Source organism: Streptomyces sp. OZ13, assembly GCF_052068155.1.
Lineage (GTDB): Bacteria > Actinomycetota > Actinomycetes > Streptomycetales > Streptomycetaceae > Streptomyces.
In genome coordinates, this window is sequence record NZ_JBQHCZ010000011.1 from 1 (window position 1) to 115,343 (window position 115,343).

Sequence of the window (115,343 nt, forward strand, 5' to 3'; positions counted from 1 at the left end):
TGGGTTGATAGGCCGGATATGGAAGCCCTGTAAGGGGTGGAGTTGACCGGTACTAATAGGCCGAGGGCTTGTCCTCAGTTGCTCGCGTCCACTGTGTTAGTTCTGAAGTAACGAACTCGCCTTGCCGGCTTGAGTTCCAACTTCATAGTGTTTCGGTGGTCATTGCGTTAGGGAAACGCCCGGTTACATTCCGAACCCGGAAGCTAAGCCTTTCAGCGCCGATGGTACTGCAGGGGGGACCCTGTGGGAGAGTAGGACGCCGCCGAACAATCATTGTGGGAAAGCCCCGCACCTCTGGTGCGGGGCTTTCCTGCGTTCAAGGGCCAATTCCAGTACGTCATGGCTGCTCGCCCGGCCCGGGGCGAGCCGGCCGCATCTGACGGAATACGGGCTCAGAGGCGACCGGCTGCTTTGAGAGCGAGATAGGCATCGGCGAGGGCGGGTGCGATCTTCTCCGGTGTCGCGTCCACAACGGTGACCCCGTGGCGCTGCAACTGTTCCGCCGCCCGGTTCCGCTGGGACTGCGCCTGGGTCGCTGCCGCGGCGTCGTAGACGCCGTCGACAGAGCCGCGTGTCGCCTTCATGCGTTCGAGGTGAGGATCCGCCACAGAGGCCACCAGGACGGTGTGGCGCTGTGTGAGCTGCGGGAGGACGGGCAGCAGGCCCTCCTCGACGGGCGCGGCGTCGAGGCTCGTCAGAAGGACGATGAGGGACCGGCGGGGAGCGTTCGTCAGCGCAGCAGCGCTGAGGCCGCGGGCGTCTGTCTCGACGAGTTCCGGCTCCAGGGGAGCGAACGCGTTGACCATGGCCGGAAGAACGTCGCCTGCGGACCGTCCGACGACCTGGGCGCGGATGCGGCGGTCGTACGCCAGCAGTCCGACCCGGTCACCGGCGCGTGACGCCAGCGCGCCCAGAAGGAGCGCGGCGTCCATCGCGGCGTCCAGGCGCGGGACATCCCCGACGCGTCCCGCCGAGGTGCGTCCCGTGTCGAGAACGATGAGGATGTGCCGGTCCCGTTCCGGGCGCCATGTGCGCACGGCAACGGTGGTCCGACGCGCGGTGGCCCGCCAGTCGATGGAGCGGGTGTCGTCCCCGGGCACGTAGTCGCGAAGACTGTCGAACTCCGTTCCCTGGCCCCGGATCAGCACACTGGTGCGGCCGTCGAGTTCGCGCAGTCGCGCCAGGCGGGACGGCAGATGCTTGCGGCTCGTGAACGGCGGGAGGACGCGGACCGTCCAAGGGACCTTGTGATTGCCCTGCCGGGCTGCCAGGCCCAGCGGCCCGTAAGAGCGGACCGTGATGCGGTCCGGTCGGCGGTCGCCACGTCGGGTGGGTTGCAGGACCGTGGTGAGGCGGCGGCGCTCGCCGGCCGGAACGGTCACCTTGTGGCGTGAGGCGGACTGCTCCGCCCCCGGTAGCCAACTGCTCGGCGGCCAGGCATCGCGAAGGTCGGCGCGCAGACGCCGCCCCGACGGGTTGGTGACCATCAGGTCGACCTTCGCGGCGTCACCGAGTCGAACGGATGTATCACCACTTCGGGTGAACCCGAGCGTTCGCACTGGCGCGGCGAGGGCGTAGTCGCACAGGATTGCGAGTGAGAGGGGCGCGTTGACAGCGAGCATCCCGGTCCAGCTCGGAGCGAGGATGCCTACGGGGAGTGAGCCGAGCGCGGCCAGGAGTGCGGTTCGTCCGGTGAGGGCCATCGGTGCCTCAGCGCGGTACGGGGACGTGGGCGAGGATCGCGGTGATGACGGAGTCGGCGGTGACTCCCTCCATCTCCGCCTCGGGCCGGAGCTGGAGCCGGTGCCGAAGGGTGGGCAGGGCGAGGGCCTTCACATCGTCCGGGATGACGTAGTCGCGCCCGGTGAGCCAGGCCCAGGCGCGGGCGGTGGACAGCAGCGCGGTTGCGCCTCGGGGGGAGGCGCCCAGAGTGAGTGAGGGGGATTCACGGGTGGCACGGCAGATATCGACGACATAAGCGGCGATCTCGGCGGAGACGGAGGTCTTGGCCACGGCGACACGGGCCGCTTCGAGTTCCGCAGGGCCGGCGACGGGACGCACCCCCGCCGCTTCGAGGTCGCGGGGATTGAAGCCCTCCGCGTGCCGGGTCAGGACATTGATCTCGTCCTCGCGGGAGGGAAGGGGGACCGTCAGCTTGAGGAGGAAGCGGTCCAGCTGGGCTTCCGGAAGGGGGTAGGTGCCCTCGTATTCGACGGGGTTCTGCGTCGCGGCGACGAGGAAGGGATCGGGGAGCGGGCGAGGCGTGCCGTCGACCGTCACCTGTCGCTCCTCCATCGCTTCGAGGAGCGACGACTGGGTCTTGGGCGGCGTGCGGTTGATCTCGTCGGCGAGAAGGAGGTTCGTGAAGACCGGCCCGGGCTGGAACGAGAACTCGGACGTGTGGCTGTCGTAGACAAGAGACCCGGTGACGTCGCTCGGCATCAGGTCGGGGGTGAACTGGACGCGCTTCGTGTCGAGCTCGAGCGACGCAGCCAGGGCACGCACCAGGAGGGTCTTGGCGACGCCCGGCACCCCCTCGAGAAGGACGTGACCGCGGCAGAGCAGAGCCACGACGAGTCCGGTGACAGCGGGGTCCTGGCCGACCACGGCCTTGGCGATCTCGGTGCGCAGGGCCTCCAGGGAGGCGCGGGCGCGGTCCGAGCTCTCGGCTGTCTCGGGGGTCGGGGCGCTCATGAGGTGCGTACCTCTCTTTCGAGGGCGTCGAGTTGGTCTGCGAGTCGGACGAGTGCGGTGTCGTCGGCCGGCGGCGCGCCGAAGAGCAGTTCACGGAGGTCGTGCTCACCCTGGGGGAGGTGCGCGGAGACCGCGGGAAGCAGGGCTTCGGGCGAGTGGGTGTCGGCGGCGGAGACACCGAGAAGCGGGGCAAGGCGGGCTCTGGTGGCGGAACGGAGCGAGGCGGCTGCGCGGTCACGCGCGTTCACCTTGCGGTAGAGGCGGGCGCGGCCCTCGGTGGTCTCCGACGCGCGGATGGCGACCGGCAGTTGCTCGGTCACCAGAGGGCCGAGCCGGCGGGCACGCCAGACGGCCGCCAGGACGGCCGCCACGAGGAGTTGCAGCGTGCCCCAAAGCCAGCCGCCGGGAATCAGATTGAAGAACGTGTCCTCGCCGTCCGTTTCGCCGGTGCCCTGGTCGTCGCCGTCTCCGTCGGCGGGGCTCGCCGCGGAAGGGTCGTCGAGAGAAGGGATGTACCAGACCAGTTCGGGACGGGACCCGAGTAGTTGCAGGGCGAGGGAGGCATTGCCGTGCTTGTCGAGACGATCGTTGTAGAGGATGTCCGGAGCGCCCAGGAGGACGATGTCGCCGTCGTTCGGCGCGTCGAGCCGCACCAGGGAGGGAAGGCCGTCGCTCGGGTAGCAACTGTCGGCGCCGGACGCCTCCGCCGAGTAGCGCACACCGCCGAGATCGGCGGTGCCCGCGCGGCGAGCGGCGGGGAGGTCGCACCGGGGGCTGCGCTCGGACACCTCGGTCCGGGATTCGATGTCGACGTCCGGCGCGAGTGTGCCGATGGAGGAGAAGCCAGGGGCGATCAGCACTGTTCGTCCGCCGGCGGAGACGGTAGCGGACCGGAAGACCTGCTGCTGAGTGGCCGTCAGCATGTCGGGCTCGGTGACGAGGACGGTGGTGTCGGCGCCGGCCGCGGCGGTGGCGTCCTCCAGGGTGGTGACGACCCTGGTCGAGACTCCCCGGTCCCTGAGGAGTTCGGCGACAGCACGGCTGCCGTTCTGGTCCACGGAGCGTGGGTCGAGACGGCCGTGGTGATCGCCCGAGCGCAGTGCCGCCATGGCAATGCCGGCCACGACGAGAAGGAGGAGCACGAGGAGCAGGCCCCGGACCCGGTTCCAGACCTGGCGGGTGGAGGGCGACATGGACGTGGTGCTGCCCGTGAGGCCGGTCATTCGGCGGCTCCCTCGGCGGCGGTGACCGACAGGGGCTTGGTGCTCTCCAGGGCGAGGTCCAGGTCTCGAAGCCGTTCGTACGCCTGCCGGTCGGCGGTGCGACCGCCGTACGTGACGTCGTCGAAGATACGGGCCGCGGCGCGTAGTTCGTCGGCGTGGTGGGGGAGTGGACGCCCCGCTTCCGCGGCGGCCTCGTCGGCGGTACGGCCCGGCCTGGCGTCGAGGAGCGTGCGTTCCTCCAGCGAGCGGACGATGGCGCGCATGCGCTCCTGCACCGCCTGGTTCCACCGTTCGGCGGCGGCGTGCTTGTCCGCCGCGGTGCGGTGCGCGGAAGCGCTGCGCGGGCCGTCCTCGAAGATGGAGTCCGACGACGTACGGACCGCGCGCTGGGGCTTACCGAGCCGCCACCACAGGGCGGCCGCGAGGGCGACGACGACGAGGATGACGGCGACCAGGCCGATCAAGCCGCCGGGTGTGCCGCTCGATGCGGCGCCGAAGAGACTGTCGACCCACTCCCAGAAGCGGTCGAGGGCGCGCTCGAGGAGGTTCGGGTCGTTCTCGTGGTACATCGGCCTGGACAGCTCTCGCTCCGCCGCCTCGCGGGCGGGATCGCGTGGAGTGTCCACCGGTACGTCGTCGTTCGCGCCGGCAAGCAGTGCCGCCGTCGCGCCCCCCGTGCCCAACACCGCATCAGCCCCCGGTGGAGCGGTCACCGGGAGGTGCCGACCCGTAGCCGGAGACGCCGGCTGCACGCGCGAGTTCGAGGTCGAGCGCTTCGCGGCGGATGCGCTGGTCGACGTAGAGGAGCACCGTCACGCCGGCGGAGATCGGGTAGGTGATCGACGAGGCGATCACGGATCCGATGCCCGTGATGATCAGGAAGGGCCAGCCGAAGTCGGGGCCGGTCCCGGTGAACAGATCACCGACTCCGGCGCCGTCCACCGCGAAGCCGATGATCGTGAACGGGATGGCGATGACCATGCTCACGACGAAGACCAGCAGCAGGGTCAGCAGTGTGATTCCGAAGATGCGCCACCAGGCACCTTGGACGAGCTTGGCGGAGCGGCGCAGCGAAGTGATGACGCCTTGACGTTCCAGCACGAGAGCGGGGGAGGCCAGGGCGAAGCGGACCATCAGCCAGATGATGACGGTGATGGCGGCGAGACCGCCGACCACGGAGAGGAGCACCCCCGCGCCGCCGATGAGCATTCCCGGCAGTACGCCGACGGTCATGATCGCGGCGCTGCCCAGCGGCAGCAGCAGGGTGAGCCCCAGAAGGTGCGGGAGTCGCGGCCGGGCCTCGCGCCAGGCCTCTGCGAGGGTGATCGGGCGGCCGAGCACCGAGCGGCTGATCACCACGGTGAGCAGTGCGGTGGTGAGCAGGGTGCCGATCAAGGTGATCAACAGGGCGGGGCCGAGGGCCACCAGGCTCGCCTGCAGCGACTCGACGGACTGCTCCAGTGCCTCCTCGGGCGTCGCATTGGGATCGACCTCGGGAGGCGCCGGGAGCAGGTAACGCTCCACGAGGATGCTGCAGATCTGGGAGATGACGGAGACCGTGATCGTCACGCTCAGGACCGTGCGCCAGTGCGCACGCAGCGTCGACACCGCGCCGTCGAGGATCTCCCCGACGCCGAGGGGCCGGAGCGGGATGACTCCCGGCTTTGCCGCGGCGGGGGGCCCGCCCCAGCCGCCGCCGTGGTGCCTGCCGCCGCCCCAGTGCGGCGGGGGCGGGCCGGGGACCCGGCCGGGGCCGGTCGGCGCGGACCACTGTCCGGGAGGGGGCTGCTCCTTGGACCACTTCGAGGCAGGACCGCTTCCGTCCGCGGGCGGCGCGGGCTGCGGCACGCCGGGGCCGTTCTGGCCTTCGGAAGGAGCCGATCCGGGCGATGCCCAACCCGGAGTGTCGTTCACGGTCGTCCACCTCATGGATCGTTCACGGGGCCGGCCCGTCGAGCCGGCGCGTTCACAGTGTCCTTCCGCCTGTCCGGGCGGCCGGTTGGCTGCCATCGTGCCACGCGCGGGCTGTCCGCGGACCGGGGCCCGGGTCACCTTCGTACCTTCATTGTCGGAGCGGCACCGGGCAGACTGGGCGGATGGCTGATCAGTACGTACGAAACCCGGTGGGTGCCGAGCCGTCGAAGCTTCCCGTGCTGCGCTGGGACGAACCACCCGAAGGGCCCGTACTGGTACTTCTCGACCAGACCCGGCTCCCCGCCGAAGAGGTCGAGCTGGTCTGCACCGACGTTTCTGTCCTGGTGCGGGCGATCCGTACGCTCGCCGTGCGCGGGGCGCCGCTCCTCCGCATCGCCGGCGCGTACGGCGTGGCCCTCGCGGCGCTGCGGGGCTTCGACGTGGACGAGGCCGCGGAGCTGCTGGAGACGGCGCGGCCCACCGCCGTGAACCTCGGGTACGGGGTGCGGCTGGCGGCGTCCGCGTACCGGACCGCCGTCGAGCGTGGGGCCGATGGCGAAGAGGCGGCCCGCGCGGCGCTCGCGGCGGCCGAGGAGCTGCACCGCCGTGACGAAGAGGCCAGCCGGCTGATGGCCGGGCACGGTCTGGCGCTGCTCGATGAGCTACTGCCGGGCGGGGGTCACCGGATCCTGACGCACTGCAACACCGGGGCACTGGTGTCCGGCGGTGAGGGAACGGCGTTCGCCGTCGCGCTCTCGGCGCACCGGGCGGGCAGGCTCCAGCGGTTGTGGGTGGACGAGACGCGGCCGCTGCTGCAGGGCTCCCGGCTCACCGCCTACGAGGCGGCGCGCAACGGACTGCCCTACACGCTGCTGACGGACAACGCCGCGGGCTCTCTGTTCTCGGCCGGAGAGGTGGACGCCGTGCTGATCGGGGCGGACCGGATCGCCGCGGACGGCTCGGTGGCGAACAAGGTCGGGAGCTATCCGCTGGCCGTGCTCGCCAAGTACCACCATGTGCCGTTCGTCGTGGTCGCCCCCACGACGACGATCGACCTGGCGACACCGGACGGCGCGGCGATCGAGGTGGAGCAGCGGCCTGGGCACGAGGTGACGGAGGTAACATCCCCGCAGTCCGCAGTGGCCGGCGCCGGAAGCGGCGGGCAGACAGTGGCCCCCCTGGGAACCCAGGCGTACAACCCCGCATTCGATGTCACGCCGCCGGATCTGGTGACGGCGATCGTCACCGAGGAGGGGGTGTTGTCGCCGGTCACCGTGGGCGGCGTAGCGGAGCTGTGTGCCAGGTCACGCCAGGTAACGATTAGCTAATGGGATGATGTCGTTTATGAAGGGACGAGTCCTTGTCGTCGACGACGACACCGCACTGGCCGAGATGCTCGGCATTGTGCTGCGTGGTGAAGGTTTCGAGCCGTCGTTCGTAGCGGACGGTGACAAGGCACTTGCCGCTTTCAGGGAGGCCAAGCCGGATCTGGTGCTGCTCGACCTCATGCTGCCCGGAAGGGACGGCATCGAGGTGTGCAGGCTGATCCGGGCCGAGTCGGGTGTTCCGATCGTGATGCTCACTGCCAAGAGCGACACCGTCGATGTCGTGGTCGGGCTCGAGTCCGGGGCCGACGACTACATCGTCAAGCCGTTCAAGCCGAAGGAGCTGGTCGCCCGGATCCGGGCCCGGCTGCGGAGGTCGGAGGAGCCCGCGCCGGAGCAGCTGACGATCGGGGACCTGGTCATCGACGTCGCCGGTCACTCCGTGAAGCGGGACGGGCAGTCGATAGCGCTGACCCCGCTGGAGTTCGACCTGCTGGTCGCACTGGCGCGCAAGCCCTGGCAGGTGTTCACCCGAGAGGTGCTGCTGGAGCAGGTGTGGGGTTACCGCCACGCCGCCGACACCCGGCTGGTGAACGTGCATGTGCAGCGGCTGCGCTCCAAGGTCGAGAAGGATCCGGAGCGGCCGGAGATCGTGGTGACCGTCCGTGGTGTCGGTTACAAAGCCGGGCCGAGCTGACATGTCCAATGGCAGCGTTGCTCCGAAGCCCGGCGAGCCGGGGGTCCGTACGGGGCGGGCTGCCGGACCGGGGCGTGGGCCCTCGCGATTCGGCCGTCTGCTCCATGGCGGACGGCTGCTCCAGGAAAGCGCCCCCGGCGGGCCGGTGCCCCGGCTCGTCATGCGCTGGGTGCGCCGTCCGCTGCTCCCCGCCGTGAGGCTGTGGCGCCGGAACATCCAGCTCCGCGTCGTCGTGAGCACACTCCTGATGTCACTGGGCGTGGTGGTGCTGCTCGGCTTCGTCGTCATCGGGCAGGTGCGCAACGGTCTGCTCGACGCCAAGGGCCAGGCGGCGCAGAGTCAGGCGGCCGGCGGTTTCGCCGTCGCCAGGGAAAAGGCGAACGCGCCGATCGGCCCCGGCGGCGGCCAGGGCGACAACGGCGCGGACGGGAACGCCCGTACATGGCGTTCCGATCTCGTGGTGCAGCTCTCCAGCGGCGGCCAGGGCGCTTTCAACGTGGTCGCGCTCAGCGCCGACGCCCAGGGCGCGGGCACCAGCCGTGCGCCACGCACCTCGGGTGGCGTGGACCCGGCGAGCATCCCGCAGGAGCTGCGGGACGCCGTGCGGCAGGGCGGGGGGACGTTCGAGACGTACCTCAGCATCCGTTACACGGACAACGTGGTCGATCCCGAGCCCGGGCTCGTCGTGGGCACACAGCTGAACGACATCGAGGGCAATCCCTACGAGCTGTACTACCTGTTCCCCCTGGCGCAGGAGGAGCAGTCGCTGAACCTGGTCAGAGGCACCCTCGCCACGGCGGGACTCTTCGTCGTGGTGCTGCTCGGCGCCATCGCCTGGTTGGTGGTGCGCCAGATCGTCACCCCCGTACGGATGGCGGCCGGGATCGCGGAGCGTCTCGCGGCGGGCCGGCTCCAGGAGCGGATGAAGGTCACCGGCGAGGACGACATCGCGAGGCTCGGCGAGGCGTTCAACAAGATGGCGCAGAACCTCCAGCTGAAGATTCAGCAGCTCGAGGAGCTCTCCAGGATGCAGCGCCGCTTCGTCTCGGACGTTTCGCACGAGCTGCGTACGCCGTTGACGACGGTGCGGATGGCCGCCGATGTCATCCACGAGGCGCGCAGCGACTTCGACCCGGTGACGGCGCGCTCCGCCGAACTCCTCGGCGACCAGCTCGACCGCTTCGAGTCGCTGCTCTCCGACCTGTTGGAGATCAGCAGGTTCGACGCGGGCGCCGCCGCGCTCGAGGCGGAGCCGATAGATCTGCGCGAGGTCGTACGGCGGGTGATCGGCGGCGCCGAGCCGCTGGCGGAACGCAAGGGCAGCCGTGTACGGGTCGTCGGTGACGAGCAGCCCGTCGTCGCCGAGGCAGATGCCCGGCGGGTCGAGCGAGTGCTGCGCAATCTCGTGGTCAACGCCGTCGAGCACGGTGACGGCAAGGACGTCGTCGTCCGTATGGCCGTGGCGGGCGGCGCCGTCGCGGTCGCGGTGCGGGACTACGGCGTGGGTCTCAAGCCCGGCGAGGCGACGCGCGTGTTCAACAGGTTCTGGCGTGCCGATCCGGCGCGTGCACGGACCACGGGCGGCACCGGCCTCGGCCTGTCGATCGCCGTCGAGGACGCCAGGCTGCACGGTGGCTGGCTGCAGGCGTGGGGCGAGCCGGGCGGTGGCTCGCAGTTCCGCCTGACCCTGCCTCGCACGGCGGACGAGCCGCTGCGCGGCTCACCGATACCGCTGGAGCCGGAGGACTCGCGGCAGAACCGGGAGCGTGCCGCCTCGTCGGGTAAATCTGAGGGGAACGGGCACCGGATGACGTCCGTGCCCGCTCAGACGGCGTCGGACCTGTCGCCGCTGCCGCCGCGCAGCGCGCCCCCCGAGGTCGACCCGACGGCGCTGCCGGGCAACGGCTCACGGGTGGTGGCACGACAGGCAGGAGAGCGGGGGGACCTTCCCGCGGCGAGGGCTTCATCGGAGCGGGAGGACACGACTCGTGGGCGCTGACACCCGTCGTCACGGGCAGGCGGGCGTGCGGCGCGCAGCGGCGCTGCTCGGCTGCAGCGGAGTGCTGCTGGCCGGGTGCGCGTCGATGCCGGACACCGGCGACGTCCACGCCGTCAAGGCGTCTCAGCGGGCCGACTCGCAGGTGCGGGTGTACGCGGTGCCGCCGAGGAAGGACGCGACCCCCGACGAGATCGTCACGGGCTTCCTCGAGGCGATGACCAGTGACGACACCAACTTCGACACGGCACGCTCGTACCTGACACCGGAGGCGTCGGAGAAGTGGCAGCCGGAGGCGAGCACGACGGTGCTGGCGTCGGCCCCCGACCCCGGCGTGCCGATCCCGGGCCGCCGGGACAACCCCGGGATGAGTTACCCGCTGCTCGGACGGCACATCGCCACCGTCGACGCGCAGCACGCCTATCAGCCCGTCACGCCGAGCGAGTACCGCCGGACCATCCACCTGTCGCAGAAGGCGGGCCCCGACGGCAAGCAGTGGCGCATCGACAGCCTGCCCGCCGGGCTGCTGCTGGGCGCCTCCGACTTCGAGCGCAACTACCGCTCGGTCAACAAGTACTACTTCGCCTCCGGACGCGACGTCGTGGTCGCCGACCCGGTCTACATCAGGCAGCGGCAGGATCCGGTGACCCGGATGGACCCGGTGACCCAGGCGGTCAAGGCACTGCTGGAAGGGCCCACGAACTGGCTGAAGCCGGTTGTCGAGTCGCGGTTCCCGACCGGTACGGCGATGAAGCTCAAGGACGGTGCCACGTCGCTGTCCTTCGACGACCGCAACGGCCTGAAGGTGCCTCTGGACGACAAGGCGTCGAACGTGGGGCGCACGCAGTGCATGAAGATGGCGGCGCAGATCATGTTCACCATCAAGGACCTGTCGGCGGCGAGGCTCGAGCAGGTCGAATTGCTGCGCGCCAACGGATCGCAGCTGTGTGTGATGAGTGCCGGCCAGGCCGAGGGCTACGCGCCGGACCACTCCTCCGGTCGCCCGGACAACCAGTACTTCGTCGACAGCAAGCGCCGCCTGGCCCTGTTGGCGGCGGGGGCGGCGGAGGCCGGAGAACCGCAGAACGTGGCAGGCCCCTTCGGTGACGGCCGCCTCGCGGTGGACGCGGTCGGTGTGGCGAGGGACGAACACAAGGCCGCGGCCGTCGCCGCCGACTTCAGCCGGCTGTACGTGGCGTCGATCGTCTCCGACAGCAAGCTGGGCGACCCGGTGATCACCAGCGCCGGCAAGGGGCCCGACAACCGTCTGACGGCGCCCAGCTGGGACGGGCGCGGGGATCTGTGGGTGGCCGACCGGGATCCGGACGCGCCGGCACTCAAACGCCTGCCGAACGACGCGGACGCCCCGGAGGAGGTCAAGATCGTTCCGGGGCTTGACGGAGCGCGCATCCAGGCGGTGAAGGTGTCCGCGGACGGTGCGCGGATCGCGCTGCTGCTGACCGAGGGCGGCAGTACGACCCTGAAGATCGGGCGCGTGGAACGGCACGGCGACAGCGACGATCCCGTGGTGACCGTCACCGAACTGCGGCCCGCCGCACCGCAGATGGAGGCCGTCACGGCGGTGTCGTGGGCGGGGCCGAGCAGGCTTGTCGTGGTCGGCAAGGAGGCCGGCGGCGTTCAGCAGGTGCGGTACATCCAGACGGACGGCTCGACCGTCCCCAAGGGGATCCTGCCGGGCCTCAACCAGGTGAAGTCGGTCGCCGCGTCGGACGACGAGAGCCAGCCGCTCGTCGCCTACTCGCAGGAGGACGGCATCGTGCGCCTGCCCGCCGGCGCCAACTGGCAGACGCTGGTCAAGGAGGGCACCGCGCCGGTCTACCCGGGCTAGAGGCGCGGCGGCGGACCGCCCGGCAGTGTGTTTTCCACAGGGCCGGCCGGACTGTCCGCCGCCCTGCCACAGTGGTCCTCATGCGGGCGTGGTGGCGCGAAATCTCCGGTCTGGTGATCCCTGCGGTCTGCGGCGGATGCGGCACGCCCCGTACGCAGCTGTGCGAGGGGTGCGGGCAGGCGCTGCACGGGCAGGCGGCACGCAGGGCCAGACCGGTGCCGGAGCCGGCGGGGCTCCCCGTGGTGCACGCCGCGGCGGCCTACACCGACCCGGTCCGCGCCGTGATCCTGGCGCACAAGGAGCGGGGCGCGCTCGGGCTGGCCGGGCCGCTCGGGGCGGCACTGGCCGAGTCCGTGCGGGCGACCGTGGGATACGCGAACGGTTCGGGCGGGCCCGTGCTGCTGGTGCCCGTGCCGTCCGCGCCGGGTGCCGTCCGGGCGCGTGGTCATGACGCGGCACGGCGGATCGCCCTTGCGGCGGCGGCCGAGCTGCGGCGTACGGGCCGGGCCGCGCGGGTGCTTCCGGTTCTGCGGCAGCGGCGCCGGATGGCCGACCAGGCGGGCCTCACGGCCCGCGAGAGGCTCGCGAACGTGGCGGGGGCCCTGGAGGTGCGGGCCGGTGGTGCGCGGCTCCTGGCGGGCGGCAGGTCGGTGATCGTGGACGATCTCATGACGACCGGGGCGACGCTCGTCGAGGCGGCGCGGGCACTGAGTGCCGCATGGGGGCCGGATCCGGGTGCCGCGGTGCCGGCCGGGGCGGCGGTCGTCGCTGTTCCACCGATGTCCTTCGACATAAACCGGAACTGAATGAGAACCCGCATCGTTGCTGCTAGTGACAGGGCAAAAACCCCTGATCGGAGGTACCTCCGAGTAGCGGGTGCCGACACCCGTCCCAGAGAGCTATGTTCGGTGTGAGGAATGGCGACAAGCACACCTCACCGAATGGCTGCCGGTTTCCCGGCCGGGAAAACGCGGCGGCGACGCTTCGAAAATTGGGTGAGTGGAGATCTTGCCGACTGGGGAGGAGGAGGTGAAAGTCGCCAAGTCCGAGGCTCCGGAGATCACCGGAGCCTGGTGCAAGAGGGAGATGCTCCGCAGCCGGTGAGCGGGCGGAGCGAATCCGGGAACGGAGTTCTGCGTGGACATCGTCGTCAAGGGCCGCAAGACCGAGGTGCCCGAGCGGTTCCGCAAGCACGTGGCCGAGAAGCTGAAGCTGGAGAAGATCCAGAAGCTCGACGGCAAGGTGATCAGCCTCGACGTCGAGGTGTCCAAGGAGCACAACCCGCGGCAGGCCGACCGTTCCGACCGCGTGGAGATCACACTCCGCTCGCGTGGCCCGGTGATCCGGGCCGAGGCCGCGGCCGCCGACCCGTACGCAGCGCTGGACCTCGCGACCGGCAAGCTGGAGGCGCGCCTTCGCAAGCAGCACGAGAAGCGTCACAACCGGCGTGGCGCCGGCCGCCTGTCCGCAGCCGAGGTGGTCGATGTCGTCCCCGGCGTCGCAGAGTTGAGCGCCACCAACGGCCGGCCCCTCGCCCAGGAGGCGACCGAGTCCGTTCCCACCACCAAGATCGGCTCGATCGAGGTGCAGGGTGAAGGACCGCTCGTGGTCCGCGAGAAGCTGCACACAGCAGCACCGATGACGCTCGACCAGGCGCTCTACGAAATGGAGCTGGTCGGGCACGACTTCTATCTCTTCGTCGACTCCGAGACGAAGCAGCCCAGTGTCGTCTACCGGCGACACGCCTACGACTACGGCGTCATTCACCTGGAGACGGACCCCTTGGCCGGGTCCGAGGCAGGCGGCGCCGGAGGTGCGCTCGGCGGCTGACGCCGAAATCCCGTAGCCCTGTCGACGAAGAATCCCGGTGCCCCTGGAGCGCCTCGTGCGCCCCCAGGGGCACCCTCGTGCGACAACAGGATCACCGCATTGTCGCCCGGGCATGAAAGCATGACGTCGTAAGCCAACCGGTGCGCCCCGCACTGACGTTGGCGGACCACACATGATCTTCGGGCCACGGCCTCAGGGGGAGGAACGATGGCGGACACTTTCGGTCCGGTGCACGGCAGCACGGGCCACCCCGGTGAAACGCACTCGGACGGTGAACGGCACAGCGAGGAGGAGGGCGGCGGGGGCAAGGAGCCCATCCGGGTCCTGGTCGTCGACGACCACGCGCTGTTCCGGCGGGGACTGGAGATCGTCCTCGCGCACGAGGAGGGCATCGAGGTCGTCGGTGAGGCGGGCGACGGGGCGGAGGCCGTGGACAAGGCGGCCGACCTGCTGCCGGACATCGTGCTGATGGACGTGCGAATGCCGAAGCGGGGCGGCATCGAGGCGTGCACCTCCATCAAGGAGGTGGCCCCCAGTGCGAAGATCATCATGTTGACGATCAGCGACGAGGAGGCCGACCTCTACGACGCGATCAAGGCCGGGGCCACCGGCTATCTCCTCAAGGAGATCTCCACGGACGAGGTCGCGACCGCCATCCGAGCGGTTGCGGACGGGCAGTCACAGATCAGCCCCTCCATGGCGTCGAAGCTGCTCACCGAGTTCAAGTCGATGATTCAGCGCACCGACGAGCGCAGGCTGGTGCCCGCGCCACGGCTCACCGACCGGGAGCTGGAGGTGCTCAAGCTCGTGGCGACGGGCATGAACAACCGGGACATCGCCAAGGAGTTGTTCATCTCGGAGAACACCGTCAAGAACCATGTGCGGAACATCCTGGAGAAGCTTCAGCTGCACTCCAGGATGGAGGCCGTGGTCTACGCGATGCGGGAGAAGATCCTCGAGATCCGGTAGCCGAGGCTTCCGGGATCCGGCCGGTACGGGCGGGACCGGTCCGCGATGTCAGTCCAGGGCCTTGACCAGGTCCGCCATGAGCTCGGGGCGGTCGACCCGCTCGACGCGGACGGAGTCGCAGCCCACCCACTCCGCCGCCTCACGCAGGGCCTGCGCCATCGGAGCCACGGCCTTGGGAGTGTCCAGCGAGACCTGGCGGGCCACCAGCGTCCTGCCCTCGCGGGCCGGGTCGACACGGCCCAGCAGCTTCCCGCCGGCGAGCAGCGGCATCGCGAAATAGCCGTGCACCCGCTTCTGCTTGGGGACGTAGGCCTCCAGCCGATGGGTGAAGCCGAAGATGCGCTCGGTCCGCGCGCGCTCCCAGATCAGCGAGTCGAACGGCGAGAGCAGGGTCGTGCGGTGCCGGCCGCGCGGCGTGGAGGCGAGCGCCGCTGGATCCGCCCAGGCGGACTTGGCCCAGCCCTGCACCTGGACAGGCACCAGCCCCGAGTCCGCGACGACGGCGTCGAACTGCTCGCCCTTGAGGCGGTGGTAGTCCGCGATGTCCGCGCGGGTGCCGACGCCCAGCGACTCACCCGCCAGCCGCACGAGACGGCGCAGGCACTCGGTGTCGTCCAGGTCGTCGTGCAGCAGGTCGTCGGGGATCGCCCGCTCCGCGAGGTCGTACACCCGCTTCCAGCTGCGCCGCTCCGTGCACACGACCTCGCCGTACATCAGAGCGCGTTCGACGGCGACCTTGGAGGCGGACCAGTCCCACCACTCCCCGCCGTTGTTCGCGCCGCCCAGGCCGGTCGCGGTCAGCGGCCCCTCCGCCCGCAGTTGCTTGATCACGGCGTCGTACGCGCCGTCCGGGAGCTCGTGGTACCACTGCGGGCGGGCGCGGTAGGCGCGCCGCCTGAAGGCGAAGTGGGGCCACTCCTCGACGGGCAGGATGCACGCCGCGTGCGACCAGTACTCGAAGCTGTGGCCGCCCGTCCAGTAGGCGTCCTCGACCACCTTGCGGCCGACGGCGCCCAGCCGCGCGTACGGGATCAGCTCGTGCGAGCGGGCCAGCACCGAGATCGTGTCCAGCTGCACGGCGCCGAGATGACGCAGAACGCCTCGCACCCCGCCCCGCCTGTCGGGAGCGCCCAGGAACCCCTGGGCGCGGAGGGCTATGCGGCGGGCCTCGTCGGCCGAGAGTTCGAGGGTGGGGGGCGGCGTCGTCATGTCCTGCACGATAGAGGGCGCCACTGACACTCCGGCCCCCTACGCAAGGGGCCCCCGACGAGGAATCACGGTGCTCCGCCCGGGGACCGGCGCCTACGGCTTCGCCGCGGGAGGGAACCCGGACTCAGCGGCGTGCCGGCAGATAGGCGTGGTTGCTCGCCAGCCCGAGGTCGGACGGAAGCAGTCCACCGACCCACACGTCGCGCAGGGTGTCCTTGTTGAGCAGTGCCGCGCGCAGCTCCCCCTCCATGCGGAAGCCGGCCTTCTGCGCGACCGCGCGCGAGGCGGCGTTGCCGACCTCGGCGCGCCATTCCAGACGGGTGGCGCCCAGTCTCATGAAGGCCCAGTGGGAGACGGCGGTGACGCTCTCCGCCATGACGCCCCGGCCCCGGTGTTCCTTGCCCGTCCAGAAGCCGATCTCCCACGTGCCGGAAAAGGTGCGCATGGTCACGGCGACCGAGCCCATCAGCGGCCCGCCTTCGCGCGGCAGCACGGCGAAGGTGCACATGGTGCCGTTGCGCCAGCCGTCGGGGACCGTCTGTTCGGTGAACTCGGCGGCGTGTTGCCACTCGTAGGGGGAGGGAACCGTCGTCCACCGCTGGATGTCGGGATCCTGGCAGGCCTGGTGGACGGACTTCGTGTCCTCGGGGGTGAAGGTCCGCAGCAGCAGGCGTTCGGTGGTGAGGGTGATCGGCTCCATGCCGGGATTCTTGCCAGCGCGGCGCGCCGATGCGAGCACTTTCCGTGCTTGACCGGCACCTTCACTGCTTCCCACGCGTTCACCTGATGGCGGACAGCAGGGCTCAGTGGCCATGGACCTCCCGACGCGGCCGGGTCCTCGCTTACGATGGCCGATGCGGTGGGGCCCACCTGCCGTGCCCGCGCCAGTGTCCACCACAGACCCAGTGCCAGGCCCGACCGGCAAGGAGACCAACCTCAGTGTCCGTCTTCAACAAGCTCATGCGTGCAGGCGAAGGCAAGATCCTGCGCAAACTGCACCGCATCGCGGACCAGGTCAACTCCATCGAAGAGGACTTCGTCAACCTCTCCGACGCCGAGTTGCGGGCGCTCACGGACGAGTACAAGCAGCGTTTCGCAGACGGTGAGAGCCTGGACGACCTGCTTCCCGAGGCGTTCGCCACCGTGCGTGAGGCCGCCAAGCGAGTGCTCGGCCAGCGCCACTACGACGTCCAGCTCATGGGCGGCGCCGCCCTGCACCTCGGATATGTCGCAGAGATGAAGACCGGTGAGGGCAAGACCCTCGTCGGCACGCTCCCCACCTATCTGAACGCGCTGTCCGGCAAGGGCGTCCACCTGATCACGGTGAACGACTACCTCGCCGAGCGCGACTCCGAGATGATGGGCCGCGTCCACAAGTTCCTGGGCCTCGAAGTCGGCTGCATCCTCGCCAACATGTCGCCGGCCCAGCGCCGTGAGCAGTACAACTGCGACATCACTTACGGCACGAACAACGAGTTCGGCTTCGACTATCTGCGCGACAACATGGCGTGGTCCAAGGACGAGCTCGTCCAGCGCGGCCACAACTTCGCCGTGGTCGACGAGGTCGACTCGATCCTCGTCGACGAGGCCCGTACGCCGCTGATCATCTCCGGCCCCGCCGACCAGGCCACCAAGTGGTACGGCGACTTCGCCAAGCTCGTGACGCGTCTCACCCGCGGCGAGGCGGGGAACCAGCTCAAGGGCATCGAGGAGACCGGCGACTACGAGGTCGACGAGAAGAAGCGCACCGTCGCGATCCACGAGTCCGGTGTCGCCAAGGTCGAGGACTGGCTCGGCATCGACAACCTCTACGAGTCGGTGAACACGCCCCTCGTCGGTTATCTGAACAACGCCATCAAGGCCAAGGAACTGTTCAAGAAGGACAAGGACTACGTCGTCATCGACGGCGAAGTCATGATCGTCGACGAGCACACCGGCCGTATCCTCGCCGGCCGCCGCTACAACGAGGGCATGCACCAGGCGATCGAGGCGAAGGAAGGGGTGGACATCAAGGACGAGAACCAGACGCTCGCCACGATCACCCTCCAGAACTTCTTCCGCCTCTACGACAAGCTCTCCGGTATGACCGGTACGGCGATGACCGAGGCCGCCGAGTTCCACCAGATCTACAAGCTCGGTGTCGTGCCGATCCCGACGAACAGGCCGATGGTCCGCAAGGACCAGTCCGACCTGATCTACCGCACCGAGGTCGCGAAGTTCGCCGCCGTCGTCGACGACATCGCGGAGAAGCACGAGAAGGGCCAGCCGATCCTCGTCGGCACCACTTCGGTCGAGAAGTCCGAGTACCTCTCGCAGCAGCTGAGCAAGCGCGGCATCCAGCACGAGGTCCTCAACGCCAAGCAGCACGACCGTGAGGCGACGATCGTCGCCCAGGCCGGCCGCAAGGGCGCCGTCACCGTCGCCACGAACATGGCCGGCCGTGGTACCGACATCAAGCTCGGCGGCAACCCTGACGACCTCGCGGAGGCCGAGCTGCGCCAGGCCGGTCTCGACCCCGTCGAGCACGTCGAGGAGTGGGCCGCGGCCCTGCCCGCCGCGCTGGAGCGCGCCGAGGCGGCCGTGAAGGCCGAGCACGACGAGGTCAAGGAGCTCGGAGGCCTGTACGTGCTGGGCACCGAGCGCCACGAGTCCCGCCGTATCGACAACCAGCTGCGCGGTCGTTCCGGCCGTCAGGGCGACCCCGGCGAGTCCCGTTTCTACCTCTCGCTCGGCGACGACCTGATGCGCCTGTTCAAGGCACAGATGGTCGAGCGCGTGATGTCGATGGCGAACGTGCCCGACGACGTCCCGATCGAGAACAAGATGGTGACGCGCGCGATCGCCTCCGCGCAGTCCCAGGTCGAGCAGCAGAACTTCGAGACCCGTAAGAACGTCCTGAAGTACGACGAGGTGCTCAACCGGCAGCGCGAGGTCATCTACGGCGAGCGCCGCCGCGTTCTGGAGGGCGAGGACCTGCACGAGCAGGTGCGTCACTTCATGGACGACACCATCGACGCCTACATCCAGGCGGAGACGGTCGAGGGCTTCGCCGAGGAGTGGGACCTGGACCGCCTGTGGGGCGCGTTCAAGCAGCTCTACCCGGTGAAGATCACCGTCGAGGAGCTGGAGGAGGCGGCCGGCGACCGTGCCGGTATCACCGCCGAGTTCATCGCCGACTCGATCAAGGACGACATCCACCAGCAGTACGACGAGCGTGAGAAGCAGCTCGGCTCGGACATCATGCGTGAGCTCGAGCGGCGCGTGGTGCTGTCGGTCCTGGACCGCAAGTGGCGCGAGCACCTCTACGAGATGGACTACCTCCAGGAGGGCATCGGCCTGCGCGCGATGGCGCAGAAGGACCCCTTGGTCGAGTACCAGCGTGAGGGCTTCGACATGTTCACCGCCATGATGGAGGGCATCAAGGAGGAGTCCGTCGGCTACCTGTTCAACCTGGAGGTCCAGGTCGAGCAGCAGGTCGAGGAGGTCCCGGTGCAGGAGGCGGCGGCGAAGACCTCGCTGGCCAAGGAGGACGCGGTGCCGGCGGGCGCGGGTCGTCCCGAGATCCGTGCCAAGGGGCTCGAGACGCCGCAGCGTCCCGACCGCCTGCACTTCTCCGCTCCGACGGTGGACGGCGAGGGCGGCGTGATCGAGGGCGACTTCGACAACGGCGACGGCCAGTCGCGGTCGGAGTCGGACGGCATGACGCGTGCGGAGCGCCGCAAGGCACAGAAGACGGCGGGACGTCGTCGCAAGAAGTGACGGCGTACGCAGCATCCGACGGCCGGGGCCGGACACCGAGGGGTGTCCGGCCCCGGCCGCGTCTTCCCCGACGATCGGGCCCGCCCGGTCAGGCGCCCGGGCTCCATCGAACCGGCCCGGCCGCGGCCGGGCCCTGGCTTCTCGCCCGTGCCTGACCGCCAGGCCCTGTCTGCTCCTCCGCAGCCGACTGGCTGGATCCTGGCTGCTCGCCGCTGGCCGGGGGCCGCCCAGGCCCTGGCTCCACGCCCCCCGGACGGCCTTCCAGGCAGCGCGGGGCCGCTCCGAGCGGCGCGGCCCGGCCAATGCCCGGCCGCGCCGCTCGGGGCCTCCAGGCGGGCACTCAGGCATCCGTACACCATGGCTGCGCATGCCCGGGCTCCGCCCAGCAGCCTCAGACCCCCGGAGGACCGGACGCCGCAGCGCGGGGCCCACCGCCCACCCGGGCCGCCGTTTCAGCGGTTCGCCGCGACCTCGATCGCCGCGCAGCGCCAGCGCAGGTCCCGGCCCTGCTCCAGCCGGAACGCCATCGCGCTGACCCGGTCGCCCGAGCCGATGCGGGCGAAGGCCTCGATCACGCCCGGCCCCGGGTGGAACTCGCCGCAGTGGCGGATGACCGGCGTGGCCCGGTCCGCCGGAAGCAACGGCGTCCCCGGCGCGAGCCGGACCAACTGTTCATAGGCCTCGCCGATCGTGTGCCCGAGCATCCAGTGCACCGGTCGCCGGCCGCTCAGGACCGCGAGCAGGCGGTCGGCGAACCAGTAGTGCGGTTTGTGCAGCCTGCCGCGTGCCCGGGTCAGCGCCGCCGCCGCGTGGGCGGCGGGCCTGCGCTGGTCGTGGCGGCCTGCGGGCCTTGTCCTGTCCATACGGATCGCCCCCGATGTGCTGGTCCCGGGCTGGGTACCGGGAGGTAGCTTCGACGGGGAACTTCTATGGCGTGCGCACCTTTGCCGCAAAGCGGCGAAACCGCCCAGGGAGGCGGTCGGGAAGTTCACCTATCAGTGTGACGAGGCGCTGTACGGGCGGGCCGCACGGGCCTTCGGCGGTGTACCAGGTGGACGGCGGGAGGGCGAGCGGGCGCACCCCGAAGGGGGACGCCGCACGTATCCTGAGGGCGATCACCGACTACGAAAGCGGCCTGTCATGCGCGTGTACGTCCCCCTGACCCTTCCCGGTCTCGCAGCGGCGCACAAGGCGGGCGAACTGGGCCCCGGTCCGCTGACCGCCTACGCCGTCACGCCCGGACTGCGCGAGTGGTACGTCTCCGACGACATCGAGGAACTGGAGTACGCGGCGCTCAGCCGCGCCGCCGCCGCGTCCCTGCGTCTGATCGCCGGCGACCCCGACGCGGCCCGGCGCCGCGCGGTCGTGGCCGTCGACGTGCCGGACCAGGACGCCGTCGCCGATCCCGACCGGGTCCTCGACGCCGGTGCGCTCGGCGAGGTTCGGGTCGCCCGGGCCGTGCCGATGTCCAAGGCGGCCGCCGTCCATGTGGACGCCGACGACGCGGTGGACGACGTCGCGGCCGCCGTCGCGGCGCTCGGCGCGGCCGACCACGGTGACGACGACGCGCAGTTCACCGTCGACGGCGCGGAGGACCACGAACTGCTCTGGTTCGGCGTGCAGGAGATCCCGAACATCGTCGGCTGACCTGCCGCCCACGCCGGCCGTCGAAACGGTGACCCACCGCACGCGTTGCCGTGCCGGTGACCTGCCTCGCGCCGGCCGTCGTACCCGGTGCCGCCGTACACGTTGCCGCTCCCGGTGACCCCCGCCCCGATGCCGCACCCGGTGACCCGCCGTGCGCCGGTCTGTCGTACCCGGCCTGTACGGTTTCCGCCATGGGCAAGCAGGGGACGCAGGCGCATCTGGTCTGGGACTGGAACGGCACACTGCTCGACGACATCGGCGCGGTCATCGCGGCGACGAACGCCGCCTTCGCGGAGCTGGGGCTCGAGCAGATCACGCTCGAGCGGTACCGGGAGCTGTACTGCGTGCCCGTCCCCCGTTTCTACGAGCGGCTCATGGGGCGGCTGCCGACGAACGACGAATGGCTCGTGATGGACGCGGCCTTCCACAAGCACTACTGGACCCGGGCCGAGACGTGCGGGCTCGCCGAGGGTGCCGCGGAGCTGCTCGTCCGCCGCCAGAGTGCCGGTCTGACCCAGTCGCTGCTGTCCCTCGCCCCGCACGAACACCTGGTGCCCATCGTGCGCCGGCACGGCATCGAGGAGCGCTTCGTCCGGGTCGACGGCCGGATCGGCGCGTCGACCGCGGGCAAGGCCGAGCACATGGTGCGGCACCTGGCGCAGCTCGGCGGCGTAAGGGCCGAGCATGTCGTCGTCATCGGTGACGCGGCGGACGATGCCGTCGCCGCCGCCCACGTCGGCGCGAAGGCCGTGCTGTACACAGGCGGATCGCACAGCCGCGCCAGTCTGGAAAGCGTCGGAGTGCCGGTGGTCGACTCGCTCCAGGAGGCGGTCGAGGTGGCCGAGGAGCTCGTGGCCGGCTGACCGGCCACGGGCGTCACGTCACCGGCGCCGTCGCCCGCAGCACCTTGAGGAACTCCCGCATCCACACCGGATGGTCCGGCCAGGCGCGCGAGGAGACCAGCGAACCGTCCACGACCGCCGCCACGTCCTGGAACGACGCCCCGGCGGCCTGCATGTCCAGTTCGAGCGCCGGGTACGAGGTGACGCGGCGTCCCTCCAGTCCCCCGGTCGCCGCGGTCAGCAGCGGGCCGTGGCAGATCTGGGCCACCGGCTTGTCGGAGTCGAAGAACGCCTTGAGGATCTTGCGGAGCTCGGGGTCGTTGCGCAGATACTCGGGCGCGCGGCCGCCGGGAATCACGATGGCGGCGTACGCCCCGGGCTCGACCTCGGAGAAGGCCAGGTCCGCCTGCCAGGTGTAGCCCGGCTTCTCGGTGTAGGTGTCGAAGCCCGGCTCGAAGTCGTGCACGACGAACTGCAGCTTCTTGCGGGCGGGGGCCGCGATGTGCACCTCGTACCCCTCTTCCAGCAGCCGCTGGTACGGGTAGAGGACCTCCAGGGACTCTGCGGCGTCCCCGGTGACGATGAGGATCTTCGTGGTCATGGCTGCTCCCGGTTGATTGGTTGCCAAGAGGGCCTGTGTCGCTGTCCAGAGTGTCAAACTTCGGACCCCGCTTTTGTACACATACGGCTCATGACGGGGCGGGGGTGCGGGGAGATAGCCTGGGGGCGTGATCAGCGCGATATGCCGTGGGGGCAGCGAAGCCCCCGGCCTGCGCCCGGACCGCCACCGCGTCCGGGCGATCGCTGACCCCTCCCGTCCGGACTGTCGCAGCCAGACAGAATTGGCCGATAACGGCTCGGACGACTCTCATCGCGGCATACCGTCGACTGCGACCGGACACCCCGGGACGCGGCGATTCGTCGCATCTTTCACCTACGTCACGCAACGGCGCGCGACAGGAGCCAGAGGACATGCAGACCAAGCTGGACGAAGCCAAGGCCGAGCTGCTCGCACGGGCCGCCCGGGTAGCTGAGAACAGCCCGGCCGGGGGGCACCTTCCGACTGGGACAGAGCAAGGGAAGCGCCCTGACCGGGACACCCTGCTCACGTACCTCCAGCGCTACTACCTGCACACAGCTCCGGAGGACCTGACCGACCGCGACCCGGTCGACATCTTCGGTGCGGCACTTTCCCACTACCGGCTCGCCGAAAACCGCCCCCAGGGCACCGCGAACGTCCGCGTCCACACGCCGACCGTGGAGGAGAACGGCTGGACCTGCAGCCACTCCGTCGTGGAAGTCGTCACCGACGACATGCCCTTCCTCGTCGACTCCGTCACCAACGAGCTCTCCCGCCAGGGCCGCGGCATCCATGTCGTGATCCACCCGCAGGTCGTCGTCCGCCGTGATGTGACCGGCAGGCTCATCGAGGTCCTGTCCTCGGACACGCATGCCAAGGACCTCCCGCACGACGCCCTCGTCGAGTCCTGGATCCACGTCGAGATCGACCGCGAGACCGACCGCGCCGACCTGAAGCAGATCACCGCCGATCTGCTGCGCGTCCTGTCCGACGTCCGAGAGGCCGTCGAGGACTGGGAGAAGATGCGCGACGCCGCGCTGCGCATCGCCGAGCGGCTGCCCGACGAGCCCAAGGCCGACGACCTGCCCGAGCAGGAGGTCGAGGAGGCCCGTGAGCTGCTGCGCTGGCTCGCCGCCGACCACTTCACCTTCCTCGGCTACCGGGAGTACGAACTCACCGACGCCGACGCGCTGGCCGCCGTCCCCGGCACCGGACTCGGGATCCTGCGCTCCGACCCGCCGCACCACGAGGACGAGGCCCACCCGGTCAGTCCGTCCTTCAGCCGGCTGCCGGCCGATGCCCGCGCCAAGGCCCGTGAGCACAAGCTGCTCGTGCTGACGAAGGCCAACAGCCGCGCCACCGTGCACCGCCCCAGCTACCTGGACTACATCGGCGTCAAGAAGTTCGACGCCGAGGGCAACGTCGTCGGGGAGCGCCGCTTCCTCGGCCTGTTCTCCTCCGCCGCGTACACCGAGTCGGTGCGCCGCGTGCCGGTCGTCCGCCGCAAGGTCGCGGAGGTCCTGGAGGGCGCGGGCTTCTCGCCCAACAGCCACGACGGTCGCGACCTGCTGCAGATCCTCGAGACGTACCCGCGTGACGAGCTCTTCCAGACGCCCGCCGACCAGTTGCGTGCGATCGTCACCAGCGTCCTCTACCTCCAGGAGCGCCGCAGGCTGCGGCTGTATCTGCGCCAGGACGAGTACGGGCGCTACTACTCCGCGCTGGTCTACCTGCCGCGTGACCGCTACACCACCGGTGTGCGGCTGCGCCTGATCGACATCCTCAAGGAGGAACTCGGCGGGACCAGCGTCGACTTCACCGCGTGGAACACCGAGTCGATCCTCTCCCGCATCCACTTCGTGGTGCGGGTCCCCGTCGGTACCGAGCTGCCGCACCTCACCGACGCCGACACCGAGCGCATCGAGGCACGGCTGGTCGAGGCGGCGCGCTCCTGGGCCGACGGCTTCGGCGAGGCGCTGAACGCCGAGTTCGGCGAGGAACGCGCCGCCGAGCTGCTGCGCCGCTACGCGGGCGCCTTCCAGGAGGGCTACAAGGCCGACCACTCGCCGCGCTCCGCCGTGGCCGACCTGGTCCGCATGGAGGAGCTCGCCGAGTCCGGCAAGGACTTCGCGCTGTCCCTGTACGAGCCGGTCGGGGCGGGCCCCGGCGAGCGGCGCTTCAAGATCTACCGGACCGGTGAGCAGGTCTCCCTGTCCGCGGTGCTGCCGGTGCTGCAGCGCCTCGGCTGCGAGGTCGTCGACGAGCGCCCGTACGAACTGCGGTGCGCCGACCGGACCCACGCCTGGATCTACGACTTCGGGCTGCGCATGCCGAAGACCGGCGCGAACGGCGACTACCTCGCCGACGACGCCCGCGAGCGCTTCCAGGACGCCTTCGCCGCCGTGTGGACGGGCGAGGCGGAGAACGACGGCTTCAACTCGCTGGTGCTCGGTGCGGGGCTCAACTGGCGCGAGGCGATGGTGCTGCGCGCGTACGCGAAGTACCTGCGCCAGGCCGGTTCGACCTTCAGCCAGGACTACATGGAGGACACCCTCCGCAACAACGTCCACACCACCCGGTTGCTGGTCTCGCTGTTCGAGGCGCGGATGTCGCCGGACCGCCAGCGGGCCGGCACCGAGCTGATCGACGGACTGCTCGAGGAACTCGACGGCGCGCTCGACCAGGTCGCCAGCCTCGACGAGGACCGCATCCTGCGTGCCTTCCTCACCGTCATCAAGGCCACCCTGCGCACCAACTTCTTCCAGGAGGCGGCAGGCGGCGCCCCGCACGGCTATGTGTCGATGAAGTTCGACCCGCAGGCCATCCCGGACCTGCCGGCACCGCGCCCGGCGTTCGAGATCTGGGTGTACTCGCCGCGGGTCGAGGGCGTCCACCTGCGCTTCGGCAAGGTCGCCCGAGGCGGTCTGCGCTGGTCCGACCGGCGTGAGGACTTCCGTACGGAGATCCTCGGCCTGGTCAAGGCGCAGATGGTCAAGAACACCGTGATCGTGCCGGTCGGCGCCAAGGGCGGCTTCGTCGCCAAGCAGCTGCCCGACCCGTCCGTGAACCGTGACGCCTGGCTCGCCGAAGGCATCGCCTGCTACCGGATCTTCATCTCGGCGCTCCTCGACATCACCGACAACCTGGTCGCGGGCGAGGTCGTCCCGCCGGCCCAGGTGGTCCGGCACGACGAGGACGACACGTACCTCGTGGTGGCCGCCGACAAGGGCACCGCGTCGTTCTCCGACATCGCCAACGAGGTCGCGGTCGCGTACAACTTCTGGCTCGGTGACGCCTTCGCGTCGGGCGGCTCCGCCGGATACGACCACAAGGGCATGGGCATCACCGCCCGCGGCGCCTGGGAGTCGGTCAAGCGGCACTTCCGCGAGCTCGGCCACGACACCCAGACCCAGGACTTCACGGTCGTCGGCGTCGGCGACATGTCCGGTGACGTGTTCGGCAACGGCATGCTGCTCAGCGAGCACATCCGGCTCGTCGCGGCCTTCGACCACCGCCACATCTTCATCGACCCGAACCCTGATGCGGCCCTCTCGTACGCGGAGCGCCGCCGGCTCTTCGAACTGCCCCGTTCCTCCTGGGCCGACTACAACAAGGAACTGCTGTCCCAGGGCGGCGGCGTCCACCCGCGCACGGCCAAGTCGATCCCGGTCAACGCGGCGATGCGCGAGGCCCTCGGCATCGGTCCCGGCATCGCGAAGCTGACGCCGGCGGAGCTGATGCAGGCCATCCTCAAGGCCCCCGTCGACCTGCTGTGGAACGGCGGCATCGGCACCTACGTCAAGGCGTCCACCGAGTCGAACGCCGACGTCGGCGACAAGGCCAACGACGCCATCCGCGTCAACGGCGAGGACCTGCGGGTCCGGGTCGTCGGTGAGGGCGGCAACCTGGGTCTGACCCAGCTCGGCCGGATCGAGTTCGACCGCAACGGCGGAAAGATCAACACCGACGCCATCGACAACAGCGCCGGCGTCGACACCTCCGACCACGAGGTCAACATCAAGATCCTGCTCAACGGCCTGGTCGCGGACGGCGACATGACCGTCAAGCAGCGCAACCAGCTGCTGGCGCAGATGACCGACGAGGTCGGCGCGCTGGTGCTGCGCAACAACTACGCGCAGAACACCGCGCTCGCCAACGCGGTCACCCAGTCACCGTCCCTGCTCCACGCCCACCAGCGGTTCATGCGCCGCCTCGGCCGTGACGGACGCCTGGACCGGGCGCTGGAGTTCCTGCCCAACGACCGCCAGATCCGTGAACTGCTGGCCGCGGGCAAGGGACTGAGTCAGCCCGAGCTGGCCGTCCTCCTCGCCTACACGAAGATCACGGTGGCGGACGAGCTGATCGGGACGGACCTGCCGGACGACCCGTACCTGCGGCGGCTGCTGCACGCCTACTTCCCCAAGCCGCTGCGGGAGCAGTTCGGCGAGGCGATCGACGCGCACGCGCTGCGCCGCGAGATCGTGACGACGGTGCTCGTCAACGACACGGTCAACACCGGTGGTTCGACGTTCCTGCACCGGCTGCGCGAGGAGACCGGCGCGTCGATCGAGGAGATCGTGCGGGCGCAGACCGCGGCCCGGGAGATCTTCGGGCTCAGCGCGGTGTGGGACGCGGTCGAGGCGCTCGACAACCAGGTCGCGGCGGACGTCCAGACCCGGATCCGGCTGCACTCGCGCCGCCTCGTCGAGCGCGGCACGCGGTGGCTGCTGGGCAACCGGCCGCAGCCGCTGGAGCTGGCAGGGACGATCGAGTTCTTCTCCGAGCGCGTCGAGCAGGTGTGGACAGAGCTGCCGAAGATGCTGCGGGGCGCGGACCTGGACTGGTACCAGGGCATCCTCGACGAGCTCACCGGGGAGGGCGTTCCCGAGTTCCTCGCGCTGCGGGTGGCCGGCTTCTCGTCCGCCTTCCCGACGCTCGACATCGTGGCGATCTCGGACCGCACCGGTCAGGACCCGCTGGCGGTCGCCGAGGTGTACTACGACCTCGCCGACCGGCTCGCCATCACCCAGCTGATGGACCGGATCATCGAACTGCCGCGGGCCGACCGCTGGCAGTCCATGGCCCGTGCCTCCATCCGTGAGGACCTGTACGCGGCACACGCCGCGCTCACCGGCGTCGTGCTGTCGGTGGGCAACGGGACCTCGACCCCGGAGGAGCGCTTCAAGGCCTGGGAGCAGAAGAACGCGGCGATCCTGGGACGGGCGCGGACGACGCTGGAGGAGATCCAGAGCTCGGACACGTTCGACCTGGCCAACCTGTCGGTGGCGATGCGGACGATGCGGCAGCTGCTGCGCACCCACAGCTGACGGCCCCTCGCACGGACCCGGTCGCGCCTTCGGGGGCGGCCGGGTCCGTCGCGTATGTCAGCCGTCGCCGCGCAGGCGGTGCAGCCAGCCGGTCCGCGGGTCGCGGGCATCGGGCGAGGCCTTGGCCGACGCGCGGGCGACTTCCGTGACCGCCGAAGCGACGCGCTTCGGGAGCCAGCCGGCCGTCGTGAGGTCCGCACCGGCGCCGCACAGTTCCGCGACCTCCGCCGCCGTCGGGCGGTCCTCCGGGCGGGCCGCCAGCGCGGCGGTCAGAAGCCGGCGGAGGGTGGGCGGATGGGCGGAGAGGTCCGGGGGGTCGCGGTCGGTGCCGGCGATACGGGTGGCGACGACCAGGCCGCCGCCCTCGCCGTACGGGTGGCGACCGGTGGCCGCCTCCGCGGCGACGAGCCCCAGCGTGAACACGTCGGAGGCGGGCGTGACCTGCCGGCCCAGCGCGTGTTCGGGGGACATGTACTTCGGCGTGCCGACCATCCGTCCGACGGTGGTCAGTACGGACGTGCCGTCCGTGGCACGTGCGATGCCGAAGTCGAGCAGCCATGGCCCTTCCGCGGACAGCAGCAGGTTCCCCGGCTTCACGTCGCGGTGGACGAGGCCCGCGGTGTGCACTGCGTCCAGCGCGCGCGCCGCGCCGGCCGTCAGCCGCAGGACGCACTCGGGCGGCAGCGGCCCGTGGCCGTCGAGGGCCTCTCCCAGGGGCAGGCCGGGGACGTAACGGGTGGCGAGCCACGGCTGGTCCGCCTCCGCGTCGTGGTCGACGACCTCGACCAGATGCGGGCCGCTGACCCGCCGCGCTGCCTCCACCTCGCGGGTGAAGCGTCTGCGGAACTTCTCGCTCCGGGCGTGCTCGCGGCGGATGAGCTTGAGAGCGACGGGAAGCGAGGCGCCGTCGCGGCTGCGGGTGAGGAAGACGGTTCCCATGCCGCCCTCCCCGATCCGTGCCCGGAGCGGGTAACCGGCGATCTCGCGCGGGTCGTCGTCCCGCAGCGGCTGAAGCCCTCGACCGCCCATCCCAACCGCCCCCTCGGCTGTCCGGCACCGGCAGTGGAGCCTACCGCGCGGGCTGCTTCGCGGTCCCGGTCCCGGCGCCGCCCTTGTTCCCGGCCGCGGTGAACTCCTCGTACGCCGTGACGACTTCCTTCGCCGGGCCGTCCATCCGCAGGATGCCCGCTTCCAGCCAGAGAGCGCGGTCGCAGCTCTCGGTGATGGTCGCGTTGCTGTGGCTGACCAGGAAGACCGTGCCGGCCTCCCGCCGCAGCTCCTCGATGCGCTGCCGGCTGCGGCGGCGGAAGCGGGCGTCGCCGGTGGACAGCGCCTCGTCGATGAGAAGCACGTCGTGGTTCTTGGCGGCGGCGATGGAGAAGCGCAGCCTGGCTCCCATGCCGGAGGAGTACGTCCGCATCGGCAGCGAGACGAAGTCGCCCTTCTCGTTGATGCCGGAGAAGTCGACGATGTCGTCGTAGCGGTCGCGGATCCGGTCGCGCGGCATACCCATCGCGAGGCCGCCGAGGATGATGTTGCGCTCGCCCGTCAGGTCGGACATCAGCGCGGCGTTGACGCCGAGGAGGGACGGCTGCCCGGCCGTGTAGACCTTGCCCTTCGCGGTCGGCAGGAGGCCGGCGACGGCCTTGAGCAGGGTGGACTTGCCCGAACCGTTGGAGCCGATCAGGCCGATCGCCTCGCCCCGGTACGCGGCGAAGCTGACGCCCTTGACGGCGTGCACCTCGCGTACGCCGGGGTGCGCCCGGCGGGAGACGATCCGGCTGAGGGCGGAAGTGGCGCTGCCCCGGCCGGTGCGGGGGCCGTTGACCTTGTAGGTGATGTGGACGCCGTCGACGACGACGGTAGGGGTGGGTTCTCCGGTCGGACGGGTCGGGTTCTCAGCCACGGCCGTACTGCTCCTCAGCCTTCCAGAAGTACAGGAATCCGCCGGCTCCGCAAAGCACGGCCCACGCCAGGGCCGCGGCCCAGACGTGCGGCGGAAGCCGGTCCGCGGTGAACGAATCGATGAACGCGAAGCGCACCAGGTCGATGTAGAGCGCGGCCGGGTTGTACTGGAGCGCGAGAGCCACCAGGTGCGGCAGGTCCCGGTCGCCGACCACCTTGTCGACGGACCACATCACGCCGGACGCGTACATCCAGGTGCGCAGCAGGAAGGGCACCAGCTGGGCGACGTCGGGGGTGCGGGCGGCGACGCGCGCCATGGCCATGGACAGGCCGGTACTGAAGACCGCCTGGAGCAGCAGCGCGGGGACCGCGAGCAGCCAGGAAGCCGTCGGGAGCTGACCGAAGCCGACGAGGATCACGATCAGCGCGCCGAGCGAGAAGAGCAGTTGCTGTAGCTGTTGCAGGGCGAGTGCGACGGGCAGCGCGGCGCGCGGGAAGTGCAGGGCTCTGACGAGGCCGATGTTTCCGGAGATCGCGCGGGTGCCGGCCGTGACCGTGTTGGCGGTGAAGGTCCAGATGAACACGCCCGTGACCAGGAACGGCACGAAGTCGGGGACATGGTGGGCGGTGCCGAGCAGCACGCCGAAGATCAGGTAGTAGACGGCGGCGTTGAGCAGCGGGGTCATCAGCTGCCAGAGCTGCCCGAGGCGGGCCTGGCTGTACTGGGCGGTGAGTTTGGCGGTCGCGAACGCGGTGATGAAGTGTCGCCGCGACCAGAGCTGCCGGACGTAGGCGGGGAGGGTGGGCCGGGCGCCGCTGACGGTCAGTCCGTGGCGTGCGGCGAGCGCCGCGAGGTCGGTGGGCGGGGCGGGAGCGGCCGGGTCGGCGGGAGGCGTTGCCGCCGGGCCCGCCGGGGGCGCGGTGGGGCTGGCGATGGTCACGCGGGCTCGCTTTCGATGCGCGTGCAGGGGCGGGGCGCGGTCCGCAACCTCGATGAGAACGATGGAACGGGACCGTATCGTCGCTACGGGAACAGTAGGACGGCATCACGTCGGAACGCAACCGTTTCGTCGTCGCCGCGTATGCTCCTGGGCATGACGACCGACCCCAGAAGCCCGCGACGCGCCCCAGCAGGAGCCGCCGTGCTCCGGGAGGACGTGACCGACGCCATCCGGGCCGCCGTCTTCGACGAACTGGCGGCCGTCGGCTTCGCCCGGATGTCGATCGAGGGCATCGCCCGGCGGGCGGGCGTCGGGAAGACGGCCGTCTACCGGCGCTGGAAGTCCAAGCTGTCCCTCGTCCTGGACCTCGTCTCGGCCTTCGCGGCGCAGGGCCTGCCGGCGCCGGCGACGGGATCCCTGTACGGGGACGTACGCGCCCTGCTCGAGGTCGCCGCGCACGCGCTGCGCCACCCCGTGGCTTCGCAGGTCATCCCGGACCTGCTGGTGGAGGCCGCACGCAACCCCGAGATCGCGGACGCGATCAAGGCGGCGCTGCTGGACGGCCAGCGGGGCGTGGCCGCGCTGATCGTCCGGGACGCGGTGGCGCGCGGCGAACTGCCGGACTCGGCGGACCCGGACCGCGCGCTCGATGTGATCGTCGGACCGCTGTACTGGCGGCTGGTGGTGGTGCGGGGCGAACTGCCGGACGGCTACCTCGACGAGGTGGCGCGGGGAGCCGTGGCCGCGCTCCGGGCCTGAGCGGCCGCGGCCCGGGGCCGACGACGATGCGGCGGCGGCGCGCCGGCCGCGGGGTCGACGACGCGGGCGCGGTGGCCGCCGTCACCGGACTGAAGCGCGAGGCGATCGGCCGACCCCGCCGTACGGGTGATTCGCGTGCCGGGATTGCGCCCAAGATCGCAGCGCAGTGAACTCCCCGGCATTTAAGTGTGGTTATCGGTGCGAGATGTTGACGCTCCGGATTGCTACGTTCGGCGGTCATGGACCTGCGAATGCGGACGGCGACGACGACGCTCGATGTGCGAAGAGCAAGGACCCTCGTCATCGGTGTCTCCGCGCTAGCCCTCTTCGCCAAGACTGTTCTCGCAGCCCTGAAGCGGGGACCGGCGGACGTCCGCATCTTCGACGCCTTCGCCAGCGCGATCGCCCAGGTCGGACCGGTCCGCGTCTACGAGCATCCGATGCCGCGCCTGCCCGTCTACAACCATCCGCCGCTCGCGGGATGGATGCTCGCCGCATTCCATGAACTGGAGAAGCTCGGAATTCCGTTCGGCAGTCTGATCCGCGCGCCGGCCTGCCTCGCCGATTTCGTCTCGGCCCTTCTCGTGTTCGAGATCCTGCGCCGCCGCCGCACACTCGCGACGGCCACGGCGTGTGCGATCGGATGTGCCCTCAGCCCCGTCCTCTTCGCCACCTCCGGATATCACGGGAACACCGACTCCGTCGCCATCATGCTCATGCTCCTGGCGGCCTTCCTGCTCGTCGACCGCCGTGCCCCGCTGGCCGCCGGCGTCGCCGCGGCGCTGGCCGTGAGCGTCAAGCTCGTCCCGGTCGTCGCCGTCCCCGCTCTGATCGTGGCGGCGGTGCGGGCCGGGCGTCCGGCCGCCGTGCGGTTCTGCGCGGGCCTCGCGGCCGTGATGCTGCTCCTGTGGGGGCCGGTGCTGGCGGCCGTGCCCGTCCCGCTGCGGGAGAAGGTCCTCGAGTACGAGGGCGGCCGGGCCAGGCTGTGGGGCTTCGTGCGCTTCGCCGAACTGGCGGGCGCGTCCGACTCGTTCGTCGAGGTGCTGCACAGCGACTTCCATCTCCTGTTCGTGCTGCTGTGCATGGCCGCGGGAGCCTGGCTCGCCTGGGTACGCCCCACCGGCGCCGCGTACGCCGTCGCGCTCTCACTCACGCTGCTGCTCCTGCTCAGCACCGGTTCCGCCGTGCAGTACCTCGCCTGGCCCGTCGTCGGCCTCTGCCTCTTCGGACTGTGGGAGGGCCTCGGATACGGGCTCGTCGTCGGCGTCACCACCGTCATCGTCTACGCGGGCGTGAGCGCCGTCCGCTGGAACGACTGGGCCCTGCACCTGGCGGAGGCGGGCTGGCTGCTGCTCGCCGCCGGGATCGTGAGCGGTGTGCGCCGGGCGCTGAGAGAGTCGCCCGCGCCCGTTCCGGGAGAGCACGTGCCCCTCGTCGCCCAGCGCACCGACCGGCCCGCCACCGCCTCCCACCCGTCGACAGACCGCACCGATGACCCGCGCCAACGGAGAGTAGAGAAGCCCCAGTGAAGGAAATCCCCAGCCCGCGGATCGGCATCCTCGTCGTCGCCTACAACGCGGAATCCACGCTGGAGAAGACGCTCGACCGCATCCCCAAGGACTTCCGGTCCCGCGTCGCCGAGATCCTGATCCTCGACGACGCGAGCAGCGACGGGACGTTCACCGCGGGCTGCCGCTGGTCGCAGCTGGACGGCATGCCGCCGACCGTCGTCATGCGGCACACCAAGAACCTCGGTTACGGCGGCAACCAGAAGGCCGGCTACGCTCTCGCCGCCGAACGGGGCCTGGACATCGTGGTGCTTCTGCACGGCGACGGCCAGTACGCCCCCGAGCTGCTGCCCGAGATGGTCGCGCCCATCGAACGCGGCGAGTGCGAGGCGGTGTTCGGCTCCCGGATGATGCGCTCGGGCAGTGCGCTGAAGGGCGGCATGCCGTTCTACAAGTGGCTCGGCAACCGCGTCCTCACCCGCTTCGAGAACGGTCTGCTCGGCTCACGGCTCACCGAGTTCCACTCCGGCTACCGTGCCTACAGCGTCGCGGCGCTGCGCAGACTGCCGATCGACCGGAACACCGACGCCTTCGACTTCGACACCCAGATCATCGTCCAGCTGCTCGACGCCGGGATGCGGATCAAGGAGATCCCCGTCCCCACCTACTACGGCGACGAGATCTGCTACGTCAACGGCCTGCGTTACGCGAAGGACGTCGTCAAGGACGTCCTCGAATACCGGCTCGCCCTCAAGGGCTTCGGCACCTGCCCCTGGATCCCCAAGCCCGTCGACTACGCCTTCAAGGAGGGCGACGGCTCCTCGCACTCCGCCATCCTCAAGATCATGCGAGGGCTGCCGCCGGGCCGGGTCCTCGACGTCGGCTGCTCCGGCGGCCTGTTCGCCGAGCGTCTCGAAGACCTCGGCCACACCGTGACCGGCCTGGACTTCGTCGAGGTGCCCGGGGTGCGGGACCGCTGCTCCGAATTCCTCCTCGCCGACCTGGAGGAGGGCCTGCCGCCGCAGGTCGGCGCCGACTACGACTACGTGGTCGCCGGGGACGTCATCGAGCACCTGTCCCGGCCGGAGCACGTGCTGCGAGAGCTGCGGGAGGTGCTGCGGCCCGGCGGCCGGATGCTGCTGTCCGTGCCCAACTTCAGCCACTGGTACTCACGGCTGAGGGTCGCTTTCGGCGTCTTCGGCTACGACCGGCGGGGCATCCTCGACGAGACCCATCTGCGCTTCTTCACCCGCAGCAGTCTGCGCCGCACCGTGCGGGCCGCCGGCTTCGACCAGCTCCAGCTCACGTCGACCGGCGCTCCGTTCTGGTCCGTGCTCGGCGGCGGCGCCGTCGCCGGCGCCCTCGGCGGTATCTCCCGGCTGCTGACCCGTGTGCGGCCGACACTCTTCGGCTACCAGTACGTCGCCGTGCTCACCCCGCACGCGGCGCAGACGATCGTCGCCGGGGAGCACGTCGATGTCCAGGACATCCTCAACCGCCAGTACGTCCCCGCCGGACTCGCCGACCGGGTGGGCGCCGGCACCTGACGCCGGGCTCCGACCGCCGCCCAGGAGGAAGAACGTGACCCTGCCCAGCGTGTTACTGCTGCTCTTCGCGGTCTTCTCGTCGGCGGCCGGGCAGATCATGCTGAAACACGGCATGCGCTCGGCGGCCGCCCTGGCGGAACACGGCGGGGGTTCGCTGATCACGCGGGCCGCGACCACGCCCTGGGTCGTCGTCGGCATCGTCGTCTTCGGAGTCTCCGCCGTGGCCTGGATGGCGACGCTCGCCGAGGTGCCGCTGAACATCGCCTATCCGTTCAACGCACTGGGCTACCTGCTGATCGTGCTGGCCAGTTCGACCGTGCTGCACGAGCCGACCTCGGTGTGGACCTGGGCCGGTTCCCTGATGGTGGTGGCCGGGCTGGTCACCGTCATGGCCGGGCAGCAACGCTGAGCGCGTCCCGCCCCGTGCCGTGCGCCTGCCGGGACTTGGCCGCGCGGCGGCGGCCCGGTCACGGGTGACCGGGCCGCCGCTCGCGAAGGACGGTGTGCCGTCGCCGGTGTCCGTCGGCCGGTCACTTGACGGCGCCCGCCATCACACCGGAGACGAACTGGCGCTGGAAGGCGAAGAACACCGCCAGCGGAATGATCATCGACAGGAACGCGCCGGGCGCGAGGACGTCGATGTTGTTGCCGAACTGCCGTACCTGACGCTGGAGCGCGACGGTGATCGGGGCACTCTCCGAGTCGGCGAAGATCAGCGCGACCAGCATGTCGTTCCACACCCACAGGAACTGGAAGATCCCGAGTGAGGCGATCGCCGGGGCGCCCAGCGGCATCACGACCCGGGTGAACAGACGGATCTCGCCCGCGCCGTCGAGCCGGGCCGCCTCCAGCAGCTCCCGTGGGATCTCCGCGAAGAAGTTCCGCAGCAGGAAGATGGCGAACGGCAGACCGAAGGCCACATGGAAGATGACCACGCCGATCGTCGTCTCGAAGATGCCGATCACGCCGAAGAGTTCCGACACGGGGACGAGCGCGACCTGCACCGGGACCACCAGCAGGCCCACCACGACCATGAACCACCAGTCGCGGCCGGGGAACTCCATCCAGGCGAAGGCGTATCCGGCAAGCGCCCCGATGACCACGACCAGCACGGTGGCGGGGACCGTGATCACCACCGTGGACAGCAGGGAATCGGTGATGGTCTCGTTCTGCAGCAGCCGTGAATAGTTCTCGGTGGTGATCTCGGCGGGGGCGGTGAACACCTTCCACCAGCCGCTCGCCGCGATGTCGCCGCTGTCGCGCAGCGAGGAGAGCAGCAGGCCGATGGTGGGCATCAGCCAGAACAGGGCGGCGAGGATCAGGAAGACGCGCAGCGCGCCGCCGCCCGCGGCGGCCGCGATCCGGGCGGCGACCGACTGCCTGGCCTTGACGGGGGAGCCGCTCTTCACCGCGGTGTCGCTCGTGCTCATCGCCGGGTCTCCCTTCGCATCCGCCGGACGTTGAAGAACATCACCGGCAGCACCAGCAGAAGCAGCAGCACCGCGATCGCGCTGCCGAGGCCCAGGTCCGCGTCGGTGCCGAAGGAGGAGCGGTAGAGCTGGAGGGCGAGGACGTTGGCGTCGTCCTGGGAGGAGCCCGGCGCGATGATGAACACCAGGTCGAAGATCTTCAGCACGTTGATCATCAAGGTGACCAGGACGACCGCGAGCACGGGCGCCAGCAGGGGCACCGTGATCCGCCGGAACACCTGCCACTCGTTGGCGCCGTCGACGCGTGCCGCCTCCAGGAGCTCGCGCGGCACGCTCGCCAGACCGGCCGCGATCAGCACCATGGCGAAGCCCGCCCACATCCACACGTAGCTGCCGATGATCGCCGGCGTCACCAGGGACGGGCCGAGCCAGTCGACGCCGTTGTACGGCTCGCGGAAGTTGTCGGCGGGCAGCCGCAGCAGCGCGCCGTCGGCGGAGGCCGGGAGGGTGAAGGTGCCGTCGGCGGCGGCACGGGTGTCCGCCACCACCTTGCCGTCCTTGACCGCCTCGATCTTGAGGCCCTTGAGCCCGAGCTCCTGGGTGTCGACGACGTTCGGTCTGCCGCCGCCGCCCCGGGTGAAGTCGAGCCAGGCGGTGCCGTGGATCTCGCCGTCGCCCGGCTCTGCCGCCTTGGCGGGTTCCGCGTCGGACGGCATCTTCGCGGGCGCCACGCCGACCAGCGGAAGCTGCACCGGTGTTCCGGCGGAGACCGGCTCCTTGGTGACGAACGCGCCGCCGCCGGCCGCCTCGAGCGGGTGCACCGGCAGGGGCCGGGCCCGCGGATATCCGGCCGACTCCTCGAACGTGTCGTGCACGCCGACCCAGACCGCGTTGGCCACACCGCGCTCCGGGTCCTGCTCGTAGACGAGCCGGAAGATGATGCCCGCCGCCAGCATCGAGATCGCCATCGGCATGAAGACGATCAGCTTGAACGCGGTGCCCCAGCGGACCCGTTCGGTGAGCACCGCGAATATCAGACCGAGGGCGGTGGAGACCGTCGGTGCGACGACGACCCAGATCGCGTTGTTCTTGACCGCGGTCAGGATGGTGTCGTCGGTGAAGATCTCCACGTAGTTGTCGAGCCCGGCGAAGCCGGCGCCGGACTGGTCGAAGAAGGACCTGTAGAGCGAGTACCCGATCGGGTAGACCACGAGCGCGCCCAGCAGCACGAGCGCGGGCAGCAGAAAGCCGGCCGCGACTAATTTACGTGTTCCTGTCACGCTCTTACGCTGACGCGCGGGGGGCGCCGGACGAGCCGGGCCCCCCGCTGTGACGGCAGGCACGGCCTCAGCTCTTGAACGCCTTGGCCGCTTCGGCCTCCAGCCGCTGCTGGGTGCCGGCGACGTCCTTCGGGTTCTTCAGGAAGTCCTGGAGGATCTTCCACTCGCCCTTGCCGGGCGTCCCGCCGAACGACTGCGGCATCTGGTCCGACATGTCGAAGCGGAAGTCGTCGCCCGCCGCGATCAGCGCCTTCGCGATGTCCCGCTGCACGTCGTTCGGGTACGCGGCCACGTCCAGCGACTTGTTCGGCGAGATGAAGCCGCCGGCCGCCGCCTGGATCGCCGCGGCGTCGGGCGAAGCCAGGAACGTCAGCAGCGCCTGGGCGCCCTTGCTGTCCGTCAGCGCCACCGCAGCGTCCCCGCCGGTCACCACCGGAGGCTCCGCGCCGACGGCCGGGAACGGGAAGACCTTCGCGTCGGTACCGATCTTCGCGTCGGTCTGCGCGATGTTGACGGTCACGAAGTCGCCCTCGAAGACCATCGCGGCCTTGGGGGCGTCCCCGCCGCTGAACGTCTGGGTGACCGACGCCGGGAACTCCGTCTGGAGGGCGCCGTCCGTGCCGCCCGCGATCAGGTTCGGCTTGCCGAACAGCTCACCGAGGGTGGTGAGGGCGTCCTTCACCGACGGGTCGGTCCACTTGATCTCGTGCTTGGCGAGCTGGTCGTACTTCTCCGGGCCCGCCTGGGAGAGGTAGACGTTCTCGAACCAGTCGGTCAGCACCCAGCCGTCCGCTCCCGCGATGGACACCGGCGTGACACCCGAGGCGGAGATCGTCTCCGCCGTGGACATGAAGTCCTTCCAGGTCTTCGGCGGCGTGGCCCCCGCATTCTCGAAAACGGCGTTGTTGTACCAGATCAGGGACTTGTTCGCGGCCTTGTAGTACACGCCGTACTGCGTGCCGTCGACCGCGCCGAGGTCCTGCCAGCCCTTGGAGTAGTTCTTCGCCAGTTGCTCCTTGGCCTCCGCGCCGACGGGCTTGGCCCACTTGCGCGCCACCGCCTGCTGGATCGCGCCGACCTGAGGGAGCATCGCCACGTCGGGCGGGCTGCCGCCGGCGATCTTCGTGCCGAGGAAGTTGACGATCGGGTCCTGCGCGGGGACGAAGGTGACCTGCGCGCCCGTGCGCTTCTCGAACTCGTCCAGGACCTTGGTGAAGTTCTCCTGCTCCGGGCCGCTCCATACGGCGGCGACCTGGATCTTCTCGCCGTTCAGCTTGGGCAGTTGGACCGATGAGGGCGACTGGGTGCCCTTGGTCGGACCGCCGTCCCCCGGCTCTCCGCCGTCGCTGCCGCCGCCGCATCCGGTGAGGGCGAGAGCGCCGATCGCGGCGAACATCACTGCGGCCCTGCCCGTACGAAGAGTTCTGCGCATTACTGCCCCGTCTCTCCTGTGCGCTGCTTCCGACTGACCTGTTGCGCTGTCCCGCTGCGCCGGACCGGTTGTCCGACGTCCCGTTGCCGGTCCGTGCCGACAGGTCTACGCCCGCGCTACGGGTGTCGCAATACCGCCCCCGGCCTCTATCACTCTTTCGTGATGCCCTCGTGACGTGATGTCAGGTCAAATGGCCCCAGCTCCGCCACTCAAGGATGAGCCGGTGTCAGCGGCCCCACCGGCGCCGCGTCCACCGACCGCGCGGCGCGCTCCAGCGCACTGGCGAGCAGCGCCAAGTCCGTCGGCCCGTTGCCCAGTTCCCGGACGGGGCGTCGGGTGGGTGGATCGCCCATCCGCTCCCACTCGAGCGGAACGACAGTGGGTCTCAAGGTGGCCGTACGCGGGATGCGACCGGTCACCCGGCCGCTCTGGAACGGCGTGACGCGGCCGTCCGGATGCCCCAGCCTGCCCCGGCCCGGGGCGGGGTCGTCAGGGCCGGGCGCGACCGGCGGCGCCTCCAGCACGACACGCAGCCGCGCGCCCTCCGCCAGCTCCGTGTCCGCCGTGCGGTCCGGCCGCGACGACGTGGCCACGAGGTGGACGCCCAGGCGTGCACCGTCCCTTGCCACCGCGTCCAGGGCCCGCACGACCGAACCAGCCGCCGGCCGGCCCGGGCTCCCCAGCGCCGGGGCGACCAGCGCGTCGAAGTCGTCGACCAGCACCACCAGACGCGGCAGCGGATCCGGTCCCTGGCTCCGCGTACGCCCGCCGGGACGGAGCCTGAGCGTCCCCGACGAGGGCGAGTCGATGTCGCCCCGCTGGTCGGCGGCTTCGGGTGACGTCCGCTGACCCACCATCCGGCCGGCGACCTCCCACCGGGTGCGCCACTCGGCGAAGTCGGTGACGCCCGCCTCGTCCAGCACGGCCGCCCGGCGCTTCAGTTCCGCGCCGAGCGCCTGCGCGAACGCCCGCATCCGCACCGGGTCGCTGGCCACGAGGTGCTCGGTCACATGAGGCAGTTCGGTGCAGACGGCCAGCCCCTCGCCGCGCTCTCCGCCGGCCCCGTCGACCAGGAGCAGGCCGAGCCGGTCGGGGCGGCCCGCCGCGGCCAGCGACGCGGCGACCGAACGCAGCAGTTCCGTACGACCGCTGCCGGCGGGGCCCTCGATCAGCAGATGCGGGCCCTCCTGCGCCAGGTCGACGGCGAGCGGGCCGCGGGGACCGGCGCCGAGGACGACGGTGCCGTCGCAGGCGGCCGCCCATCGCGCCATCAGCGAGGCGGGGGTGGCCCGTGCCAGCTCCAGCTCGTCCAGCAGCCGGGCGGACTGCGGCAGCACCGCCGTCCGGCCGGGCTGCACGTTCGAGCCCTCCGCGCGCAGCGGGGCGAGCGCCCGCCCGAACCGCTCCGCCCAGGCCGCGGACACCGCGTCGACCACGCCGACCGTGCCATGGCCCGCGGGCTGCCCGGAGGCGACCCGCATCAGACGCAGCGCGGTCGCCACGTCCCCGCTGAGCAGCGCCACGGCCCCGCACTCACGGAAGGGCAGCGACGCGGCGCAGGCCGACTCGTAGGTGGCGGCGACGGGGGAGAGCGGGGAGGCGGCGGGCGTCTCCGCCAGGCAGATCAGATGGATACCGGCGGCCTGGCCGGCACCGGCCAGGCGGGCGGTGGTCTCGCGCAGCACGGCCGAGCCGGGATCCCCGTCGACGATCACGACCGTGCGAGGGCCGTCGTGGCGTGCGGCGGCCTCGGCGACGGCCCGGGAGTCGGCGCTCGCCCAGCCCGTGCCGAGCGGGCCGTCGTCCAGGCGGCGCGTCAGCTCCGCGGCGCGGGCGGCGGCCTGGTCGCGGTCGTAGGCCAGCAGCAGCCGGCAGTCCTGGCCGTGGGCCGGGCGCAGATGCGGCAGCCAGCCGAGCCAGGACCACTCCGCCTTGCGCTCCTCCAGGGACCGGGCCCGGTCCGCGCTGATCAGCACGATCTCGAGGTCACCGGGCGAGTGCAGCGCGGCGAGCTGCGCCACGGCGGACCTGGCGAGGCCCGCGAGCCGCGCGCGCGGACCGGCGAGGCCGAGCGACCCGGCCTCCCTCAGGGCGACGGTCACGGGCACGGACGGCAGCTCTGCACGGTCCGCCGTGCCGAGCCGCAGGACGAGCGACTCGGGGTGCCGCGGGCCGCGCTCCCACAGCCTGGGGCCGGGGCCCAGCGCCGTGAGCAGCACGGCGGCCGGATCGGGCCAGCTCTCGACGGTGGGCGCTGCCGAGCGGGCCGCGGGGCCGGCCGCGCCGCTCTCCTGAGGGGCGGCGGCTTCCCGGCCGCCGGCCAGCCGCCGGGCCCAGGCGCCTATGCCCCGGCGCCGGGGGGCCTCGGCGGGCTCGTCCGTCCCCCGGGCGGGCGCGCGCTCGGGCGACGCCTCGCCGGGCCGGTCCGGGACGCGGTCGTGGGCGTCGTACGCGTATTGCGCCGGTACCCGAGGCGCGGGGTCGTCGGCGAGGGGGGCGTGCATGTGGTGCGTCCGGGAGGAGTCGCCGTACGCCGGGGCGGCGGCCGCGCGGCCCGCACCGCCGGCGTGGCCGTGTGCGGGTGCCACCGTGGGGTCGGGGCGGTACGGCCGGGCGGCCCGGCCGTCGTCGGGCGCCCGGTGGGACCGGTGGGTGCCGACCGGCGGCGTGTCGTCCGGTGACCCGGCCGACGCCCATGACGGCACCGGCCGTGTCCCGTGGAGGGAGGGGCCGGTGGCCCCCGCCTCGTATGCGCCCGCGGAGCCGCCCGGACCCGGCCTGCCGTCGACGGAGGCGGACGACGGACCCGGGACGCGGAGGTGGCCCTCGCCGTCCGGCGCGGTGGGAAGCGCGGGAGCAGGCGCGCCGGGGGAGAGGCGCAGGGTGGACTCGCCCAGTCGGAGCAGCGCACCGGACGGCAGGCGCACGGGCCGGGCGTGCACGGGGGCTCCGTCGACCGTGGTGCCGTTCGTGGAGCCGAGGTCGGTCACGGTGACCCGGCCGTCGTCCGCGAGCGTCACCGCGCAGTGCAGCCGGGAGACGTCGGGGTCGTCCAGCGGTACGTCGGCGTCGGCCGAGCGGCCGATGCTGATCCGGCCGCCGTGCAGCAGATGGACCCCTCCGGCGTCGGGCCCGGCCACGACGTGCAGCTGTGCCGACACCTCGCCCTCGTGCGTCTCGTCCTCGGCCGGCGTCTGGAGGGACAGCACCGCGCCGTCGACCAGCGGCGGTTCGCCGAGGGTACGGCGCTGCGGGTCCAGGCGTTCCTGTCCCGCGTAGAGGACGACGGTGCCGGAGACGTCGGGGCCGGAGACGGCGGCGGCGAGACCGGAGGCCACGGCGGCGAGCGCGGTGCCCGCCGGCGCGGTCACGATCACGTCGCAGGGGCGCGCGGCGGGCGCGGACTGTCCGCCGCGCGGCGCGAGAACAGTCAGCCGGATCTGCATCGCCGTCAGCCATCCCTTCTGCGCGGGGTGCCCGGCAGGGAAGCCGCCCGGATCGCCCCCACCCGGCAGGTCGGCACGCGCCGGAGGCTCCCTCCCCACGGCTCCGTGCTGGAGGCATCCTCGCATCCGCCACCGACAACACGCCCGCCGCCCACCCATAAGTGATCTTGACCGGTCGGCCCGGGTGACAATTCCGGACGGAAAAGCACGTGGTGGTATCCCGTAGAGGTCATCTTGAGGAACTACGGACGGAGGGGATCGTGATGTTCAGTGCGCGCGGACCCGGCAACCATCCGTACGATGCCCGCGTCTGTCCATCGAACAGGGGCGACCGGACGGACACCCCCTAAAGTGGGTCGGACAACCCGGTGGGCCGAAAATCATCCGGCGGACCGGGACCCATGTGAGGATCACGATCAGCAGGGAGCGCATGACGTGCGGCCGGTAGGCAGCAAGTACCTGCTCGAGGAGCCGCTCGGGCGCGGCGCCACGGGCACCGTCTGGCGAGCCCGTCAGAGGGAGACCGCGGGCGCCGAGGCGGCCGTCGCGGGCCAGCCCGGCGAAACCGTCGCGATCAAGGTCCTCAAGGAGGAGCTGGCGAACGACGCGGACGTGGTGATGCGTTTCCTCCGGGAACGCTCCGTCCTGCTCCGCCTCACCCACCCGAACATCGTCCGGACCCGGGACCTCGTCGTCGAGGGCGATCTCCTCGCCCTCGTCATGGACCTGATCGACGGCCCGGACCTGCACCGGTACCTGCGCGACAACGGCCCGCTCAGCCCGGTCGCCGCCTCGCTGATGACCGCCCAGATCGCGGACGCGCTCGCCTCGAGCCACGCCGACGGCGTCGTCCACCGCGACCTGAAGCCGGCGAACGTGCTCCTCAAGACGGACGCCGACGGTCAGATGCACCCGATGCTGACCGACTTCGGCATCGCACGCCTCGCGGACTCCCCGGGCCTGACCAGGACGCACGAGTTCGTCGGCACCCCCGCGTACGTCGCGCCGGAGTCGGCGGAGGGCCGCCCGCAGACCTCGGCCGTCGACATCTACGGCGCGGGCATCCTGCTGTACGAGCTGGTCACCGGACGCCCTCCGTTCGCCGGGGGCACGGCGCTCGAGGTGCTGCACCGCCACCTCAGCGAGGAGCCGCGCCGCCCCTCGACCCTTCCTGAGCCGCTGTGGACGGTCATAGAGCGCTGCCTGCGCAAGGAGCCCTCGGAGCGGCCCAGCGCCGAGAACCTCGCCCGCGGTCTGCGTACCGTCGCGGCCGGCATCGGCGTGCACGCGAACGCCGCCCAGGTCGACGCCGCCCTCGGTGTCGCCGCGCTCCTCGCGCCGGACCCCGCGCCGGCGCCGGTGCCGCAGACCCCTGGTGCCGCCGACCCGACGCAGGTCCTGCCGAACACCGGCGGCGGCAGCAGCGCCTACGACCCCTCGGCGGCGACCAGCGTCATGCCGCAGACCGGGCAGCCCGGCGGCACGGCCGACCCGACCGCCGTGATGCCGCCCGTTCCGCCGGGGCAGCCCGGACCGGAGGAGCCGCACCCCTGGCAGTCCCAGCTGCGCGCGGCCCGGGACCGCAACGAGCAGACGCAGGTCCAGTACCTCGACCCCAGCCAGGACCCCCTGCGCCGGCGCCCGCAGCGCCAGGCCCCGCAGCAGCCCCCGCAGAACCGCCAGCAGCGGCCCCAGCAGCAGTACGCGCCGGCGCCGCAGCAGCGTCCGCAGCATCAGCCGCAGCGTCAGCAGTACGCACCGCCGCCCCAGCAGCAGCAGTACGCACCTCCGCAGCAGCCGCCGGCCCAGCGCCCGCCCCGCCAGCCGCGGCAGCGCGCCAACCCGATGCGCATCCCCGGGCTCGGCTGTCTCAAGGGCTGCCTGTTCACGGTGCTGCTGTTCGTCGTGGCCGGCTGGCTGATCTGGGAGCTCACCCCCCTCCAGGACTGGGTCGCGGAGGGCAAGAGCTACTGGGACGCGATCGGCGACGGCATTTCGACGGTCACGGACTGGATCTCGAAGCTCGGCGAGGCGAAGGACACCGCCGACCAGATCGGTAACCAGCAGTAACTCTGTCGTTTTGTCGACTTCTGCGGGCTTATTTATCCCGCAGAAGTGGAGGTTGGTGTCATCCGGGGCACACAGGTCCCCGATGCCCGCGTACGTTGTGGGGCAACGCCAGCCGCTGAGGGAGCAGTCTTGGCACGGAATATCGGCAGCCGGTACACGGCCCACCAGATCCTGGGGCGGGGCAGCGCCGGCACGGTGTGGCTCGGCGAAGGACCCGAGGGGCCTGTCGCCATCAAGCTTCTTCGCGAGGACCTCGCGTCCGACCAGGAGCTGGTCGGACGCTTCGTCCAGGAGCGCACCGCCCTGCTCGGGCTCGACCATCCCAGGGTCGTCGGCGTCCGCGACCTCGTCGTCGACGGCAACGACCTGGCGCTGGTCATGCAGCTCGTGCGCGGGACCGACCTGCGGACCCGTCTCGACCGTGAGCGCCGTCTCGCGCCGGAGGCCGCCGTCGCGATCATCGCGGACGTCGCCGACGGCCTGGCGGCGGCCCACGCCGCGGGCATCGTGCACCGGGACGTCAAGCCGGAGAACATCCTGCTCGACATGGAGGGTCCGCTCGGGCCCGCCGGCTCGCACCCCGCACTGCTCACCGACTTCGGCGTCGCCAAGCTGATCGACACACCGCGCCGCACCAAGGCCCAGCGGCCCACCGGAAGCGGTGCGCCGAACCCCTCGGGCATCATCGGCACCCCCGACTACATCGCCCCCGAGATCGTCGAGGGTCTGCCGCCCCGTGCTGCGGTCGACATCTACGCCCTCGCCACGGTCCTCTACGAGGTCCTGGCCGGCTTCACCCCGTTCGGCGGCGGGCACCCCGGTGCCGTCCTGCGCCGTCACGTCACAGAGACGGTGGTGCCCCTGCCCGGCATCCCCGACGAGCTGTGGCAGCTCATCGTCCAGTGCCTGGCCAAGGCGCCCGCCTCCCGGCTGCGCGCCTCCGAGGTGGCGGCCCGGCTGCACGACCTGCTGCCGGCGCTGAAGGGCATGCCGCCCCTGGACGTCGACGAACCGGACGCGGAACCGGCCGCCGAGCCCTACGAGGACGCCCTGCCGCCCACTCCCGGGGAACCGCGCCGCCGTGGCGCCGTCCCGCTCGTCCCCGGCGCGGCCCCGGCCGACTCCAACCGTGACACCCACACCTCGATGCGGGTCCCCGCACCGGACGAGCTGGCGGGCGGCGCGCACGGCACGGCGAGGGCCCCGCGCTCGCCCGGCCAGCGCCGGCCGGGGTCCGCCCGCAACAGGTCGACCGCGGTGCGCAGGCGCCGGATCACTCTGGGTGTCGCCGCACTCGCCGTCGTCGCGGCGGTCGGTATCGGCGGCTGGCTGGCCGTGAGCGACGACGACGGCCAGGTGCCGCCCCCGGATTTCCAGCAGTCGGCGCCCTCGGACCCCTAGGGCTCCGGGGCCAGCACGGGTCCGGCCGCTCAGCCGTTACGCTGGACCCGTGGCAGTCGTCGATGTATCCGAAGAGCTGAAGTCCCTTTCCTCGACCATGGGGTCGATCGAGGCCGTTCTGGACCTCGACAGGATGAGGGCAGACATCGCCGTGCTCGAGGAGCAGGCGGCGGCACCGTCCCTGTGGGACGACCCCGAGGCGGCGCAGAAGATCACCAGCAAGCTTTCCCACCTGCAGGCCGAGGTCCGCAAGACGGAGGCACTCCGCGGCCGGATCGACGACCTCGAGATCCTCTTCGAGCTCGCGGAGGCCGAGGACGACCCGGACGCGCGGGCCGAGGCCGAGGCCGAGCTGGAGTCGGTGCGCAAGGCGCTGGACGAGATGGAGGTCCGCACCCTCCTGTCCGGCGAGTACGACGAGCGCGAGGCGCTGGTCAACATCCGCGCCGAGGCCGGCGGTGTCGACGCGGCGGACTTCGCCGAGCAGCTCCAGCGCATGTACCTCCGCTGGGCCGAGCGGCACAACTACGGCACCGAGGTGTACGAGACGTCGTACGCGGAGGAGGCCGGCATCAAGTCGACCACCTTCGTCGTCAAGGCGCCCTACGCGTACGGCACGCTCTCCGTCGAGCAGGGCACGCACCGGCTGGTGCGTATCTCGCCCTTCGACAACCAGGGCCGCCGTCAGACGTCCTTCGCGGGCGTCGAGGTGCTGCCGGTCGTCGAGAAGACCGATCACATCGAGATCGACGAGTCCGAGCTGCGCGTGGACGTCTACCGCGCGTCGGGCCCCGGCGGCCAGGGCGTCAACACCACCGACTCCGCGGTGCGGCTGACGCACATCCCGACCGGCATCGTGGTGTCCTGCCAGAACGAGCGCTCGCAGATCCAGAACAAGGCGAGCGCGATGAACGTCCTCCAGGCGAAGCTGCTCGAGCGCCGCCGCCAGGAGGAGCAGGCCAGGATGGACGCCCTCAAGGGCGACGGCGGCAACTCCTGGGGCAACCAGATGCGTTCGTACGTGCTGCACCCGTACCAGATGGTCAAGGACCTGCGCACCGACTTCGAAGTGGGCAATCCCCAGTCGGTACTTGACGGTGAGATCGACGGATTCCTCGAAGCCGGAATTCGCTGGCGCAAGCAGCAGGACAAGTAGCGAAGAGCTTTGTCGACAAGGGAACTGCCGCCCAGGGGGCGGCAGTTCCCTTTTATGTCACAGTTGCATCCCCGCAGGTCAGGCAACTGACAGCATTTCGGACATCGCGCCCGCTAACGACCTTGACGCCCTTGCCAGAACTGGGAAAGGTGGCACGCGGCATGCGTAATTCTGGGGCGTGTGCGAACGGGGGCGAGTGCAACGGCTCCTGGACCCGCTGCCCCTGACGCTGCTCCGACAACGAGATAGCTACTGGGGGTAGCAGCCAGATGACCAAAAAGACGCGGATCCGTGTCGCACGTATAGCTGCCGGCGCCGTGATCGCCGCGGGTGCGTCGCTGACCGCCGCAGGCGCCGCGCAGGCGTTCGACCTGACCGGCTCGGCCGAAGTCGGTGGCATCGAGGCCGACGTGAACGTCGGCATCCTTGAGGACCCGGAGCCGCCGACCTGCGAGATCGACCCGACGCTCTGCACCACGCCGCCGGTGGACCCGCCGACGACCCCGCCGGTGGACCCGCCGACCACGCCGCCGGTCGACCCGCCGACGACCCCGCCGGTGGACCCGCCGACCACGCCGCCGGTCGACCCGCCGACGACCCCGCCGGTGGACCCGCCGACCACGCCGCCGGTCGACCCGCCGACGACCCCGCCGGTGGACCCGCCGACCACGCCGCCGGTCGACCCGCCGACGACCCCGCCGGTGGACCCGCCCACGACCCCGCCGGTCGACCCGGACCCGTCCGAGGACCCGACCGAGAACCCCGACCCGAAGCCGAGCAACCCGGGCAACGGCGACGGTAACGACAACGACACCGACGGTGGCGTCATCGACGGTGACGCTCCGGTCGGTGACGGTACCGACACCGACAGCGCCGGTTCCGAGCCGGTGCAGCAGGGTGAGGCCAAGGAGGAGCTGGCCGAGACCGGCGCCGCCGAGACCACCTTCCTGCTGCTGGGTGCCGCGACGATGATCGCCGGGGGCGTCGGTTTCCGCATGCTGCCGCGTCTCGTCGGTGGCGGTCGCACCGTCGCCTGATCGGGCACAGTGCGTAACTGACAGCTGACAGCTGGCAAAGAAAAGGACCCGGAGTGCTCAGCACTCCGGGTCCTTTTGCCGTTCTTCCGCTTCGGCCGACCGGCAGGGCGTGCCTAGACCGCCAGCAGGGCCACCGCGGCGACCAGCACCACCAGAAGGGCCAGCAAGGCCACCGGGCTCAGGCCGGCGAAGGGGCCGCCGCTCTGCTGCAGCCGCTCGCGATTCGCCCGACACACCGGGCAGCGGCCCTCGGCGACAGGCGCCGCGCAGTTGGCGCACACCAATCGGTCATAGGTCATGCGCTCTCCTCTCCCGCGCCGGGGCCGCAGGCGCGGACCGCAAGCACATTTCTCTCCGGACAACGCCCGGGGAAACGCGACTGTTCCCCTACCACTGTGCCAGCTCCCGCGCTTTTCGTCGCGGCCCGCCGGATTTGCCCCCGATCGATGAACGGACAAAATACGCAAGTCAGGACGGGGACTGCGCGGCCGTGGCGCAGTCGCGTAAGGTCACGCTCACCTACTCCCGGCCGACCGTGGTGCACCCGTGATCCGATTCGACAACGTCTCCAAGACATACCCCAGGCAGAACCGACCTGCTCTGCGGGACGTCTCCCTCGAAATCGAGAAGGGCGAGTTCGTCTTCCTCGTGGGCTCTTCCGGTTCGGGCAAGTCGACGTTCCTGCGGCTGGTCCTGCGTGAGGAGCGCGCCAGTCAGGGCATGGTCCATGTCCTGGGCAAGGACCTGGCCCGGCTCTCCAACTGGAAGGTGCCTCAGATGCGCCGCCAGCTGGGCACCGTTTTCCAGGACTTCCGCCTCCTGCCCAACAAGACCGTCGCGGAGAACGTGGCGTTCGCCCAGGAGGTCATCGGCAAGCCGCGTGGCGAGATCCGCAAGGCCGTGCCCCAGGTGCTCGACCTCGTCGGGCTCGGCGGCAAGGAGGACCGGATGCCCGGTGAGCTGTCCGGTGGTGAACAGCAGCGCGTTGCCATCGCCCGCGCCTTCGTCAACCGCCCCATGCTGCTCATCGCGGACGAGCCGACAGGAAACCTCGACCCGCAGACCTCTGTCGGCATCATGAAGCTGCTCGACAGGATCAACCGCACGGGCACCACGGTGATCATGGCGACCCACGACCAGAACATCGTCGACCAGATGCGCAAGCGCGTCATCGAGCTCGAGAAGGGCCGTCTCGTACGCGACCAGGCGCGCGGCGTCTACGGCTACCAGCACTGAGCCCGGACAGACTGAAAGGCTGAAAGCACGCCATGCGCGCCCAGTTCGTCATGTCGGAGATCGGCGTCGGTCTCCGCCGCAATCTCACGATGACCTTCGCGGTGATCGTCTCCGTAGCCCTCTCGCTCGCCCTGTTCGGCGGCGCGCTGCTCATGCGTGAGCAGGTCAGCACGATGAAGGACTTCTGGTACGACAAGGTCAACGTCTCCATCTTCCTCTGCAACAAGAACGACGCGGCGACCTCGCCCCAGTGCGCCAAGGGGGCCGTCACCACCGCGCAGAAGGAGCAGATCGAGGCCGATCTGAAGAAGATGGACGTCGTCGACGTGGTCCACCACGAGACTGCGGAACAGGCGTACAAGCACTACCGCGAGCAGTACGGCGACACTCCCATCGCGTCCACCATCACCCCGGACCAGATGCAGGAGTCGTTCCGGGTGAAGCTGGACGACCCGGAGAAGTACAAGGTGGTGGCGACCGCCTTCGCCGGCCGGGACGGGGTGCAGTCCGTCCAGGACCAGCGCAACATCCTGGAGAACCTCTTCTCCCTGATGAACGGCATGAACGTGGCCGCCATCTTCGTCATGGGCCTGATGCTGATCATCGCGCTGATGCTCATCGTCAACACGGTGCGCGTTTCTGCGTTCAGCCGTCGGCGTGAGACCGGCATCATGCGGCTCGTCGGCGCCTCGAGCTTCTACATCCAGATGCCGTTCATCATGGAGGCCGCGTTCGCGGGCCTGTTGGGTGGTGCGGTCGCCTCCGTGATGCTGCTGGTGGGCCGTTACTTCCTGATCGACCACGGCCTGGCGCTCTCCGAGAAGATGCAGCTGGTCAACTTCATCGGCTGGGACGCCGTGATCACCAAGTTGCCGCTGGTACTGGCGATCGGGCTGCTGATGCCCGCTGTGGCTGCTTTCGTCGCATTGCGCAAGTACCTGAAGGTGTGACAAGCACCCCGGGCGCCGTGCGGTCAACCTCCGTACGGCGCCCTTTGCTTGTCCTAGACTCGGCGTCATGTCGGACCCCGAGTTCAGTCCCCGGCCCCACGGCATCCGCCGCGGGGCCGCGCTGACGTTGGCCTTCGGAGTCGTCCTCGCCACCGCGGCGGCCACCAACTGCCTGCCGCACGACGAGCCGGCCTCGCCCCGTCCGCTCTCCGCACATGCCGCCGCCGCGACGGTGGACCGTGAGGACGTCGCCCGCGCCGCCGCGAAGGCCGCGGCGGAAGGGAAGTCGGGCACCAAGGCGGCGGAAGAGGTCGTCAGCCGCAGCGGCGACCGCTGGGGCGCCGTCTACGACAAGCACGAGTACGAGGAGTTCGCCAAGGCCCTCGACGGGGAGTACACCGGCGTGGGCCTCGGCGCGAGACGCGCGGCGGACGGCCGGGTCGAGGTGGCCAGGGTGCAGCCGGGCAGCCCCGCCGAGCGGGCCGGGATAAAGCCCCGCGACCGGCTCCTCGCGATCGACGGCCGTGACACCGCCCGGCGGCCGGTCACCGAGGTCGTGGCCCTGCTCAGGGGCGCCGACGGCACCGCTGTGACGGTGGACCTGGAGCGTGACGGGCACCGCTGGTCCGAGACCCTGACGCGCGCCCTGCTGACCACGGAGACGGTCACCGTGGACCGTCTCCCCGACGGCGCCGTGGTGATCAGGGTCTCCTCGTTCACCAAGGGCACCGGGGAGCGGGTGCGCAAGGCCGTGCGCGAGGCTCCCGCGGGCGCCGGGGTCCTGCTCGATCTGCGCGGCAACGAGGGCGGCCTCGTCTCCGAGGCGGTCACCGCGGCGTCGGCCTTCCTCGACGGCGGCCTCGTCGCCACCTACGACGTGCGCGGCGAGCAGCGCGCTCTCCATGCCGAGCAGGGCGGCGACACCGACCGGCCCGTCGTCACACTCGTCGACGCCGGCACCATGAGCGCCGCCGAGCTCGTGACCGGAGCACTCAAGGACCGTGGCCGTGCGGTCACGGTCGGCACGCGGACCTTCGGCAAGGGCTCGGTGCAGATGCCGAGCAGGCTGCCCGACGGCTCAGTCGCCGAACTCACCGTCGGTCACTACCGCACTCCGTCCGGTCACAGTGTCGACGACAAGGGCATCACTCCCGACCTCGTGACGGCCGAGGGGGCCGAGAAAAGGGCCCGGACAGTATTGAGTGGCCTCGGGGGCGGGTCGTAGTGCGAAAATGTCCGCACTATGGCTAAGGAAACAGGGCGCAAACTGATCGCGCAGAACAAGAAGGCCCGGCACGACTACCACATTCTCGACACCTACGAGTGCGGTCTCGTGCTGATGGGTACCGAGGTGAAGTCGCTGCGCCAGGGCCGGGCCTCGCTCGCGGACGGCTTCGTCCAGATCGACGGCAACGAGGCATGGCTGCACAACGTCCACGTGCCGGAGTACAGCCAGGGCACCTGGACGAACCACAGCGCACGCCGCAAGCGCAAGCTGCTGATGCACCGGGAAGAGATCGACAAGCTGGAGTCGAAGTCGCAGGAGACGGGGCACACCATCGTGCCGCTGGCGCTGTACTTCAAGGACGGCCGGGCGAAGGTCGAGATCGCGCTGGCGAAGGGCAAGAAGGAGTACGACAAGCGCCAGACGCTGCGCGAGAAGCAGGACCGTCGCGAGGCCGACCGCGCGGTGTCCGCCGTCCGCCGGAGGCAGCGGGCCTAGCACGCGACCGGCACCGGCCGCGGCCGTGCGGAATAAGCTGGCACCGGCCTGTGTTGTTCACGTACGATGGCACCTGCCCCGCCAAGCAGGGGTCGGGCCCCGCAAGGGGCCTTGAGCGGTACAACTCAATAGTGGTCAAGCATGGGGATGATCGGTTTCGACAGCGGATGTCGAAGCAGGGGAAGCGTGTCGAGGAAGCGGCAATGATCTCGTAAACCATATGTCGCAACCAATAATCGCCAACACCAAGCGCGATTCCTTCGCCCTCGCTGCCTAAGTAGCGACTCGCGAAGTGTCAGCCCGGGGCTGTTCCCGACCCGGATCCTGGCATCAGCTAGGGAACTAAACCTACGAACCCGGTCACGGGGTGCGTAGGGAAATCAAACAGTGACTGAGCCCGTCGGAGACTTGTCCGCGTGATCTCCGGGGCTGAGAAAAGCGCAGCGGACTGCACACGGAGAAGCCCTGATTCTGCACCGTTGGACGCGGGTTCGATTCCCGCCATCTCCACTCATCCCATGTACGACGAAGGCTCGGCGGCTACGGCTTCCGGGCCTTTTTCGTGTCCTCGGCCGTCGCCCACGCCAGTACGAGCGCGAGCGCCGCGGCGCACACCGGGATCGCGTAGCCCTGAGCCGCACCCAGATGCTCCACCACGTACCCGCCGCTCGCCGAGCCGGCCGCGACGCCGCCGAGCAGAGCGGTGACAGCGAGGGTCATGCCTTCGTTGATCTGCGCCTGCGGGGTCAGCCGCTGGACCATGGTCATCGCCGTCACCATCGTCGGGGCCGTCGCCATCCCGGCGGCCAGCAGCGCCCCCGCCACCGCCGGCAGCGACCCGGTGCCCACGGCGGCGAGCAGCGGCAGCGACATCAGGGCCGCCATCGCGGCGAGGCAGATGGGCAGGCCCGCCGCGCGGCGGGACCGGCCGTAGAGCAGGCCCGCGGCGCAGGACCCCGCCGCCTGGAGCGCGAGGACCGGACCCGCGACCGGGCCGTCGGCGAAGGCGATGGTGACGACCTCCATCGAGCCGAAGACCGCGCCCGTGGCGAGGAGGACGAGGAGCAGCGCGGGCATGCCGGCGGTCCGCAGCGGCGAGCCGGCCGGGACCCGCGGGGCGACCGGCGGCTCCGTGGAGCGCCGGCTCGCGAAGATCAGCACGCCCGTCAGCAGCAGGACCGCGCCGACCAGCGTGCCTGCCTCCGGGAAGAGCGCGGAGCAGAGGAACGCGGCCACAACGGGGCCGAGCATGAAGCAGAGTTCGTCGGCGGCCTGCTCGAACGAGTTCGCCGTGTGCAGTGCCGCCGCGTCGCCCCGGTACAGATGCGCCCAGCGGGCACGTGACATGCCGCCGGTGTTGGGGGTGGTGGCGGTGGCGGCGTAGGCGGCGAAGAGCGTCCAGTCGGGCGCGTCGAGGCGTACGCACAGCAGCAGGGCGAGCGATCCGAGGACCGCCAGGGCCGTGGCGGGGACGGCGATCCGCGCCTGTCCGTACCGGTCGACGAGCCGCGCCGTCCAGGGAGCGACCAGCGCGGTGGCGGCAAGGCCGGTCGCGGTGACGGCCCCGGCGAGGGCGTAGGAACCTCGGGACCCGGCGATCATGATGACGGCGCTGACGCTGAACATCCCCATGGGGAGCCGGGCGACGAGGTTCCCGGCGGTGAAGGCGCGTGTGCCCGGTACGGAGAACAGCCGCCGGTAAGGGCCCTGCGGCCGGCCGGTCGGGGCCAAGGCCGCCGTGGGCGAGCCGGTCCCGCGGCGCGGCGCGAGCACCAGCGAGTCGCCGGTGACCGCGAGCAGGGGCGCGCACGCCGTGTCCCCGGAGCGGGCGGGACGGGACGCGGGGGAGCGGGGCACGGCTGGAGAGGGCGTGGCTGGCCTGGGCATGGCTCCACCCTCGCCGCCGCCCCCGCGGCCCGTCCAACACCTGCTCGGTGGCCGTTCACGCACCTGTGTTGTTGAATGCGCTGTGCCCCGTGATCTGGAACCCAGGCTGCTCCGCGCGTTCGTCGCCGTCGCCGACGAGCTGCACTTCACCCGCGCCGCCGCCCGCCTCTACGTCGCCCAGCAGGCCCTGAGCCGTGACGTCCGGCGGCTGGAAAGGGAGTTGGGCGTCGACCTGTTCGTCCGCACCACCCGGCAGGTCGCCCTCACGGCCGACGGCGAGCGGCTGGTTCCGTATGCGCGGAGGGTGCTCGAGACGCAGGACGAACTGCTCGCCGCCGCCTCCGGCGCCGCGCGGCCGCTGCTCGTCGACCTCAACAGCGCGGGCATGACCTCGGGCCGGATCCTGGAGCGCGCCCGTGAACTGGCCCCCGACTGCGAGCTGATGGCCCGTTTCGAGAGCGGGCTCACCGGAGCCGCCGACGAGATCGCCGCCGGGCGTCTCGATGTCTCCTTCGGCCGGTTCGCCGGCCTGGACGCCGGCCGGCAGGCGCTGCTCGCCCAGCAGCCCGTACGGTACGAGCCGATGGCGGTCCTGTTGCCCGACGACCATCCGCTGGCCCACTCCGACCGGATCGAGTTGAACGCACTCGCGGGTGAGACCGTATATGCCGGTGCGGGCAACCCCAGGACGCTGGAGTGGACGGAGCTGGCGCGGCTTCTCTTCGCGGGCCGCGGTATCGCCGTGGCGCCGCCGGCACCCATGGCCGTGGGGGTCGAGGAGTTCCGGCGGGTCATGGCGAAGACCCGCAACCCGGTCCTCGCGGTCGTGGGCTTTCCGGCCATGCCGGGGACGGTCCTTCGGCCGATAGTCGACCCCGTTCCGCTGTCGCCGCTGTCGATGGTCTGGCGTGCCGGGCTGCGGCATCCCGGTCTCGACGCGCTGCGGCGTGCGGCGGCCGAACTCGCCGCGCGCGAGGGGTGGCTGAAAAGGGTGCCCGACGGGTGGTTGCCGGAACGTGATATGTCGCTGATGTGTGACAACCGCTGAGCGTGGCGCGCGACGTGCAGCAGGTTGCGCTACATTCATGGACCGGGTGAGTGAGTGGGATAGAAGCGCTCGGAGAGGGTTGGGGACCCGAATTCGAACGCGGCCGGCCGGTTGTGCGCGCACCCGATTCCAGTCAGTGGGGGGATGTGCCACCAGCCATGGAAAATTGGCAAGAAGACATCGGTACCGGTCACACGCACGAACCGCACGAGGTGACGATTCAACTCGACGGCCTCGGGCGGAAGTTGCGCGATCTTCCGGTGGAGCCGATCGCCCCACAGGACAGCGCGGAGGGGCCTGTCTTCGTCGACGAGAGCGGCCGGCGCAGCAAGAAGTTCCGCCGTATCGGCTGGGTCCTGGCCGCCGCGTGCGCCGTCTACGCGATTACGCTCGTCGCCGCCCTCCTCGGCGGCAACTCCAGCGCGCCCTGGATGCCGGGCCTCGGTTCGGCCGGGGAGAAGCAGCCCGAGCACGTGGAGATCCAGCCCGCGCCCACCGACCTCGTGTCCACGGTGCCCACGCCGAACGCCCCACCGGGCGTCCCGGCCCCCTCCGACTCCGCCGGCGCGGCCCTGCCGGTGCCGTCGGGCAGCGCGGGCGTCAGCAGCCCGCTGCCTGACGTGCCGCCGTCCGTCTCGACGTCCACCACCCCCCAGCAGCCGTCCCGCGGGCCGGGTACCACCGGCCCGGCCGCGAGCCCCGGCGCACCCCGCAACAGCGCTCCGGCCCCGGCCGTCAGCCCTCCCACGGGCCCCGGTACCTCCGTGGCGCCCAGTGATACTCCCGGACAGCCCGTGCAAGAAGGCGCACTGTAGATGACCATCCCCGTCCCAGGGGCTCCGCGACGGCGGAGCCCCAAGCGCGTCGTACGCCGCAGACTGCCCATGCGCTATCTGCTTCCCGTGCTCTTCCTCGTCGCGCTGCTCGCGATGCTGATGCTGCGCGGCTATGTGCACAGCGAGATCCTCGCCGACCACCGCGTCCGGCCCCCGGCCCCCACGGACCAGGTCCCCCAGCACATACTCGACGGCGGACCCGTCATCGACGCGCGCGACAAGCACAACCCCAAGGCGCTCAGCGTGCCCGACCAGCGGCTCGTGCTGACCTTCGACGACGGCCCGGACCCAGTCTGGACGCCGAAGGTCCTCGACGCCCTCGCCCGGTACGACGCGCATGCCGTCTTCTTCGTCACCGGCACCATGGCCTCGCGCCACCCGGACCTGGTCGAACGAATGGTGCGCGAAGGTCACGAGATCGGCCTGCACACCTTCAACCACCCGGACCTGTCCTTCCAGTCCACCGACCGTATCGACTGGGAGCTGTCGCAGAACCAGCTGGCGCTCGCCGGCGCCGCGGGCATCCGCACCTCCCTCTTCCGTCCCCCGTACTCCTCCTTCTCCGACGCCCTCGACAACGAGTCCTGGCCGGTCACCCAGTACATCGGCACCCGCGGCTACATCACCGCCTTCAACAACACCGACTCCGAGGACTGGAAGCGCCCCGGCGTCGACGCGATCATCAAGCGCGCCACCCCCGAGGGCACCCAGGGCTCCATCGTGCTGATGCACGACTCCGGCGGCGACCGCTCCCAGACGGTCGCGGCCCTGGAGCGCTTCCTGCCCGACATGAAGGAACGCGGCTACCGGTTCACCAACCTCACGGAGGCGCTCGGCGTGCCCAGCGCCCACAGCCCGGTCACCGGACCGGAACTGTGGAAGGGCAAGGCCTTCGTCGGCGCCGTCGCCGTCTCGGAGAACACCACGGAGGTCATGGTCGTCGGGCTCGCCGTGATCGGCGTGCTGGTCTTCGCCCGCTTCGGGCTGATGCTGATCCTCTCCTTCGCGCACGCCCGCAAGGTGCGCCGGAAGGGATTCAGCTGGGGGCCTCCCATCACCCGGCCGGTGTCCGTGCTGGTCCCCGCGTACAACGAACGCGAGTGCATCGCCAACACGGTCCGCTCGCTCATGGCGAGCGACCACCCCCTCGAGGTCATCGTCATCGACGACGGCTCCAGTGACGGCACCGCCGACATCGTCGAGGCGATGGGCCTGCGCGGCGTCCGGGTCGTAAGGCAGCCCAACTCGGGCAAGCCCGCCGCCCTCAACAACGGCATCAGGAACGCCCGCTACGAGATCGTCGTCATGATGGACGGCGACACCGTCTTCGAGCCGTCCACCGTCCGCGAACTCGTGCAGCCCTTCGGCGACCCCCGCGTCGGCGCGGTGGCCGGCAACGCCAAGGTCGGCAACCGCGACACGCTCATCGGGGCCTGGCAGCACATCGAGTACGTGATGGGCTTCAACCTCGACCGCCGCATGTACGACCTGCTCGGCTGCATGCCCACCATCCCCGGCGCCGTCGGAGCCTTCCGCCGCACCGCCCTCGAGCGCGTCGGCGGCATGAGCGAGGACACCCTCGCCGAGGACACCGACATCACCATGGCCATGCACCGCGACGGCTGGAGGGTCGTCTACGCGGAGAAGGCACGCGCCTGGACCGAGGCCCCCGAGTCCGTGCAGCAGCTGTGGTCCCAGCGCTACCGCTGGAGCTACGGCACCATGCAGGCCATCTGGAAGCACCGCCGTGCCCTCGTCGAGAAGGGGCCCTCCGGCCGCTTCGGCCGGGTCGGCCTGCCCCTGGTCTCCCTGTTCATGGTGCTCGCCCCGCTGCTCGCGCCGCTGATCGACGTCTTCCTGCTGTACGGGCTGGTCTTCGGCCCGACGCAGAAGACCATCGCCGCCTGGCTCGGCGTACTCGCCATCCAGGCGGTCTGCGCCGCCTATGCCTTCCGGCTCGACAAGGAACGCATGGTCCACCTCGTCTCCCTGCCGCTGCAGCAGATCCTCTACCGCCAGCTGATGTACGTGGTCCTCCTCCAGTCCTGGATCACCGCGCTCACCGGCGGCCGGCTGCGCTGGCAGAAACTGCGGCGCACCGGGGCCGTCGAGGCCCCCGGAGTCGTCCAGCAGCGGCAGCGCGCCGGGGAGCGGAGGCCCGTCGCATGACCCCGTACACCTCACCGCAGACGGCGCCGCCGCAGTCGGGGGGCACGTCCCCGGTGCCCGCGGGCGGCCGGGACCGCTACTTCGACCTGCTCCGGGCGCTCGCCCTGTTCCGGGTCGTGCTCTACCACCTGGTGGGCTGGGCCTGGCTGCCGCTCGTCTTCCCGTCCATGGGCGTGATGTTCGCCCTCGCCGGGTCACTGATGGCACGCTCCCTCGCCCGGCCGGCGTTCGAGGTGATCCGCAGCAGGGTACGGCGGCTGCTGCCGCCGCTGTGGGTGCTGGGAGCCGCGGCGGTCACCGCGATGATCGTCGAGGGATGGCGCCCCGGACCCTCCGCGGTCTTCTGGCTCCTGCCCTTGAGCGACCCGCCGTTCCTCGCCGCCGGGTGGGCCGGCGACCTGGCCGAGCCGCTCTGGTACCTGCGCGCCTACCTGTGGTTCGTGCTCCTGTCGCCGCTGCTGCTGCGCTGCCTGCGCAAGCTGCCGTGGGCCACCCTCGCCGCGCCGCTCGCCCTGTCCTTCGGGCTGGCCGCCGGGTACCTCTCCATGCCGGAACGCATCGACTCGGCGCTCACCGACTTCACCACCTTCGGCGCCTGCTGGATCCTCGGCATGGCCCGCCAGGAGGGTGTCCTGGCCCGCCTGCCGCGCTACCTCGTGCCCTCCGTCGCGCCGTTCGTCATGCTGGCCGGTATCTGGTGGGCCCGCCGCAACGGCTTCGGCTCGGGAGCCGAGCTCGACGGCATCCCGCCGGCCGACGCCCTCTGGTCGCTCGGCGCGGTGATGCTGCTGCTGCACTTCAGTCCGTCGTGGGAGTCGTGGCCGCCGAAGCTGCGGCAATGGGACAGCCTGATCACGCTCCTCAACGCGCGGGCGGTGACCGTCTACCTCTGGCACAACGTGTGCATCCTGGGCGCGGCGGCGCTGTGGGACGCCATGTGGGACGTCGACCTCCTCGCGGAGCAGGCCCCCTGGCTGCTGGAGAGCTGGGTACCGGTGCTGCTGCTCGCCTGGGCGCTGATCGCGGGGTGCGTCCTGGTCTTCGGCTGGGCCGAGGACCTCGCCGCCAAGCGCCGGCCGCGGCTGTGGCCCAACGGAGAGCCACGGCGGCGCCGCTCACACACGGCCTGACCGACGGGTGAGAGCAAGGTTTCGCGCCGGTCACCTCCTGGCACCGGCCTGAAACCCGCCGTCCATAACGTCGCTTCCACGATCGGAAACAGGTGGAGGCGCGTGATGGCAGGCCGATGGATCGAAGAGTGGGACCCCGAGGACGAGACCTTCTGGCGGACCAAGGGGGAGCGGGTCGCACGGCGCAACCTCGCCTTCTCCGTGCTCAGTGAGCACATCGGGTTCTCCATCTGGAGCCTGTGGTCGGTGATGGTCCTCTTCATGGGGCCCGAGTATGGGGTCGACCCCGCCGGCAAGTTCTTCCTGATCGCCACGGCGACCGTCGTCGGCGCGGTGATCCGGGTGCCGTACACGTTCGCCGTCGCCAAATTCGGCGGCCGGAACTGGACGATCTTCAGCGCCCTGTTGCTGCTGCTCCCCACCGCCGCGGCGTACCTGGTGATGGAGCCGGGCACCTCGTACACGACGTTCCTCGCCGTCGCCGCCCTCACGGGTGTCGGCGGGGGCAACTTCGCCTCGTCGATGACGAACATCAACGCCTTCTTCCCGCTGCGCAAGAAGGGCTGGGCGCTCGGCCTCAACGCGGGCGGCGGCAACATCGGCGTTCCGGTCATCCAGCTGGTCGCGCTGCTGATCATCGGTACGGCCGGCGCGGCCCACCCGCGGCTGGTGCTCGGCATCTACCTGCCGCTGATCATCCTCGCCGCGCTGTGCGCCGCGCTGTGGATGGACAACCTCGCCCCGGTGAAGAACGACACCGGCGCGGCGATCGACGCGGCCAAGGACGGCCACACCTGGATCATGGCCTTCCTCTACGTCGGCACCTTCGGCTCGTTCATCGGCTACAGCTTCGCCTTCGGCCTCGTGCTGCAGACCCAGTTCGGCCGCACCCCGCTCCAGGCGGCTTCCCTGACCTTCATCGGCCCGCTGCTCGGCTCCCTGATCCGGCCGCTGGGCGGTGCGCTCGCCGACCGCTTCGGCGGGGCGCGCATCACGCTGTGGAACTTCGTGGGCATGGCCGCCGCGACCGCCGTGGTCATCGCCGCCTCGGTGCAGCAGTCCCTCGCCGTGTTCCTCGTCGGATTCATCTCCCTGTTCGTGCTCAGCGGCCTCGGCAACGGCTCGACGTACAAGATGATCCCCGGCATCTTCCAGAACAAGGCGCTCGCCAAGGGCATGACCGGGGAGACCGCGGCCGCCTACGGGCGCCGGCTCTCCGGAGCCTCGATGGGACTCATCGGCGCGGTCGGCGCCGTCGGCGGGCTCGCCATCAACCTCGCCTTCCGGCAGTCGTTCCAGACTGCGGGCACCGGAACCGCCGCCTTCGTCTCCTTCCTCGCCTTCTACGCGGTCTGCTCGGTCGTCACCTGGGCGGTATACCTTCGCCGGCCCGTCGTGGTGCCGGTCCGCGACGGGCAGACGGGGACCGAGGCCGAAGCGGGCGCCGAACCGGTCTACGCCCGGGTCTGAGCGAGCGGAGTACGTAACGACGGTGAAATATGAGCGAACCGGGCCTGTCACGCGCCTTTGACAGGCTCGGTCGCCCGTTCACCGTTCAATGGCACCGGCCATCAGGGCACTCCAGTGGGGACGACCGAGATGCACGACCAAGGCCAACCGCACGGCCCCCTCGCGGGCTTCACCGTCGGCGTGACCGCCGCCAGGCGGGCCGACGAGCTCGGCGCGCTGCTCCAGCGGCGGGGCGCCACCGTCCTGCACGCCCCCGCGCTGCGCATCGTTCCGCTCGCCGACGACACGGAGCTCCTCGCCGCCACCAAGGAACTGATCGACCACACGCCCGACGTGGTCGTCGCCACCACCGCCATCGGCTTCCGCGGCTGGGTGGAGGCGGCCGACGGATGGGGGCTGGGGGAGCAACTGCTGGGCCGGCTGCGCGGCGCCGAGCTGCTGGCCCGCGGACCCAAGGTCAAGGGCGCCATCCGCGCGGCGGGCCTCACCGAGGAGTGGTCGCCGGTCTCCGAGTCCATGGCGGAGGTACTGGACCGGCTGCTCGGTGAGGGAGTGGCGGGCCGCCGGGTCGCGCTCCAGCTGCACGGTGAGCCGCTGCCCGGGTTCGTCGAATCGCTGCGCGCGGCCGGCGCGGACGTCGTACTCGTACCCGTCTACCGCTGGATGCCGCCGGAGGACCTCGCCCCGCTCGACCGGCTGCTGGACGCGGCCGTCTCCCGCGGCCTGGACGCCGTCACCTTCACCAGCGCCCCGGCCGCCGCGTCGCTCCTCAACCGTGCGGAGTCCCGCGGTCTGCTGACCGACCTCCTGGCCGCCCTGGACCACGACGTCCTCGCGGCCTGCGTCGGGCCGGTCACGGCGGTGCCGCTGCAGGCGGCCGGCGTCCCGACGGTGCAGCCGGAGCGGTTCAGACTCGGCCCGCTGGTGCAGCTGCTCGGTGTCGAGCTGCCCGCCCGCGCCCGTACGTTCCCGGTCGCGGGCCGCCGGCTCGAGATCCGTGGCCACGCCGTCCTCGTCGACGACGAACTGCGCCCGGTGCCGCCCGCCGGGATGGCCTTGATGAGGGCCCTGTCGGAACGGCCGGGCTGGGTCGTCGCCCGCGCCGACCTGCTGCGCGCCCTGCCGGGCGCCGGCCGGGACGAGCACGCGGTGGAGACGGCCATGGCCCGGCTGCGCACGGCACTGGGCACCCCCAAGATCATTCAGACCGTCGTCAAACGCGGCTACCGGCTGGCCCTGGACCCGGCGTCCGACGCCAAGTACGCCGACGCCTGACCCGCCTGGTCCGGGCGTGCCGTGCGCGGCAGCGACGTGGCACGCCACAGGCACAGCAGGGCCGCCGTGGTGAGCACGGTGCGCACCGTGTTCCAGAGCACCCACGGGTCCTCGAAGGCCTCCCGTACGGCGGCCGGGTCGGCGATGGTGTCCGGGGCGCCCGCGGCGGCGAGTTCGTTGTTGAGCGGTACGTTCGCCGCGGACGTCACCACGAACACCAGGACGTAGAGGACCAGCGCGGCGGTCACCCAACGGCCCCTGGGCGTACGCCGCTGCTGCCACGCCGAGACGGCCGAGAGGACGAGCGCGCCGAAGAGCGCGGCGAAGAAGGCCGGGTTCTCGATCACCTCGTTGATGTTCTGCATGACCTCGACGTAGGTCCGGTCGTCGCTGCGGCCGAGCGCCGGCATCACCGAGACCGTGAACGCGAACCAGACGCCCGCGATGAGCCCGGTCGTCACGGTCGCCGCCGCGAGGACCGCTCCTGCACCCCTGTTCTGTGTCATGGGACCAGTCAACCGGCCCGTCCTCGTACGGGACATGGGCGAGCGTCGCATCCCCATGTCCGTGCGTCCACGTCTCGATGAGGGCTTCCGGCCGCACCGTCGGGCAGGCACTCTGGTGGGGACACCCGACGGTGATCCCGAGGCGGTGACAGGCGCATGACAGCTGTGGGCGCGGGTCCGTACCCGTCCCAATGGCGATTCGACTCCGGGCGCGTCTGCCTGGACCTGGTGGCGACGGCGCAGGAGCCGGACCGCCGGGCCGGCGGCGCCGAACCGCTCGCGGACACCGGGAGACTGGCGCGCTGGCTCGTCGGCGCCGGTCTTGTCCCCGCCGGGACGCCGCTGCACGGGGTCGACGGCACCTGGGTGGCACGTTTCGTCGAACTGCGCGACTGCATAGACCGGTTGGTGCGCACCGGACCGGACGAAGGCAGCGTGGACGACGCCCTCCAGCTCCTCAACGCCCGTGCACAGAACGCGCCTCCGGGCATCAGGGCCGTGAAGAACGGCAAAGGCACGCTGGTACGGGCGCTGTGCGCCTCCCCGGAGTGCGCGGCCCTGCTCGCTCTCGTCGCCCGCGACGCGGTGGAGCTCCTCACCGATCCCGTCGCCCGCTCGCGGCTGCGGCAGTGCGAGGGCGACAACTGCCGCCGCGTCTATCTGGACACCTCACGGGGCAGGCGGCGCCGCTGGTGCTCGAGCGAAGTGTGCGGAAACCGCGAGCGGGTGGCGAGACACCGCAGGAAGGCCTCCGTCAAAGAATCTTGAAATTTCTTCGGCGGCGTTGAGTGAACCTCCCGCTGTCCCCGTAGTGAAGAGGGACAAGCAGCCAGCCGTGAAAAACAGGGTCTCGACCGGGAGGTTCAGGTGCGCAAGGATGCCGCCGTGGCCGATGACCGTCCGCAACGGGCCCGCCATCGCAGTGAGAAGCCACGTATCGACACCTCCGTGCCCGACGAGGAGTTGATGCGTGCCCTCTACCGTGAACACGCAGGACCGTTGCTCGCCTATGTACTGCGCCTCGTCGCCGGCGACCGCCAGCGCGCCGAGGACGTCGTACAGGAGACGCTCATCCGTGCCTGGAAGAACGCCGGCCAGCTCAACCGGGCGACCGGCTCTGTCCGACCCTGGCTGGTGACGGTCGCCCGGCGCATCGTCATCGACGGTCACCGCAGCCGGCAGGCCCGGCCGCAGGAGGTCGACCCGTCGCCGCTGGAGGTCATGCCCGCGGAGGACGAGATCGACAAGGCGTTGTGGCTGATGACGCTCTCGGATGCACTCGATGATTTGACGCCCGCCCACAGGGAAGTTCTTGTCGAGACGTATTTCAAGGGGCGTACGGTCAATGAAGCGGCCGAAACGCTCGGCATACCCAGCGGGACCGTGCGGTCCCGTGTGTTCTACGCGCTCCGTTCCATGAAGCTCGCTCTGGAGGAGAGGGGGGTCTCGGCATGACCATGTACGAGCAGGAGTCCGTACACGACGCGGTGGGCGCATATGTGCTCGGCGTGCTCGACGAAGCGGACGCCTCCGCCTTCGAGGCGCATCTGGCGGGATGCGACATCTGTGCCGCCCACCTCGAGGAGTTCTCGGGGATGGAGCCGATGCTCGCGATGCTGGCGGAGGCGCCCGCCCCCGCACCGCCGCAGAGCAACGTCTACAGCCTGCCCGGGATGCCGGGCATGTCCGACTTCCCGCCGCCCCGTGCCGTCCCCGTGGTGCCCACCTCCCCGAGCCCCAAGGTCCTCGACGGGCTGCTCAACGAGGTCGCCGTCAAGCGCGCCCACAAGCGCCGGCGCGGCATGTACCTGCTCGCGGCGGCCGCGGCGCTGATCATCGGCGGCCCCGCAGTCGCCGTGGTCGTCACCGCCGACGACACCGGCAGCACCGTGGCGGGCGCCGACCCGCACCCCACCAGCCCGGCCGAGGACGCCTTCTTCAACCACATGGAGGAGAAGGTCCGGGCCACGGACGCGACCACCAAGGTCAGCGCCGTCGTCGGCATGGAGAAGAAGGGCTGGGGCACCCACGCCGTCCTGGAGCTGAAGAACGTCAAGGGCCCCCTGAAGTGCAACCTCATCGCCGTCTCCAAGACCGGTGAGGAGGAGGTCGTCACCTCCTGGGCCGTGCCGAAGTGGGGCTACGGGATCCCCGACAGCCCCCACAAGGACGCCAAGAACCCTCTGTACGTCCACGGCGGCTCCGCGATGGACCCGGGCGACATCGACCACTTCGAGGTCCGCACGTTCGACGGGCAACGGCTGGTGGAGGTCGACGCCTAGCCGGCGGCCGTCCCACCGTCGGCCGGGGAGCTGTGCGGCCCCCGGCCGCATCCGCATGTCCACGTCCCCTCGGCACCCCAGCGGCCTTCCGCGGCACCTCGGTGTGTCCGGCCTTCCACGGGCCGCCGCCTCTCGTGGGCCTTCGCACCCGCCCCCCACGGCCGGGGCAGGTGCATTAACCTGCCCACTTGCCGTACGGTTGACGGCTGCCCAGTGCACGTCAGAAGGGGGCCTCGGTGGCCGCGCAGGATGCCGCTGTCGGATCCGTGGTCGGCTCCGCCGCCGACACGGTGAGAGACCGTGAGATCGGTGTCGAACAGGAACATCTCGACCAGGTGTACCGGCGACTCGAGGAGAAGATCCACGAGGCCGAGTTCCTGATGAACGACGCCGCCAAGCGAGGACAGGTCGGCACCCCCGGCGCCCTCGCCGAGCGGGACGCCCAGGTCTTCCGGGCCGGCGTCCACCTCAACCGCCTCAACAACGAATTCGAGGACTTCCTCTTCGGCCGGATCGACCTGCTCCACGGCAAGGACGGCAAGAAGGGCCCCGACGGCGCCTTCACCTCCCTCGAGCCGGCGGACGACGCCGTACGCCCCGACAACACGGCCGAGATCGGCGAGACCCTGCACATCGGCCGGATCGGCGTGCTCGACTCCGACTACGCCCCGCTCGTGATCGACTGGCGCGCCCCGGCCGCGGCACCCTTCTACCGCTCCACCCCGGTCGACCCCGGCCGTGTCGTGCGCCGCCGGGTCATCCGCTCCAAGGGCCGCAAGGTCCTCGGCGTAGAGGACGACCTGATGCGCCCGGAGCTGACCGCCACGCTGAACGGACAGACACTGCCCGTCGTCGGCGACGGCGCCCTGATGGCGGCGCTCGGCCAGGCCCGCAGCCACACCATGCGGGACATCGTCGCGTCCATCCAGGCCGAGCAGGACCTGGTCATCCGCGCCCCCGCCGCGTCCGTGACATACGTGGAGGGCGGCCCCGGCACCGGCAAGACGGCGGTGGCGCTCCACCGGGCCGCCTACCTGCTCTACCAGGACCGGCGCCGGTACGCCGGCGGCATCCTCATCGTCTCCCCGACGCCGCTGCTCGTCGCCTACACCGAGGGCGTGCTGCCGTCCCTGGGCGAGGAGGGCCAGGTCGCGATCCGCGCCGTCGGCTCCCTGGTCGACGGCGCTGAGGCGACGGTGTACGACGAACCGGCCGTCGCCCGCATCAAGGGCTCCTCCCGGATGCTGAAGGTCCTGCGCAACGCCGCGCGAGGCGCGCTCGAGACGCCGGACGCCGCACCGCGCAACGGACAGCTCGCCCTGGGCGAGGAGCCGGCGGCTGCGCCGGGCACTCCCTCGCGGTTGCGCGTCGTGGCCTTCGGCCGGCGGCTCGAGCTGGAGGCCGACGAGCTCCGCCGCATCCGCCACAACGTGCTCGGCGGAAGCGCTCCCGTCAACCTGCTGCGCCCGCGGGCCAGACGGCTGCTCCTCGACGCGCTGTACGCCAGGTCGGGCGCCGTCGGCCGCCACCCGGGCGACCCGGAGCTGGCCGCCGAGCTGCGGTCCTCCTTCGACGAGGACGTGACCGGCGAGGACAGCTTCATCGCGTTCCTGGACGCCTGGTGGCCCGAACTGACCCCGCGCGCGGTGCTCGCCGCGATGGGCGACGAGCGCCGCCTCGGCCGCTGGGCACGCCGGGTGCTCAACCCCGGCGAGGTGCGCAAGCTGGCCCGCTCCCTGCGCCGCGACGCCCTTTCCGTGCACGACGTGGCACTCCTCGACGAGCTGAGCACCCTGCTCGGCACGCCCGCCCGTCCCCGTAAGCGGCGCGAGCTCGACCCTCTGGACCAGCTCACCGGTCTGGAGGAGCTGATGCCGCAGCGCGAGGAGACACAGCGCGAGCGGGCCGAGCGGCTGGCGGCCGAGCGCACCGAGTACGCGCACGTCATCGTCGACGAGGCGCAGGACCTCACGCCCATGCAGTGGCGGATGGTCGGCCGCCGCGGCCGGCACGCCACCTGGACGGTCGTCGGCGACCCGGCCCAGTCGTCCTGGTCATCGCCGGAAGAGGCGGCAGAGGCACGTGACGAGGCGCTGGGCAGCCGCCCGCGCCGCCGCTTCGAGCTGACCGTGAACTACCGCAACCCGGCCGAGATCGCCGAGCTGGCCGCCACGGTGCTCCGGCTGGCGATGCCGGGCATGCGCTCGCCCTCCGCCGTCCGCTCCACGAGAGTGCGGCCGCGCTTCGCGGTCGTACCGGACGGCGGCGAGCTCGCCGAGTCCGTACGGGCGGAGGCGGAGCGGCTGCTGGAGCAGGTGGAGGGCACCGTCGGCGTCGTCGTCGCCATGAACCGCCGGGAGCAGGCCGCCCGCTGGCTGGCCGGCCTGGGCGAGCGGGTCGTGGCCCTCGGCTCACTGGAGGCGAAGGGCCTGGAGTACGACGCGACGGTCGTGGTCTCCCCGGCGGAGATCGCCGACGAGAGCCCGGCCGGTCTGCGGGTGCTGTACGTGGCGCTCACCCGGGCCACGCAGCAGCTCACGGTGGTCTCCGGCCGCCGTGACCAGCCGGACGCGCAGGGCGTGCCGGAGCTGCTGCGGGACTGAGCGGGCGTCCCGCCGGCCGCGGCTCCCGCGGCAGGTGGCGCGGACCCGTCCACAGGCCTCCGGCAGGCCGTGCCGGGCCCTGTCCGGGTGCTCGGGGCGGGTGCCGACGGGCGCTGTCACGGTGCTCCGCCGGGTGCCGCCCGGCGCTGTCCCGGGCCGCTGCCGAAGTCGGCCCGCGATGCGGGAATCACTTCCCGGGGCGGTGCGTTAGCCTGGGTACGGCACCGGCTCGATCCAAGCCCCCGGGCCCAACCTTCGTCCCTTAGAGGGACCACTTGCCGCGAGGCGAGCATGGCGGGTCGGTGCCACCTACTTACGCGGAGAAGGCCCGCGTCACCTCGACCGGTGACGCGGGCCTCTTCAGTTTCCGGGCGCTTTCTCGTATGGTGGAAAACAGTTTCCGAAAACAATATGACCGCATTACCTGCTACCGGCGGGTAGGTGTCACCATCTTCACAGCGCTGCCGGGCCTCAGGTGCGGTACCGCACAGCAATGAAGCTAGGGAAAGCAGAGGAACCCGGTCATGGCAACGGCGCCCAGCGTCTCGTACTCGATGACGGTCCGACTGGAGGTGCCCGCGAGCGGAACCGCGGTCTCCCAGCTCACCACGGCCGTGGAGTCCTCCGGCGGTTCCGTAACCGGCCTCGACGTGACCGCGTCCGGCCACGAGAAGCTGCGGATCGACGTCACGATCGCCGCAAGCTCCACCGCGCACGCCGACGAGATCGTCGAGGGTCTGCGCGACATCGAGGGCGTCGTCCTCGGCAAGGTCTCCGACCGTACGTTCCTGATGCACCTCGGCGGCAAGATCGAGATGGCGTCCAAGCACCCCATCCGCAACCGTGACGACCTGTCGATGATCTACACCCCGGGTGTGGCGCGGGTCTGCATGGCGATCGCCGAGAACCCCGAGGACGCCCGCCGCCTGACCATCAAGCGCAACTCCGTTGCAGTGGTGACCGACGGCTCCGCCGTGCTGGGCCTCGGCAACATCGGCCCCAAGGCCGCACTGCCGGTCATGGAGGGCAAGGCGGCCCTCTTCAAGCGCTTCGCCGGCATCGACGCCTGGCCGCTGTGCCTGGACACCCAGGACACCGACGCCATCGTCGAGATCGTCAAGGCGATCGCCCCCGGCTTCGCGGGCATCAACCTCGAGGACATCTCCGCGCCGCGCTGCTTCGAGATCGAGGCACGGCTGCGCGAGGCCCTCGACATCCCCGTCTTCCACGACGACCAGCACGGCACGGCGATCGTCGTCCTCGCCTCCCTGACCAACGCGCTGCGCGTGGTGGGCAAGGGGATCGGCGACGTGCGTGTGGTCATGTCCGGCGCCGGGGCGGCCGGTACCGCCATCCTCAAACTCCTCATCGCGGCCGGCGTCAAGCACGCCGTCGTCGCCGACATCCACGGCGTCGTGCACGCGGACCGCGCCGACCTGGTGGACGCCACCCCCGACTCCCCGCTGCGGTGGATCGCCGACAACACCAACCCCGAGGGTGTCACCGGCACGCTCAAGGAGTCGGTCGTCGGAGCGGACGTCTTCATCGGCGTCTCCGCGCCCAACGTGCTGGGCGCGGACGACGTCGCGGCCATGGCCGATGACGCGATCGTGTTCGCGCTCGCGAACCCCGACCCCGAGGTCGACCCCTCAATCGCCCGGCAGACGGCGGCAGTTGTGGCCACCGGCCGCTCGGACTTCCCCAACCAGATCAACAACGTGCTGGTCTTCCCCGGTGTGTTCCGCGGCCTGCTGGACGCCCAGTCCCGCACCGTCAACACCGAGATGATGCTCGCGGCCGCGGCCGCGCTCGCGGACGTCGTCACGGAGGACGAACTCAACCCGAACTACATCATCCCCTCGGTCTTCAACGACAAGGTCGCCGGAGCCGTCGCGGGCGCCGTCCGGGACGCCGCGAAGGCCGCAGGCCCGACTGTGACAGGCCCCACGTCCCACTGACATACGGCGCGTCGCGGGTCGCGGGGTTGCAAACCCCCCTTTAGGGTGGCGGATCAGGGAGCACGCGGCCCCGGCACGCCCGCTCCGACGAGTCTCCAGGGAGTCGACGGAACGTCACCACGATGAGGCAGTGGTGGCCTTCGTGTGACTCCGGAGGGTGCCGGATTGGCTTTCCCGCCGCTGGTGGGGGCAGGATGCTTCCCCGAGGACCTGCGTCCTGGGGGAAGTCCCGCGGGCGCGGAGGGGTCTGACAGCAGACCCGGGTCCGGGGACTGTCCGAGGGCCCTGGCAGCATCGGCTTCGATCCACGCCTCACAGGCAAGAAGAACACGGGAGTAACAAAATGAACCGCAGTGAGCTGGTGGCCGCGCTGGCCGACCGCGCCGAGGTGACCCGCAAGGACGCCGACGCCGTTCTGGCCGCTCTCGCCGAGACCGTCGGCGAGGTCGTCGCCAAGGGCGACGAGAAGGTCACCATCCCCGGCTTCCTGACCTTCGAGCGCACCCACCGTGCCGCTCGCACCGCTCGGAACCCGCAGACCGGCGACCCGATCCAGATCCCGGCCGGCTACAGCGTGAAGGTCTCCGCGGGCTCGAAGCTCAAGGAAGCCGCCAAGGGCAAGTAAGGCCTTCGGCAGCGTGAGGGCGGCCACCCCGTGCGGGGTGGCCGCCCTTCTGCGTGTGCGGGGGCGTGGGCGCCTGCGGCGGGCGTGTTCCCCTCCCCGCCCCTTCCCGAACCGGGCTCCGCCCGGTCCCGTACCGCGCTCCGCGCGGTGCCCTCGATCTCCCCCTACGGCCCGGCGGCCGTGGGAGGTGCCCCCTGCAACTCCAGCCCCGCCGGCGTTCGAGGCGCGGGGGTTGGGAGGCAGAGCCCCCAAAGACCGCGCGGAGCGCGGTGACGGGTCCGGTCGGGCCCCGGTTGGACGGGGCGAGGTGGGGAAAAGGCCCCCGCGCAGCGGCACAGGCGGCCGCAGACGGCGACGGCCCCCGCGGATGCGCTCCGTGGGGGCCGTCGGCGTCGTAGGGGCCGTCAGACGATCGGGCCCCCGGGCAGCTCCACCTTCGCGCCGAGCTTCTCCAGCTTCTCCATGAAGTTCTCGTAGCCGCGGTTGATCAGGTCGATCCCGTGCACGCGGCTCGTGCCCTGCGCGGCCAGTGCCGCGATCAGGTACGAGAAGCCGCCGCGCAGGTCGGGGATGACCAGGTCCGCGCCCTGGAGCTTGGTCGGGCCGGAGACGACCGCGGAGTGCAGGAAGTTGCGCTGGCCGAAGCGGCAGTGCGAGCCGCCGAGGCACTCGCGGTACAGCTGGATGTGCGCGCCCATCTGGTTCAGCGCGGACGTGAAGCCGAGCCGGGACTCGTACACCGTCTCGTGGACGATGGAGAGCCCCGTCGCCTGCGTGAGGGCGACGACCAGCGGCTGCTGCCAGTCGGTCTGGAAGCCGGGGTGGACGTCCGTCTCGAGCGCGATGGACTTGAGCCGGCCGCCGGGGTGCCAGAAGCGGATGCCCTCGTCGTCGATCTCGAAGGCGCCACCGACCTTCCGGTAGGTGTTGAGGAACGTCATCATCGAGCGCTGCTGGGCGCCGCGTACGTAGATGTCGCCCTCGGTGGCCAGTGCCGCCGACGCCCAGGACGCCGCCTCCAGGCGGTCCGGGAGGGCACGGTGGGTATAGCCGCCGAGCTTGTCGACACCGGTGATCCGGATCGTCCGGTCGGTGTCCATGGAGATGATCGCGCCCATCTTCTGCAGTACGCAGATGAGGTCCTCGATCTCCGGTTCCACCGCGGCGTTGGTCAGCTCGGTGACGCCCTCGGCGAGCACGGCCGTGAGCAGCACCTGCTCGGTCGAGCCGACCGACGGGTACGGCAGACGGATCTTCGTGCCGCGCAGCCGCTGCGGAGCCTCCAGGTACTGCCCGTCCGCGCGCTTCTCGATCGTCGCGCCGAACTGGCGCAGCACGTCGAAGTGGAAGTCGATGGGCCGGCCGCCGATGTCGCAGCCGCCGAGGCCGGGGATGAAGGCGTGGCCGAGGCGGTGCAGCAGCGGTCCGCAGAAGAGGATCGGAATGCGCGACGAGCCCGCGTGGGCATCGATGTCAGCGACGTTCGCGCTCTCGACGTACGTCGGGTCGAGGACGAGCTCGCCCGGCTCCTCACCGGGGCGGACCGTCACCCCGTGCAGCTGCAGCAGCCCGCGTACGACTCTGACGTCACGGATGTCCGGCACGTTGCGCAGCCGGCTCGGTTCGCTGCCGAGCAGGGCCGCGACCATCGCCTTGGGCACGAGGTTCTTCGCGCCGCGGACGCGGATCTCGCCCTCGAGCGGGGTTCCGCCGTGGACAAGCAGTACATCGTCAGTGCCGGTCATGAATCTCGCGTTCCGGAAGTGGTCCCCCAGGCGGAGCCAGGAGGAGGATCGGACGGGGGGCCAGAGGAAAGGGTAAGGGGGGAGAGCCCCTTAGTTGTAAGCCCGCGGACCGTTCTCGGCCGTAATGAATCGGGCACAACACGCTCCGTCCGCCGGGCCTCGCGCACGGTCACCGTCCCACCCTTCGGACAACTGTCGGGGGCTCCGCCCTCTGAGCTGCGCCCATCGCACGGGCGGCGGCGAGTGAGCCGCTCGGGCTCCGCGAAGGGGAAAGATGCGGGATCATGTCTGGCATGACCGAGGTGTCCTCGCTCACAGGACGGCTGCTCGTCGCCGCGCCCGCCCTGGCGGACCCGAACTTCGACCGGGCGGTGGTCCTGCTGCTCGATCATGACGACGAGGGTTCCCTCGGTGTGATTCTCAACAGGCCGACCCCGGTGGTCGTGGAGGACATCCTGGAGTCGTGGGCGGCGCTGGCGGGTGAGCCTGGCGTCGTCTTCCAGGGCGGCCCTGTCGCCCTGGACTCGGCGCTCGGCGTCGCCGTGATCCCCGGCGACGAGGGCCCCCTCGGATGGCGTCGGGTGTACGGCGCGATCGGCCTCGTCGACCTGGAGGCTCCCCCCGAACTGCTCGGCGGCGCCCTCGGCTCCCTGCGGATCTTCGCCGGATACGCGGGATGGGGTCCGGGCCAGCTGGAGGACGAGTTGCAGGACGGCGCCTGGTACGTCGTCGAGTCCGAGCCGGGGGACGTGTCCTCGCCCCGGCCGGAGAGCCTGTGGCGCTCGGTGCTGCGGCGCCAGCGCAACGAGCTGGCCATGTTCGCCACGTATCCGGACGACCCGAGCATGAACTGACCCGGCCCGGGGCAAGGGCGGGCGGGGCCTTGCTCCCGCAGAGGGCGCGCGATGAGTACCCTTGGAGCCCATGAGCACTCTTGAGCCCGAGCGCGGGACAGGCACGGGGATCCTCGTAGAGCCGACACCCCAGGTGTCGCACGGCGACGGCGACCACGAGCGCTTCGCCCATTACGTCCAGAAGGACAAGATCATGGCGAGCGCCCTCGACGGCACTCCCGTGGTGGCACTGTGCGGGAAGGTCTGGGTGCCGGGGCGTGACCCCAAGAAGTACCCGGTCTGCCCCATGTGCAAGGAGATCTACGAGTCCATGGGCGCCGGTGGCGACAAGGACAAGGGCAAGAGCGGCAGCGGCAAGGACAAGAAGTAACTCCTCCGCCTCAGCCTGCACAACGGCCCCCGGGACGCGCTTCGGCGCGCCCGGGGGCCGTTTGCGTGCGGTGTGCCGTTGCACAGGGTGCTTTTGCCGGTCACAGAGTGGTTGAGACCTCTTGCGCCCCTCTTGTAGGGCCGTTCAAGCGGGCCTAGCCTCCTGCGTGTTGTGCATGACGAAACGCTCGTTGCATATGTTGCAACGCCCACTTCGTAGGGATCACGCATGAAGCTCCTCTCCAGAGTCGCCGCCACCGCCGCGGCACTCGCACTGGCCGGCGTCACCGCCACCGCCTGTGCCCCGCAGACCTCCGGCAACAGCGCCCAGCAGGACGACAAGAGCGGCACGCTGCGGGTCTGGCTGTTCCAGGAGGTCAACAACAAGCCCAAGGAGCAGGTCGTCGACGCCGCGGTCGCCGCGTTCGAGAAGACGCACAAGGACGCCGAGGTCGAGGTCGAGTACATACCGGTCGAGACCCGCGCCCAGAGGATCAAGGCGGCGTTCAACGACCCGAAGAGCGCGCCCGATCTGATCGAGTACGGCAACACCGACACCGCCGGCTACGTCAAGGACGGCGGACTCGCCGACGTCAGCGCCGAGTTCGGCGCCTGGGACGAGGCCAAGGACACCGACCCCACCGCCAAGCAGTCCGTCACGGTCGACGGCAAGGTCTACGGAGCGCCTCTCTTCGTCGGCGTCCGCGCGCTCTACTACCGCACCGACGTCTTCAAGGACCTCGGCATCGCGGTGCCCAGGACCCAGGACGAGCTCATCGCCACCGCGAAGAAGATCCACAAGGAGAAGCCGGACCTCTACGGTCTCGCCGTGGGCGGCGCCTACACCTACGGCGCGATGCCGTTCATCTGGGCCCACGGTGGCGAACTGGCACAGGAGAACGGCGGCTCCTACGAGTCCGCCATCGACAGCCCGGCCGCACAGAAGGGCATCAAGGCCTATACGTCCCTCTTCGGCGACGACAACTGCCCGGCCGCCAAGTGCGCCGCCATGGGCGGCAACGCCGTCGTCACCGCTTTCGCCGCCGGCAACGCGGCCATGGCGATCGGCGGCGACTTCAGCCACCAGGCCGTCGAGGCCGGCGCGGTCAAGGGCAAGTACGCGGTCGTACCGCTGCCGGGGCTGAAGGCCGGTGAGACCGCCCCGGCGTTCGCGGGCGGCAACAACGTCGGCGTGCTCAAGAGCAGTTCGCACCGCACCCTGGCGGTGGACCTGATGAAGCGGCTCGCGGGCAAGGAGTCGCAGGGCAAGCTCTTCGACGCGATGGGCTTCCTGCCCACGTACACCGATGTGCGCGCCGAGGCGGCGAAGAAGCAGCCGTTCGTCGAGCCCTTCATCCGGACGCTCGGCGCCGGCGCCAAGTTCGTCCCCGCCTCGCCCGCCTGGGGCCGGATCGACGCCTCGCTCGTCCTGCCGACCATGTTCCAGGAGATCGTCAGCGGCAAGAAGGACGTGGCCGAGGCCTCGAGCGACGCCGCGGAGAAGATGGACGCCGCGTTCACCGACGCGGGCTGAGACCCATGGCCTACAAGACCGCGGCGGAGCCGGCCGTGGTCCCCGCGGGGACCACGGCCCGCCCGCCGGACACGACCGCGCCCCCGGCCCGGCCCGCACGGCGCAGCGGGGCCTGGACGCCCTGGCTCTATCTCGCACCCGCCCTCGTGGTGCTCGCCGGACTGCTCGTCTACCCGATCTACCAGCTCGGCCTGATCTCCTTCCTGGAATACACACAGGCACAGGTCAGCGGCGGTGAACCGACCACCTTCCAGGGCCTCGGCAACTACCGGACGCTCTTCGCCGACAGCCAGTTCTGGCAGGTGCTCCTCGCGACGGTCCTCTTCGCGGCCGCGTGCGTGGTCTCCACACTCGCCGTCGGCTGCGCCCTGGCCGTCCTGCTGACCCGCGTACGCGCCCTGCCGCGGCTCGCCCTGATGCTGGCGGCGCTCGGCGCCTGGGCGACCCCGGCCATCACCGGCTCCACCGTGTGGGTCTTCCTCTTCGACCCCGACTACGGCCCCGTCAACCGGATGCTGGGACTGGGCGACTTCTCCTGGACGTACGGGCGCCTCAGCGCCTTCGCCCTCGTCATGTTCGAAGTCGTGTGGTGCTCCTTCCCGTTCGTGATGGTCACCGTGTACGCGGGCATCAAGGCCATTCCGGGAGAGGTGCTCGAGGCGGCCTCGCTGGACGGCGCCTCGCAATGGCGCATCTGGCGGTCCGTCACGGCGCCGATGCTCCGGCCCATTCTCGTGGTCGTCACCATCCAGTCGGTCATCTGGGACTTCAAGGTCTTCACCCAGATCTATGTGATGACGAACGGCGGAGGCATCGCCGGACAGAATCTCGTGCTCAATGTGTACGCCTATCAGAAGGCCTTCGCGTCCTCCCAGTACAGCCTGGGCTCCGCGATCGGCGTCGTCATGCTGCTGATTCTGCTGGCGGTCACGCTCGTGTATCTGCGGCTGCTGCGCCGTGAGGGAGAAGAGATATGAGCCTGATTCCCGCGCCGCTGAGGGTGCGGCGCCCCGGGCGGCTGCTGGCGGAGGCCGCGGCGCTGGTCATCGCGATCGTCGTCGCCTTCCCGCTGTACTGGATGGTCCTCTCCGCCTTCAAACCCGCCGGGGAGATCCAGTCGACGGACGCGAAGCCGTGGACCCTTTCCCCGTCGCTCGACTCGTTCCGCCGGGTCTTCCAACAGGAGGAATTCGGCAGGTATTTCGTCAACAGCCTGATCGTCGCCGGCACGGTCGTCGTCGCCTCCGCGCTGATCGCCTTCCTGGCCGCCACCGCCGTCACCCGGTTCCGTTTCAGGTTCCGTACGACGCTGCTCATCATGTTCCTGGTGGCGCAGATGGTTCCGATCGAGGCGCTGACGATTCCGCTGTTCTTCCTGATGCGCGACTTCGGACAGCTCAACACCCTCGGCTCGCTGATCCTGCCGCACATCGCCTTCTCGCTGCCGTTCGCGATCTGGATGCTGCGCGGCTTCGTCAAGGCCGTTCCGGAGGCGCTGGAGGAGGCGGCTTACATCGACGGAGCGAGCCGCGCGCGCTTCCTGTGGCAGATCCTCTTTCCGCTGGTCTTCCCCGGGCTGGTGGCGACGAGCGTGTTCTCGTTCATCTCGACCTGGAACGACTTCCTGTTCGCCAAGTCGTTCATCATCAGCGACACCTCGCAGTCGACGCTGCCGATGGCGCTACTGGTCTTCGTCAAGCCGGACGAGAACGACTGGGGCGGGATCATGGCGGCCTCTACCGTGATGACCGTGCCGGTGCTCGTCTTCTTCGTACTCGTTCAGCGACGTCTGGTCTCCGGCCTGGGCGGCGCGGTGAAGGACTGACGCGATGACTTCCACAAACCTGATCCCGACGCCGCGCGTCGTGCGCTCCAACCCGTCCGCAGGCGGCTTCGTCCTGGACGAGTCGACCGTCGTGGACGCGGGCCCCGGCACGGAGGCGGCCGCGCGATGGCTGCGCCGTACCGTAGGCGCGGCCACCGGGCTGCCGTTGGCATCCGGAGCCGGCGATGACGGAGAAACGATCCGACTGCGCGTCGACACCGCGGACGCCGGGCATCTCGGTCCCGAGGGCTACAAGCTGTACGTCAACGGCGACGACATCACGGTGCACGGCGGTGGCGCCGCCGGAGTGTTCTGGGGCGTGCAGACACTCCGTCAGCTCCTGGGGCCCGAGACGTACCGCAAGGCGCCCGTGGCGGCGGGCCGGCGCTGGGAGGTGCCGGGCGCGTTCATCGAGGACGCGCCCCGCTTCTCCTGGCGCGGCCTCATGCTCGACGTGTCACGGCACTTCATGCCCAAGGAGGGCGTGCTGCGCTACCTCGACCTGCTCGCCGCACACAAGCTCAACGTCTTCCACTTCCACCTCACCGACGACCAGGGCTGGCGCATCGAGATCAAGCGCCACCCGAGGCTGACCGAGGTGGGCGCCTGGCGGTCGCGGACCAAATACGGGCACCGGGCCTCACCGCTCTGGGACGAGGCCCCCCACGGCGGTTACTACACCCAGGACGACATCCGGGAGATCGTCGCCTACGCCGCCGAACGGCACATCACCGTCGTCCCCGAGATCGACATCCCCGGGCACTCGCAGGCCGCCATCGCCGCGTATCCGGAACTCGGCAACACCGACGTCATCGACACGGCCTCCCTGACCGTCTGGGACAACTGGGGCATCAACCCCAACGTACTCGCCCCCACCGACACCACCCTCCGCTTCTACGAGGGCGTGCTCGAGGAGGTCCTCGGTCTCTTCCCGTCCACCTTCGTGCACATCGGCGGCGACGAATGCCCCAAGGACCAGTGGAAGGCGTCGGCCGCCGCCCAGGCGCGCATCAAGGAACAGGGCCTGGCCGACGAGGACGAGCTCCAGTCGTGGTTCGTCCGGCACTTCGACCGCTGGCTCACCGACCGTGGCCGCCGCCTCATCGGCTGGGACGAGATCCTCGAAGGAGGTCTGGCGCCCGGCGCGGCCGTCTCCTCCTGGCGCGGATACCGGGGCGGCATCGCCGCCGCGGAGGCCGGCCACGACGTCGTCATGTGCCCGGAGCAGCAGGTGTACCTGGACCACCGGCAGGCCGCCGGCGACGACGAGCCCATGCCCATCGGCTACGTACGCACCCTCGAGGACGTCTACCGCTTCGAGCCCGTACCACCGGCGCTCGCCCCGGAGGCCGCCCGGCACGTACTGGGCACCCAGGCAAACGTGTGGACCGAGGTGATGCAGGACAGCGCCCGCGTCGACTACCAGGTCTTCCCGCGGCTCGCCGCGTTCGCCGAGGTCGCCTGGTCCACGCTGCCCCCGTCCGAGGAGCGCGACTTCGCGGACTTCGAACGCCGAATGACCGCCCACTACGCGCGCTTTGACGCGCTCGGGGTCCACTACCGGCCCCCCGGCGGCCCGTTGCCGTGGCAGCGGCGCCCCGGCGTCGCCGGACGTCCGATCGACGGGGTGCCCCCGAACGTGTGAGCCCGGCCGGAGGCCGCCTCCCGGCGGCCCCGGCCCTGAGACGGTAGGAGAGTGGCACGGCAAGGAGAAAGGCGTACAAGCGCCGCTGAAGAACGGCAATCCGCCCGCGGCGGTACGGGAGTACGAAACCGGACGATTGTCGCGGGCCTGCACGTGTGGGGCGGATGTGCCCTTCGCGGACCCTCCCGACGGTCCGCCCGGAAGATGTGCCAGAGTTGCCACGTCCGGCCTGTGAGCACGTACGGTACGGCAACACAGGCGGGACAGCCGGGACACCGGGAAGGGGCAGCTTGGTGACCACGCACGCACCGCGAACGGCACAGTCGGTGACGCTGCCGGCCTCGCTCGACGAGGCCGTGGCGGCGCTCAGCGCCATGCCCGCCGCCGTCCCCGTCGCCGGCGGCACCGACCTCATGGCCGCGGTCAACAAGGGCCAGCTCCGCCCTGCGGGCCTCGTCGGCCTCGGCCGCATCAGCGAGATCCGCGGCTGGCGCTACCAGGACGGGCACGCCCTGCTCGGCGCCGGCCTCACCCACGCCCGGATGGGCCGGCCCGACTTCGCCGCCCTCATCCCCGCCCTCGCCGCGTCCGCGCGTGCGGCCGGGCCGCCCCAGATCCGCAACGCGGGCACCCTCGGCGGCAACATCGCCAGCTCAGCGCCCACCGGCGACAGCCTGCCGGTGCTGGCCGCCCTCGAGGCCGACCTGGTGATCGCCGGCCCGGGCGGCGCCCGCCGCGAGATCCCCGTGTCGCACCTGCTGGCCGGCCGGGAGATGCTCGGCCCGGCCGAACTGATCGGCTTCGTACGCGTACCCCTCCTGCATGCCCCGCAGGTCTTCCTGAAGGCGACCGGCCGCACCGGCCCGGGCCGCGCCACGGCCTCCGTGGCCCTCGTCCTCGACCCGGCCCGGCGCGGTGTGCGTTGCGCGGTGGGCGCCATCGCGCCCATGCCGCTGCGGCCGCTCGAGGCCGAGCGGTGGATCGGCTCGCTCATCGACTGGGACGGCGAGCGGGGCCTCGAGGGCGAGGCGCTGACGGCGTTCGGCGAGTACGTCGCCGCGGCGTGCATCCCCGACCCGGCTCCGGCGCCCGAGGGCGAGGAGCAACCGGTGCTGTCGCCGGCCGTACTGCATCTGCGGCGCACCGTCGCCGCGCTGGCCCGACGGGCACTGGGGAGGGCGCTGTCGTGAGCAACGAGAACAACCCGCACGGCCTTCCGCCGGAGTTCCAGGAGCTCCCGGAGGGCTTCGAGCCCGATCGCGGCGGCGACCGGTACGACGGTCAGGACCAGCGGGATCCCTACGGCCGGCAGCACGGCCAGGGGGGACCGTACGAGCAGCACGGTCACGGCGAGTCGTACGGGCAGCACGGTGACGGGGAGCCGTACGAGCGGCACGGTGATGCCGAGACGTACGGGCAGCACGGTGATGCGGAGCCGTACGGGCAGTACGAACAGGGCGAGTCGTACGGGCAGTACGAGCAGGGGCAGCCTTATGGGCAGCCCGAGCACGGGGAGGCGTACGGCCGGCACGAATCACCGCAGGGTTCCTACGGTGATTCGTACGGCTCGTACGGGGACCAGGGCGGCGGCTGGCAGCCCACGCCGCAGGGCGGCGAGTACGACGGCGAGGCCACGGCCTTCTTCCAGCTGCCGCAGGAGTTCACCACCTCCGACTCCGCCCCGCTCGAGGCGCCGGGGCACGGCTACGTACCGCCGATGATCAGGCCGCTGACGCCTGCCGCGGGGACGGACCCGGCAGCGGCCGGCGGCTGGGCGACGCCGTGGCCGGAGCCTGCCGGGCAGGGGGCGGACGGCGCGTCCGACGCGAACACGAACGTGAACGTGAACGAGACGGGGCAGTGGGCCTTTCACGAGTCCCAGGACGTCCACGAGACGCACAACGCCCATGACTCACACGACGCCCACGGCACCCATGAGGCTCATGGCGCACAGGGCTTTCAGGATGCGCGCGATGCGCAGGATGTCCCCGGTGCGCATGGTGCGCGCGAGGCCTATGAGGTCCGTGAGTCAGGGCAGTCCGGGGAGCCCCATGCGTTTCAGGGTGCTCCGGATGCCCAAGGGCCGCAGGCGGCCTCGCACTTCCCTCAGTTCCCACAGTTCTCGGAGTTCGCGGAGGTGCAGGAGGCGGAGCCCGCTGCGGCGTCCGATTCCGACTCCGGCGAGTTCCCGCTGCCGCCCGGCGCCGACGCGCCCTGGGCCGGTACGACCCCGTCCGCGACGCTCCCCGGAGGCGCGCCGGCGCCCTGGGCGACGCTGCCGGGCGGCGCCTCCGCGCCCTGGGCGGCGGACGGGTCGCAGCGGGCGGAGGAGCCGGCCGGGTCCGGGCCGGAGCCCGTGGCCGCCGAGCCGGCCGCAGAGGAGGACGCCGCGGAGGACGTGGCGGTGACCGGACCGGTCCAGGCCGCGGAGCCCGCCGTCACGGTGCGGGAGCCGGGCGGGACGTCCGCCGGGGCCGAGGCCGAGGTCGAACACCTGTCTCGGCCTGAGACCGGATCCCGATCGGAATCGGGATCCGAGCCCGAGCCGGTGGCCGGACCCCAGGCCGAGGCCGAGGCCGGAGCCGGCACCGAAGCCGCAGCCGACGCCGAGGCCGTGCCGGCCGACCCCGCCCCGGCCGCTGAGCCCGCGGCGCCCGCCGGGACCGAGGAGCACCCGCCCACCTCGTACGTCCTGCGCGTCAACGGCACGGACCGCCCGGTCAGCGACGCCTGGATAGGCGAGTCCCTGCTCTACGTCCTGCGCGAGCGCCTCGGCCTCGCGGGTGCCAAGGACGGCTGCTCCCAGGGCGAATGCGGCGCCTGCAACGTGCAGGTCGACGGCCGGCTCGTCGCCTCCTGCCTGGTTCCCGCGGCGACCGCCGCCGGCTCCGAGGTGCGTACGGTCGAAGGCCTCGCCACCGACGGCGAACCCTCCGACGTCCAGCGGGCGCTGGCGGCGTGCGGCGCCGTCCAGTGCGGCTTCTGCATCCCCGGTATGGCGATGACCGTCCACGACCTCCTCGAGGGCAACCACGCCCCCACGGAACTGGAGACCCGCCAGGCCCTGTGCGGCAACCTCTGCCGCTGCTCCGGCTACCGCGGCGTCCTCGACGCCGTGCGCGAGGTGGTCGCCGAACGCGCGGCGAGCGCCACCGCCGCCGCCGAGGAGGCGGAGGCCGGTGACGAAGCCCGCATCCCGCACCAGGCGGCACCCGGCGCAGGTAGTGTGCAGATTCACCCGCACGACGGAGGCATGGCGTGAGCAACGACGCGGCCACCACTGCGATGCCGCAGCCGGTCGACAGCCCCCGGCCGGAGGCTCCTGCCCACGGCCTCGGCGCGTCGCTTCCCGCCGCCGACACCCGCGCCAAGAGCGAGGGCACGTTCCCCTACGCCTCCGACCTGTGGGCAGAGGGGTTGCTGTGGGCCGCGCTGCTGCGCTCGCCGCACCCGCACGCACGCATCGTGTCCGTGGACACGTCCGCGGCCGTCGAGATGCCGGGCGTACACGCCGTGATCACCCACCAGGACATTCCCGGGGACGGTGCGTACGGCAGGCGCATCGCCGACCGGCCCGTCTTCGCGTCCGAGATCGTCCGCCACCACGGCGAGGCGATCGCCGCGGTCGCCGCAGACCACCCCGACACGGCCCGCCTCGCGGCGGCGGCCATCGCGGTGGAGTACGAGGTCCTCGAGCCGGTCACGGACCCCGAGAAGGCCTTCGCCGCCGAACCTCTGCACCCCGACGGCAACCTCATCCGCCACATCCCGCTCCGCTACGGCGACCCGGACGCGACGGGCGACGTGATCGTCGAGGGCCTGTACCGCATCGGCCGCCAGGACCCGGCACCCATCGGCGCCGAGGCCGGCCTCGCCGTGCCCCGTCCCGACGGCGGCGTCGAGCTCTACGTGGCGTCCACCGACCCGCACACGGACCGCGACCTCGCCGCGGCCTGCTTCGGCCTCGAACCGGAACGCGTCAAGGTCGTCGTCACCGGCGTACCGGGTGCGACGGGCGACCGCGAGGACCCAGGCTTCCAGCTGCCCCTCGGACTGCTCGCCCTGCGTACCGGCTGCCCGGTCAAACTCGCCGCCACCCGCGAGGAGTCCTTCCTCGGCCACGCCCACCGCCACCCGACGCTGCTGCGCTACCGGCACCACGCGGACGCGGAGGGCCACCTCGTCAAGGTCGAGGCGCAGCTGCTGCTCGACGCGGGCGCGTACGCCGACGCCTCCTCCGAGTCGCTGGCCGCCGCCGTAGCGTTCGCCTGCGGGCCGTACGTCGTCCCGCACGCCCACATCGAGGGCTGGGCGGTACGCACGAACAACCCGCCCTCCGGCCATGTACGGGGCGAGGGAGCGATGCAGGTCTGCGCCGCGTACGAGGCGCAGATGGACAAGCTCGCCGCGAAACTCGGCCTGGACCAGACCGAGATCCGCCTGCGCAACGTCCTCGCCACCGGCGACATCCTGCCCACCGGCCAGACCGTCACCTGCCCGGCGCCCGTCGCCGAACTGCTACAGGCCGTACGGGACTTCCCGCTGCCGCCCCTCCCCAAGGACTCCCCGGAGGACGACTGGCTCCTCCCGGGCGGCCCCGAAGGAGCCGGCGAACCGGGCGCGGTACGCCGCGGCGTCGGCTACGCCCTCGGCATGGTCCACATGCTCGGCGCGGAAGGCACCGACGAGGTCTCCACGGCCACGGTCAAGGTCCACGACGGAGTCGCCACGGTCATCTGCGCGGCTGTCGAGACGGGCTCCGGATTCACGACCCTCGCCCGGCAGATCGTCCAGGAGACCCTGGGCATCGACGACGTCCGCGTCGCCTCCGTCGACACCGACCAGCCACCGGCCGGCCCCGCCGCCCACGGCCGCCACACCTGGGTGTCGGGCGGCGCGGTCGAACGCGCCGCGAAGATGGTCCGCACACAGCTTCTCCAGCCGCTGGCCCACAAGTTCGGCATGTCCACCGAACTGCTCCAGATCACCGACGGCAAGATCACGTCGTACGACGGTGTCCTGTCGACGACGGTCACGGAGGCGATGGACGGCAAGGAACTCTGGGCCACCGCCCAGTGCCGCCCCCACCCCACAGAGCCGCTCGACGAGTCGGGCCAGGGCGACGCCTTCGTGGGCCTGGCGTTCTGCGCCATCCGCGCGGTGGTGGACGTCGACATCGAACTGGGCTCGGTCCGCGTGGTCGAAATGGCGGTGGCGCAGGACGTCGGCCGCGTCCTCAACCCCGCGCAGCTGGCCACCCGCATAGAGGCCGGGGTGACCCAGGGCGTCGGCGCGGCCCTCACGGAGAACCTCCGCACGGCCCGCGGTGTGATCCGCCACCCCGACCTCACCGGCTACGCCCTCCCGACGGCCCTGGACGCGCCGGACATTCGCATCGTGAAACTCGTCGAGGAACGCGACGTGGTGGCCCCCTTCGGGGCCAAGCCCGCGAGCGCCGCGCCGGTGGTCACGTCCCCGGCCGCGGTCGCTTCCGCGGTCCGCGCGGCCACGGGCCGCCCGATCAACCGCCTCCCGATCCGGCCGCAGGCGGCGGTGGCTGTTCCAAACTCGTGACGTAGTCGGCGGGTTGCTAGTGCAATCCAGGGGTGCGCTGTGTCATGCCCACTCGGTAGAGTGATCCCTGCAGACGTGTGTAAACGGGGAGGCATTCGTGGCGGAGGACGACGGGACGGGGCGGCCGGTGTACGGCCCGCCGGTACCGAGGCCGAGTGCGCCGAGCGGGGGTGGCAGCGGCAAGGACCTGGATGTCGATGCCGGGGAACTCGCCGCGTTCAAGGGGCGGGTGGACAAGCTCCTTCTGCGGCTCGAGGGATCACCGGCGGCACCGGGGAAGCTCGCTGACGGAGAGATTCCCGAAGGAGACATGGGCACGGGCTTCAGCGAGGCCAAGGCGCTTTTCGGTATCTATCAGCGGGTGCACGCAGAGCTCAAGAACCTGTCCAAGGGGCTCGCGGGTCAGATCGAAGGCCTGGGCATCGCGGTGGACGGGTCGTCCAAGGGCTATCAGAACATCGACGACGACATCAAAGAGCGCATGCGGCGCATCAGTGCCGACGCTCAAGCAGCCGTCGATCGGCGCGAGCAGGAACGACGCGAGGCTGAGAAGCCCAAGGACGAAAAGCCGAAGGACGAGGCCGGCCAGGGCGACTCCTCGGGCGGCACGGACTTCTGATGTCGGCAGACATGAAGGCACGGGGAAGGGTGGGGAAGAACAATGGCTGAACCGAGCGAGGGCGGCGGAGTGGTCATGCCTCCGCTGGGAATCCTGGGTCTCTTTTTCGGAACCACCGACTTCGAGTCCAAGACGCATGAACAGATGCTCGCCATGGTGAAGGCGGCGAACCCGGAGACGCTCAAGAATCTGTCCGACCAGCTGACCGACGCCGGGAAGACGATCACTGAGATCGGCGAAGACCTCAGGGCGTACATCAAGGGCGTCCGCTGGGAGGGTGAAGCCGGCAAGGCCATGGAGACATGGGGCGACCAGGCATGGAAGGCGACGCTCCAGCTCGGGACGTACAGCACTGTCGGCGGTACGTGGATCGGCAACGCGGCTCAGACACTCCGAGAGGTGAAGGCCAACCTCCCGGAGAAGGACGCGACTGCCCAAGCCAACTACGACGCCGCCGTCAAGTACCGCAACGACCCTGACTCCGAGGACATCCGGCGCGAGGCGTGGTCCAAGATGACCGAGGACCACGCCCAGGCTGTGCAGCAGATGAACAAGCTGGCCCAGTCCTACTCGTTCTCGACGTTCGTGATCAGCGCAGCGGAGCCGCCGACGTTCCCGCCGCCGCCGGGTGAATTCGTGCCGCCTGAGCCCAGGAACAGCCGGTCCATCGGCGGCACGGCCGATCGCAGCATCGGGATGGATCGCGGAACAGTTGACCAGTATGTGCCTGCCTCGAATCCTGACTCCAAGGGGGGCCGACCGGACTCCACCACGGTCGTACAGACCGATGTGATCGCGCCAAAGCAAGAGCGCCCTGTGGAAATGGGAATCGACAGCCTGGACACGCTGCCGCCTCAGACACAGCTTCCCCCGACGCCCGTTGGGCCGTCTCCTACCGGCCGGCCCGAAACCAATGTGCTTCCACCGGTTGTGGGAATCCCGCCGACGCAGATGGGTAAGACCGTGGGGCCCGCCTCCGCGCCTCCGGGCGGTGGCAAGGGCTTCCCGAACGCGAGGAACGTCGTGCCGCCGAGTGGTGGCGGCATCAATTCCAGAATGCCCCGAGACAGCGGCATCACGGGTGGCCGCCCTGTCGCACCTTCCGTCGGTCGGCCGACGGGCGGGATTCCGCGCACCAACGTCATCGGCGGTGAAGGTAACGCCCGTGGACCTATGGGACGCGGCATGGGGCACATGCCAGGGATGCCTGGCGGCCCCACCGGGGCCGGACAGAGTGGTGCTTTCAGCGGCCGTCGTCTGGCTTCGGAGAGTGGTGGCGTAATCGGTGGCCGCCCGCCCCAGGCGGGTCAGGCAGGAGCCCGCCCGTTCACAGCAGGTGGTTCTGGTCTGGTGCGTGGTACGCCCGCCGGTGGCGGGGCGGGATCGGGCCAAGTAGGACGTACGGGCGCGATGGGCGCGGGGACCAACAGCAGTGGTCGGCGTCGGGACGACGAACGTGGTGAGCGTCCCGACTACCTGTCAGAGGACGACGAGACCTGGCAGCAGGGCACCCGGCGGGTCGTTCCACCCGTCATCGACTGAAGTAGATAGAGCGAAGGATGAGGATGAACACCAGCAGCCGTCAACAGCTTCGGCTTGGCCGAGCGCTCTCGGCCACTTTGGGACTGCTGCTGGTGGGCATCGCAGCTACACCCGCTCATGCGGACTCTCTTCGGTCGAAGCAATGGCACCTCGACGCCATGAATGCCGATGAGATGTGGAAGACGAGTACCGGCGAGGGCGTAACGGTCGCCGTCATCGACACGGGAGTGGACCCAAGTCTTCCTGACCTGCGCGGTCAGGTACTGGAGGGGCGGGACTTCTCCCCCGAATCCGGGACTTACGCCGACGACGTCGACGGCCACGGGACGGGCATGGCGGCTCTGATCGCCGGAACCGGCAAGGGTGGCGGAAGCTACGGCCTTGCACCCGGCGCCAAGATTCTGCCCATCCGCCTCTGGAAAGAGGACGGCGAGCAAATGGGCATGGATGCCGAGAGAGCCGAAGCAGCGGCCATCCGCTACGCTGCAGACTCCTCCGCCAAGGTCATCAATATTTCCTTGGGCGGGGTCATGCAGTCCGAGGTTGTTGAGGAAGCTGTGCAATACGCCCTCGGCAAGAACAAGCTTATTTTCGCCGCCGCGGGCAACTCGGGAACCTCCTTCGTCGAATATCCGGCAGCGGTGCCTGGCGTTGTGGCGGTCGGCAGCGTGGACAAGAAGGTGAACAAGACGGCTGAGTCGGCAACCGGCCCGGAAGTCGACTTGGTTGCGCCAGGTGTGGACATCGTCTCTGCCTGCAAGGAGGCCGGCCCGGGTCGCTACTGCGTATCCAGCGGCACGAGTGACGCCACCGCCCTGGCCTCCGCCTCCGCCGCCCTGATCTGGTCCAAGTACCCGGAGTGGACCAACAACCAGGTCCTGCGGGTCATGCTCAACACCGCAGGCGGTCCGAGGAGCGGCAACAAGCGCAACGACTCGATCGGTTACGGCGTCGTCCGCCCGCGCATCGCGCTCAAGTCGCCCGGAGACCCTGGCCCTGCCAACGAGTACCCGCTGCCCGACCTGGCGGAGGCTGCCTCTCCGTCCTCGGCGCCGTCGCCCGATGCTTCGGAGCCTGCTGCAGGAAGCGAGGACAGCAAGGAACAACCGGCCGTGGCCGCTCCTGCGTCCGAGGACGAAAGCAATTCGGGCCTGTGGATCGGTCTGGGGGTGGCCGCGGCGCTGCTCCTCGGAGCCGCGATCGGCATTCCCGTCGTCCGGGCACGTCGAGGCTGAAGCCAGGACGCCCCTACAGGACAGGCACAGCGGTCACGTTTCCGTCGCTCACGAGGAACACCCGACGGCCGGCACCCGCCATCACGGTCGGCGCCCCTGTGTCGGACTTGTAGACCCAGGCACGCCTGGAGGGAGGGTCGTGGAAGACCGACACCCCCTCAGCTCCGTCGACCAGGAGGCTTCTGCCCTCGGCCACGGGTGGAAGGCTGCTCAACACGTCTGCTTCCATCGAGTCGTTCCCCATCAAGTCCGTGTCTCCATTGGACATGCGCACCGATTGGGGCCTGCCGCCGACGATGGCACAGACATTCAGCTCCTTGACCCACGGCGCGCCCCATCCGTCCGCGGCGGAGGAGGTGTAGCCGGAGACGGTCCATCGCTCTGTGCCGTCCGCCACCATCAGGGCGGCGAGTTCTCTGCCTCCGAGATACACACTGGACCGGTCAATGGCCGGCATGGCCGGCCCGAACCCTTGGCTACGCCGCCAGACTTCACGTCCGGTGTCCGTGCTCAGGGCGATCACGACTCCGTTCGAACCCGAGACGACAAGGCGCTCGGCACCGGCCGCGGCGAGCGGCCGGTGGGCAGACTGCATGCCCTCCGGCGCAGTCACCGTCCACAACGGCTTGCGCCCGGAGATCTCCACGGCACGGATCTCCTCGGCCCGTGTGAGTACATAGACGCATGTTTCGTCCAGAGCGAGCAGCTGGACCGCCTCCGCGGACGCTGCCCATTGCTGTTCTCCTGTGGAGGCGTCCAGGGAAGCCACCTCGCCGCCGTCCGTCACCGCGATGAAGTGCGTCTCTGACAGTTGGAGCATGCCCGCTGTGCCGGACGCTTCAGAAAGATTCCACACTTCCTCGCCGTCTACGGCCTTGTGCGCAGCAAGGCCACCGTCACGAGCGCTGAAGATCACTACCCCATGCATTGCGATCGGCGGCGGGACCGGGCCTTCTGCCGCCACATTCAGCGGCCCCCACAGCGGCCGGGGGGTCCTTCCGTCGGCGTACTCCTGGTTTGCCACAGGCTTCGCGTCCGGTGGGATCGCAACCGGCCCGCCCGCAATGTGGTTCAGCCACCAGGCCGTGGTCCCGCCGGCTGCTGCCAGCACCGCGCCTCCGGCCGACAGCGACGCGACGAGGAACCTGCGGCGCGACGGCTGTTGTCCCGCTCGCGGTCCGACGGCTGTCACGAAGCGATTCACTTCCGTCTCGCGCTCCTTGATGTCGGATGCGAGGGCGCCGGTGCGCCAACTCTTTTCGTCTCCGCGCCGAGTGGCGAACGCCTGTGCAATGTGCTCAGGCCGAGGACGATTTCCAGGGACTTTCGACAGACAGGGCTCGATGAGACTGCGGAACTGCCAAGGTACGGCGTCGAGTCGCGGCTGCCCGTGGACGACCTCGTACTGCACGGCCGCGACGTGCGCGCCGTCGAACACGCGGCGCCCGCCGGCCGCGTAGGCGAGAACGGCGCCCAGCGAGAACACGTCGGCCGAAGGATCCACCCGCTGCCCGAGCACCTGTTCCGGCGCACCGTACCCGGGTGTTGCGGGTGCCTGCCCGGTGGTCGTGAGCGTGAGGCCGTGCTCCGGCCGAGCGATTCCGAAGTCGATGATGCGTGGACCGGTCCTGGTGAGGATGATGTTGGACGGCTTGATGTCCCGGTGGATCAGCCCGGCGCGGTGGATGTCGCAGAGGGTGTGGGCCAGCGAATGGGCCAGGTGGCGCAGAGCGGGCTCGTCGAACGGGCCGTGGCGTTCCACGGCACTGTCGAGCGTCGGTCCGGCCAGGAATTCGGTGGAGATCCACAGCCTCCCGGCCTCCGTCTGAGCGGCGAGCAACCGGGCCACGCCGGGGCTCGTCACCGCTTGTGCGGCCTCCGCCTCGCGCACGAACCTCTGGGTGAGATTCAGGTCGTTCGTCAGGCCGGGGTGCAGCACCTTCACCGCGGCGGTCCGACCCGAACCGTCCTGACCGAGGTACACCCTTCCCATACCCCCGGCTCCCAGGACTCCCAGGAGCCGATAGGGGCCGAGTCGAATCGGATCGCCGGGGCCGAGGGGCTGCATCGAAACTCTTTCCGTGTGGGGGAGGGGGAACGAGGAGGTACGTCACTCCACGGAGTAGCCGGCAATCACGTCCGTCTGTACAGCGACGAACATGCCGTTGTCCGCGCGGACGTAGCGGGCGTCCTGCGGCATCGTCACGGTGTTGCGCGTCCGGCGCGTACGAATGTCGATCACCTCGAGCCCGGACTTACCGATGATGTAGAGGTGCTGTTCGCCGACGAAGGCGACGCCGTAGCGGTCCGGTACGGGAGACGACTCCCAGACGAGACTTCCCTCGGCGGCGTCGATCATTGTGACGATCCCGCCGAAGCGCATGGTGTACAGCACGTCCCCGCCGAGGACCGGATGCGGAAGGTCCTGGGGGACGTCCTCGCCGTACTCCCACACCGTTCTTCCGTCTGTCAGACGCACGGCGATGACCTGATGGCGTTCGGTGCTGAGACCGAAGGTATTGGCGCCCAGGTACACATGTCTCTCATCCATCACGATGCCGGCGACAAGAGGGGCATCGGGCTTGACCGCCCAGCGGAAGGCGCCGGTCGCGGCGTCGTAGCACTCGAGGCGCGCCTCGCTCTCGGAGTCGCCGACCGTCATGAGGAAGCTCCCCGCGAGGGAGCGTGCAGAGTAGAAGGACTTCAGGACCGGGTTTTCCAGAGGGCCCAGCTCGCTGCGCCAGAGCTCCTCCCCGGAGGAGACGTCGGCGGCGACCAGATACCAGGTGGCGCGGGCATCGGTTTCCCCTTGGCCGGCGACGAGGAAGGCGGTGCCGTCCGAGACGCAGAGCAGCTTCCCGTTCTTGAGAGCGCTGTTGAAGTCGTCGAGTACCAGTACGAGTTCCAGAGAGCCGTCCGCCAGGTCCACCGTACAGAGGGTCAGTTCACTCGGATCCGGCGTGATCGCATAGATGCGCCGACCATCCGTTGTCACCGCACTGGCCGACACCATTTCCTTGCGGAGCCACCTGTCCTCTCCCGTAGCTACATCGACACCGATCAGCCCTTCGACCGTCGTGATCGCCAGGCAGTCACCCGCCAGCAGCGGAGCAGTGTCGACTTCCTGCGAGTTCCTCGAGATGCCCCTGGTCCAAACAGAGCCCGGCAGTTTGGGAACCTCAGAAGCAGGGGACGGCGCAGCCGTGTCCTCGGCGGCGCTTGTACCGCGGTTGTCGAGCCAGGCCCAGATGCCGGCTCCGAGCGCGATTGCGCCTGCGGCGGTTCCTCCACCGCGCTTGAGAAGCGTGCGACGGGAGACCGTGGCGCGTCCAGCGGCTGTTTCCGTGATCGGCGGGGTATGCGCCGGCTCTGGAAGCCGGTGGGGGTGGTGGGCCCACACGTCCGTGGCGCGTCGCGCGATGTCGGTGAGGAGTGTATGGGGCAGATGGTCGGCGAACTGGCCCTGTCCGTCATGGAGTTGGGCGGCCAGCTCTCCGGTGGTGGGGCGCTCGGCGGGGTCCTTGCCGAGGCAGCGGCTGAGGACGGGCGCGAGGGCCGGGGGGAGCCCTGTGAGGTCGGGTTCGGTGTAGCGGATGCGGTAGAGAAGGTCGGCCGCCTGTCCGCTGCCGAAGGGCGGCCGGCCGGTGGCGGCGTACACCAGGACGCCGGCGAGGGCGAAGGTGTCGCCGGCGGGTGCGTGTTCCTGCCCGGTGGCCTGCTCGGGGGACATGTAGGCGGGCGTGCCCGCCGCGGCGCCGGTGCGGGTGAGGCGGTCGTCTCCCGCGGCGCGAGCGATGCCGAAGTCGATGATCTTGGGCCCGTAGGCGGTGATCATGACGTTGGAGGGCTTGAGGTCGCGGTGGACGACGTCCGAGGTGTGGAGCTGGGTCAGGGCTCCGGCGAGGGCGGCGCCGATGGCGCGGACGGAGGCTTCGGGGAGGGGCCCGCAGAGGCCGACGGCGTCGTCGAGGGGTGGGCCCAGGACGTATTCGGTGGCGAGCCAGGGCGTTTCGGCGGTGGGGTCGGCGTCGACGACGGTGGCGCCGTGGTGGTCCCCGATGATGCGGGCGGCGTCGGTCTCGAGGTGGAAACGGGTGCGGGCGGTGGGGTCCGTGGCGATGGCGGCGTGCATGGTTTTCAGCGCCAGGACGCGTCCGCCGGAGGTACGGGCGAGATAGACGGTGCCCATGCCGCCGTGACCGAGCCGGGCGAGCAGGCGGTGGCCGGCGATCTCGACCGGATCGTCGTGAGTCAAAGGGGAAAGCATCGCCGTCAGACTCCGGACATCCGACGGGCGGCACCATGCGAAGTCCGGCCGACACGGGCCGGCGCGCGGTTCAGTCCGCGCATTGGCGCACGTTCCATATGTGAATCCCCCCGAGGCATGGCTACGCAAGTGGAGCCTACCGGCGCACGCCGCAGCAGCCTGCTCCAGGGCATGTCCCTACCCGACACAGCCCAAGCGGCACTTGGATGCAGAGATGCTGGGCGGGGCATTTGGTCTGTCCGGATTCCGTCGTAGGGTGGTTCGGTCCGACTGCCCATTGGCACGCCACCTATCGTTTGCACAGGTTCCGGGGGATTCATGTCGTTCGACACCGAGTGGTCTTCGGTCCGTTCCGAGTCGACTGCGAATGTCAGCATGCGTTTGAACCAACTGCCTGCGGAGGGGGGTGGCGGCAGCAGCACCGCCGATCTTCAGGCCAATCAGGACAAGCTGGGTGCTATTGGAAACGCCGCATTCCTCCTGCACGGCCGCTTGAACACGGTCGGGAAGAAAGCGAATGCGAGCACGTCGGAAGCTGCGACGATGATGACCGTCAACGGTTTCCGGACCGGTGCCGCGATGGCGACGGTGCACGAGACCTGGGGCTCTCAACTACAGACGCTGCTCGATGCGTGCGCGAACATCTCGAACCATCTCGATTACAGCGCCGCGTCGCACGCGCAGGACGAGAAGGACATCGCGGCGTCCCTGAGCGTGTCGAAGATCAACGAGTACCTGAAGTAGGCGGGGGAGCCATGCTGACGTTCGACAACGTGTACCACGCTCCACTCGACAAGCTGAAGGCGTCGGTGGACGACTGGACGAAGATGACGACCGACCTCGAGACGCTTGCCACCGACGCCGGTTCCACGATGGCGGCCAAGGCGAAGGACGACTACTGGCGCGGGGTGAACGCCGAAGTCACCAAGCCGTTCGTCGACAAGACGGCCAAGGAGTTCGACGACGCGGCGAAGGCGGCCAAGGGGATCAAGCAGATCCTCTCGGACGGGTACGAGGCGTTCAAGAAGGCCAAGGACGACCTCAAGAAGCTCATGGACACCGAGGCGCCGGCCCAGCACCTGGTTATCACCGCCCAAGGCAAGGTCGAGGCGTCGTATCCGCTGGAGAAGGACCAGGGAGCGCGGCACGACCCGGACTATCCGGAGGCGTTGCGGGCTCAGCGGGCGAAGATCGAGGCCATGCAGAAGCGTGTGGACGCGATCATCGAGACGTGCGACGACGCGGACATCGCCGTGTCCAACGCCCTCAAGGCGAACATCACCGGCGACAAGCACAACTTCAGTGCCCCGAAGTACAGCAGCATCGACGCCGAAGAGGCCCAGCGGGCGGTCGATCTCGCGAAGAAGGGCCGTGACCTCTCGCACCAGGAGCTCGAGCAGCTCAACGAGCTCCTGAAGGACAACCACGACTCGAAGGTGTTCTCCCGGACCTTCTACGACGGCCTCGGGCCGAAGGGCTCCCTGGAGTTCTTCGGGCAGCTCTCCACGGACACGTACGACTTGTCGAAGCAGGACAAGGAGCGGCTGAAGGACGTTCAGGAGCTACAGAGAAATCTGGGTCTCAACCTTGCCACAGCAACTGACCCCACTGGCAAGGATGACAAGTGGACCCAGAAGTGGGGCGACGAGATGCGCAAGCTGGGCACCGAGCGCATCCCGTTGACCAAGCATGACTACAGCGGTCCCTTCGGATATCAGTTGCTCGGCGGCATCATGCGGTACGGCAACTACGACCCGAAGTTCTTGAATCCGATCGCGGAGCATGTGGTCCAGCTGCATGCCAAAGACCCGTACATGTTCGCCGACTCGAAGGGCATGGCCGGTTACGACAAGCATCCCTTGAACCCGTCGGGCAAGAACGGATCCGGCTACGACCCGGTCGTCAGTATGTTGGAAGCGCTTGGGCACAGCCCAGAGGCCTCGAAGGAGTTCTTCTCGTCCGAACCGAAGGCGTACAACGAGGACGGCAGCTACAAGGGTGGCCCCCCGAAGGGTGCCGACGGCAAGGAAATCACGAGCTATTTTGACTACTTCACAAACAAGGACTACAAGTCCTTCCCGGACATCGTCGGGCATAATCTGGATGAAGCCAAAGAGTCGTTGAACTTCATGCCCGATGCTTTCGGGCACGCCCTGGAATCGGCGACGCTCGGTCACGCCTACGACGATCCGAACCCCAAACTCGTACGGGACGAGGCGTCCGCCGAGCTTATGGAGAAGGTCGTCGAAAAGTACGGGGGAGACCCGGAGTTCCTCAAGAAGGATCATTCGGCGCTGGTCGACAGCCTGGGCCATATGGGTGCGGGATACGTTGATGACATCAACTGGGCGTTGAACGAGAACGAATCGGACAGCCTCTACGCGCCGGACAAGAACACGGAAGCGCACGGGGTCTTCGGTCGTGACGGAGCACGCCAGTTCCTCAGCGCACTGGGTCAGTACCCGGATGCCTATGCGTCCGTCTCCACAGCTGAGCGTGTCTACACGAGCAGCATGCTCGAGGCACAGGTCGGTCCGGGCGGCCAGATCAATGAGGCGCACGCACGAGAGGTGGTGCGTACGGGTTCGGAGGTCCAAGGCATGTTGGACCAGTCGCGCGCCGACCAGGTCGAGGCTGAAGGGCTCAAGAAGGACGAGGAGTACAACAAGGCTCTTGAGAAGCGCTCTGCGTGGATCAAGTTCGGCGCCGTGGCTGCGGTCGGCGCAGGAGTAGCCTTCCTGCCGGCGACGGCGGCCGGTGCTGGTGTGGCGGCCATCCTGGTGCCCGTTGCCGTTGACACCGCGAGCGGAGCCGTTGGGGAAAAAATCGGCCAAGTGGTCGGGGACTGGACAGAGACCAAGCAGCAGGACAGCAAGGACGATATTCAGCTTCAGCGACGAGAGATTTTCAGAGCTGGAGAACTCACAGCTGAATCGCCGATGAAGCACTTCATGCAAGAGCACAACGTCGACCCCAATGGCGATTTCGGTCAGGACATGGAGGAAGCTGTAATCTCCGGTTACGGCAAGGGTATCGATCGTGAGAATCAGCAGGGTCACCGTCCCGAAACAGATGACTGAGTGAAGTGACTGGAGAAACGAACGTGCGAAGGAGCGCGGCAGCGGCGATCGCGGTGGGTCTCCTCTTGACTGCAGTGGCCTGCACGGAGGGCGGCGGTCCTGAGACAGGTAAGCCTTCCGAGGGTAAAATGGTGGGCGCGGCCCGGCTGTGCGACGGTGTCTTTCGGAGCCCATCGGCTTCCAGGGCGCTGGAGACCGTGACAGGTGCCCGGGAATTCGATCCTGAAGGCACCGGAGAAGGCCTTGAGGGTGCCGCTGAAACGCTGAAGGGTGAATTCGAACAGGCGGGCGTCTCCAAGGGTTCCGAGGTTGAACTCTGTTCCGTCTATGCATCGGCCTCCTCTGACCTGGACGATGTCAGTCTCGAATTTGCGCTGGACGATGGAGAATTTCTCGACAGTTCGGAGCATGCGGATGAGCTGACGCCATACAAGGTGGGCCGAAAGGCGCTGGCAGGCTCCAAGCGGGCTTCTCTTTACTTTGAATGTGTCAGTCCGCTCCTTGGTGAACAAGCGGCGAAGGCGGTCATTCTGCGTGGCGAGATCTCGAACAGAGATGAGCCGACCGGCGACATGAAGCAGCTGCGTGAGGCGAATTTGACGCTTCTCAACGCGGCAGCGTTTGCCCTGGCCGGGGAACTGCGATGCGAGAAGCGGGGGGGCCTTTCCGAAACCGCGACCCTTGACCGGGCTTGACCGTGCGGACCAGGCGCTGCGACAACCTCGGGGGCTCAGCTGATCCGGCGCAGGTTCACGGTGCCTGGTCGGCGATGTCCCGCACGGCGCGGCCGTCGGTCGTAGACGGCGATGACCTGACCGGGCAGGGTTGTGATGGCGAGGCGGCCTTGGACGCGACGTCTGTCTGTCGGCGCGAGCCCGGACCCGTCGGTGCTCGTCTCTGGCGGATGTTGGGCCGACGTCGGCCGAATACCGTTGATCCGGTGGCTCCGGGGGCTTCGGTCCTCAGGCCCACAGCCCCGGCGCAACGAGGGACATACGCGCGTGGCGACGCCGTCATGCGGGAGGTGCTTCGCCGTCAGACTGCGAACGTCCGGGGCGTACGGACTTCGGCGGCCAGGACCTCCGACGACTGCCGGGCGATGGCGGCCACCACCCGGCCGGGGAGCCAGCCGGGGCCCAGGAGGGAGCCTGCAGAGTCCAGGACCGTCGATGTGGGGGCGGGTGTCGACGGGGGCAGGACGTGCAGGAGCTCGGCGGCCGTCGGACGGGCCGCCGCGTCGCGGGACAGGCAGCGGGAGATCAAGGGACGCAGAGACTCCGGGAGTTCGGCGCTGTCCGGGACCGTGTGGCCGGTGGCGGCGTATGCCATGACCGCACCCAGGCCGAAGATGTCGCCCGGCGGACGAGGACGTCCGCCGGCGGCCGCCTCGGGGGCGAGGCTGCCCGGCTCCAGCCCCGCGATGCCCGTGCGGGCCTCCCCGTCCGGGGCCGCCGCGCGGGCCGCGCCGAAGCAGGTCAGGCGTGGCCCGTTCCAGGCCACGAGCACCGCGGCGGGGGAGAGGCCGGCATGCGTGATGCCGACGGCGTGGGCACCCGTCAGGGTTTCGGCCAGGGCGGCGCCCAGGGCTCGTACGGTGTGCTCGGGCAACGGGCCGCCGTGCACGGCCAGCGCCACGGGCAGCGGGAGCACCGGGAGATAGGGCGTGGCATACCACGCGATCTCCGGCGTGGGCGAGAGGTCGGCGACCGGCAGCGTCCAAGGGCCGACCAGCCGGCGGGCCGCGTCCGCCTCGACGAGGAAACGCGCGGGGTCGGCGGCTTCGAGAGGAGCGCAGATCAGGACGGTGCGCTCGCCGTCGGCGCTGCGTGCCACGAACCGGTGCTCGGGAACCGGGGGGAAGCCGGGGCCGGTCGGGTCGAGGCGGGTGACGAGGTGGTACGGGCCGATGCTGCGCGGCCCGCCCGGTCGTGGCTGTCGCGTCCGCGCTCGTTCCATCTGCGAATCCCCCTAGGCATGACAACGCCACAGGAGACTACCGGCCCGCTGTTCCGTGCCGGGCGGACGGCCGGCGGGCTCCCGGGGAGAGCGTCGCCCGGCCGTCACCCGCGGGGCACTTGCGGGCCCGGGCGCACGGTTGGCGGCGTGCGCGCCCGAACGGGCGAACAGAAACGGGGCGGGCAGGTGGCCGGCGGACCCGCCGTCACCGGAGTGGAGCCGCCCGGGGAGCTCCGCCGTCGTGGGCCGCTCCGCGGGACCGTTGGACAGGCAACGTTCCAGCACCGGGAGCAACGCGGCCGGCACCCCGGACAGATCCGGGGCGGCATGGCGGACCCGGTGGACGCGGGGGACCGCCGCGAGCCGTCCTGGCTCGGGTACGACGACGGCCGCCCCCCGTCACGAGGGGCGGCCGTCGTCGCACCGCTGTCCGCGGAGGCCGTGACCGGATTCGAACCGGTGTAACTCGAGTTGCAGTCGAGCCCCTGAGCCACTCGGGCACACGGCCGTGTCTTCCAACTCCTCGACCGTACGGGGCCGATGCGGCGGGCCTCAACGATCCGGTCCGTGCCGCAACACGACTGCCATACGCCGTTCATGGTCGTACGACGAAGGGACCAGTCCGGCCCCGCCGAACGACAGGGCCCAATGGTGCTCTTGCCCCTTACTCTTGAGCCCATGACCGTCCCCCTCGAGCCGAGTGACGCCGATGTCGCTCCCCGCCCGGCAGCAGCAGCCGGAGCCTTCGCCGACGACAAGCGTGACGACGAGCGTGACGACGAGCCCGGTGGCCGGCACGACGACCCGCAGGCCGCCGGGCAGGGCACCCGGTACGAGGGGCGGCCGGACGGCGCGCACGACGTCCGGGCGGACGGCACGCACCTGGGCGCGCACCACGGCAAGCCGCACGGCAGGCAGAGCGGTGTTCTCGGTCGTGAGCACCGGGCGCTCAGCATCGGGATCGTCGCCGTCGTCTTCCTGATCGCCTTCGAGGCCACCGCCGTCGGTACGGCCATGCCGGTCGCCGCCCGCGAGCTGCACGGCATCCCGCTGTACGCCTTCGCCTTCTCCGCGTACTTCACCACCAGCCTCTTCGGCATGGTCGTCAGCGGGCAGTGGGCGGACCGCAGGGGCCCGCTCGGCGCGCTGGCGGGCGGGATGAGCGCCTTCGCCGCGGGGCTGATGCTGTCGGGCACCGCGGGTGTCATGTGGGTGTTCGTGCTCGGACGCGCCGTGCAGGGCCTGGGTGGCGGACTGGTCATCGTCGCGCTCTACGTCGTGGTGAGCCGCGCCTATCCACGACGGCTCCAGCCCGCGATCATGGCGGCGTTCGCGGCGAGCTGGGTGATCCCGTCGGTCGTCGGGCCGCTCGCCGCCGGCACGGTCACCGAGCAGCTCGGCTGGCGCTGGGTGTTCATCGGCATCCCCGCCCTGGTCCTCCTGCCGCTCACGCTCGCGCTGCCCGCGATCCGGCGCACCGCAGCCGGACCCGCGGACGCCTCCGCGCCCGTGCCGCCCTTCGACCGGCGGCGGATCCGGCTGGCCCTCGGCATCTCGATCGGAGCCGGCTTCCTCCAGTACGCCGGCCAGGACCTGCGCTGGCTGTCCCTGCTGCCCGCGGCCCTGGGCGCGGCGCTGCTCGTACCGTCGGCGCTCGGCCTGCTGCCCGCCGGGACGTACCGGGCGGCGCGCGGCCTGCCGTCCGTGGTCCTGCTGCGGGGCGTGGCGGCCGGGTCGTTCATCGCGGCCGAGTCCTTCGTCCCGCTGATGCTGGTCACGCAGCGTGGGCTGTCCCCGACGATGGCGGGCCTGTCGCTGGCGGTCGGCGGTGCGACATGGGCGCTGGGCTCGTACGTACAGTCACGGCCGCGGACCGAGCCGTACCGGGAACGTCTGGTGGTGCTCGGCATGCTGCTCGTCGCGGCGGCCATCGCGACCGCGCCGAGCGTGCTGATCGAAGCGGTCCCGGTGTGGACCGTCGGTGTCGCCTGGGGCTTCGGGTGCTTCGGCATGGGACTGGTGATCGGCTCGACCAGTGTGCTGCTGCTGAAGCTGTCCGCTCCCGAGGAGGCCGGTGCCAACTCGGCCGCGCTCCAGATCTCCGACGCCCTGTCGAACGTGCTGCTCCTCGCGGCGGGCGGCGCGGCCTTCGCCGCCCTCGGCGGCGGCGCGGCGGGCGCGGCCCACGCCGTGTCCGACGGCGTCTCGGGCGCCCACCCTGCGGCCTTCGCGGCGGTGTTCCTGCCGATGGCGGGAGTGGCGCTGGCGGGGGCGTGGGTGGCCACGCGGCTGCGGGTGCCGACGACGTAGTACCGCTTGGTACCGCTTGGTACCATCGAGTCATGGCTGGTCTGAATCTGAGGTTCACCGACGAAGAGCTGAACGCCCTGCGCGAGCGCGCCGAGGCGGAAGGCCGAAGCATGCAGTCCTTCGCCCACGACGCCGTGATCACCGCCATAAACGAGCACTCGCGTCTTTTCAACGAAGCGGCGGACCACGTTCTGAAGGTGAGTGAGGAGCTCAACCGGAGGCTCGCCTGATGAACTACCTCACCCTTCCCGAGCTGCTCAAGCTTGCTCAGCGCCTCGGGGCCGACGAGGTGCGCGACTATGGGCTGCTGGACTCGGCCCTTGCCCGGCCGCAGTCGAGCGTATTCGGCCAGGATGCCTATCCGGACATCTGGCAGAAGGCTGCCGCGCTCATGGAGTCGCTGGCCCGTAACCACGCGTTGGTCGACGGCAACAAGCGCATCGCCTGGTATGCGACATGGGTCTTCCTTCATGTCAACGGGCATCGGCTGAGCCCGGTCTTCGACGTGGACGAGGCTGAGCAGTTCGTACTGAACGTGTGCCAAGGACTGCTGGACGTGCCCAAGATCGCCGAGCAGTTGCCGCGGTTCACGCAGTGACCCGGATGTGAGGCACCTCCCAGTCTTCGCGACGGGCCCCGTCTGTCCCGGACGACAACCGGGCCACCGGTAGGGTGGCCCGGTTGTCGTACGTAACGACGCCGATGCCGACGCCCGCGCCCCGCACCGAGAGCCCGAACCGGAGACCGTGACTACTACCGCCTCCCACCACCTCTCACCCGCCTTCCCCGGCCGTGCCCCCTGGGGCACGGCGAACAAGCTGCGTGCCTGGCAGCAGGGCGCCATGGAGAAGTACCTCCAGGAGCAGCCGCGAGACTTCCTCGCCGTCGCCACGCCCGGCGCCGGCAAGACGACGTTCGCCCTCACCCTCGCGTCCTGGCTGCTGCACCACCATGTCGTGCAGCAGGTGACCGTCGTCGCGCCGACCGAGCACCTGAAGAAGCAGTGGGCGGCCGCGGCGGCGCGGATAGGGATCAAGCTGGACCCGGAGTACAGCGCGGGACCGCTGAGCAAGGAGTACCACGGGGTCGCCGTCACCTACGCCGGTGTCGGGGTGCGCCCCATGCTGCACCGCAACCGCTGCGAGCAGCGCAAGACGCTCGTCATCCTCGACGAGATCCACCACGCCGGTGACTCCAAGTCGTGGGGCGAGGCGTGTCTCGAGGCGTTCGAGCCGGCGACCCGCCGCCTCGCCCTCACCGGCACGCCCTTCCGCTCGGACACCAATCCGATCCCGTTCGTCACGTACGAGGAGGGGAACGACGGCATCCGCCGTTCCGCCGCCGACTACACCTACGGCTACGGCAACGCCCTCGGCGACGGCGTCGTCCGGCCCGTCATCTTCCTCTCCTACAGCGGCAACATGCGCTGGCGCACCAAGGCCGGTGACGAGGTCGCCGCGCGGCTCGGCGAACCGATGACGAAGGACGCCATCTCGCAGGCCTGGCGCACCGCGCTCGACCCGCGCGGCGACTGGATGCCGAACGTCCTGCGCGCCGCCGACCAGCGGCTGACCGAGGTCAGGAAGGGCATCCCCGACGCGGGCGGCCTCGTCATCGCCTCCGACCAGGACTCGGCCCGCTCGTACGCCAAACTGATCCGCGAGATCACGGGGACCAAGGCCACCGTCGTGCTCTCCGACGAGGCGGCGGCGTCCAAGCGGATCGAGGAGTTCAGTGAGGACGGGTCACGCTGGATGGTCGCCGTCCGCATGGTGTCGGAAGGCGTCGACGTACCGCGCCTCGCGGTCGGTGTGTACGCGACGACGATCTCGACGCCGCTGTTCTTCGCGCAGGCCGTGGGCCGTTTCGTACGGTCCCGCCGGCGCGGCGAGACGGCCTCCGTCTTCCTCCCCACCATCCCGAACCTGCTCGGCTTCGCCTCCGAGATGGAGGTCGAGCGCGACCACGCCCTCGACAAGCCGAAGAAGGACGGCGACGAGGACCCGTACGCCGAGTCCGAGAAGGAGATGGCGGAGGCCGAGAAGCAGCAGGACGAGGACACCGGCGAGCAGGACATGCTGCCCTTCGAGGCGCTGGAGTCCGACGCCGTCTTCGACCGTGTGCTGTACGACGGGGCCGAGTTCGGCATGCAGGCGCACCCGGGCAGCGAGGAGGAGCAGGACTACCTGGGCATCCCCGGGCTCCTCGAACCGGACCAGGTGCAGCTGCTGCTCCAGAAGCGGCAGGCACGGCAGATCGCGCACAGCCGCAAGAAGCCCGACGAGGAGGCCGACCTCCTCGAGCTGCCGGCCGAGCGCCGCCCGGTCGTCTCCCACAAGGAACTGCTGGAACTGCGCAAGCAGTTGAACACGATGGTCGGCGCGTACGTACACCAGAGCGGCAAGCCGCACGGGGTGATCCACACCGAGCTGCGCCGGGTGTGCGGCGGTCCGCCGAGCGCGGAGGCGACGGCCGGTCAGATCCGGGAGCGGATCAAGAAGGTCCAGGAGTGGGCCACGCGGATGCGCTGACCCGGCGCCCGTATGTCACCGGACGACCGTCGTCCGGTGGCACCGCCGCCCGCACCGCGGCGGACGACGGCCGGGCCGCACCGAACCGCGGCCGTCGACGGTCGTGCCGGCGCCCGCCCACATGGCCCGTACGGGGATCAATAACCCGTCGTCGAAGGAAGATCGCCCGGATTCTGGACGAGGGCTTCCGCTGAGCGGTGCCGGTCGCTACTGTCCCCGCAATGCAAACGCCCCGTGGCAGCGCCGCCGCGGAGCGCAGTCGGTGTGCCATGGCCTGCCGGCGGCCTCTGGGTGCGTCGCCGATGGGACCGGTGCCGCGACATCCCTTGTGAGGATCGCCGTCACTCACTCCGAAGGAGAGGGCGTCGTGACCGCGGAGACCTCCCAGACGCTCGACAGGGGACTACGTGTCCTCAAGCTGCTCGCCGATACCGACCACGGGCTGACCGTCACCGAGTTGTCCACCAAACTCGGCGTCAACCGCACCGTCGTCTACCGGCTGCTCGCCACCCTCGAGCAGCACGCCCTCGTCCGACGCGACCTCGGCGGCCGCGCCAGGGTCGGCCTGGGCGTGCTGCGCCTCGGCCGCCAGGTCCATCCGCTGGTGCGGGAGGCCGCGATGCCGGCCCTGCGCTCGCTCGCGGAGGACATAGGGGCGACGGCCCACCTGACCCTCGTCGACGGGGCGGAGGCCCTCGCGGTCGCCGTCGTCGAACCGACGTGGACGGATTACCACGTGGCCTACCGGGCCGGCTTCCGCCACCCGTTGGACCGGGGCGCGGCCGGCAAGGCGATCCTCGCCGCCCGCCAGACCAAGAGCACCGAGCCCGGATACACGCTCACCCACGGGGAACTGGAGGCGGGCGCGAGCGGCGCCGCCGCGGCCCTGGTGGGTGTGACGGGCATAGAGGGCAGCGTCGGTGTGGTGATGCTGGCCGACGCCGTACCGGAGAGGGTGGGGCCGCGCGTCGTGGACGCGGCGCGCGAGGTCGCGGACGCGCTCCGGTAGCGATCGCGGCCCGCGGACGGCGGGCCGTGGCACCGGACCCGCCGCCCGCCGACCGCGACGGGTCCGCGCCGGATAGATTGACGCCGTGCTCTCCAGTCTCACGCGCCCCCGCGCCCTCGCTCTCTGTGCCCTGCCCGTCGTGGCGCTGTTCGCCGTCGCCGGACTGGCGCCCCTGCCGTTCGTCGTCGCCCAGCCGGGCATGACCGCGGATGTGCTCGGCGAGGACCAGGGGACGCCGGTGATCACGATCTCCGGTGCGCCGACCCGCAAGACGGAGGGGGCGCTGCGGATGACGACGATCGTCGCGACGGGACCGGCCACCGACGTCGACCTCGGGGACGTGGCCGACGGCTGGTTCCGCGCCGACCGTGCCGTGCTGCCGCGCGACGCCGTCTACCCGGCGGGCAAGTCGGACAAGGAGATCGAGCGGCGCAACGTCGCGGACATGGAGAAGTCGCAGGACGTCGCCGCCCGTGCGGCCCTCTCCTACCTCGGTGAGGACCCCGCCGAGGTCAAGGTGTCGTTGCACCTCGCCGACGTGGGCGGGCCCAGCGCCGGGCTGCTGTTCTCCCTCGGCATCATCGACAAGCTCGCGGGCGACGGCGCGGGCGGCGACCTCACCGGCGGCCGCAACATCGCGGGTACGGGGACGATCAGCGCCGACGGCGAGGTCGGCGCGGTCGGCGGGGTGTCGCTGAAGACCCAGGCGGCGCGGCGTGACGGGGCGACCGTCTTCCTGGTGCCCAAGGACGAGTGCTCCGACGCGCAGGCCGAACTGCCCGAGGGAATGCGCCTGATCCCCGTCACGACGCTCAAGGGCGCGGTGGAGTCGCTGCGTTCGCTGGAGAAGGGCGGGAAGGTCCCGAGCTGCTGAGGCCCGGACCGTCGGTCTTGGCCCCCGGGCTCCCGTCGGCGACGCCGTCGGCCTTCGGACCGGGACTCCCGTCGACGACGCCGCCGTCCGCGGGCGCCGCGTCCATCTCGCGCCAGCGCGGGAACACCGCCGGGGCAAGGGTCGTCAGGAAGTACAGCCCGCCCAAGGTCAGCAGCGCCGTCGCCAGGCCCGCCTGTTCGATGAGGTAGCCGGCCGCCAGGCCGCCGAGCGGCGTGGTCATCAGCACCCCGGCGGTGGTGGCGCTCGCGACCCGGCTGCGCAGCCGCTCGGGCACGCGCTCGTACATGACCGTGGTCAGGATCGGGTTCAGCATCCCGGCGGCCAGCCCGCCCGCCGCCATGGTCACGGCGAGCGGCACCGTGCCGTCCACCAGCGCCGCCACGACGAACCGCGGCAGCCCGCAGATCAGGAACGCACAGGTGAAGAGCGTCCACCGGCGGAAGCGGTGCCCGACAGCCGCGTAGAGCAGGGCTCCGAGCAGTGCGCAGCCGCCGAAGGCGGCGACCAGCAGACCGAGGTCACGGGCGCCGTCCAGGTTCTCCTTGGCGTGCACGGGCAGCAGCACCGAACTCCAGCCCTGGTCCAGGCCGTTGGTGACCATCACCATCAGTACGACGCCGAGCAGCAGCCGGGCGCGCAGCAGGAAGGCGTAGCCCTCGCGCAGTTCGGCCCGGTACGCCGTGAAGGACACCCGGGGCGCGTCCCGCCGTGGTTCGGCGGCGGCGACCCGCCGCAGCCCCAGGCGGATCAGCAGCGCGGAGCCGCAGAAGGTGGCCGCGTCGACCAGCAGGACGGCCTCGGCGCCGATCAGGGCGATGAGTACGCCGGCGAGCGCCGCGCCGGACATCCGCGCGCCGCGCGAGACGGCGTCGAAGAGGCTGGCGGCCCGCGACAGGCTGGTTCCCGCGACCCGGGCCAGGTCGGGCACGAGCACGTAGCGGGCGGTCTCGCCGGGGGCGTGGAACAGGCCCGTGACGGCCATCAGCGCGCACAGCATCCAGAACCGGAGCGCTCCCGCGTAGTGCAGCAGGGGGATCGCGGCGAGGGTGAGGGCGCAGACGAGGTCGGTGACGATGCTGACGCGGCGCCGGCCGACGCGGTCGATGACCGGGCCGCCGGCGATCGCGGAGATGACGACCGGCAGGGTCGCGCAGAAGGCGACCAGGCCGGCCTTGGCGGGGCTGCCCGTGGTCTGGAGGGCGAACCACGGTACGCCGATGAGTGTGAGCGAATTGCCGGTGATGGAGACGGCGTTGGCGGCCAGCACGGCGGCCAGCGGTCCGCGCCGCCCCCGCGCGGCCACGGCCGCGGCGGTTCCCCCCTGCCCGCTCATGCGAGACGGGTCGTGCACCGGGCCTGCGCGGGCGGCTGCCGCAGCAGCCGCATCCCCCACTCGACGAGGGCGAGGCCCAGTCGGGTGCGCAGCCGTTCGCGTGGCACGTGGCCGGCGGCCGCCGCGCGCAGTTCCCCGGCGCGCAGCTCGTGCAGTGTCAGATGTATGTCGGTGTGCATGACCCTGTGTCCCCTCAGCCGGTGGAGCGTGGGAATGCGTGCGTGTGCAGGCGGACCTGTGCGGAGCCTTCGGTGCCGGGCGCGGGCTCGAGGTCGCGGTAGCTCTCGATGAGCTCGTGGATCTTCTGGTTGAGTTCGTACATCTGCCCCGCGGTCAGGCGCAGTGTGAAGTCACTGAGGTCGGAGCTGCGCCGCCACTCCTCGGGCCAGTCCCGCTGGTTGCCGAGCCAGGTGGCGACCTCCTGGGTGTGCATGGTCGCGTGCTCGTGGAGGTACAGGTCTGCCGCTCCGCGCACCGCCGGGTCGGGGTCGCTGTACAGCGACTCGTCGAAGAGCATGCCGTCCATGGACGCCTTCCACCACCGCTCCCGGCCCTTGCCGCGCTCCGGATCGTCCTCGACGAAGCCGTGCGCCGCGAGCTGGCGCAGGTGGTAGCTGGTGGCGCCGCTGGATTCGCCGAGCTTCTCCGCGAGCCGGGAGGCGGTCGCCGGGCCGTCCTGCCGCAGCACCGTCAGCAGGCGCATCCGCAGCGGGTGGGCGATGCCGCGCAGGGAGCGTGGGTCAAGTCTGTGGAGCTTGCGTGCGCCGGGTCCCGCCTCGGCCGCGCGTTCTTCCTCGTGCTCGCTCATGCATTCAAAGGTAGCGTTGCAAAGAAATCCTTGCAACGCTTTTTATGCAACCAGTTCTTTGTAAGTGCCCTCAGGATGCCTGGGAGTCCTCCGCCGCCTGCTCCACGAGCGGGATGATCCGCAGCGGCACCGGGTTTTCCATCACGATCGCCGTCGACGCGCGCACGATCCCCTCGAAGCCGACGACCCGGTCGATCACCCGCTGAAGATCCGCGTTGGAGCGGGCGACCAGCCGGCAGAGCATGTCCCCGTGACCGGTGGTGGTGTGCAGCTCGAGCACCTCCGGGACGGTCGTGAGGTGCGCCCGCACGTCCGCGCCCTGGCCCTGCTTGATCTCCAGCGTCGCGAACGCCGTCACCGGATAGCCGAGCGCCGCCGGATCGACGTCCGGCCCGAATCCGCGGACCACTCCCTGCGACTGGAGCCGGTCCATCCGCGCCTGTACCGTCCCGCGCGCCACCCCCAGCCGCCGCGACGCCTCCAGCACGCCGATCCTCGGTTCCCGCGCCAGCAGCACGATGAGCCGCCCGTCCAGATGATCGATCGCCATGGCGCCCTCCCGATGGTCATCCTGTACACAACGTCCGCCGATTCCGGATCTCGGCTGGGCAGATTGCCCAGCCGACACACAAACTATTGCGCACCTTGTGGATCGGCGGGAGCCTTCTTCCATGACTGAGACCATCGATCACACCCCCGACACCGCGCGGCAGGCCGACCCCTTCCCGGTGAAGGGAATGGACGCGGTCGTCTTCGCCGTCGGCAACGCCAAGCAGGCCGCGCACTACTACTCCACGGCCTTCGGCATGAAGCTCGTCGCCTACTCCGGACCGGAGAACGGCAGCCGCGAGACCGCGAGTTACGTCCTCACCAACGGCGCCGCCCGCTTCGTCTTCACCTCCGTGATCAAGGCGTCCACCGACTGGGGCCGCTTCCTCGCCGAGCACGTCGCCGCCCACGGCGACGGCGTCGTCGACCTGGCCATCGAGGTGCCGGACGCCCGCAAGGCGTACGCGTACGCCGTCGAGCACGGCGCCACCGGTATCACCGAGCCGTACGAGGTCAAGGACGAGCACGGCACCGTGGTGATGGCCGCCATCGCCACCTACGGCAAGACCCGCCACACCCTCGTCGAGCGCGGCGGCTACGACGGCCCGTACCTGCCCGGCTTCGTCGCCGCCGACCCGATCGTCGAGCCGCCGGCCAAGCGCACCTTCCAGGCCATCGACCACTGCGTGGGCAACGTCGAGCTCGGCCGGATGAACGAGTGGGTCGGCTTCTACAACAAGGTCATGGGCTTCACCAACATGAAGGAGTTCGTGGGCGACGACATCGCCACCGAGTACTCCGCGCTCATGTCGAAGGTCGTCGCGGACGGCACCCTCAAGGTGAAGTTCCCGATCAACGAGCCGGCGATCGCGAAGAAGAAGTCGCAGATCGACGAGTACCTCGAGTTCTACGGCGGCGCCGGCGTCCAGCACATCGCGCTCGCCACGAACGACATCGTCGCCACCGTCCGCTCGATGCGCGCCGCGGGCGTCCAGTTCCTCGACACCCCCGACTCGTACTACGACACCCTCGGCGAGTGGGCCGGCGAGACCCGGGTGCCCGTGGAGACGCTGCGCGAGCTGAAGATCCTCGTCGACCGCGACGAGGACGGCTACCTGCTGCAGATCTTCACCAAGCCGGTCCAGGACCGCCCCACCGTCTTCTTCGAGATGATCGAGCGGCACGGTTCGATGGGCTTCGGCAAGGGCAACTTCAAGGCGCTCTTCGAGGCGATCGAGCGCGAGCAGGAGAAGCGCGGCAACCTGTAAGGGCTGCCCCTGCCCACGACTGCGGCCCCACGGTCCTGACCCGTGGGGCCGCATCGTCGTTCTGCTTCCGGCCGTTCAGGCCGTTCCGGCGGACAGGCCGGTCAGCCGTTCCCGGGCGCCACCGTCGCCGGTGCCGGGCTCGTGGAGCGCTGCACTGGCCGCAGCTGGGGAGCGGGCCGGGCGGCGGGCGGCGCCGGCGCCGGTGAGACGACCGTACGCCCGGAAGCCTCCGGAGCCGAAGCGCCCGAAGCATCCGAAGCATCCGAAGCGTCCGAGGGGGACGAGGGGTCCGGGGACGAGGGGGAGGGGGACGAGGGGGACGAGGGGGAGGGGGACGAGGGGGACGAGGGGGACACGGGGAGCGGAGCGGCCGCAGAGGCCGCCGGTGCGGGAGAGGCCACGGCGGACGACGAGGGCGACGACGCCGACGGTGAAGGCGAGGCCGCACCGGACGGCGCGTCGGCGGGCGGATCCAGCGGCCAGTACCCGTCACCCTCCACGTCCGCGGGCCCGCCCGGCTCGGGCTCGCCGAGCGCGTCCTGCGCCTCACGCGCCTTCTGCGCGAGGAGCGGCGAGAAGTGAGGGTTCGTCTGCAGCGCCTCGTCGATGTGACGCCGTGCGGGGCCGAAGTCGCCGAGAGCGCGCTCGATCTCGCCGAGGTGATAGGAGAACAGCGCACTGCGCAGCCCCTGGCCGGTGGCCAGCTTCGCGAACGGGAGCGCGTCCTTCGGCCGGCCCGCCCGGTACAGCGCCCACCCCATCGTGTCGGCCACGTGCACATTGCGGTGGCCGCGCCGCCATTCACCCCGGAGCCTGCGCACCGCGTCGGCCGGGTCCCCGTGGTCGGCCTCGTAACGCGCCAGCACCAGGTCCCCGTCGACGCCGTGCTCGCCGGCACGGGTGACCTGCTCGCGCAAGAGCTCGTAGAGGGTCGTGGCGTCCCCGTTCAGCCCCAGCGACTCGTACAACTCACCGGCCTCCAGGGCGTACTCGGGCAGCGGCAGCTTCTCCAGCGCCGACCGGTAGTCGTCCAGCGCCTCGTCCGTACGGCCCAGCGCCGCCAGGGCGCGCGCACGGCCCGCCAGCGACCGGTGGCTCTCGGGAACGGTCCTCAGCGCGGCGGTGTAGTGCTCCACGGCCTCCTCGGCCTCACCCCGCTCCCAGGCCAGCTCCCCTTCGCGGTGCAGGGCGACGGCCTTCTCCGCGGGGGTCCGGGAGTTCGCGGTCGCGCCGTACGCCAGGGCCGCGGCGTCCTCGCGCCAGCCCTTGTTCCAGTAGACCCGCGCCTCCCGCCCCAGCACCTGTGGGCCGGTCTGCAGCTCCAGCAGCTTGTCCATGGCCTTACCGGCGGCCGCGTACTTGCCGAGCCCGTTGTACGCGTCGATGAGCGCCGGATACACCGCCCAGCGCTCCGGCTTCTGCTTCCTGGCGCTCTCCGCGTAACCGCGCGCACGGGCGAAGTCGTGCCGGGCGTTCGCCAGCTCGGCCATCCCCACCAGCGCGTCGACGTTGCCCTCGGCGGCCGGTACCGCCTTCAGTGACCGCTTGAGCGCCTCCTCGGCCTTCGGGTAGTACGCCGTGTCCCCGAGCCGCGTGCCCCGCTCCACGTACGCGGAGCCCAGCACCGCCCAGGACTCCTCGTCACCCGGATGGTCGCGGACGAAACGCTCGCGGTCGCGGATCAGCGCGTCCAGGTCGGAGAGCGAGGCCGGCGCGCCCGAACCTGCCGCGGTCATCGCCCTGGCCGCCGGCCCGGACGCGGGCGGCGATGTGTCCTTCCCCCAACCGGGCGCGAGCACGATCACCCCGGTGACCAGTGTCGCGCCGACCAGCGTGCTGACAGCGGCGTTCTTCAGGGTTTCGCTCTTCATGGCGCTCACTGTGCGGCAGCAGACAGCCAATACGAAGAACACACTCTGACCCGCGGAGCGGAACGCAGACGGGTTCACACCGATGGCCCCCGGTGCGAGGCTTGGGATCATGGACGATCTCCTCGAGCGGCTGCGCGCCGGTCTTCCCGCGGAAGCCCTCATCACCGATCCGGACGTCACCGCGTCGTACGGCAACGACATGGCGAGCTTCTGCGCGGCGGGCACCCCCGCCGTCGTGGTCCTGCCGCGCTCCGTGGAACAGGTCCAGCACGTCATGCGCACCGCCACGGAACTGCGGGTGCCGGTCGTGCCGCAGGGCGCCCGCACGGGCCTGTCGGGCGCGGCCAACGCCTCCGACGGCTGCATCGTGCTGTCGCTGACGAAGATGGACAAGATCCTCGAGATCAGCCCGGTCGACCGGATCGCCGTCGTCGAACCGGGCGTCGTCAACGCCGTACTGTCGCGCGCCGTGGGCGAGCACGGCCTGTACTACCCGCCGGACCCCTCCAGCTGGGAGATGTGCACCATCGGCGGCAACATCGGCACCGCGTCCGGCGGCCTGTGCTGCGTCAAGTACGGGGTGACGGCCGAGTACGTCCTCGGCCTGACGGTGGTCCTCGCCGACGGGCGGCTGCTGAAGACCGGCCGGCGCACCGCCAAGGGCGTCGCCGGATACGACCTCACCCGGCTGTTCGTCGGCTCCGAGGGCAGCCTAGGCATCGTCGTCGAAGCGGTCCTGGCGCTACGGCCCCAGCCGCCCGCGCAGCTCGTACTGGCCGCCGAGTTCCCCTCCGCGGCCACCGCCTGCGACGCCGTCTGCGCGATCATGGAGCGCGGCCACACCCCCTCGCTCCTCGAGATCATGGACCGCACCACCGTCCGGGCGGTCAACAAACTGGCCAACATGGGCCTCCCGGAGACGACGGAGGCCCTGCTCCTCGCCGCCTTCGACACCCCGGACCCCGCGGCCGACCTGGCCGCCGTCGGGGCCCTGTGCGAGGCCGCGGGCGCGACCGAGGTGGTGCCCGCGGACACCGTCGCCGAGTCCGAACTGCTGCTCCAGGCCCGCCGGATGTCGCTGACCGCGCTGGAGACGGTGAAGTCGGCCACCATGATCGACGACGTTTGCGTACCGCGCTCCAAGCTCGGGGCGATGATCGAGGGCACGGCCGCCGTCGCGGAGAAGTACGACCTCACCATCGGCGTCTGCGCCCACGCCGGCGACGGCAACACCCACCCGGTCGTCTGCTTCGACCACCTCGACCCCGACGAGTCGAGGCGGGCCCGGGAGTCCTTCGACGAGATCATGGCGCTCGGTCTGGAACTGGGCGGCACCATCACCGGCGAACACGGCGTGGGCGTGCTCAAGAAGGAATGGCTGGCGCGGGAACTCGGCCCTGTCAGCCTCGAGTTGCAGCGCGGCATCAAGCAGACCTTCGACCCGCTCGGCATCCTCAACCCGGGCAAGCTCTTCTGAACCGCGCCGCTCAGGCATCGCCGTCCTGCGGGTCGCCGGAGGAGCCGTGCGCCCGCAGTTCGTCGGTCCTGGTCGGCGCGAGGAGCGCGGCCAGGGCCTCGTCGATGCCGAGCGCCGCCGTCTCCGTCCCGGGCGGCACGATCCGCAGCGTCCGCTCCAGCCATGCCGACACCGCCGGGGACGACGCCTCCAGCAGCGCGTCACCGTCGGGTGAACTCAACGCCATGAGGATGACGCTGCGGCCGTCGGTCTTCGACGGCCAGACCCGCACGTCGCCGGTGCCGCACGGCCGGAACACCCCTTCCACGAGCAGCTCCCGGGCGAACGTCCAGCTGACGGGGTGGCTCGAGCCGACGTGGAAGACGATGTGCACGGCATAGGGGTCGTCCGCGCGGTAGGACAGCCGGGCGGGGACGGGGATGCTGCGATCGGGCGACAGCACCAGGTTCAACTCGAGTTCGCGTTCCACCACCGTGTGCATGATCTCTTCCTTCCTGTACGCCTTCTGGGGCGGCCCGGTGAGCGGGCCTCACGGGAAGAGAGCGGCTACCCCCGGCGGCATTACGCGACTTCCGCACATAACTTTCCGTGACATACCCGTGACCTGAAAGTGGTCGTTACGGCAGGACCGCCCCAGGGGTGCGCGAGGGTCTGATAGATGTGGTCCCTCGAATTGAGGCATCGAAGAGATACGGGACCACGGTGATGAGCGCCCCAACCCCGGCAACCGGCGACGGCAGCCCCACACCCGGCTACTACCCGGACCCGTCCATTCCCGGATATGTCCGGTACTGGAACGGGGCGGCATGGGTGCCCGGCACGAGCAGGCCCGCCCCGAAGTCGGGGGAGGCGATGCCCGGCCCGCCCGCGTCGGCCGCCGCTTCCGGACCCGCGGTCCCCGCCGCGCCCGCACCCTCCGTGGAAGAGACCGGCCCGGTCTTCCTCGACGAGGAGCCGTCGGACGAGCCGGCCCGTCCCGAGCCCGCCACCGCCTGGCAGGCCGACACCTCACGCCAGGCCGGCTTCGGCGGCGACCTCGACAACCGCGTCTCATGGGGCGGCGACCCCCGCACGTCCGACCGGCCCGCCGCCGGTGACGCGCCGTCCGATCCGCGTCGTCCCGCCGCCGCCCGGACGTCGGAACCGCCCGCCGACCCGACCGGCGGCAAGCTGCCCGGCATGCGCTCCGCGGCTCCCCAGGCGGGTCCGGCGGCCGAGATCCCCGGCGGCGTCCGCCCTCTCGGCCCGTCCGCCCCGGGCGAGCCGCCGGTCGACGGTACGGTCGCGATCCGCGCGCTGCGCCCCGGCGGCGCGGCGGGCTCCGCCGACCCCGCCCGGCCGGCGGCGGAGGAGACACCGGTCCGCCGCACGCCGGGTCCCCAGCAGCCCGCGGAGAACACCGTCACCATCCGGGCCCAGCGGCCGGGGCAGGCCGACGGCACGATGACGATGCGTGCGGTCGGCAGGCCCGCGGAGGCGGACCCGACCCGGCAGGACCCGTCCCGCCCGGCCCCGCAGTCCGCCGCCACCGCCCCGCCGACGCCCGCACAGGCCCGGCCCCAGGCACCGGCGCAGCCCCAGGCACCGGCGCAGCCTCAGCCGCAGATGCCCGCGCAGTCCCAGCCGCCGGTCACCAGCAGCGCCGGCGGCGGCGCGGCCTCCTGGCCGCAGCAGGTGCACCAGTTGGCGCAGACGTCGGCCTCCGCGGAGGGCGAGCCGGTCCTTCCGTGGAAGCCGCCCGTCAACGATCCGTTCCTCGCCGCCGCACAGGCCCAGGCCGCCGCCCGGCCCGCCGGTCTCGGCAAGCGCCTGGCCGCCCGCCTGATCGACACGGTGGTGCTCGGCGCGCTCGTCGGCGCCGTGGCCGTCCCCGTCGCCGCGCAGGCACGCGCCCACATCGACGAGAAGATCGAGGCGGCGAAGCTGTCCGGGAGGACGGTGACCGTCTGGCTCCTCGACGGCACCACGGCGGGCCACCTCGGCATCGTCCTCGGCGCCCTGCTCGTCCTCGGCGTGCTCTACGAGTCGCTGCCGACCGCCAAGTGGGGCCGGACGCTGGGCAAGAAGCTCTGCGGCCTCCAGGTCCTGGACATCGAGACCCATGAGCCGCCGACATTCGGCGCCGCGCTGCGCCGCTGGCTCCTCTACAGCGTGCTCGGCGTCCTCGTCGTCGGCGTTCTCAATGTGCTGTGGTGCCTCTTCGACCGCCCGTGGCGGCAGTGCTGGCACGACAAGACGGCGCACACGTTCGTGACCGGCTGACCCGTCCGGCCGTACGGCTCCCAGGAGGTCCCCCGAACGCCTGTGAGCCGTTGCGGGCCCCGGGGGCCCGGGGTGCACTGCCCCCATGAGCAACGACCAGCCGCCGCCCGACGACGATCCGTTCCGCAAGAAGCCGCAGGAGCCGCAGGGGCCCCAGGAACCGGGCGGACCGACCCCGCCGCCCGGGGGCGCTCCCGGCTCCGGCGGCGGTTCTCCCTATGACTCTCCCCTCGGCGGGGCAGGCGGGACGGGCGGTCCGTACGGCGGTGAGCGGCCGCCTCCGTACGACGCGGGAGCCTACGGCGGCCCGTACGGAGGCGCGGACCCCCTTGCGGGCATGCCGCCGCTGGCGAGTTTCGGCAAACGGGTGCTGGCCCGGCTCATCGACATGATCATTGTTTTCGTGCCGCTGTTCCTCATCTCGCTGGCCTTCGGCGGCATCGAGGTGGCCGCGGGCGGCGAGGACTGGGAGGAGGTCACCGACCGGGTGAATTCGGGGGAGCAGTGGCTGTGGTCGCTGATCTCCCTTGTGGCGTACGTCGGTTACGACACGCTCATGACGGCGAAGTACAACGGGCAGACCGTCGGCAAGAAGATCATGAAGCTGCGGGTCGCGATGCTCAACGACGGCCGTGTGCCGGACGTCGGCTCCTCGCTTCTGCGCGCCCTCGTGCTGTGGGTCCCCGCGCTGGTGTGCTGCTACTGCATCTGGTGGCTCGTCATCATCATCACGGTGCTCGCCGACAGGCCCTACCGGCAGGGTCTGCACGACAAGGCGGGCAAGACGGTTGTGGTGTCAGCGGCGCAGTGAGTGCTGGCCGACCCTGGTCTCCGCCCCGGCGTGCGCGCGGGCCGCGGACGGGCGGGCGGTGAGTGCGTCGGAGGCGGTGGCGGTGGGCGGCGCGGTGGCCGCCCGCGGCCGGGCTGCCCGGTGGACCAGAGGCGGCGTGAGCGCGACCAGAAGTCCCAGTGCCAGCGAGGCGATACCGATCGCGGCGACCGCGACGCCGTCGGTGGCGCGGGTCAGCAGCAGGAGGGCGACGGTCGAGAAGACGACGGTGGCCGAACCGTAGGCGAGCTGTGCGGCAGTCGGACGCGGCATGACGGTATCCGTCCTGTGGACAGGGGCAGGGCCGGAGCCTTGGGGACAGTTCGCACTGACAGCAGACTCTACGACGGTGGATGCCCCTGTGGAACCGGCAGTAAGCGTGACCTAACCCACGGTGCCGGTGCATGGGGGGCGCACAGGGTCATTCGACCCGCCAAGTGGCGGAAAATGTGCGCCTCTTGTCCTGATTTCCCCTCGTCCGGATACCGGGGCTCCGCACCCGCATAGTGTAGTTGGCCTGTCCAAGTCAAGGACTGTCTTTTCTTCCTCAACTCCGGTCGAATGTCGTCACTTGAGACGCGTACACCGCGCACGCGGACGACCCCACAACCCTGTCCGCAGCAGCGACGGAACGCGGGGGAGGACACCATCAAGTGACCAGCAAGCGACGGACGTTCAGAGCGTCCGCGGTGCTCGTGGCCCTTGCCGCGACGACCGCGACCGCATCGGCGTTCACCAGTGCCCAGGCCGACGGCCAGAAGCCGGCGGATCCTGCGGGCATCGAGCGGCACGACCCGGCACCGCACAAGGGCCATGTCGAGCACGACCTCGAGGGTCCCTTCAGCAAGCAGCAGGAGGAGCAGCGACAGGCCGCTCTCGAGCAGGTCATATCCGGCGACGCCACCGTGCAGCAGCGCGGCGGCTCCAAGGTCGTCAAGCTTGACGACAAGAAGTACGTCGAGCTCGCCCGGGAGAAGACCGAGAAGATCTTCACCATCCTCGTCGAGTTCGGCGACAAGGTCGACGACACGACGATGTACGACCCGGACGGCGCCGACGGCCCCAAGCCGCCGGTCAAGAAGTACGGCGGCACGCCCGGCCCGCTGCACAACCAGATCGCGGAGCCGGACCGGTCGAAGGACAACTCGACCGCCTGGCAGGCCGATTACAACCAGGAGCACTTCCAGGACCTGTACTTCGGCACCGGCAAGGACGAGAACGGGCAGCCGAAGCAGTCGCTGAAGACCTACTACGAGAAGACCTCGTCCGGCCGCTACTCGGTCGACGGCGCCGTCTCCGACTGGGTCAAGGTCGACTACAACGAGGCCCGCTACGGCTCCAACTACTGCGGCCAGAGCAACTGCGCCAACGTCTGGGACACGGTCAAGGACGGCGTGACCGCCTGGGCCGCCGACCAGAAGGCCAAGGGCAAGACCGACGCGGAGATCAAGGCGCAGCTGGCCGAGTACGACCAGTGGGACCGCTACGACTTCGACGCCGACGGCAACTTCAACGAGGCCGACGGCTACATCGACCACTTCCAGATCGTCCACGCGGGCGAGGACGAGTCGGCCGGCGGCGGCGCCGAGGGCACCAATGCCCTGTGGGCGCACCGCTGGTACGCCTACGGCACCGACGCCGGCAAGACCGGCCCGGAGAACAACAAGTCCGGCGGCACCCAGATCGGCAACACCGGCATCTGGGTCGGCGACTACACCATGCAGCCCGAGAACGGCGGCCTCGGTGTCTTCGCCCACGAGTACGGTCACGACCTCGGTCTGCCGGACCACTACGACACCTCCGGCGGCGGCGAGAACTCGACCGGCTACTGGACCCTGATGTCGGCCGGCTCCTGGCTCGGCACCGGCAAGGACTCCATCGGCGACCTCCCCGGCGACATGACCGCCTGGGACAAGCTCCAGCTGGGCTGGCTCAACTACGAGACGGCCAAGGCCGCCACGAAGTCGACCCACACCCTCGGCGTGTCGGCGTACAACACCGACAAGCCGCAGGCGCTCGTCGTCGAGCTGCCGAAGAAGCCCGTCACCACGACTGTCGTGAAGCCCTCCGAGGGCTCCAAGCAGTGGTGGAGCGACATGGGTGACGACCTCAAGAACACCCTGTCCCGCTCGGTGGACCTCACCGGCAAGTCGTCCGCCTCCCTGGAGCTCGACGGCTGGTGGGACATCGAGGCCGACTACGACTACCTCTACGCGGAGGTCTCGACGGACGGCGGCGCCAACTGGACGCCGGTGGACGGCACGGCCGACGGCAAGGCGATCACCCGTGACGCGGGCGACAAGCCGGCACTGACCGGCCCGTCCGAGGGCCACAAGAAGCTCGTCTACTCGCTGGACGCCTACGCGGGCCAGAAGGTCGACGTCCGCTTCCGCTACCAGACGGACGGCGGCGTGGCGGGCAAGGGCTTCACGGCCGACGCCATCACGATCAAGGCCGACGGCGCGCCCGTCTTCTCGGACAACGC

Annotated in this window: 92 protein-coding genes, 1 tRNA gene, 1 rRNA gene and 1 other RNA gene (1 of these 95 running past the window's edge); 64 read left to right on the top strand and 31 right to left on the bottom strand. The window is 70.6% G+C overall.

Annotated elements, in window-relative coordinates:
• Window positions 1–151 precede the first annotated feature (151 nt).
• Window positions 152–268, top strand: a 5S ribosomal RNA gene (gene rrf / locus ACTMTU_RS23255).
• Window positions 269–392: 124 nt separating this feature from the next.
• Here the strand turns inward: rrf and ACTMTU_RS23260 are convergent.
• Genes ACTMTU_RS23260 through ACTMTU_RS23280 form a run of 5 tightly spaced genes read right to left on the bottom strand, consistent with a single transcriptional unit; the run spans window position 393 to window position 5,831 of the window.
• Window positions 393–1,703, bottom strand: coding sequence for a DUF58 domain-containing protein (locus ACTMTU_RS23260; protein WP_441265426.1), 1,311 nt, complete (start codon window positions 1,701–1,703; stop codon window positions 393–395).
• A 7-nt stretch (window positions 1,704–1,710) separates the two neighbouring features.
• A complete protein-coding gene (locus ACTMTU_RS23265) occupies window positions 1,711–2,694 on the bottom strand; it encodes an AAA family ATPase (RefSeq protein WP_441265427.1) in 984 nt (327 codons plus the stop codon).
• Entirely contained in the window at window positions 2,691–3,917 is a 1,227-nt protein-coding gene (locus ACTMTU_RS23270) for a DUF4350 domain-containing protein (protein ID WP_441265428.1), read from the bottom strand. The genes ACTMTU_RS23265 and ACTMTU_RS23270 overlap by 4 nt, the downstream gene beginning before the upstream one ends.
• Complete coding sequence (locus ACTMTU_RS23275) at window positions 3,914–4,603, bottom strand: DUF4129 domain-containing protein (RefSeq protein ID WP_441265429.1); 690 nt, start codon at window positions 4,601–4,603, stop codon at window positions 3,914–3,916. The genes ACTMTU_RS23270 and ACTMTU_RS23275 overlap by 4 nt, the downstream gene beginning before the upstream one ends.
• A 4-nt stretch (window positions 4,604–4,607) precedes the next feature.
• Window positions 4,608–5,831, bottom strand: coding sequence for a glycerophosphoryl diester phosphodiesterase membrane domain-containing protein (locus ACTMTU_RS23280; RefSeq protein ID WP_441265430.1), 1,224 nt, complete (start codon window positions 5,829–5,831; stop codon window positions 4,608–4,610).
• Between the two features lie 182 nt (window positions 5,832–6,013).
• Between ACTMTU_RS23280 and mtnA the strand changes: the two genes are divergently transcribed.
• From mtnA to ACTMTU_RS23315, 7 genes are all read left to right on the top strand, one after another.
• The gene (mtnA, locus tag ACTMTU_RS23285) at window positions 6,014–7,159 is read left to right on the top strand and encodes an S-methyl-5-thioribose-1-phosphate isomerase (protein ID WP_441265431.1); all 1,146 of its coding nucleotides are present in this window, start codon (window positions 6,014–6,016) and stop codon (window positions 7,157–7,159) included.
• A gap of 4 nt (window positions 7,160–7,163) precedes the next feature.
• On the top strand, window positions 7,164–7,853 hold the full coding sequence (gene mtrA, locus ACTMTU_RS23290; RefSeq protein ID WP_005316841.1) for a two-component system response regulator MtrA: 690 nt from the start codon (window positions 7,164–7,166) through the stop codon (window positions 7,851–7,853).
• A gap of 1 nt (window position 7,854) precedes the next feature.
• The gene (gene mtrB, locus ACTMTU_RS23295; protein WP_441265432.1) at window positions 7,855–9,852 is read left to right on the top strand and encodes an MtrAB system histidine kinase MtrB; all 1,998 of its coding nucleotides are present in this window, start codon (window positions 7,855–7,857) and stop codon (window positions 9,850–9,852) included.
• On the top strand, window positions 9,842–11,698 hold the full coding sequence (locus tag ACTMTU_RS23300) for an LpqB family beta-propeller domain-containing protein (protein WP_441265433.1): 1,857 nt from the start codon (window positions 9,842–9,844) through the stop codon (window positions 11,696–11,698). The genes mtrB and ACTMTU_RS23300 overlap by 11 nt, the downstream gene beginning before the upstream one ends.
• Before the next feature lie 80 nt (window positions 11,699–11,778).
• Window positions 11,779–12,504, top strand: a complete 726-nt coding sequence (locus tag ACTMTU_RS23305; protein ID WP_441265434.1) for a ComF family protein — start codon at window positions 11,779–11,781, stop codon at window positions 12,502–12,504.
• Between the two features lie 331 nt (window positions 12,505–12,835).
• A complete protein-coding gene (gene hpf / locus ACTMTU_RS23310) occupies window positions 12,836–13,528 on the top strand; it encodes a ribosome hibernation-promoting factor, HPF/YfiA family (protein ID WP_159691493.1) in 693 nt (230 codons plus the stop codon).
• Window positions 13,529–13,735: 207 nt separating this feature from the next.
• On the top strand, window positions 13,736–14,497 hold the full coding sequence (locus ACTMTU_RS23315) for a response regulator (protein ID WP_441265435.1): 762 nt from the start codon (window positions 13,736–13,738) through the stop codon (window positions 14,495–14,497).
• Window positions 14,498–14,545: 48 nt separating this feature from the next.
• Here the strand turns inward: ACTMTU_RS23315 and ACTMTU_RS23320 are convergent, their stop codons facing one another.
• Window positions 14,546–15,706: a winged helix-turn-helix domain-containing protein gene (locus tag ACTMTU_RS23320; protein ID WP_441265436.1), complete on the bottom strand. Its 1,161-nt coding sequence runs from the start codon at window positions 15,704–15,706 to the stop codon at window positions 14,546–14,548.
• Between the two features lie 124 nt (window positions 15,707–15,830).
• Entirely contained in the window at window positions 15,831–16,406 is a 576-nt protein-coding gene (locus ACTMTU_RS23325) for a GNAT family N-acetyltransferase (RefSeq protein ID WP_441265437.1), read from the bottom strand.
• Window positions 16,407–16,645: 239 nt separating this feature from the next.
• On the opposite strand from ACTMTU_RS23325, the gene secA reads away from it, so the two are divergent.
• Window positions 16,646–19,465 carry a preprotein translocase subunit SecA gene (gene secA / locus ACTMTU_RS23330; protein ID WP_441265438.1) on the top strand — a complete coding sequence of 940 codons (2,820 nt, stop codon included), beginning with the start codon at window positions 16,646–16,648 and terminating at the stop codon, window positions 19,463–19,465.
• A 452-nt stretch (window positions 19,466–19,917) separates the two neighbouring features.
• Here secA and ACTMTU_RS23335 read toward each other — a convergent pair whose 3' ends face one another.
• Entirely contained in the window at window positions 19,918–20,328 is a 411-nt protein-coding gene (locus ACTMTU_RS23335) for an Rv3235 family protein (protein ID WP_441265439.1), read from the bottom strand.
• 277 nt (window positions 20,329–20,605) lie between these two features.
• On the opposite strand from ACTMTU_RS23335, the gene ACTMTU_RS23340 reads away from it, so the two are divergent.
• A complete protein-coding gene (locus tag ACTMTU_RS23340) occupies window positions 20,606–21,112 on the top strand; it encodes a DUF6912 family protein (protein WP_441265440.1) in 507 nt (168 codons plus the stop codon).
• Window positions 21,113–21,303: 191 nt separating this feature from the next.
• On the top strand, window positions 21,304–21,975 hold the full coding sequence (locus ACTMTU_RS23345; protein ID WP_441265441.1) for an HAD family hydrolase: 672 nt from the start codon (window positions 21,304–21,306) through the stop codon (window positions 21,973–21,975).
• Window positions 21,976–21,988: 13 nt separating this feature from the next.
• Here the strand turns inward: ACTMTU_RS23345 and ACTMTU_RS23350 are convergent, their stop codons facing one another.
• Window positions 21,989–22,555 carry a DJ-1/PfpI family protein gene (locus tag ACTMTU_RS23350; RefSeq protein ID WP_005316866.1) on the bottom strand — a complete coding sequence of 189 codons (567 nt, stop codon included), beginning with the start codon at window positions 22,553–22,555 and terminating at the stop codon, window positions 21,989–21,991.
• 371 nt (window positions 22,556–22,926) lie between these two features.
• Here ACTMTU_RS23350 and ACTMTU_RS23355 point away from each other — a divergent pair, with 371 nt between their 5' ends.
• On the top strand, window positions 22,927–27,861 hold the full coding sequence (locus tag ACTMTU_RS23355) for an NAD-glutamate dehydrogenase (RefSeq protein WP_441265442.1): 4,935 nt from the start codon (window positions 22,927–22,929) through the stop codon (window positions 27,859–27,861).
• A 57-nt stretch (window positions 27,862–27,918) separates the two neighbouring features.
• Here the strand turns inward: ACTMTU_RS23355 and ACTMTU_RS23360 are convergent, their stop codons facing one another.
• The 3 genes from ACTMTU_RS23360 to ACTMTU_RS23370 are packed head-to-tail and all read right to left on the bottom strand — an operon-like array spanning window position 27,919 to window position 30,701.
• Window positions 27,919–28,890 (bottom strand): serine/threonine-protein kinase, encoded by a 972-nt coding sequence (locus ACTMTU_RS23360; protein ID WP_441265443.1) that lies wholly within the window; start codon window positions 28,888–28,890, stop codon window positions 27,919–27,921.
• A 40-nt stretch (window positions 28,891–28,930) separates the two neighbouring features.
• Window positions 28,931–29,767, bottom strand: coding sequence for an ABC transporter ATP-binding protein (locus ACTMTU_RS23365; protein ID WP_441265444.1), 837 nt, complete (start codon window positions 29,765–29,767; stop codon window positions 28,931–28,933).
• Window positions 29,760–30,701 (bottom strand): ABC transporter permease, encoded by a 942-nt coding sequence (locus ACTMTU_RS23370; protein ID WP_441265600.1) that lies wholly within the window; start codon window positions 30,699–30,701, stop codon window positions 29,760–29,762. The genes ACTMTU_RS23365 and ACTMTU_RS23370 overlap by 8 nt, the downstream gene beginning before the upstream one ends.
• A 147-nt stretch (window positions 30,702–30,848) precedes the next feature.
• Between ACTMTU_RS23370 and ACTMTU_RS23375 the strand changes: the two genes are divergently transcribed.
• The 4 genes from ACTMTU_RS23375 to ACTMTU_RS23390 all read left to right on the top strand — a co-directional run bounded on the left by ACTMTU_RS23375 (window position 30,849) and on the right by ACTMTU_RS23390 (window position 34,930).
• Window positions 30,849–31,466, top strand: coding sequence for a TetR/AcrR family transcriptional regulator (locus ACTMTU_RS23375; RefSeq protein WP_441265445.1), 618 nt, complete (start codon window positions 30,849–30,851; stop codon window positions 31,464–31,466).
• A gap of 239 nt (window positions 31,467–31,705) precedes the next feature.
• Window positions 31,706–32,995 carry a glycosyltransferase family 39 protein gene (locus ACTMTU_RS23380; RefSeq protein ID WP_441265446.1) on the top strand — a complete coding sequence of 430 codons (1,290 nt, stop codon included), beginning with the start codon at window positions 31,706–31,708 and terminating at the stop codon, window positions 32,993–32,995.
• Complete coding sequence (locus ACTMTU_RS23385; RefSeq protein WP_441265447.1) at window positions 32,992–34,521, top strand: methyltransferase domain-containing protein; 1,530 nt, start codon at window positions 32,992–32,994, stop codon at window positions 34,519–34,521. Before ACTMTU_RS23380 ends, ACTMTU_RS23385 begins: the two co-directional genes overlap by 4 nt.
• A 34-nt stretch (window positions 34,522–34,555) precedes the next feature.
• Entirely contained in the window at window positions 34,556–34,930 is a 375-nt protein-coding gene (locus ACTMTU_RS23390) for a hypothetical protein (RefSeq protein ID WP_441265448.1), read from the top strand.
• 121 nt (window positions 34,931–35,051) lie between these two features.
• Here the strand turns inward: ACTMTU_RS23390 and ACTMTU_RS23395 are convergent, their stop codons facing one another.
• The 4 genes from ACTMTU_RS23395 to ACTMTU_RS23410 all read right to left on the bottom strand — a co-directional run bounded on the left by ACTMTU_RS23395 (window position 35,052) and on the right by ACTMTU_RS23410 (window position 42,109).
• Window positions 35,052–35,951, bottom strand: coding sequence for a carbohydrate ABC transporter permease (locus tag ACTMTU_RS23395; RefSeq protein ID WP_441265449.1), 900 nt, complete (start codon window positions 35,949–35,951; stop codon window positions 35,052–35,054).
• Window positions 35,948–37,294 carry a carbohydrate ABC transporter permease gene (locus tag ACTMTU_RS23400; RefSeq protein ID WP_441265450.1) on the bottom strand — a complete coding sequence of 449 codons (1,347 nt, stop codon included), beginning with the start codon at window positions 37,292–37,294 and terminating at the stop codon, window positions 35,948–35,950. The genes ACTMTU_RS23395 and ACTMTU_RS23400 overlap by 4 nt, the downstream gene beginning before the upstream one ends.
• 4 nt (window positions 37,295–37,298) lie before the next feature.
• Window positions 37,299–38,663 carry an ABC transporter substrate-binding protein gene (locus ACTMTU_RS23405; protein WP_441265451.1) on the bottom strand — a complete coding sequence of 455 codons (1,365 nt, stop codon included), beginning with the start codon at window positions 38,661–38,663 and terminating at the stop codon, window positions 37,299–37,301.
• A 209-nt stretch (window positions 38,664–38,872) separates the two neighbouring features.
• Window positions 38,873–42,109 carry an FHA domain-containing protein gene (locus tag ACTMTU_RS23410; RefSeq protein WP_441265601.1) on the bottom strand — a complete coding sequence of 1,079 codons (3,237 nt, stop codon included), beginning with the start codon at window positions 42,107–42,109 and terminating at the stop codon, window positions 38,873–38,875.
• 435 nt (window positions 42,110–42,544) lie between these two features.
• Between ACTMTU_RS23410 and ACTMTU_RS23415 the strand changes: the two genes are divergently transcribed.
• The 4 genes from ACTMTU_RS23415 (at window position 42,545) to ACTMTU_RS23430 (ending at window position 47,773) form a co-directional block, all read left to right on the top strand.
• Window positions 42,545–44,179, top strand: coding sequence for a serine/threonine-protein kinase (locus tag ACTMTU_RS23415; protein WP_441265452.1), 1,635 nt, complete (start codon window positions 42,545–42,547; stop codon window positions 44,177–44,179).
• A 129-nt stretch (window positions 44,180–44,308) separates the two neighbouring features.
• Window positions 44,309–45,580, top strand: a complete 1,272-nt coding sequence (locus ACTMTU_RS23420) for a protein kinase domain-containing protein (protein WP_441265453.1) — start codon at window positions 44,309–44,311, stop codon at window positions 45,578–45,580.
• 49 nt (window positions 45,581–45,629) lie between these two features.
• On the top strand, window positions 45,630–46,736 hold the full coding sequence (gene prfB, locus ACTMTU_RS23425; RefSeq protein WP_053557245.1) for a peptide chain release factor 2: 1,107 nt from the start codon (window positions 45,630–45,632) through the stop codon (window positions 46,734–46,736).
• A 269-nt stretch (window positions 46,737–47,005) separates the two neighbouring features.
• Entirely contained in the window at window positions 47,006–47,773 is a 768-nt protein-coding gene (locus tag ACTMTU_RS23430) for a hypothetical protein (protein ID WP_441265454.1), read from the top strand.
• A 113-nt stretch (window positions 47,774–47,886) separates the two neighbouring features.
• Here ACTMTU_RS23430 and ACTMTU_RS23435 read toward each other — a convergent pair whose 3' ends face one another.
• Entirely contained in the window at window positions 47,887–48,072 is a 186-nt protein-coding gene (locus tag ACTMTU_RS23435; RefSeq protein ID WP_441265455.1) for a hypothetical protein, read from the bottom strand.
• Window positions 48,073–48,319: 247 nt separating this feature from the next.
• Here ACTMTU_RS23435 and ftsE point away from each other — a divergent pair, with 247 nt between their 5' ends.
• From ftsE to ssrA, 5 genes are all read left to right on the top strand, one after another.
• A complete protein-coding gene (gene ftsE / locus ACTMTU_RS23440) occupies window positions 48,320–49,009 on the top strand; it encodes a cell division ATP-binding protein FtsE (protein WP_005316903.1) in 690 nt (229 codons plus the stop codon).
• Between the two features lie 32 nt (window positions 49,010–49,041).
• On the top strand, window positions 49,042–49,959 hold the full coding sequence (gene ftsX / locus ACTMTU_RS23445; RefSeq protein WP_005316905.1) for a permease-like cell division protein FtsX: 918 nt from the start codon (window positions 49,042–49,044) through the stop codon (window positions 49,957–49,959).
• A gap of 67 nt (window positions 49,960–50,026) precedes the next feature.
• Window positions 50,027–51,184 (top strand): S41 family peptidase, encoded by a 1,158-nt coding sequence (locus tag ACTMTU_RS23450; protein ID WP_441265456.1) that lies wholly within the window; start codon window positions 50,027–50,029, stop codon window positions 51,182–51,184.
• Between the two features lie 18 nt (window positions 51,185–51,202).
• Entirely contained in the window at window positions 51,203–51,682 is a 480-nt protein-coding gene (smpB, locus tag ACTMTU_RS23455; RefSeq protein WP_441265457.1) for an SsrA-binding protein SmpB, read from the top strand.
• A gap of 143 nt (window positions 51,683–51,825) precedes the next feature.
• Window positions 51,826–52,195: a transfer-messenger RNA gene (gene ssrA / locus ACTMTU_RS23460) on the top strand.
• 27 nt (window positions 52,196–52,222) lie between these two features.
• Here the strand turns inward: ssrA and ACTMTU_RS23465 are convergent.
• Window positions 52,223–53,569 carry an MFS transporter gene (locus ACTMTU_RS23465; protein ID WP_441265458.1) on the bottom strand — a complete coding sequence of 449 codons (1,347 nt, stop codon included), beginning with the start codon at window positions 53,567–53,569 and terminating at the stop codon, window positions 52,223–52,225.
• An 82-nt stretch (window positions 53,570–53,651) separates the two neighbouring features.
• On the opposite strand from ACTMTU_RS23465, the gene ACTMTU_RS23470 reads away from it, so the two are divergent.
• The 6 genes from ACTMTU_RS23470 (at window position 53,652) to ACTMTU_RS23495 (ending at window position 61,497) form a co-directional block, all read left to right on the top strand.
• Window positions 53,652–54,617, top strand: a complete 966-nt coding sequence (locus ACTMTU_RS23470) for a LysR family transcriptional regulator (RefSeq protein ID WP_441265459.1) — start codon at window positions 53,652–53,654, stop codon at window positions 54,615–54,617.
• 158 nt (window positions 54,618–54,775) lie between these two features.
• A complete protein-coding gene (locus tag ACTMTU_RS23475; RefSeq protein WP_441265460.1) occupies window positions 54,776–55,432 on the top strand; it encodes a hypothetical protein in 657 nt (218 codons plus the stop codon).
• A 69-nt stretch (window positions 55,433–55,501) separates the two neighbouring features.
• Window positions 55,502–57,622, top strand: coding sequence for a glycosyltransferase (locus ACTMTU_RS23480; RefSeq protein ID WP_441265602.1), 2,121 nt, complete (start codon window positions 55,502–55,504; stop codon window positions 57,620–57,622).
• A complete protein-coding gene (locus ACTMTU_RS23485) occupies window positions 57,619–58,752 on the top strand; it encodes an acyltransferase family protein (RefSeq protein WP_441265461.1) in 1,134 nt (377 codons plus the stop codon). The genes ACTMTU_RS23480 and ACTMTU_RS23485 overlap by 4 nt, the downstream gene beginning before the upstream one ends.
• 105 nt (window positions 58,753–58,857) lie before the next feature.
• On the top strand, window positions 58,858–60,222 hold the full coding sequence (locus tag ACTMTU_RS23490; protein WP_441265462.1) for a nitrate/nitrite transporter: 1,365 nt from the start codon (window positions 58,858–58,860) through the stop codon (window positions 60,220–60,222).
• 129 nt (window positions 60,223–60,351) lie between these two features.
• Window positions 60,352–61,497, top strand: coding sequence for a uroporphyrinogen-III synthase (locus ACTMTU_RS23495; protein ID WP_441265463.1), 1,146 nt, complete (start codon window positions 60,352–60,354; stop codon window positions 61,495–61,497).
• Here ACTMTU_RS23495 and ACTMTU_RS23500 read toward each other — a convergent pair.
• A complete protein-coding gene (locus ACTMTU_RS23500; protein WP_441265464.1) occupies window positions 61,446–62,003 on the bottom strand; it encodes an anthrone oxygenase family protein in 558 nt (185 codons plus the stop codon). The genes ACTMTU_RS23495 and ACTMTU_RS23500 overlap by 52 nt on opposite strands.
• Window positions 62,004–62,159: 156 nt before the next feature.
• Between ACTMTU_RS23500 and ACTMTU_RS23505 the strand changes: the two genes are divergently transcribed.
• The 6 genes from ACTMTU_RS23505 (at window position 62,160) to ACTMTU_RS23530 (ending at window position 69,471) form a co-directional block, all read left to right on the top strand.
• Window positions 62,160–62,771 (top strand): CGNR zinc finger domain-containing protein, encoded by a 612-nt coding sequence (locus ACTMTU_RS23505; RefSeq protein ID WP_441265465.1) that lies wholly within the window; start codon window positions 62,160–62,162, stop codon window positions 62,769–62,771.
• Between the two features lie 99 nt (window positions 62,772–62,870).
• Window positions 62,871–63,458 carry a sigma-70 family RNA polymerase sigma factor gene (locus ACTMTU_RS23510; protein ID WP_005316925.1) on the top strand — a complete coding sequence of 196 codons (588 nt, stop codon included), beginning with the start codon at window positions 62,871–62,873 and terminating at the stop codon, window positions 63,456–63,458.
• Complete coding sequence (locus ACTMTU_RS23515; RefSeq protein WP_441265466.1) at window positions 63,455–64,285, top strand: anti-sigma factor family protein; 831 nt, start codon at window positions 63,455–63,457, stop codon at window positions 64,283–64,285. Before ACTMTU_RS23510 ends, ACTMTU_RS23515 begins: the two co-directional genes overlap by 4 nt.
• Before the next feature lie 236 nt (window positions 64,286–64,521).
• On the top strand, window positions 64,522–66,888 hold the full coding sequence (locus tag ACTMTU_RS23520) for a HelD family protein (RefSeq protein WP_441265467.1): 2,367 nt from the start codon (window positions 64,522–64,524) through the stop codon (window positions 66,886–66,888).
• Between the two features lie 524 nt (window positions 66,889–67,412).
• Window positions 67,413–68,846: an NAD-dependent malic enzyme gene (locus ACTMTU_RS23525; protein WP_441265468.1), complete on the top strand. Its 1,434-nt coding sequence runs from the start codon at window positions 67,413–67,415 to the stop codon at window positions 68,844–68,846.
• 343 nt (window positions 68,847–69,189) lie between these two features.
• On the top strand, window positions 69,190–69,471 hold the full coding sequence (locus ACTMTU_RS23530; RefSeq protein ID WP_004571953.1) for an HU family DNA-binding protein: 282 nt from the start codon (window positions 69,190–69,192) through the stop codon (window positions 69,469–69,471).
• A 404-nt stretch (window positions 69,472–69,875) separates the two neighbouring features.
• Here the strand turns inward: ACTMTU_RS23530 and murA are convergent, their stop codons facing one another.
• Window positions 69,876–71,216, bottom strand: a complete 1,341-nt coding sequence (murA, locus tag ACTMTU_RS23535) for a UDP-N-acetylglucosamine 1-carboxyvinyltransferase (RefSeq protein ID WP_053557247.1) — start codon at window positions 71,214–71,216, stop codon at window positions 69,876–69,878.
• 293 nt (window positions 71,217–71,509) lie between these two features.
• On the opposite strand from murA, the gene ACTMTU_RS23540 reads away from it, so the two are divergent.
• The 12 genes from ACTMTU_RS23540 to mycP all read left to right on the top strand — a co-directional run bounded on the left by ACTMTU_RS23540 (window position 71,510) and on the right by mycP (window position 86,413).
• Complete coding sequence (locus ACTMTU_RS23540) at window positions 71,510–72,070, top strand: YqgE/AlgH family protein (protein ID WP_037774528.1); 561 nt, start codon at window positions 71,510–71,512, stop codon at window positions 72,068–72,070.
• 70 nt (window positions 72,071–72,140) lie between these two features.
• A complete protein-coding gene (locus ACTMTU_RS23545; protein ID WP_441265469.1) occupies window positions 72,141–72,440 on the top strand; it encodes a DUF3039 domain-containing protein in 300 nt (99 codons plus the stop codon).
• A gap of 228 nt (window positions 72,441–72,668) precedes the next feature.
• Window positions 72,669–73,973, top strand: coding sequence for an extracellular solute-binding protein (locus ACTMTU_RS23550; protein ID WP_441265470.1), 1,305 nt, complete (start codon window positions 72,669–72,671; stop codon window positions 73,971–73,973).
• A 5-nt stretch (window positions 73,974–73,978) separates the two neighbouring features.
• Window positions 73,979–74,950, top strand: coding sequence for a carbohydrate ABC transporter permease (locus ACTMTU_RS23555; protein WP_441265471.1), 972 nt, complete (start codon window positions 73,979–73,981; stop codon window positions 74,948–74,950).
• Window positions 74,947–75,798: a carbohydrate ABC transporter permease gene (locus ACTMTU_RS23560; RefSeq protein ID WP_441265472.1), complete on the top strand. Its 852-nt coding sequence runs from the start codon at window positions 74,947–74,949 to the stop codon at window positions 75,796–75,798. Before ACTMTU_RS23555 ends, ACTMTU_RS23560 begins: the two co-directional genes overlap by 4 nt.
• 4 nt (window positions 75,799–75,802) lie before the next feature.
• Complete coding sequence (locus ACTMTU_RS23565; protein ID WP_441265473.1) at window positions 75,803–77,443, top strand: beta-N-acetylhexosaminidase; 1,641 nt, start codon at window positions 75,803–75,805, stop codon at window positions 77,441–77,443.
• 293 nt (window positions 77,444–77,736) lie between these two features.
• Window positions 77,737–78,633, top strand: a complete 897-nt coding sequence (locus ACTMTU_RS23570; protein ID WP_189467389.1) for an FAD binding domain-containing protein — start codon at window positions 77,737–77,739, stop codon at window positions 78,631–78,633.
• A gap of 527 nt (window positions 78,634–79,160) precedes the next feature.
• Complete coding sequence (locus ACTMTU_RS23575) at window positions 79,161–80,705, top strand: 2Fe-2S iron-sulfur cluster-binding protein (protein WP_441265603.1); 1,545 nt, start codon at window positions 79,161–79,163, stop codon at window positions 80,703–80,705.
• A complete protein-coding gene (locus ACTMTU_RS23580; RefSeq protein WP_441265474.1) occupies window positions 80,702–83,017 on the top strand; it encodes a xanthine dehydrogenase family protein molybdopterin-binding subunit in 2,316 nt (771 codons plus the stop codon). The genes ACTMTU_RS23575 and ACTMTU_RS23580 overlap by 4 nt, the downstream gene beginning before the upstream one ends.
• Window positions 83,018–83,114: 97 nt before the next feature.
• Entirely contained in the window at window positions 83,115–83,636 is a 522-nt protein-coding gene (locus ACTMTU_RS23585) for a hypothetical protein (protein ID WP_441265475.1), read from the top strand.
• Window positions 83,637–83,678: 42 nt separating this feature from the next.
• The gene (locus ACTMTU_RS23590; RefSeq protein ID WP_441265476.1) at window positions 83,679–85,178 is read left to right on the top strand and encodes a WXG100 family type VII secretion target; all 1,500 of its coding nucleotides are present in this window, start codon (window positions 83,679–83,681) and stop codon (window positions 85,176–85,178) included.
• A gap of 23 nt (window positions 85,179–85,201) precedes the next feature.
• Window positions 85,202–86,413, top strand: coding sequence for a type VII secretion-associated serine protease mycosin (mycP, locus tag ACTMTU_RS23595; RefSeq protein ID WP_441265477.1), 1,212 nt, complete (start codon window positions 85,202–85,204; stop codon window positions 86,411–86,413).
• Between the two features lie 13 nt (window positions 86,414–86,426).
• Here the strand turns inward: mycP and ACTMTU_RS23600 are convergent, their stop codons facing one another.
• Window positions 86,427–88,481: a protein kinase domain-containing protein gene (locus ACTMTU_RS23600; protein ID WP_441265478.1), complete on the bottom strand. Its 2,055-nt coding sequence runs from the start codon at window positions 88,479–88,481 to the stop codon at window positions 86,427–86,429.
• Between the two features lie 42 nt (window positions 88,482–88,523).
• Entirely contained in the window at window positions 88,524–90,668 is a 2,145-nt protein-coding gene (locus ACTMTU_RS23605; protein ID WP_441265479.1) for a protein kinase domain-containing protein, read from the bottom strand.
• Between the two features lie 330 nt (window positions 90,669–90,998).
• Here ACTMTU_RS23605 and ACTMTU_RS23610 point away from each other — a divergent pair, with 330 nt between their 5' ends.
• From ACTMTU_RS23610 to ACTMTU_RS23620, 3 genes are all read left to right on the top strand, one after another.
• Entirely contained in the window at window positions 90,999–91,424 is a 426-nt protein-coding gene (locus ACTMTU_RS23610) for a hypothetical protein (protein ID WP_441265480.1), read from the top strand.
• 11 nt (window positions 91,425–91,435) lie between these two features.
• The gene (locus ACTMTU_RS23615) at window positions 91,436–93,760 is read left to right on the top strand and encodes a hypothetical protein (RefSeq protein WP_441265481.1); all 2,325 of its coding nucleotides are present in this window, start codon (window positions 91,436–91,438) and stop codon (window positions 93,758–93,760) included.
• A 197-nt stretch (window positions 93,761–93,957) separates the two neighbouring features.
• Window positions 93,958–94,455 (top strand): hypothetical protein, encoded by a 498-nt coding sequence (locus tag ACTMTU_RS23620; protein ID WP_441265482.1) that lies wholly within the window; start codon window positions 93,958–93,960, stop codon window positions 94,453–94,455.
• Window positions 94,456–94,795: 340 nt separating this feature from the next.
• Here ACTMTU_RS23620 and ACTMTU_RS23625 read toward each other — a convergent pair whose 3' ends face one another.
• Window positions 94,796–95,716 carry a serine/threonine protein kinase gene (locus ACTMTU_RS23625; RefSeq protein ID WP_441265483.1) on the bottom strand — a complete coding sequence of 307 codons (921 nt, stop codon included), beginning with the start codon at window positions 95,714–95,716 and terminating at the stop codon, window positions 94,796–94,798.
• A gap of 327 nt (window positions 95,717–96,043) precedes the next feature.
• On the opposite strand from ACTMTU_RS23625, the gene ACTMTU_RS23630 reads away from it, so the two are divergent.
• Window positions 96,044–96,181, top strand: coding sequence for a hypothetical protein (locus ACTMTU_RS23630; RefSeq protein WP_441265484.1), 138 nt, complete (start codon window positions 96,044–96,046; stop codon window positions 96,179–96,181).
• On the opposite strand, the gene ACTMTU_RS23635 is transcribed toward ACTMTU_RS23630, so the two are convergent.
• Window positions 96,153–96,224 (bottom strand) — tRNA-Cys (locus ACTMTU_RS23635). The genes ACTMTU_RS23630 and ACTMTU_RS23635 overlap by 29 nt on opposite strands.
• Window positions 96,225–96,394: 170 nt before the next feature.
• Here ACTMTU_RS23635 and ACTMTU_RS23640 point away from each other — a divergent pair.
• The 6 genes from ACTMTU_RS23640 to ACTMTU_RS23665 all read left to right on the top strand — a co-directional run bounded on the left by ACTMTU_RS23640 (window position 96,395) and on the right by ACTMTU_RS23665 (window position 102,440).
• The gene (locus tag ACTMTU_RS23640; protein WP_441265485.1) at window positions 96,395–98,026 is read left to right on the top strand and encodes an MFS transporter; all 1,632 of its coding nucleotides are present in this window, start codon (window positions 96,395–96,397) and stop codon (window positions 98,024–98,026) included.
• Between the two features lie 32 nt (window positions 98,027–98,058).
• Complete coding sequence (locus tag ACTMTU_RS23645) at window positions 98,059–98,256, top strand: Arc family DNA-binding protein (RefSeq protein WP_441265486.1); 198 nt, start codon at window positions 98,059–98,061, stop codon at window positions 98,254–98,256.
• Window positions 98,256–98,624 (top strand): type II toxin-antitoxin system death-on-curing family toxin, encoded by a 369-nt coding sequence (locus ACTMTU_RS23650; protein WP_441265487.1) that lies wholly within the window; start codon window positions 98,256–98,258, stop codon window positions 98,622–98,624. The genes ACTMTU_RS23645 and ACTMTU_RS23650 overlap by 1 nt, the downstream gene beginning before the upstream one ends.
• 148 nt (window positions 98,625–98,772) lie before the next feature.
• Window positions 98,773–100,557 carry a DEAD/DEAH box helicase gene (locus tag ACTMTU_RS23655; RefSeq protein ID WP_307706666.1) on the top strand — a complete coding sequence of 595 codons (1,785 nt, stop codon included), beginning with the start codon at window positions 98,773–98,775 and terminating at the stop codon, window positions 100,555–100,557.
• Between the two features lie 367 nt (window positions 100,558–100,924).
• On the top strand, window positions 100,925–101,566 hold the full coding sequence (locus ACTMTU_RS23660; RefSeq protein ID WP_441265488.1) for an IclR family transcriptional regulator: 642 nt from the start codon (window positions 100,925–100,927) through the stop codon (window positions 101,564–101,566).
• Window positions 101,567–101,651: 85 nt separating this feature from the next.
• Window positions 101,652–102,440 carry a YlbL family protein gene (locus ACTMTU_RS23665; RefSeq protein ID WP_441265489.1) on the top strand — a complete coding sequence of 263 codons (789 nt, stop codon included), beginning with the start codon at window positions 101,652–101,654 and terminating at the stop codon, window positions 102,438–102,440.
• Here ACTMTU_RS23665 and ACTMTU_RS23670 read toward each other — a convergent pair.
• From ACTMTU_RS23670 to ACTMTU_RS23685, 4 genes are all read right to left on the bottom strand, one after another.
• A complete protein-coding gene (locus ACTMTU_RS23670; RefSeq protein WP_441265490.1) occupies window positions 102,379–103,794 on the bottom strand; it encodes an MFS transporter in 1,416 nt (471 codons plus the stop codon). The genes ACTMTU_RS23665 and ACTMTU_RS23670 overlap by 62 nt on opposite strands.
• Entirely contained in the window at window positions 103,791–103,973 is a 183-nt protein-coding gene (locus tag ACTMTU_RS23675; RefSeq protein WP_441265491.1) for a hypothetical protein, read from the bottom strand. The genes ACTMTU_RS23670 and ACTMTU_RS23675 overlap by 4 nt, the downstream gene beginning before the upstream one ends.
• 14 nt (window positions 103,974–103,987) lie before the next feature.
• The gene (locus tag ACTMTU_RS23680) at window positions 103,988–104,602 is read right to left on the bottom strand and encodes an ArsR/SmtB family transcription factor (RefSeq protein WP_441265492.1); all 615 of its coding nucleotides are present in this window, start codon (window positions 104,600–104,602) and stop codon (window positions 103,988–103,990) included.
• Between the two features lie 70 nt (window positions 104,603–104,672).
• A complete protein-coding gene (locus tag ACTMTU_RS23685; RefSeq protein WP_441265493.1) occupies window positions 104,673–105,152 on the bottom strand; it encodes an Lrp/AsnC family transcriptional regulator in 480 nt (159 codons plus the stop codon).
• 121 nt (window positions 105,153–105,273) lie between these two features.
• Between ACTMTU_RS23685 and hppD the strand changes: the two genes are divergently transcribed.
• Complete coding sequence (gene hppD, locus ACTMTU_RS23690) at window positions 105,274–106,419, top strand: 4-hydroxyphenylpyruvate dioxygenase (protein ID WP_307706659.1); 1,146 nt, start codon at window positions 105,274–105,276, stop codon at window positions 106,417–106,419.
• Between the two features lie 101 nt (window positions 106,420–106,520).
• Here the strand turns inward: hppD and ACTMTU_RS23695 are convergent, their stop codons facing one another.
• The gene (locus tag ACTMTU_RS23695; protein ID WP_441265494.1) at window positions 106,521–108,290 is read right to left on the bottom strand and encodes a tetratricopeptide repeat protein; all 1,770 of its coding nucleotides are present in this window, start codon (window positions 108,288–108,290) and stop codon (window positions 106,521–106,523) included.
• A gap of 109 nt (window positions 108,291–108,399) precedes the next feature.
• On the opposite strand from ACTMTU_RS23695, the gene ACTMTU_RS23700 reads away from it, so the two are divergent.
• The gene (locus ACTMTU_RS23700; RefSeq protein WP_441265495.1) at window positions 108,400–109,767 is read left to right on the top strand and encodes an FAD-binding oxidoreductase; all 1,368 of its coding nucleotides are present in this window, start codon (window positions 108,400–108,402) and stop codon (window positions 109,765–109,767) included.
• A gap of 10 nt (window positions 109,768–109,777) precedes the next feature.
• On the opposite strand, the gene ACTMTU_RS23705 is transcribed toward ACTMTU_RS23700, so the two are convergent.
• Window positions 109,778–110,248, bottom strand: coding sequence for an SsgA family sporulation/cell division regulator (locus ACTMTU_RS23705; protein WP_441265496.1), 471 nt, complete (start codon window positions 110,246–110,248; stop codon window positions 109,778–109,780).
• Between the two features lie 224 nt (window positions 110,249–110,472).
• Between ACTMTU_RS23705 and ACTMTU_RS23710 the strand changes: the two genes are divergently transcribed.
• Both ACTMTU_RS23710 and ACTMTU_RS23715 read left to right on the top strand, forming a co-directional pair.
• Window positions 110,473–112,029 carry an RDD family protein gene (locus ACTMTU_RS23710; RefSeq protein WP_441265497.1) on the top strand — a complete coding sequence of 519 codons (1,557 nt, stop codon included), beginning with the start codon at window positions 110,473–110,475 and terminating at the stop codon, window positions 112,027–112,029.
• Window positions 112,030–112,114: 85 nt separating this feature from the next.
• Window positions 112,115–112,840 carry an RDD family protein gene (locus ACTMTU_RS23715; protein WP_441265498.1) on the top strand — a complete coding sequence of 242 codons (726 nt, stop codon included), beginning with the start codon at window positions 112,115–112,117 and terminating at the stop codon, window positions 112,838–112,840.
• Here ACTMTU_RS23715 and ACTMTU_RS23720 read toward each other — a convergent pair.
• Window positions 112,826–113,131 (bottom strand): hypothetical protein, encoded by a 306-nt coding sequence (locus tag ACTMTU_RS23720; RefSeq protein WP_441265499.1) that lies wholly within the window; start codon window positions 113,129–113,131, stop codon window positions 112,826–112,828. The two genes, ACTMTU_RS23715 and ACTMTU_RS23720, sit on opposite strands and share 15 nt — an antisense overlap.
• A 380-nt stretch (window positions 113,132–113,511) precedes the next feature.
• On the opposite strand from ACTMTU_RS23720, the gene ACTMTU_RS23725 reads away from it, so the two are divergent.
• On the top strand, window positions 113,512–115,343 hold the 5' portion of the coding sequence (locus ACTMTU_RS23725) for an immune inhibitor A domain-containing protein (protein WP_441265500.1). It continues 586 nt past the right edge of the window; only the first 1,832 of its 2,418 coding nucleotides appear in the window; its start codon is at window positions 113,512–113,514; the stop codon falls past the right edge of the window.

What these genes read in the sequence shown, in the direction of transcription:
- ACTMTU_RS23260 (WP_441265426.1), bottom strand. Translation starts at nt 1,703, where the DNA reads ATGGCCCTCACCGGACGAACCGCACTCCTGGCCGCGCTCGGCTCACTC.
- ACTMTU_RS23265 (WP_441265427.1), bottom strand. Translation starts at nt 2,694, where the DNA reads ATGAGCGCCCCGACCCCCGAGACAGCCGAGAGCTCGGACCGCGCCCGC.
- ACTMTU_RS23270 (WP_441265428.1), bottom strand. Translation starts at nt 3,917, where the DNA reads ATGACCGGCCTCACGGGCAGCACCACGTCCATGTCGCCCTCCACCCGC.
- mtnA (WP_441265431.1), top strand. Translation starts at nt 6,014, where the DNA reads ATGGCTGATCAGTACGTACGAAACCCGGTGGGTGCCGAGCCGTCGAAG.
- mtrA (WP_005316841.1), top strand. Translation starts at nt 7,164, where the DNA reads ATGATGTCGTTTATGAAGGGACGAGTCCTTGTCGTCGACGACGACACC.
- mtrB (WP_441265432.1), top strand. Translation starts at nt 7,855, where the DNA reads ATGTCCAATGGCAGCGTTGCTCCGAAGCCCGGCGAGCCGGGGGTCCGT.
- ACTMTU_RS23305 (WP_441265434.1), top strand. Translation starts at nt 11,779, where the DNA reads ATGCGGGCGTGGTGGCGCGAAATCTCCGGTCTGGTGATCCCTGCGGTC.
- ACTMTU_RS23315 (WP_441265435.1), top strand. Translation starts at nt 13,736, where the DNA reads ATGGCGGACACTTTCGGTCCGGTGCACGGCAGCACGGGCCACCCCGGT.
- ACTMTU_RS23320 (WP_441265436.1), bottom strand. Translation starts at nt 15,706, where the DNA reads ATGACGACGCCGCCCCCCACCCTCGAACTCTCGGCCGACGAGGCCCGC.
- ACTMTU_RS23325 (WP_441265437.1), bottom strand. Translation starts at nt 16,406, where the DNA reads ATGGAGCCGATCACCCTCACCACCGAACGCCTGCTGCTGCGGACCTTC.
- ACTMTU_RS23335 (WP_441265439.1), bottom strand. Translation starts at nt 20,328, where the DNA reads ATGGACAGGACAAGGCCCGCAGGCCGCCACGACCAGCGCAGGCCCGCC.
- ACTMTU_RS23340 (WP_441265440.1), top strand. Translation starts at nt 20,606, where the DNA reads ATGCGCGTGTACGTCCCCCTGACCCTTCCCGGTCTCGCAGCGGCGCAC.
- ACTMTU_RS23345 (WP_441265441.1), top strand. Translation starts at nt 21,304, where the DNA reads ATGGGCAAGCAGGGGACGCAGGCGCATCTGGTCTGGGACTGGAACGGC.
- ACTMTU_RS23350 (WP_005316866.1), bottom strand. Translation starts at nt 22,555, where the DNA reads ATGACCACGAAGATCCTCATCGTCACCGGGGACGCCGCAGAGTCCCTG.
- ACTMTU_RS23355 (WP_441265442.1), top strand. Translation starts at nt 22,927, where the DNA reads ATGCAGACCAAGCTGGACGAAGCCAAGGCCGAGCTGCTCGCACGGGCC.
- ACTMTU_RS23360 (WP_441265443.1), bottom strand. Translation starts at nt 28,890, where the DNA reads ATGGGCGGTCGAGGGCTTCAGCCGCTGCGGGACGACGACCCGCGCGAG.
- ACTMTU_RS23375 (WP_441265445.1), top strand. Translation starts at nt 30,849, where the DNA reads ATGCTCCTGGGCATGACGACCGACCCCAGAAGCCCGCGACGCGCCCCA.
- ACTMTU_RS23380 (WP_441265446.1), top strand. Translation starts at nt 31,706, where the DNA reads ATGGACCTGCGAATGCGGACGGCGACGACGACGCTCGATGTGCGAAGA.
- ACTMTU_RS23395 (WP_441265449.1), bottom strand. Translation starts at nt 35,951, where the DNA reads ATGAGCACGAGCGACACCGCGGTGAAGAGCGGCTCCCCCGTCAAGGCC.
- ACTMTU_RS23405 (WP_441265451.1), bottom strand. Translation starts at nt 38,663, where the DNA reads ATGCGCAGAACTCTTCGTACGGGCAGGGCCGCAGTGATGTTCGCCGCG.
- ACTMTU_RS23410 (WP_441265601.1), bottom strand. Translation starts at nt 42,109, where the DNA reads ATGCAGATCCGGCTGACTGTTCTCGCGCCGCGCGGCGGACAGTCCGCG.
- ACTMTU_RS23430 (WP_441265454.1), top strand. Translation starts at nt 47,006, where the DNA reads ATGACCAAAAAGACGCGGATCCGTGTCGCACGTATAGCTGCCGGCGCC.
- ACTMTU_RS23435 (WP_441265455.1), bottom strand. Translation starts at nt 48,072, where the DNA reads ATGACCTATGACCGATTGGTGTGCGCCAACTGCGCGGCGCCTGTCGCC.
- ftsX (WP_005316905.1), top strand. Translation starts at nt 49,042, where the DNA reads ATGCGCGCCCAGTTCGTCATGTCGGAGATCGGCGTCGGTCTCCGCCGC.
- ACTMTU_RS23450 (WP_441265456.1), top strand. Translation starts at nt 50,027, where the DNA reads ATGTCGGACCCCGAGTTCAGTCCCCGGCCCCACGGCATCCGCCGCGGG.
- smpB (WP_441265457.1), top strand. Translation starts at nt 51,203, where the DNA reads ATGGCTAAGGAAACAGGGCGCAAACTGATCGCGCAGAACAAGAAGGCC.
- ACTMTU_RS23465 (WP_441265458.1), bottom strand. Translation starts at nt 53,569, where the DNA reads ATGCCCAGGCCAGCCACGCCCTCTCCAGCCGTGCCCCGCTCCCCCGCG.
- ACTMTU_RS23475 (WP_441265460.1), top strand. Translation starts at nt 54,776, where the DNA reads ATGGAAAATTGGCAAGAAGACATCGGTACCGGTCACACGCACGAACCG.
- ACTMTU_RS23480 (WP_441265602.1), top strand. Translation starts at nt 55,502, where the DNA reads ATGCGCTATCTGCTTCCCGTGCTCTTCCTCGTCGCGCTGCTCGCGATG.
- ACTMTU_RS23485 (WP_441265461.1), top strand. Translation starts at nt 57,619, where the DNA reads ATGACCCCGTACACCTCACCGCAGACGGCGCCGCCGCAGTCGGGGGGC.
- ACTMTU_RS23490 (WP_441265462.1), top strand. Translation starts at nt 58,858, where the DNA reads ATGGCAGGCCGATGGATCGAAGAGTGGGACCCCGAGGACGAGACCTTC.
- ACTMTU_RS23495 (WP_441265463.1), top strand. Translation starts at nt 60,352, where the DNA reads ATGCACGACCAAGGCCAACCGCACGGCCCCCTCGCGGGCTTCACCGTC.
- ACTMTU_RS23500 (WP_441265464.1), bottom strand. Translation starts at nt 62,003, where the DNA reads ATGACACAGAACAGGGGTGCAGGAGCGGTCCTCGCGGCGGCGACCGTG.
- ACTMTU_RS23505 (WP_441265465.1), top strand. Translation starts at nt 62,160, where the DNA reads ATGACAGCTGTGGGCGCGGGTCCGTACCCGTCCCAATGGCGATTCGAC.
- ACTMTU_RS23515 (WP_441265466.1), top strand. Translation starts at nt 63,455, where the DNA reads ATGACCATGTACGAGCAGGAGTCCGTACACGACGCGGTGGGCGCATAT.
- ACTMTU_RS23525 (WP_441265468.1), top strand. Translation starts at nt 67,413, where the DNA reads ATGGCAACGGCGCCCAGCGTCTCGTACTCGATGACGGTCCGACTGGAG.
- ACTMTU_RS23530 (WP_004571953.1), top strand. Translation starts at nt 69,190, where the DNA reads ATGAACCGCAGTGAGCTGGTGGCCGCGCTGGCCGACCGCGCCGAGGTG.
- murA (WP_053557247.1), bottom strand. Translation starts at nt 71,216, where the DNA reads ATGACCGGCACTGACGATGTACTGCTTGTCCACGGCGGAACCCCGCTC.
- ACTMTU_RS23540 (WP_037774528.1), top strand. Translation starts at nt 71,510, where the DNA reads ATGACCGAGGTGTCCTCGCTCACAGGACGGCTGCTCGTCGCCGCGCCC.
- ACTMTU_RS23545 (WP_441265469.1), top strand. Translation starts at nt 72,141, where the DNA reads ATGAGCACTCTTGAGCCCGAGCGCGGGACAGGCACGGGGATCCTCGTA.
- ACTMTU_RS23550 (WP_441265470.1), top strand. Translation starts at nt 72,669, where the DNA reads ATGAAGCTCCTCTCCAGAGTCGCCGCCACCGCCGCGGCACTCGCACTG.
- ACTMTU_RS23555 (WP_441265471.1), top strand. Translation starts at nt 73,979, where the DNA reads ATGGCCTACAAGACCGCGGCGGAGCCGGCCGTGGTCCCCGCGGGGACC.
- ACTMTU_RS23560 (WP_441265472.1), top strand. Translation starts at nt 74,947, where the DNA reads ATGAGCCTGATTCCCGCGCCGCTGAGGGTGCGGCGCCCCGGGCGGCTG.
- ACTMTU_RS23565 (WP_441265473.1), top strand. Translation starts at nt 75,803, where the DNA reads ATGACTTCCACAAACCTGATCCCGACGCCGCGCGTCGTGCGCTCCAAC.
- ACTMTU_RS23575 (WP_441265603.1), top strand. Translation starts at nt 79,161, where the DNA reads ATGATCAGGCCGCTGACGCCTGCCGCGGGGACGGACCCGGCAGCGGCC.
- ACTMTU_RS23590 (WP_441265476.1), top strand. Translation starts at nt 83,679, where the DNA reads ATGGCTGAACCGAGCGAGGGCGGCGGAGTGGTCATGCCTCCGCTGGGA.
- mycP (WP_441265477.1), top strand. Translation starts at nt 85,202, where the DNA reads ATGAACACCAGCAGCCGTCAACAGCTTCGGCTTGGCCGAGCGCTCTCG.
- ACTMTU_RS23600 (WP_441265478.1), bottom strand. Translation starts at nt 88,481, where the DNA reads ATGCAGCCCCTCGGCCCCGGCGATCCGATTCGACTCGGCCCCTATCGG.
- ACTMTU_RS23610 (WP_441265480.1), top strand. Translation starts at nt 90,999, where the DNA reads ATGTCGTTCGACACCGAGTGGTCTTCGGTCCGTTCCGAGTCGACTGCG.
- ACTMTU_RS23615 (WP_441265481.1), top strand. Translation starts at nt 91,436, where the DNA reads ATGCTGACGTTCGACAACGTGTACCACGCTCCACTCGACAAGCTGAAG.
- ACTMTU_RS23625 (WP_441265483.1), bottom strand. Translation starts at nt 95,716, where the DNA reads ATGGAACGAGCGCGGACGCGACAGCCACGACCGGGCGGGCCGCGCAGC.
- ACTMTU_RS23630 (WP_441265484.1), top strand. Translation starts at nt 96,044, where the DNA reads ATGGCGGACCCGGTGGACGCGGGGGACCGCCGCGAGCCGTCCTGGCTC.
- ACTMTU_RS23640 (WP_441265485.1), top strand. Translation starts at nt 96,395, where the DNA reads ATGACCGTCCCCCTCGAGCCGAGTGACGCCGATGTCGCTCCCCGCCCG.
- ACTMTU_RS23645 (WP_441265486.1), top strand. Translation starts at nt 98,059, where the DNA reads ATGGCTGGTCTGAATCTGAGGTTCACCGACGAAGAGCTGAACGCCCTG.
- ACTMTU_RS23650 (WP_441265487.1), top strand. Translation starts at nt 98,256, where the DNA reads ATGAACTACCTCACCCTTCCCGAGCTGCTCAAGCTTGCTCAGCGCCTC.
- ACTMTU_RS23670 (WP_441265490.1), bottom strand. Translation starts at nt 103,794, where the DNA reads ATGAGCGGGCAGGGGGGAACCGCCGCGGCCGTGGCCGCGCGGGGGCGG.
- ACTMTU_RS23675 (WP_441265491.1), bottom strand. Translation starts at nt 103,973, where the DNA reads ATGCACACCGACATACATCTGACACTGCACGAGCTGCGCGCCGGGGAA.
- ACTMTU_RS23680 (WP_441265492.1), bottom strand. Translation starts at nt 104,602, where the DNA reads ATGAGCGAGCACGAGGAAGAACGCGCGGCCGAGGCGGGACCCGGCGCA.
- ACTMTU_RS23685 (WP_441265493.1), bottom strand. Translation starts at nt 105,152, where the DNA reads ATGGCGATCGATCATCTGGACGGGCGGCTCATCGTGCTGCTGGCGCGG.
- hppD (WP_307706659.1), top strand. Translation starts at nt 105,274, where the DNA reads ATGACTGAGACCATCGATCACACCCCCGACACCGCGCGGCAGGCCGAC.
- ACTMTU_RS23695 (WP_441265494.1), bottom strand. Translation starts at nt 108,290, where the DNA reads ATGAAGAGCGAAACCCTGAAGAACGCCGCTGTCAGCACGCTGGTCGGC.
- ACTMTU_RS23700 (WP_441265495.1), top strand. Translation starts at nt 108,400, where the DNA reads ATGGACGATCTCCTCGAGCGGCTGCGCGCCGGTCTTCCCGCGGAAGCC.
- ACTMTU_RS23705 (WP_441265496.1), bottom strand. Translation starts at nt 110,248, where the DNA reads ATGCACACGGTGGTGGAACGCGAACTCGAGTTGAACCTGGTGCTGTCG.
- ACTMTU_RS23710 (WP_441265497.1), top strand. Translation starts at nt 110,473, where the DNA reads ATGAGCGCCCCAACCCCGGCAACCGGCGACGGCAGCCCCACACCCGGC.
- ACTMTU_RS23715 (WP_441265498.1), top strand. Translation starts at nt 112,115, where the DNA reads ATGAGCAACGACCAGCCGCCGCCCGACGACGATCCGTTCCGCAAGAAG.
- ACTMTU_RS23720 (WP_441265499.1), bottom strand. Translation starts at nt 113,131, where the DNA reads ATGCCGCGTCCGACTGCCGCACAGCTCGCCTACGGTTCGGCCACCGTC.